This window comes from Nocardioides sp. cx-173, assembly GCF_021117365.1.
Taxonomy (GTDB): Bacteria; Actinomycetota; Actinomycetes; order Propionibacteriales; family Nocardioidaceae; genus Nocardioides.
Window position 1 is genome coordinate 395,803 of the sequence record NZ_CP088262.1, and the last position, 115,343, is coordinate 511,145.

General features: G+C 72.6%; 98 protein-coding genes, 1 pseudogene and 1 riboswitch (2 of these 100 only partly in view). Of the genes and pseudogenes, 73 read left to right on the plus strand and 26 right to left on the minus strand.

The window, feature by feature from the left end; translation table 11 throughout:
* The 5 genes from LQ940_RS01860 to LQ940_RS01885 all read left to right on the plus strand — a co-directional run.
* Positions 1–644 carry the 3' portion of an ABC transporter permease gene (locus tag LQ940_RS01860; protein ID WP_231240871.1) on the plus strand. It extends 538 nt beyond the left edge of the window, so the window shows 644 of its 1,182 coding nt (coding positions 539–1,182); the start codon falls outside the window, past its left edge; its stop codon occupies positions 642–644.
* A 90-nt stretch (positions 645–734) separates the two neighbouring features.
* Complete coding sequence (locus tag LQ940_RS01865; protein WP_231240870.1) at positions 735–1,793, plus strand: substrate-binding domain-containing protein; 1,059 nt, start codon at positions 735–737, stop codon at positions 1,791–1,793.
* Positions 1,794–1,881: 88 nt separating this feature from the next.
* Complete coding sequence (locus LQ940_RS01870; RefSeq protein WP_231240869.1) at positions 1,882–3,102, plus strand: Gfo/Idh/MocA family protein; 1,221 nt, start codon at positions 1,882–1,884, stop codon at positions 3,100–3,102.
* A 211-nt stretch (positions 3,103–3,313) separates the two neighbouring features.
* Positions 3,314–10,693 (plus strand): PKD domain-containing protein, encoded by a 7,380-nt coding sequence (locus tag LQ940_RS01880; RefSeq protein WP_269214183.1) that lies wholly within the window; start codon positions 3,314–3,316, stop codon positions 10,691–10,693.
* An 82-nt stretch (positions 10,694–10,775) separates the two neighbouring features.
* Positions 10,776–16,511: a ThuA domain-containing protein gene (locus LQ940_RS01885; RefSeq protein ID WP_231240868.1), complete on the plus strand. Its 5,736-nt coding sequence runs from the start codon at positions 10,776–10,778 to the stop codon at positions 16,509–16,511.
* 135 nt (positions 16,512–16,646) lie between these two features.
* Here LQ940_RS01885 and LQ940_RS01890 read toward each other — a convergent pair whose 3' ends face one another.
* Complete coding sequence (locus LQ940_RS01890) at positions 16,647–17,888, minus strand: ROK family transcriptional regulator (protein WP_231240867.1); 1,242 nt, start codon at positions 17,886–17,888, stop codon at positions 16,647–16,649.
* A 122-nt stretch (positions 17,889–18,010) separates the two neighbouring features.
* On the opposite strand from LQ940_RS01890, the gene LQ940_RS01895 reads away from it, so the two are divergent.
* From LQ940_RS01895 to LQ940_RS01945, 11 genes are all read left to right on the plus strand, one after another.
* A complete protein-coding gene (locus LQ940_RS01895; protein WP_231365066.1) occupies positions 18,011–20,152 on the plus strand; it encodes an MMPL family transporter in 2,142 nt (713 codons plus the stop codon).
* Between the two features lie 80 nt (positions 20,153–20,232).
* Entirely contained in the window at positions 20,233–24,963 is a 4,731-nt protein-coding gene (locus LQ940_RS01900; RefSeq protein WP_231240865.1) for a family 16 glycoside hydrolase, read from the plus strand.
* A 53-nt stretch (positions 24,964–25,016) separates the two neighbouring features.
* The gene (locus tag LQ940_RS01905; RefSeq protein WP_231240864.1) at positions 25,017–26,024 is read left to right on the plus strand and encodes a sugar phosphate isomerase/epimerase family protein; all 1,008 of its coding nucleotides are present in this window, start codon (positions 25,017–25,019) and stop codon (positions 26,022–26,024) included.
* A 42-nt stretch (positions 26,025–26,066) separates the two neighbouring features.
* Positions 26,067–27,200 (plus strand): inositol-3-phosphate synthase, encoded by a 1,134-nt coding sequence (locus tag LQ940_RS01910; protein ID WP_231240863.1) that lies wholly within the window; start codon positions 26,067–26,069, stop codon positions 27,198–27,200.
* Positions 27,197–28,081: an SCO3242 family prenyltransferase gene (locus LQ940_RS01915; protein ID WP_231240862.1), complete on the plus strand. Its 885-nt coding sequence runs from the start codon at positions 27,197–27,199 to the stop codon at positions 28,079–28,081. Before LQ940_RS01910 ends, LQ940_RS01915 begins: the two co-directional genes overlap by 4 nt.
* The gene (locus LQ940_RS01920; RefSeq protein WP_231240861.1) at positions 28,078–28,947 is read left to right on the plus strand and encodes a sugar phosphate isomerase/epimerase family protein; all 870 of its coding nucleotides are present in this window, start codon (positions 28,078–28,080) and stop codon (positions 28,945–28,947) included. Before LQ940_RS01915 ends, LQ940_RS01920 begins: the two co-directional genes overlap by 4 nt.
* Positions 28,944–29,585 carry an EboA domain-containing protein gene (locus LQ940_RS01925; protein WP_231240860.1) on the plus strand — a complete coding sequence of 214 codons (642 nt, stop codon included), beginning with the start codon at positions 28,944–28,946 and terminating at the stop codon, positions 29,583–29,585. Before LQ940_RS01920 ends, LQ940_RS01925 begins: the two co-directional genes overlap by 4 nt.
* 1 nt (position 29,586) lies before the next feature.
* Complete coding sequence (locus tag LQ940_RS01930; RefSeq protein WP_269214182.1) at positions 29,587–30,456, plus strand: TatD family hydrolase; 870 nt, start codon at positions 29,587–29,589, stop codon at positions 30,454–30,456.
* Positions 30,456–31,664, plus strand: a complete 1,209-nt coding sequence (eboE, locus tag LQ940_RS01935) for a metabolite traffic protein EboE (RefSeq protein ID WP_231240858.1) — start codon at positions 30,456–30,458, stop codon at positions 31,662–31,664. Before LQ940_RS01930 ends, eboE begins: the two co-directional genes overlap by 1 nt.
* A 31-nt stretch (positions 31,665–31,695) precedes the next feature.
* Positions 31,696–33,090: a nucleotide pyrophosphatase/phosphodiesterase family protein gene (locus LQ940_RS01940; RefSeq protein WP_231240857.1), complete on the plus strand. Its 1,395-nt coding sequence runs from the start codon at positions 31,696–31,698 to the stop codon at positions 33,088–33,090.
* A 78-nt stretch (positions 33,091–33,168) separates the two neighbouring features.
* Positions 33,169–33,789: a hypothetical protein gene (locus tag LQ940_RS01945; RefSeq protein ID WP_231240856.1), complete on the plus strand. Its 621-nt coding sequence runs from the start codon at positions 33,169–33,171 to the stop codon at positions 33,787–33,789.
* A gap of 52 nt (positions 33,790–33,841) precedes the next feature.
* Here LQ940_RS01945 and LQ940_RS01950 read toward each other — a convergent pair whose 3' ends face one another.
* The gene (locus LQ940_RS01950) at positions 33,842–35,479 is read right to left on the minus strand and encodes an ABC-F family ATP-binding cassette domain-containing protein (RefSeq protein WP_231240855.1); all 1,638 of its coding nucleotides are present in this window, start codon (positions 35,477–35,479) and stop codon (positions 33,842–33,844) included.
* A gap of 74 nt (positions 35,480–35,553) precedes the next feature.
* On the minus strand, positions 35,554–36,771 hold the full coding sequence (locus LQ940_RS01955) for a serine hydrolase domain-containing protein (protein ID WP_231240854.1): 1,218 nt from the start codon (positions 36,769–36,771) through the stop codon (positions 35,554–35,556).
* Between the two features lie 205 nt (positions 36,772–36,976).
* On the opposite strand from LQ940_RS01955, the gene LQ940_RS01960 reads away from it, so the two are divergent.
* A complete protein-coding gene (locus tag LQ940_RS01960) occupies positions 36,977–37,477 on the plus strand; it encodes a hypothetical protein (protein ID WP_231240853.1) in 501 nt (166 codons plus the stop codon).
* Between the two features lie 22 nt (positions 37,478–37,499).
* Complete coding sequence (locus LQ940_RS01965; RefSeq protein ID WP_231240852.1) at positions 37,500–39,014, plus strand: flotillin family protein; 1,515 nt, start codon at positions 37,500–37,502, stop codon at positions 39,012–39,014.
* On the opposite strand, the gene LQ940_RS01970 is transcribed toward LQ940_RS01965, so the two are convergent.
* Genes LQ940_RS01970 through LQ940_RS01990 form a run of 5 tightly spaced genes read right to left on the minus strand, consistent with a single transcriptional unit; the run spans position 39,011 to position 42,314 of the window.
* A complete protein-coding gene (locus tag LQ940_RS01970) occupies positions 39,011–39,586 on the minus strand; it encodes a hypothetical protein (protein WP_231240851.1) in 576 nt (191 codons plus the stop codon). The genes LQ940_RS01965 and LQ940_RS01970 overlap by 4 nt on opposite strands.
* Complete coding sequence (locus LQ940_RS01975) at positions 39,579–40,847, minus strand: DUF7224 domain-containing protein (RefSeq protein ID WP_231240850.1); 1,269 nt, start codon at positions 40,845–40,847, stop codon at positions 39,579–39,581. Before LQ940_RS01975 ends, LQ940_RS01970 begins: the two co-directional genes overlap by 8 nt.
* The gene (locus LQ940_RS01980; protein ID WP_231240849.1) at positions 40,844–41,590 is read right to left on the minus strand and encodes an ABC transporter ATP-binding protein; all 747 of its coding nucleotides are present in this window, start codon (positions 41,588–41,590) and stop codon (positions 40,844–40,846) included. The genes LQ940_RS01975 and LQ940_RS01980 overlap by 4 nt, the downstream gene beginning before the upstream one ends.
* On the minus strand, positions 41,587–42,075 hold the full coding sequence (locus LQ940_RS01985; protein WP_231240848.1) for a hypothetical protein: 489 nt from the start codon (positions 42,073–42,075) through the stop codon (positions 41,587–41,589). The genes LQ940_RS01980 and LQ940_RS01985 overlap by 4 nt, the downstream gene beginning before the upstream one ends.
* Positions 42,072–42,314, minus strand: coding sequence for a helix-turn-helix domain-containing protein (locus LQ940_RS01990; protein WP_231240847.1), 243 nt, complete (start codon positions 42,312–42,314; stop codon positions 42,072–42,074). The genes LQ940_RS01985 and LQ940_RS01990 overlap by 4 nt, the downstream gene beginning before the upstream one ends.
* Before the next feature lie 209 nt (positions 42,315–42,523).
* Here LQ940_RS01990 and LQ940_RS01995 point away from each other — a divergent pair, with 209 nt between their 5' ends.
* From LQ940_RS01995 to LQ940_RS02015, 5 genes are all read left to right on the plus strand, one after another.
* Complete coding sequence (locus LQ940_RS01995) at positions 42,524–42,907, plus strand: hypothetical protein (protein ID WP_231240846.1); 384 nt, start codon at positions 42,524–42,526, stop codon at positions 42,905–42,907.
* Positions 42,908–42,940: 33 nt separating this feature from the next.
* Positions 42,941–43,396, plus strand: a complete 456-nt coding sequence (locus LQ940_RS02000; protein ID WP_231240845.1) for an ImmA/IrrE family metallo-endopeptidase — start codon at positions 42,941–42,943, stop codon at positions 43,394–43,396.
* A complete protein-coding gene (locus tag LQ940_RS02005; protein WP_231240844.1) occupies positions 43,393–44,643 on the plus strand; it encodes an AGE family epimerase/isomerase in 1,251 nt (416 codons plus the stop codon). Before LQ940_RS02000 ends, LQ940_RS02005 begins: the two co-directional genes overlap by 4 nt.
* Positions 44,640–45,335 (plus strand): acyltransferase, encoded by a 696-nt coding sequence (locus LQ940_RS21700; RefSeq protein ID WP_269217226.1) that lies wholly within the window; start codon positions 44,640–44,642, stop codon positions 45,333–45,335. Before LQ940_RS02005 ends, LQ940_RS21700 begins: the two co-directional genes overlap by 4 nt.
* Positions 45,336–45,446: 111 nt before the next feature.
* A complete protein-coding gene (locus LQ940_RS02015; protein WP_231240843.1) occupies positions 45,447–45,830 on the plus strand; it encodes an STAS domain-containing protein in 384 nt (127 codons plus the stop codon).
* A gap of 10 nt (positions 45,831–45,840) precedes the next feature.
* Here LQ940_RS02015 and LQ940_RS02020 read toward each other — a convergent pair.
* Positions 45,841–46,469: pseudogene (locus tag LQ940_RS02020) on the minus strand (NADPH-dependent F420 reductase).
* A 176-nt stretch (positions 46,470–46,645) separates the two neighbouring features.
* Between LQ940_RS02020 and LQ940_RS02025 the strand changes: the two are divergent.
* Complete coding sequence (locus LQ940_RS02025) at positions 46,646–48,904, plus strand: SpoIIE family protein phosphatase (protein ID WP_231240842.1); 2,259 nt, start codon at positions 46,646–46,648, stop codon at positions 48,902–48,904.
* Here the strand turns inward: LQ940_RS02025 and LQ940_RS02030 are convergent, their stop codons facing one another.
* Positions 48,905–49,675 carry a putative protein N(5)-glutamine methyltransferase gene (locus LQ940_RS02030; protein ID WP_231240841.1) on the minus strand — a complete coding sequence of 257 codons (771 nt, stop codon included), beginning with the start codon at positions 49,673–49,675 and terminating at the stop codon, positions 48,905–48,907.
* 76 nt (positions 49,676–49,751) lie between these two features.
* Between LQ940_RS02030 and LQ940_RS02035 the strand changes: the two genes are divergently transcribed.
* The 4 genes from LQ940_RS02035 to LQ940_RS02050 all read left to right on the plus strand — a co-directional run bounded on the left by LQ940_RS02035 (position 49,752) and on the right by LQ940_RS02050 (position 54,054).
* A complete protein-coding gene (locus LQ940_RS02035; RefSeq protein ID WP_231240840.1) occupies positions 49,752–50,924 on the plus strand; it encodes an NADH:flavin oxidoreductase in 1,173 nt (390 codons plus the stop codon).
* 127 nt (positions 50,925–51,051) lie between these two features.
* Positions 51,052–52,152 carry an NAD(P)H-dependent amine dehydrogenase family protein gene (locus LQ940_RS02040; RefSeq protein WP_231240839.1) on the plus strand — a complete coding sequence of 367 codons (1,101 nt, stop codon included), beginning with the start codon at positions 51,052–51,054 and terminating at the stop codon, positions 52,150–52,152.
* Positions 52,149–52,952, plus strand: a complete 804-nt coding sequence (locus LQ940_RS02045) for an SDR family oxidoreductase (protein WP_231240838.1) — start codon at positions 52,149–52,151, stop codon at positions 52,950–52,952. Before LQ940_RS02040 ends, LQ940_RS02045 begins: the two co-directional genes overlap by 4 nt.
* Before the next feature lie 10 nt (positions 52,953–52,962).
* Positions 52,963–54,054, plus strand: coding sequence for an MBL fold metallo-hydrolase (locus LQ940_RS02050; RefSeq protein WP_231240837.1), 1,092 nt, complete (start codon positions 52,963–52,965; stop codon positions 54,052–54,054).
* Here the strand turns inward: LQ940_RS02050 and LQ940_RS02055 are convergent.
* Both LQ940_RS02055 and LQ940_RS02060 read right to left on the minus strand, forming a co-directional pair.
* Positions 54,042–54,476, minus strand: coding sequence for a GNAT family N-acetyltransferase (locus tag LQ940_RS02055; RefSeq protein ID WP_374229431.1), 435 nt, complete (start codon positions 54,474–54,476; stop codon positions 54,042–54,044). The genes LQ940_RS02050 and LQ940_RS02055 overlap by 13 nt on opposite strands.
* Positions 54,473–55,387 (minus strand): alpha/beta hydrolase, encoded by a 915-nt coding sequence (locus LQ940_RS02060; RefSeq protein ID WP_231240835.1) that lies wholly within the window; start codon positions 55,385–55,387, stop codon positions 54,473–54,475. Before LQ940_RS02060 ends, LQ940_RS02055 begins: the two co-directional genes overlap by 4 nt.
* Before the next feature lie 83 nt (positions 55,388–55,470).
* On the opposite strand from LQ940_RS02060, the gene LQ940_RS02065 reads away from it, so the two are divergent.
* The 8 genes from LQ940_RS02065 (at position 55,471) to LQ940_RS02100 (ending at position 65,498) form a co-directional block, all read left to right on the plus strand.
* Entirely contained in the window at positions 55,471–56,046 is a 576-nt protein-coding gene (locus LQ940_RS02065; protein ID WP_231240834.1) for a carboxymuconolactone decarboxylase family protein, read from the plus strand.
* Entirely contained in the window at positions 56,043–56,915 is an 873-nt protein-coding gene (locus tag LQ940_RS02070) for an RNA polymerase sigma-70 factor (RefSeq protein ID WP_231240833.1), read from the plus strand. Before LQ940_RS02065 ends, LQ940_RS02070 begins: the two co-directional genes overlap by 4 nt.
* Positions 56,916–57,017: 102 nt before the next feature.
* Positions 57,018–57,125, plus strand: a riboswitch (TPP riboswitch).
* Complete coding sequence (locus LQ940_RS02075; RefSeq protein ID WP_231240832.1) at positions 57,116–58,195, plus strand: thiamine ABC transporter substrate-binding protein; 1,080 nt, start codon at positions 57,116–57,118, stop codon at positions 58,193–58,195. Its footprint overlaps the riboswitch before it by 10 nt.
* Positions 58,171–59,859 carry an ABC transporter permease gene (locus LQ940_RS02080; protein WP_231240831.1) on the plus strand — a complete coding sequence of 563 codons (1,689 nt, stop codon included), beginning with the start codon at positions 58,171–58,173 and terminating at the stop codon, positions 59,857–59,859. Before LQ940_RS02075 ends, LQ940_RS02080 begins: the two co-directional genes overlap by 25 nt.
* Positions 59,859–60,857 carry an ABC transporter ATP-binding protein gene (locus LQ940_RS02085; protein WP_231240830.1) on the plus strand — a complete coding sequence of 333 codons (999 nt, stop codon included), beginning with the start codon at positions 59,859–59,861 and terminating at the stop codon, positions 60,855–60,857. Before LQ940_RS02080 ends, LQ940_RS02085 begins: the two co-directional genes overlap by 1 nt.
* Before the next feature lie 33 nt (positions 60,858–60,890).
* Entirely contained in the window at positions 60,891–61,940 is a 1,050-nt protein-coding gene (locus LQ940_RS02090; protein ID WP_231240829.1) for a phosphatase PAP2 family protein, read from the plus strand.
* 220 nt (positions 61,941–62,160) lie between these two features.
* Complete coding sequence (locus LQ940_RS02095) at positions 62,161–63,453, plus strand: C40 family peptidase (protein WP_231240828.1); 1,293 nt, start codon at positions 62,161–62,163, stop codon at positions 63,451–63,453.
* 35 nt (positions 63,454–63,488) lie between these two features.
* Positions 63,489–65,498, plus strand: a complete 2,010-nt coding sequence (locus LQ940_RS02100; protein ID WP_231240827.1) for an acyl-CoA dehydrogenase family protein — start codon at positions 63,489–63,491, stop codon at positions 65,496–65,498.
* A 122-nt stretch (positions 65,499–65,620) separates the two neighbouring features.
* Here the strand turns inward: LQ940_RS02100 and LQ940_RS02105 are convergent, their stop codons facing one another.
* Positions 65,621–66,121: an inorganic diphosphatase gene (locus LQ940_RS02105; protein WP_231240826.1), complete on the minus strand. Its 501-nt coding sequence runs from the start codon at positions 66,119–66,121 to the stop codon at positions 65,621–65,623.
* Positions 66,122–66,231: 110 nt separating this feature from the next.
* Here LQ940_RS02105 and dacB point away from each other — a divergent pair, with 110 nt between their 5' ends.
* The 9 genes from dacB to LQ940_RS02150 all read left to right on the plus strand — a co-directional run bounded on the left by dacB (position 66,232) and on the right by LQ940_RS02150 (position 75,921).
* Positions 66,232–67,626: a D-alanyl-D-alanine carboxypeptidase/D-alanyl-D-alanine endopeptidase gene (gene dacB, locus LQ940_RS02110; protein WP_231240825.1), complete on the plus strand. Its 1,395-nt coding sequence runs from the start codon at positions 66,232–66,234 to the stop codon at positions 67,624–67,626.
* A gap of 52 nt (positions 67,627–67,678) precedes the next feature.
* On the plus strand, positions 67,679–68,719 hold the full coding sequence (locus LQ940_RS02115) for a zinc-dependent metalloprotease (protein ID WP_231240824.1): 1,041 nt from the start codon (positions 67,679–67,681) through the stop codon (positions 68,717–68,719).
* A complete protein-coding gene (gene tilS / locus LQ940_RS02120) occupies positions 68,716–69,705 on the plus strand; it encodes a tRNA lysidine(34) synthetase TilS (protein WP_231240823.1) in 990 nt (329 codons plus the stop codon). Before LQ940_RS02115 ends, tilS begins: the two co-directional genes overlap by 4 nt.
* A gap of 4 nt (positions 69,706–69,709) precedes the next feature.
* Entirely contained in the window at positions 69,710–70,261 is a 552-nt protein-coding gene (gene hpt, locus LQ940_RS02125) for a hypoxanthine phosphoribosyltransferase (protein ID WP_231240822.1), read from the plus strand.
* Between the two features lie 56 nt (positions 70,262–70,317).
* Complete coding sequence (locus LQ940_RS02130) at positions 70,318–71,295, plus strand: ribose-phosphate diphosphokinase (protein ID WP_231240821.1); 978 nt, start codon at positions 70,318–70,320, stop codon at positions 71,293–71,295.
* Positions 71,296–71,456: 161 nt separating this feature from the next.
* Complete coding sequence (gene ftsH / locus LQ940_RS02135; RefSeq protein WP_231240820.1) at positions 71,457–73,532, plus strand: ATP-dependent zinc metalloprotease FtsH; 2,076 nt, start codon at positions 71,457–71,459, stop codon at positions 73,530–73,532.
* On the plus strand, positions 73,525–74,139 hold the full coding sequence (gene folE, locus LQ940_RS02140) for a GTP cyclohydrolase I FolE (RefSeq protein ID WP_231240819.1): 615 nt from the start codon (positions 73,525–73,527) through the stop codon (positions 74,137–74,139). Before ftsH ends, folE begins: the two co-directional genes overlap by 8 nt.
* 149 nt (positions 74,140–74,288) lie before the next feature.
* A complete protein-coding gene (locus LQ940_RS02145; protein ID WP_231240818.1) occupies positions 74,289–75,110 on the plus strand; it encodes a cephalosporin hydroxylase family protein in 822 nt (273 codons plus the stop codon).
* Between the two features lie 61 nt (positions 75,111–75,171).
* Positions 75,172–75,921 (plus strand): class I SAM-dependent methyltransferase, encoded by a 750-nt coding sequence (locus LQ940_RS02150; RefSeq protein ID WP_231240817.1) that lies wholly within the window; start codon positions 75,172–75,174, stop codon positions 75,919–75,921.
* Between the two features lie 10 nt (positions 75,922–75,931).
* Here LQ940_RS02150 and LQ940_RS02155 read toward each other — a convergent pair whose 3' ends face one another.
* Positions 75,932–76,312, minus strand: a complete 381-nt coding sequence (locus tag LQ940_RS02155; protein WP_231240816.1) for a hypothetical protein — start codon at positions 76,310–76,312, stop codon at positions 75,932–75,934.
* 116 nt (positions 76,313–76,428) lie between these two features.
* Between LQ940_RS02155 and folP the strand changes: the two genes are divergently transcribed.
* The 6 genes from folP to LQ940_RS02185 all read left to right on the plus strand — a co-directional run bounded on the left by folP (position 76,429) and on the right by LQ940_RS02185 (position 80,505).
* Entirely contained in the window at positions 76,429–77,253 is an 825-nt protein-coding gene (folP, locus tag LQ940_RS02160; protein ID WP_231241125.1) for a dihydropteroate synthase, read from the plus strand.
* A complete protein-coding gene (gene folB, locus LQ940_RS02165) occupies positions 77,250–77,621 on the plus strand; it encodes a dihydroneopterin aldolase (protein WP_231240815.1) in 372 nt (123 codons plus the stop codon). The genes folP and folB overlap by 4 nt, the downstream gene beginning before the upstream one ends.
* Positions 77,618–78,187: a 2-amino-4-hydroxy-6-hydroxymethyldihydropteridine diphosphokinase gene (folK, locus tag LQ940_RS02170; RefSeq protein WP_231240814.1), complete on the plus strand. Its 570-nt coding sequence runs from the start codon at positions 77,618–77,620 to the stop codon at positions 78,185–78,187. The genes folB and folK overlap by 4 nt, the downstream gene beginning before the upstream one ends.
* Positions 78,184–78,672, plus strand: a complete 489-nt coding sequence (locus LQ940_RS02175; protein WP_231240813.1) for a DUF3180 domain-containing protein — start codon at positions 78,184–78,186, stop codon at positions 78,670–78,672. The genes folK and LQ940_RS02175 overlap by 4 nt, the downstream gene beginning before the upstream one ends.
* Before the next feature lie 114 nt (positions 78,673–78,786).
* Positions 78,787–79,368 carry a hypothetical protein gene (locus tag LQ940_RS02180; protein ID WP_231240812.1) on the plus strand — a complete coding sequence of 194 codons (582 nt, stop codon included), beginning with the start codon at positions 78,787–78,789 and terminating at the stop codon, positions 79,366–79,368.
* A 45-nt stretch (positions 79,369–79,413) separates the two neighbouring features.
* Positions 79,414–80,505 carry a GNAT family N-acetyltransferase gene (locus tag LQ940_RS02185; protein WP_231240811.1) on the plus strand — a complete coding sequence of 364 codons (1,092 nt, stop codon included), beginning with the start codon at positions 79,414–79,416 and terminating at the stop codon, positions 80,503–80,505.
* Between the two features lie 88 nt (positions 80,506–80,593).
* Here the strand turns inward: LQ940_RS02185 and LQ940_RS02190 are convergent, their stop codons facing one another.
* Positions 80,594–81,601: an ABC transporter ATP-binding protein gene (locus LQ940_RS02190; RefSeq protein WP_269214179.1), complete on the minus strand. Its 1,008-nt coding sequence runs from the start codon at positions 81,599–81,601 to the stop codon at positions 80,594–80,596.
* A gap of 3 nt (positions 81,602–81,604) precedes the next feature.
* On the opposite strand from LQ940_RS02190, the gene LQ940_RS02195 reads away from it, so the two are divergent.
* The 3 genes from LQ940_RS02195 to LQ940_RS02205 all read left to right on the plus strand — a co-directional run bounded on the left by LQ940_RS02195 (position 81,605) and on the right by LQ940_RS02205 (position 84,134).
* Positions 81,605–82,336: an ABC transporter permease gene (locus LQ940_RS02195; protein ID WP_231240810.1), complete on the plus strand. Its 732-nt coding sequence runs from the start codon at positions 81,605–81,607 to the stop codon at positions 82,334–82,336.
* Positions 82,333–83,118 carry an ABC transporter permease gene (locus tag LQ940_RS02200; RefSeq protein ID WP_231240809.1) on the plus strand — a complete coding sequence of 262 codons (786 nt, stop codon included), beginning with the start codon at positions 82,333–82,335 and terminating at the stop codon, positions 83,116–83,118. Before LQ940_RS02195 ends, LQ940_RS02200 begins: the two co-directional genes overlap by 4 nt.
* A 65-nt stretch (positions 83,119–83,183) precedes the next feature.
* Positions 83,184–84,134, plus strand: coding sequence for a glycine betaine ABC transporter substrate-binding protein (locus LQ940_RS02205; protein ID WP_231240808.1), 951 nt, complete (start codon positions 83,184–83,186; stop codon positions 84,132–84,134).
* Positions 84,135–84,214: 80 nt separating this feature from the next.
* Here the strand turns inward: LQ940_RS02205 and LQ940_RS02210 are convergent, their stop codons facing one another.
* Positions 84,215–85,324, minus strand: coding sequence for a glycosyltransferase family 2 protein (locus LQ940_RS02210; protein ID WP_231240807.1), 1,110 nt, complete (start codon positions 85,322–85,324; stop codon positions 84,215–84,217).
* A 51-nt stretch (positions 85,325–85,375) separates the two neighbouring features.
* On the opposite strand from LQ940_RS02210, the gene LQ940_RS02215 reads away from it, so the two are divergent.
* The 12 genes from LQ940_RS02215 (at position 85,376) to LQ940_RS02270 (ending at position 98,745) form a co-directional block, all read left to right on the plus strand.
* Positions 85,376–86,464, plus strand: coding sequence for a sulfotransferase family protein (locus LQ940_RS02215; protein ID WP_231240806.1), 1,089 nt, complete (start codon positions 85,376–85,378; stop codon positions 86,462–86,464).
* Positions 86,461–87,402 carry a glycosyltransferase family 2 protein gene (locus LQ940_RS02220; protein ID WP_231240805.1) on the plus strand — a complete coding sequence of 314 codons (942 nt, stop codon included), beginning with the start codon at positions 86,461–86,463 and terminating at the stop codon, positions 87,400–87,402. The genes LQ940_RS02215 and LQ940_RS02220 overlap by 4 nt, the downstream gene beginning before the upstream one ends.
* 285 nt (positions 87,403–87,687) lie before the next feature.
* Positions 87,688–88,602: a Rossmann-like and DUF2520 domain-containing protein gene (locus LQ940_RS02225; protein ID WP_231240804.1), complete on the plus strand. Its 915-nt coding sequence runs from the start codon at positions 87,688–87,690 to the stop codon at positions 88,600–88,602.
* An 8-nt stretch (positions 88,603–88,610) separates the two neighbouring features.
* Positions 88,611–89,522 (plus strand): pantoate--beta-alanine ligase, encoded by a 912-nt coding sequence (gene panC, locus LQ940_RS02230; RefSeq protein ID WP_231240803.1) that lies wholly within the window; start codon positions 88,611–88,613, stop codon positions 89,520–89,522.
* Positions 89,507–89,926 (plus strand): aspartate 1-decarboxylase, encoded by a 420-nt coding sequence (panD, locus tag LQ940_RS02235; RefSeq protein WP_231240802.1) that lies wholly within the window; start codon positions 89,507–89,509, stop codon positions 89,924–89,926. Before panC ends, panD begins: the two co-directional genes overlap by 16 nt.
* 9 nt (positions 89,927–89,935) lie before the next feature.
* Positions 89,936–91,615, plus strand: coding sequence for an L-aspartate oxidase (locus LQ940_RS02240; protein WP_231240801.1), 1,680 nt, complete (start codon positions 89,936–89,938; stop codon positions 91,613–91,615).
* Complete coding sequence (gene nadC, locus LQ940_RS02245; protein ID WP_231240800.1) at positions 91,612–92,508, plus strand: carboxylating nicotinate-nucleotide diphosphorylase; 897 nt, start codon at positions 91,612–91,614, stop codon at positions 92,506–92,508. The genes LQ940_RS02240 and nadC overlap by 4 nt, the downstream gene beginning before the upstream one ends.
* Positions 92,505–93,278 carry a type III pantothenate kinase gene (locus LQ940_RS02250; protein WP_231240799.1) on the plus strand — a complete coding sequence of 258 codons (774 nt, stop codon included), beginning with the start codon at positions 92,505–92,507 and terminating at the stop codon, positions 93,276–93,278. Before nadC ends, LQ940_RS02250 begins: the two co-directional genes overlap by 4 nt.
* A 75-nt stretch (positions 93,279–93,353) precedes the next feature.
* Positions 93,354–93,680 (plus strand): histone-like nucleoid-structuring protein Lsr2, encoded by a 327-nt coding sequence (locus LQ940_RS02255; protein ID WP_231240798.1) that lies wholly within the window; start codon positions 93,354–93,356, stop codon positions 93,678–93,680.
* A gap of 237 nt (positions 93,681–93,917) precedes the next feature.
* On the plus strand, positions 93,918–96,485 hold the full coding sequence (locus LQ940_RS02260; RefSeq protein ID WP_231240797.1) for an ATP-dependent Clp protease ATP-binding subunit: 2,568 nt from the start codon (positions 93,918–93,920) through the stop codon (positions 96,483–96,485).
* A gap of 79 nt (positions 96,486–96,564) precedes the next feature.
* Entirely contained in the window at positions 96,565–97,620 is a 1,056-nt protein-coding gene (locus LQ940_RS02265; RefSeq protein WP_231240796.1) for a glycosyltransferase family 2 protein, read from the plus strand.
* A 69-nt stretch (positions 97,621–97,689) separates the two neighbouring features.
* Positions 97,690–98,745 carry a glycosyltransferase family 2 protein gene (locus LQ940_RS02270; protein WP_231240795.1) on the plus strand — a complete coding sequence of 352 codons (1,056 nt, stop codon included), beginning with the start codon at positions 97,690–97,692 and terminating at the stop codon, positions 98,743–98,745.
* Here LQ940_RS02270 and LQ940_RS02275 read toward each other — a convergent pair.
* Positions 98,730–99,602, minus strand: coding sequence for an A/G-specific adenine glycosylase (locus tag LQ940_RS02275; RefSeq protein ID WP_374229422.1), 873 nt, complete (start codon positions 99,600–99,602; stop codon positions 98,730–98,732). The two genes, LQ940_RS02270 and LQ940_RS02275, sit on opposite strands and share 16 nt — an antisense overlap.
* A 55-nt stretch (positions 99,603–99,657) precedes the next feature.
* Between LQ940_RS02275 and LQ940_RS02280 the strand changes: the two genes are divergently transcribed.
* Positions 99,658–100,521 carry a hypothetical protein gene (locus tag LQ940_RS02280; RefSeq protein ID WP_231240793.1) on the plus strand — a complete coding sequence of 288 codons (864 nt, stop codon included), beginning with the start codon at positions 99,658–99,660 and terminating at the stop codon, positions 100,519–100,521.
* Positions 100,522–100,824: 303 nt separating this feature from the next.
* Here the strand turns inward: LQ940_RS02280 and disA are convergent, their stop codons facing one another.
* Both disA and radA read right to left on the minus strand, forming a co-directional pair.
* Positions 100,825–101,904, minus strand: coding sequence for a DNA integrity scanning diadenylate cyclase DisA (disA, locus tag LQ940_RS02285; RefSeq protein ID WP_231240792.1), 1,080 nt, complete (start codon positions 101,902–101,904; stop codon positions 100,825–100,827).
* Between the two features lie 70 nt (positions 101,905–101,974).
* Positions 101,975–103,399, minus strand: a complete 1,425-nt coding sequence (gene radA / locus LQ940_RS02290) for a DNA repair protein RadA (RefSeq protein ID WP_231240791.1) — start codon at positions 103,397–103,399, stop codon at positions 101,975–101,977.
* Between the two features lie 134 nt (positions 103,400–103,533).
* Between radA and LQ940_RS02295 the strand changes: the two genes are divergently transcribed.
* The gene (locus LQ940_RS02295) at positions 103,534–104,565 is read left to right on the plus strand and encodes a LacI family DNA-binding transcriptional regulator (protein WP_231240790.1); all 1,032 of its coding nucleotides are present in this window, start codon (positions 103,534–103,536) and stop codon (positions 104,563–104,565) included.
* Between the two features lie 12 nt (positions 104,566–104,577).
* Here LQ940_RS02295 and LQ940_RS02300 read toward each other — a convergent pair whose 3' ends face one another.
* From LQ940_RS02300 to LQ940_RS02310, 3 genes are all read right to left on the minus strand, one after another.
* Positions 104,578–105,396 (minus strand): class I SAM-dependent methyltransferase, encoded by an 819-nt coding sequence (locus LQ940_RS02300; protein WP_231240789.1) that lies wholly within the window; start codon positions 105,394–105,396, stop codon positions 104,578–104,580.
* On the minus strand, positions 105,321–105,959 hold the full coding sequence (locus tag LQ940_RS02305; RefSeq protein ID WP_231240788.1) for a VOC family protein: 639 nt from the start codon (positions 105,957–105,959) through the stop codon (positions 105,321–105,323). The genes LQ940_RS02300 and LQ940_RS02305 overlap by 76 nt, the downstream gene beginning before the upstream one ends.
* Positions 105,960–106,046: 87 nt before the next feature.
* Positions 106,047–106,823, minus strand: a complete 777-nt coding sequence (locus LQ940_RS02310) for a hypothetical protein (protein ID WP_231240787.1) — start codon at positions 106,821–106,823, stop codon at positions 106,047–106,049.
* 57 nt (positions 106,824–106,880) lie between these two features.
* On the opposite strand from LQ940_RS02310, the gene LQ940_RS02315 reads away from it, so the two are divergent.
* From LQ940_RS02315 to LQ940_RS02325, 3 genes are read left to right on the plus strand one after another with little or no spacing between them, the layout of a single operon-like run.
* Positions 106,881–107,813: a Ppx/GppA phosphatase family protein gene (locus tag LQ940_RS02315; RefSeq protein ID WP_231240786.1), complete on the plus strand. Its 933-nt coding sequence runs from the start codon at positions 106,881–106,883 to the stop codon at positions 107,811–107,813.
* 4 nt (positions 107,814–107,817) lie between these two features.
* Positions 107,818–108,609, plus strand: coding sequence for a sugar phosphate isomerase/epimerase family protein (locus tag LQ940_RS02320; protein ID WP_231240785.1), 792 nt, complete (start codon positions 107,818–107,820; stop codon positions 108,607–108,609).
* Entirely contained in the window at positions 108,606–109,196 is a 591-nt protein-coding gene (locus LQ940_RS02325; RefSeq protein ID WP_231240784.1) for a TetR/AcrR family transcriptional regulator, read from the plus strand. The genes LQ940_RS02320 and LQ940_RS02325 overlap by 4 nt, the downstream gene beginning before the upstream one ends.
* A gap of 66 nt (positions 109,197–109,262) precedes the next feature.
* On the opposite strand, the gene LQ940_RS02330 is transcribed toward LQ940_RS02325, so the two are convergent.
* The gene (locus LQ940_RS02330) at positions 109,263–109,832 is read right to left on the minus strand and encodes a class I SAM-dependent methyltransferase (RefSeq protein ID WP_331275725.1); all 570 of its coding nucleotides are present in this window, start codon (positions 109,830–109,832) and stop codon (positions 109,263–109,265) included.
* 179 nt (positions 109,833–110,011) lie between these two features.
* On the opposite strand from LQ940_RS02330, the gene LQ940_RS02335 reads away from it, so the two are divergent.
* Complete coding sequence (locus LQ940_RS02335; RefSeq protein WP_231240782.1) at positions 110,012–110,722, plus strand: ABC transporter ATP-binding protein; 711 nt, start codon at positions 110,012–110,014, stop codon at positions 110,720–110,722.
* On the plus strand, positions 110,719–111,453 hold the full coding sequence (locus tag LQ940_RS02340) for an ABC transporter permease (RefSeq protein ID WP_231240781.1): 735 nt from the start codon (positions 110,719–110,721) through the stop codon (positions 111,451–111,453). The genes LQ940_RS02335 and LQ940_RS02340 overlap by 4 nt, the downstream gene beginning before the upstream one ends.
* 3 nt (positions 111,454–111,456) lie before the next feature.
* On the opposite strand, the gene LQ940_RS02345 is transcribed toward LQ940_RS02340, so the two are convergent.
* The 3 genes in view from LQ940_RS02345 to LQ940_RS02355 are tightly spaced (at most 41 nt apart) and all read right to left on the minus strand, a layout consistent with a single transcriptional unit that may run on beyond the window.
* Positions 111,457–112,143 carry a response regulator gene (locus LQ940_RS02345; protein ID WP_231240780.1) on the minus strand — a complete coding sequence of 229 codons (687 nt, stop codon included), beginning with the start codon at positions 112,141–112,143 and terminating at the stop codon, positions 111,457–111,459.
* Positions 112,140–113,285 (minus strand): sensor histidine kinase, encoded by a 1,146-nt coding sequence (locus tag LQ940_RS02350; RefSeq protein ID WP_231240779.1) that lies wholly within the window; start codon positions 113,283–113,285, stop codon positions 112,140–112,142. Before LQ940_RS02350 ends, LQ940_RS02345 begins: the two co-directional genes overlap by 4 nt.
* Before the next feature lie 41 nt (positions 113,286–113,326).
* Positions 113,327–115,343, minus strand: the 3' portion of a protein-coding gene (locus LQ940_RS02355; RefSeq protein ID WP_231240778.1) for an MMPL family transporter. Its footprint extends 74 nt past the window's final position; only the last 2,017 of its 2,091 coding nucleotides appear in the window; its start codon lies beyond the right edge, outside the window; its stop codon occupies positions 113,327–113,329.

The following is a 115,343-nucleotide window of genomic DNA, read 5'->3' on the forward strand; positions in this document are numbered from 1 at the left end:
TGGTCAACGGAGTCCTGATCGCCTACGGCAGGGTCGTCGCGTTCATCACCACCCTCGCGATGCTGGTCGCCGCGCGCGGACTGGCGGAGAAGATCTCCGGCCAGCGCACCCAGATCGTCTCCGACGTGCCCGGCTTCTACGACTTCTTCCGGGCCAAGCCCCTGGGCGTCGACATGTCCATCTGGCTCTTCGTGCTGGTCGCGGTCCTCGGCTGGATCCTGCTCAACCGCACGACGTTCGGCCGGCGGACCTTCGCGGTGGGCGGCAACCCCGAGGCCGCCCGTCTCGCCGGAATCAACGTGCGCCGTCACACGGTCTGGCTCTACGTGCTCGTCGGGGCGTGCTCCGGGATCGCGGCGCTGATGATCGTGGCCCGCACGACCACCGGGTCCTCCACCCACGGCGAGCTCCTGGAGCTCGACGCGATCGCCGCGGTCGTCATCGGCGGCACCCTGCTCGCAGGCGGCCGGGGCACGATCACCGGCACCGTCCTGGGTGTCTTGATCTTCACCATGCTCACCAACGTCTTCACCCTCAACAACCGGGAGCCGTCCGAGCAGGACCTGCTCAAGGGCGCCATCATCGTCGCCGCCGTGCTCCTGCAGCAGTGGTTGGCGGCCCGCAAGAGCACGAGCTCGACCTAGTGCCCGGCCCGCCGGCCGGCGGCTCGATCGGCACGTCGGGCATCACCAATCCACTGCCTCACCTCTCGTTCGACCATCAAGGAGCGCGACATGTCCCTGCATCACCGCACCATCTCGAAGAAGGCCGCGGCCGCTCTCGCCGTGCTCGCCGCGATCGGGCTCAGCGCCTGCACGAGCAACGAGTCCTCCGACGACGACCAGAACGTGTCCGGCGGCACCTCGGAGGCCGAGGAGGGCTCGAACGACGAGGCCGGCGACACGGTCACCATCGGGTTCTCCGCCCCCGCTGCCGACCACGGCTGGATGGGCGCGATCACCGAGGCCACGGAGGCCGTGGCCGAGCAGTACGACGACGTCGAGCTCCTGATGGCCGAGGGGACCAACGACCCGTCGGTGCAGATCCAGCAGATCGAGACGTTCATCAACGACGGGGTGGATGCCATCGTGCTGCTACCCCACGACGGCGACGCCCTGACCCCCATCGCCCTGGAGGCGATGGAGGCCGGGATCCCGGTCGTCAACGTCGACCGGGAGTTCAACGACCCCAACGCCGCGCGCGTGACGGTGCTGGGCGACAACTACGGCATGGGGGTCTCGGCGGGTGAGTACGTCTGCGAGCAGGCCGACGGCAACACCGACGCGGTCGTCGCGGAGATCCAGGGCATCGCCTCCCTCCCGCTGACCCAGGACCGCAGCCAGGGCTTCGAGGACGCGCTGAAGGAGTGCGGTCTGGACGTCGACAACCAGGTCGAGGCCTCGTTCACCGTGGAGAGCGGCTCGGACGCTGCTAACAACCTGCTTCAGGCCGCTCCCCAGATCGACTTCCTGTGGAACCATGACGACGACCAGGGCGTGGGCGTCCTGGCGGCGATCGAGGAGGCTGGTCGTGACGAGTTCACGATGATCGGCGGCGCGGGCTCGCGGCAGGTCATGGAGGCCATCAAGGCCGACAACGGCGTGCTCAAGGCGACGGTCATCTACCCCTCCACCCAGGGCGCCGACGGCCTGAAGCTGGCGCGCCTGCTCGCCCAGGAGAAGTCCGTCGACGACCTGGTCGAGGTCGAGGTCCCGCGCGTGGTCCAGCTCTACGCGCCGGTCGTGACCGCCGAGAACGTCGACAAGTACCTGGACACGGCGTTCCGGTCCTGACCCGCCGTCCCGATGACATTGCCCACCACGGCCCGCGTCACCGCGCGGACCGTGGTGGGCACCTTCCCGTCCCGCCCTGGAGCTCCCCATGACCAGCACCTCGCCCGCCGACGCCGACCCCATGCCCTCCGGCTCGGCGTCCGCCCCGCTCAACGTCGCCATGGTCGGTCACGCGTTCATGGGCGCCGCCCACTCCCAGGCGTGGCGCACGGCCGGCCGGTTCTTCGACCTGCCCCTGCACCCGGTGATGCGGGTGCTCGGGGGGCGCGACGCGGCTCGCGTCCGGGCCGCCGCTGACCGGCTGGGGTGGGAGTCGACTGAGACCGACTGGCGCCGCCTCGTCGAGCGCGACGACGTCGATCTCGTCGACATCTGCACCCCCGGGGACTCCCACGCCGAGATCGCCATCGCCGCCCTGGCGGCGGGCAAGCACGTGCTGTGCGAGAAGCCGCTGGCCAACTCGGTCGCCGAGGCCGAGGAGATGACCCGCGCCGCCGAGGCGGCCGCCGCCCGCGGGGTGCGGGCGATGGTCGGGTTCACCTACCGCCGCGTCCCTGCCGTGGCGTTGGCGCGGCAGCTGGTCGCGGAGGGCCGGCTGGGCGACATCCGGCACGTGCGCGCGCAGTACCTGCAGGACTGGATCGCCGACCCCGAGGCGCCGATGTCGTGGCGCCTGGATCGCGACAAGGCCGGCTCCGGCGCGCTCGGTGACATCGGCGCCCACATCATCGACCTGACCCAGCACATCACCGGCGACACGATCGCCGAGGTCTCCGGACAGCTGGAGACCTTCGTCAAGGAGCGGCCCCAGGCCGACCGGCACGCCGGTCTGTCCGGTTCCGCCTCCGAGGGCGCCGAACGGGTGCGGGTCACGGTGGACGACGCCGCCATGTTCCTGGCCCGATTCCGCGGCGGAGCGGCCGGGGTGTTCGAGGCCACGCGGTTCGCGACCGGCCGCAAGAACGCGATCCGGATCGAGGTCAACGGCTCGAAGGGCAGCCTGTGCTTCGACTTCGAGGACATGAACGTCCTGCAGTTCTTCGACGCCGCCGAGCCCGAGGAGACCGCCGGCTTCCGTCGAATCCTGGTCACCGAGCCCTCCCACCCGTATGTGGGCGCCTGGTGGCCCCCGGGCCACGGCCTCGGCTACGAGCACGCCTTCACCCACCAGGTGGTCGACCTCGTCGGCGCCCTCGCCCGCGGCGCCCAGCCGACCCCGACGTTCGCTGACGGCCTGTGCGTGCAGCGGGTGCTGAGTGCCGTGGAGACCAGCAGCGACACCCGCACCTGGCAGTCGATCACCGCCTGACCCGAGCAGTCCCGCCCCGGTCGGCCCGCACGCGTATGCGCCGACCGGCGTCTCGAGCGACCCCTTCTGACCGCCGCAACGCGTTATTCGCGCTCTCTGCGACGAGAAGATGGGCACTTATGTATTGACGCCGGGCAAATGTGCTCCCTAGTGTGACGGACATCACGGCGATTCGGCCGCTGGCCAACTCGGAAGGGCTAGGCGACGCTCCATGCCCCAGAACTCGGTGATCTCGGGGAGCGCACGCTCCCGCCCCGCCGTACGCAGCGGGCCGCGCCGCGGCCTGGCCGCAGCCCTCGTGGCCGCGCTGGCCGGAGGCCTGATGGGCCTGCTGCCCCCTGTCGCGGCCGTCGCCGCGGCCCCGGCGGCGGCCGCTTCCGACCTCGTCGTGGACACGGCGTCGCCGGCGGCGGCCTCGGCCGGGGCCACCGCGGCATCGCTGGCCGCCGACCCCCCGGACCTCAGCAAGTTCCAGAAGGTCGTGCTGGGTCAGGGCAACACCCTGGGCGAGGCCATGGAGCTCACCGTCGCGCCCGACGGCCGCGTCCTCTTCATCACCCGGGCCGGCGACATCCAGATGTACGACCCCGCGGACGGCTCCATCGAGATCATCATGCTCAACACCGAGCTCGGCGTGTGGAGCGGGCTCGAGGACGGTGGCCTCGGGATCACGCTCGACCCGGACTTCGCCACCAACAACCACCTCTACGTCTACTACGCCCCGCTGCCGGAGTCGCACAACGCCAACCGCCTCTCGCGCCTGACGCTCACCGAGGACGCCGCGACCGGCACGGCCTCGATCGCCAAGTCGTCGGAGAAGGTGATCCTCGAGGTCGGCACCCAGCGCAACATCTGCTGCCACTCCGCCGGCTCCCTGCAGTTCGACGGCGACGTCCTGCACCTCGCGACCGGTGACAACACCTCGTCCTCCGACAACGGAGGCTTCTCGCCGCACGACGAGCGCCCCGGCCGCAACGACTACGACGCCCAGGACTCCGCGGCCAACACCAACGACCTGCGCGGCAAGATCCTGCGCGTCATCCCGCGCGCCGACGACGCCGGTGACGAGAACCCTCCCGAGAGCAGCGCCGGCATGTCCTACGACATCCCCGACGGCAACCTGTTCGGCGAGGGCGGCAAGTACGCCGCGGCGAAGTACCCCGCCGCCGAGGCCGCCAAGACCCGGCCCGAGATCTTCGTGATGGGGCTGCGCAACCCCTACCGCCTCGGCACCGACCCCGGCTCCGACGCGCTCTACTGGGGCGAGGTCGGCCCCGACTCCCGCACCAACGACCCGAACCGTGGCCCGCGCCACCAGGAGGAGTTCAACCGCACCACGGAGGCGATGAACGGCGGCTGGCCGTACTGCGGCGGCGAGGTCGGCGACGACCTCACCGACCAGCGGTTCGGCGGGGCCTACGTCGACTGGGACTTCACGGCCGACCGCTACAAGACCAACGCCGACGGCTCCCCGAAGCGCTTCCCCTGCAACGACCCGACCGGCATGAAGGGCGTCAACGACTCGCCCAACAACACCGGCCTCGCCGACCTGCCGCCGATGACCGACGCCTGGATCCCGTACTCCACCTCCGCCCCGTTCAAGTACCCCCAGGTCGAGGGCTCCACCCCGACCGGCGCGCAGGTCTATCGCCAGTCCCGCAACGCCATGGCCAAGGAGACCGCGTTCCCCACGCACTACGAGGGCTCGGTGTTCATCTCCGAGATGAGCCGCGGCTGGATCAAGGAGGTCCGCCTCAACCAGGACGGTTCGATCGCCTCGATCAACATGTTCATGAGCGGCTTCTCCGCCCCCGGCGACATGGAGTTCGGGCCCGACGGCTCGCTCTACGTCCTCGAGTACGGCTCCGGGTTCTTCTCCGGCTCGCCCGACACCAAGCTGGTCCGCATCGACTACGCCGCCAACGGCCGGGCCCCGGTCGCCAAGGCGACCGCCACGCCGTCGGAGGGTGACACCCCGCTCAGCGTCACCTTCTCCAGCGCCGGGAGCAGCGACCCCGACGGCGGCGCCCTCACCTACGCCTGGGACTTCGACCGCGACGGCTCGGTCGACTCCACGGCCGCCGACCCGGTCCACACCTACAGCGCCGCCGGCGACTACTCCGCGGTCCTCACGGTCACCGACCCCACCGGCAAGACCGCGACCGCCCAGGCGATCGTCAACGTCGGCAACACCCGACCGGTCGTCGACCTCAAGGCGCCGGTCGATGGCGGCTTCTTCGACTCCGGCGACAAGCTCCGCTACGACGTCGACGTCACCGACAAGGAGGCGCCGGTCGACTGCGCCAAGGTCACCGTCTCCGAAGGCCTTGGCCACGACGCGCACGTGCACCCCAACCTCAGCGTCACCGGGTGCGAGGGCGTGATGACCACCGCTGCCTCGACCGACCACGGCCCCGACGCCAACACCTACGGCGTCCTCTCCGCCGCCTACGCCGACACCGGCGGCAACGGCGGTGTCAACGGCCCGCTCGAGGGCCGGGACTTCATCACCCTGCAGCCCAAGCTCCGTCAGGCCGAGCACGCCACCGGGCGCTCCGGCGTCGGCGAGACGGGCTACGACGACAAGTCCGGCACGCGTCCCGGCGCCGGCGGGATCATCACCGGGATGGGCAACGGCAACTCGGTGTCCTACCAGCCGATGAGCCTGGCCAACATGAACTCGATCTCGGTGCGCTACTCCGGCTCCCCGGCCGCCGGCGCGGCGATCGAGGCCCGCGCGGGCTCGGCCATGGGGCCCGTGGCCGCCCGGATCCCCCTCGACGGCGCCACCTCCGGCCTCTACTTCTACAAGACGGTCACCGGTCAGGTCACCAGCCGGGTCGCCGACCAGGGGGGACGCGCGCTGTTCTTCGTTTACACCGGCGGCGGTGAGATCAACTTCGACGAGATCGGCTTCGCCGGCACCGGGGTCGCGGCCGACGTCGCGCCGTTCATCACCAGCGCCACCGCGACCCCCGCCGACGGCGCCGCGCCGCTGAAGGTCGACTTCACGGCCACCGCCACCGACCCCGACGACGACGCCATCACCTACGCCTGGGACTTCGGCGTCCCCGGCACCGAGGACGACACCGCCGCCGGTGCGGCGGTCAGCTACACCTATGCCGCGCCGGGCAGCTACACGGCAAGAGTCACCGCGACCGACGCCACCGGCAAGAGCAGCGCCAAGACCGTCGACGTGGTGGTGCGGCGCGCCTGCGCCACCCCGCCGACACCCGACGCCGGCTACGAGCTGCTGTTCAACGGTCGCGACCTCACCGGCTGGAAGCAGTCCGGCCCCGGCGGGTTCACCGTCGAGGACTGCGCCCTGACCTCGTTCGGTGGGCTGGGACTGCTGTGGAACGACGTCAAGCAGTACGACGACTACTCGCTCAAGCTGCAGTTCAAGCTGTCCGACGACGGTGACAACTCCGGCGTCTTCACCCGGTTCCCCGACCCCGGCGACGACCCGTTCGTCGCGGTCGACCGCGGCCACGAGATCCAGATCAAGGAGGGGGCCGCCAACGACGAGCCGCAGAAGACCGGCTCGGTCTACAACTTCGACCGCGAGGACCGACGCAACGCCAAGCCCCACGGGGAGTGGAACGACTACGAGATCCGGGTCGTCGGCCAGACCTACGTGATGACCCTCAACGGCGTCGAGGTCAACCGCTACACCTCCGACGGCTCCCGCGGCACCACCGGCTTCGTCGGCCTGCAGAACCACGGCACCGCCGACACCGTGTCCTTCCGCAACGTCCAGATCAAGCCCCTGGTCGTCGACGAGCCCTTCGTCAACACCGTCGCCGTCAGCCCGGCCCGGGGCGCCGCCCCGCTCGAGGTCACCTTCACCGCCGACGGTGTCGACCGGCAGGGCGACGCGCTGACCTACGAGTGGGACTTCGGCGACGGCTCGGCTCCGCAGACCGCCGGTGCCGTCGTGGAGCACACCTACACGGGCGAGGGCAGCTTCACTGCCACGGTCACCCCGATCGACGTCGACGGGACCCGCGGCCAGCCCGTGGACGCCACGGCGGTGGTCGTGCTGACCGACCCGGTCGCCCAGGCCTCCGCCGCCCCGAGCTGTGGCATCGCGCCGGTGCGGGTCGACTTCACCGGCTCCGCCACGGACCCGCAGGACCAGAGCGTCACCTACGCCTGGGACTTCGGCGACCAGGGCGACGACGACACCTCGACGCAGGCGAACCCGAGCTACACCTACCAGCGGCCGGGGTCCTACACCGCGACGCTGACCGTGACCGACCCCGACGGCAACGTGGGCACCGCCACCGTGCGGGTGCGCGCTCTCGAGAGCGGCGTGTGCCGCGCCGTGGCCGACCTGACGTCGTACTTCAACAACGACGGCATCTCGACGCCGGACAACCCCGGCGACGGCAACTTCGACGGCGGCGGGTGGACCTACGCCAGCGAGACGCTGCCCGAGCCCGTGCGCGCCAACGGGGGTCCGGTGGTCATCGAGGGGGTCGACTACGAGTTCCCGAGCCCGGCCGACGGCAAGCTCAACAACGTCGAGGCCGACGGCCAGGTGATCGCGCTCCCGGGTGGCCGCTTCACGGGGCTGAGCGTCCTGGGTGCCGCCCACAACGGCGACGTGCAGCAGCCGGCGACCCTCACCTACGCCGACGGCACGACGTCCACGGTGCAGCTGCGCTTCACCGACTGGGCGCAGTCCCCGAAGTTCGGCGAGACGGTCGCGGTCGACATGCCGCACCGCCACGACTCCGGCGGCAACACCGGACCCCGGGTGTTCCTCTGGGCGCAGTCCGTCCCGCTCCAGGACAAGGAGGTCGCCAGCATCACCCTGCCCGTCGACCCGAAGCTGCACATCTTCGCGATCTCCGCGCTGATTCCCGTCGAGGAGCCGCCGTGCGACCAGCGGCGCTCCGACGAGTTCAATGATGACGAGCTGCTCGACAACTGCCGCTGGAGCATCCGCCGCGCGAACCCCGATCTCTACGAGGTCGGCGACGGTGCGCTCCGCCTGCAGGCCGGCCCGGGCGAGTACTCCACCGCTTCCAACGTCATCACCCAGGCGACCGCCGAGGGTGAGTGGCAGGCCACGACCAAGCTGACCTTCGACCCCGACGAGGAGGGCCAGCAGGCCGGGCTCGTGGTCGCGGGCGCCGCCGGCTCCGGCTTCGCCAAGCTGATGTTCGTGCGCAAGAGCACGGGCGGCAACGAGTGGATCGAGTTCCTCAAGAGCAGCGATCCCAACAACAGCTTCGACTTCAGCGGCAACTGGCACACCGGTGGGGGAGACTTCGGCGGGCCGTTCCTCCCGGCCGACTTCCCGACCACGTTCTGGCTGCGGATGGCCTCCGACGGCACCAAGCTGACCGGCTACTACTCGACCGACGGCGAGACCTTCACCAAGGTGGGCGACGAGCGGACCCTGGAGGGCATCAACGCGCCGCGCGTCGGCGTGATGGCGCTGCGGGGCAGCGCCTCGACCGCACCGGTCGCCGAGTACGACTACGTCCGCTTCGCCGGCGACCCGGCGTCCGGAGGCCGGACCTGGGTCGTCGACGCCGTCGACACCGCCACCACCAACCAGTGGGTCTCGGCCGACACCGGCACCTCGGAGGTGACCGTCCAGGTCGGCGACACCGTGGAGTGGCAGTTCGACCGCGCCACCATGGCCCACGACATCACCTCGCTCGACTCCGCGGACGACTGGGACCCGCCGCTGCGGGAGTACCGCGACCCCCAGGGGGCGCCGGTCCGCTACACCTTCACCAAGCCCGGCACCTACGAGTACTGGTGCTCGATCCACGGCGGGACGATGCGCGGCACCGTGGTGGTCGAGGCGGCCGAGCCCAACCGGCCACCGACGGCCACCCCGCTAGTGGACCCGCGCACGGGCGGAGCGCCGCTCTACGTCCACTTCGAGGCCCAGGCCACGGACCCCGACGGCGACCCGCTGACCTACGAGTGGGACTTCGGAACCGCCGACGACAGCTCCGACAAGTCGACGTCGACGCATGCCCACTTCAACTACACGACCCCCGGCCGCTACACCGCGACGCTCAAGGTCTCCGACGGGAAGGGCGGCGTCTACGAGGACGACTTCCTGATCACCGTCACCGGCGGGGTCAAGCCCATCGTCACCGCCAGCGCCAATCCCAGATCTGGAACGGCGCCCCTCAACGTGATCTTCATGGGCGGTGCCCAGGACAAGCAGGGTGGGGACATCACCTATGCCTGGGACTTCGGCGTACCCGGGACCGACACCGACAAGGCGGCCACGGCGCGGGCGCAGTACACCTACACCCAGCCGGGCACCTATACGGCGGTGCTGAGCGCCACCGACCCCGAGGGGAACACGGGCACGGCCAGCGTGCAGGTCGTCGTCGGCGGCGATCCGGTGGAGCCGGTGCTCGGGGTCGAGGCCACGGCCACGCCGACGCGGGGCGCCTCGCCGCTCGACGTCGCCTTCGCGACGACGGTCACCGAGGCGTCGCGGACCGCCGGCGAGATCAAGCCCTTCGCCGACGGGCTGACGACCTACCCGGAGCTGACGGGCGAGGCGGAGCTGACCCGGGGGGCCGGCCACACGATGACCTCCCTCTCGGTCAGCGGGCTCAAGCCCAACGCCGCCCACATGGTCCACGTCCACGAGCAGGCCTGCTCGTCGCCCGCCAACGGCGGCCCGCACTTCCGCTTCGACGAGACGCTGCCCTACGGCGAGGACAACGAGATCTGGCTGCCGTTCACCTCCGACGCCACCGGCGCCAGCCCGGACCTGATGGAGCACAGCGAGCAGCGGGCCGGCCCCAAGGCGGTCTCGATCGTCGTGCACGACCCGGACAACCCGGCGAAGCGGATCGGCTGCGTCGACCTCGAGCCGACCGGGCTGAGCTATGCCTGGGACTTCGGCGACGGCGAGACCGGCGCGGGCGAGGCCCCGGAGCACACCTACACCGAGGCCGGCGCCCACACCGCCACCGTCACCGTGACCGACGAGGCCACCGGCCAGGAGGCCACCGACTCCGTCGAGATCGTCGTCGAGCAGGGTGGAGGGACCGACACCGTCGCGCCGCAGACCCGCGTGCTCTCCGGTCCGCGCGCCGTGACCAGGAGCCGGACCGCGACCCTGCGGTTCTCCTCCAGCGAGACCGGCGGCACCTTCGCCTGCAGCCTCGACGGCTCGGCCTACCGCCCGTGCGCGGCCACGGCGACGTTGCGCAACCTGCGCGACGGCGTCCACCGGATGCGGGTCCGCGCCACCGACGCGGCGGGCAACACCGACGCCACGCCGGCGACGTACACCTGGCGGGTCGACACCCGTGGGCCCGTGGTCCGGGCGACCGGCCCGAAGGGCAGCACGCGCGACCGGACGCCCACGTTCCGCGCCACGGTGAGCGACCCGGGCAGCCAGCTGACCCGCAACCAGCTCACCCTCCGAGTCGACGGCCGCGTGGTCCGTGGGGTGCGCTACGACGCCCGGGCCGACCGGATGACCTGGACCTCAGGCCGCCCGCTCTCCGTGGGTCGCCACACCGTCCGGCTGGTCGCGGTCGACGCGGCCGGCAACCGCACCGTCACGCAATGGCGCTTCACCCTCCGGCGATGACCCGGCCGGGCACCACCCCCTCCCGCACCCTCCACCGCAGCAGTCCGGCAACGACGCCGGAGTCAAGAGAAGGCAGGACAGCATGAGCAGCTTCCGCTCACCCGCCACGCGCATCAAGGCGTCCCTCAAGGCGGGCGTCGCAGGCCTGGCGGCCGTGGCCGTCATCGGCACCATGACCGGCGGCCCGGCCTCGGCCGCCCCGGCCGGTGCGCCCGCCGACCTGCCCCCCGACGTGCCCGCTGTGGCGTCCGGCGACCTGTCCGCCGCGGCGCCCGCCGTGGTGCAGACCGCCCCCGCGCCGCGTGCCGCCGCTCCAGCGCGTGCCGCCGCTGCGGCCCCGGCACTGCCTGCGCCGGCGACGTACGACGTCCTGGTCTTCAGCAAGACCACCGGCTTCCGTCACGGCTCGATCGGCGCGGGGGTCCGCGCCGTCCAGCGTCTCGGAGCGCAGTACGGCTTCAACGTCACCGCGACGGAGGATGCCACCCAGTTCACCGACGCCAACCTGGCGCAGTACGAGGCCGTCGTCTGGCTCTCGACCACCAGCGACGTGCTCGACGACACCCAGCAGTCGGCGTTCGAGAGGTACATCCAGGCCGGCGGCGGCTACGTCGGCGTGCACGCGGCCTCCGACACCGAGTACACCTGGCCCTGGTACGGCGACCTGGTGGGCGCCTACTTCCAGAGCCACCCGGCCGGCACCCCGACCGCGACGGTCAACGTCGAGGACAAGACGACCGCCTCGTCCTGCGCGCTGCCGGACGAGTGGGTCCGCACCGACGAGTGGTACAACTTCCAGTCCAAGGACAACCCGGTCGTCAACGGCGGCGGCGCCGACTACAGCCCGCGCGGCGACGTCAACGTGATCGCCACGCTCGACGAGTCGACCTACGCCGAGAACGACGGCAACGCCACCGACGACGACCACCCGATCGCCTGGTACCAGGAGTTCGACGGCGGCCGCAGCTTCTACACCGGCGGCGGCCACACCGATGCCTCGTTCAGCGAGCCGCTGTTCCGCAACCACCTGCTCGGCGGCATCCAGTACGCCGCCGACCAGGCCCCGGACGCCTGCACCGACCTGCCGCCGAGCGACGTGTCGTTCGACCAGATCACGCTGGCCAAGGGCGACGACAAGATCGGCGAGCCGATGGCGCTGTCGGTGCTGCCCGACGGCCGGGTGCTCCACAACGCCCGCGACGGCCGGATCTTCCTGACCGACCTCGAGGGCAACACCACCGAGCTCCACGACGTGCCGATCTACAGCCACGACGAGGATGGGCTGCAGAGCATCGCGGTCAGCCCGGACTTCGAGCAGGACGGCTGGGTGTACCTCTACTACGCCCCGCCGCTCGACACTCCCGCCGGTGACGCCCCCAACGACGGGACCGCCGCGACCTGGGCGACCTGGAGCGGCTACAACCGTCTCTCGCGCGTGAGGATGGTCGACGACGACCTCGACTTCGGCACCGAGCAGGAGCTCCTGCGCGTCGAGGCGGACCGCGGCATCTGCTGCCACGCCGGCGGCGCCATCGACTTCGACGCCGACGGCAACCTCTACCTCTCCACGGGTGACGACTCCAACCCGTTCGCCTCGGACGGCTACAGCCCGCTCGACGAGCGCGAGACGCGCAACCCGGCCTACGACGCCCAGCGCAGCGCGGCCAACACCAACGACCTGCGCGGCAAGGTCATCCGGATCAAGCCGGACCCGGCCGCGGCGTCGTACACGGTCCCGGCGGGCAACCTCTTCGACGAGGCTGCCGACACGAACCAGAAGACCCGTCCCGAGATCTACGCGATGGGCTTTCGCAACCCGTTCCGCATGACGGTCGACAAGCGCACCGGTTACGTCTACGTCGGCGAGTACGGCCCCGACGCCGGCTCCGCCAACCCCACGCGTGGCCCGGGAGGGCAGGTCGAGTTCAACCAGATCCGCCAGGCCGGCAACTTCGGCTGGCCCTACTGCACCGGCGCCAACACCGCCGCCGAGACCTACAACGACTACGACTTCGCGACCGGCACCTCCGGCCCGAAGTTCAACTGCGCGGCCCCGGTCAACAACAGCCCGCACAACACCGGGCTGACCGACCTGCCGCCGGCCCAGCCGGCGTGGATCTCCTACGACGGTGGCAACGTCACCTACGGCGGCCGCACCACCAACGAGTTCGGTGGCGGCGGCGAGGGCCCCATGGCGGGGCCGGTCTACAACTACGACCCCGACCTCGAGTCGGACGTGAAGTTCCCCGAGTACTTCGACAACCACTTCTTCGCGGGCGAGTGGACCCGAGGCTGGATCCGCGACGTCGCGATGGACGCCGAGGGCGACGTGGCGGGCATCGACCCGTTCTTCGACTCCTCGACGCTCTACGCGGTCATGGACATGGAGTTCGGACCCGACGGCTCGCTCTACGTCCTCGACTACGGCAACGGTGGCTACTTCACCGGCAACGAGAACTCCGCGATCTACAAGATCAACGCGATCAACGAGGGCGCCCGCTCGCCGAGCGCCACCGCCAGCGCGACTCCCACCTCCGGCCAGGCGCCGCTGGTGGTGCAGTTCTCGAGCGAGGGCTCGAGCGACCCCGACGAGGGTGACTCGATCGCCTCCTACGCCTGGGACTTCCAGAACGACGGCACCGTGGACTCCACGCAGGCCAACCCGTCGTTCACCTACACCGCCAACGGCGTCTACGACGCGCGCCTCACGGTCACCGACACCACCGGGCGCACCGGCGTGGCCACCGTGGTGATCACGGTCGGCAACACCGAGCCCACGGTCGAGATCGTGATGCCGCCCGACGGCGCGTTCTTCGAGTTCGGCGACCGGGTCCGCGTCGAGGTCCAGGTCACCGACCCCGAGGACGGCGAGATCGACTGCAGCAGGGTCGAGATCGACTACGTGCTGGGCCACGACTCCCATGGACACCCGCTGAGCGGCGGGACCGGCTGTGTGCTGGATCTCCAGACGATCCGCGACGAGGGCCACGACCCGTCGGCCAACATCTTCGGTGTCATCAACGCCAGCTACACCGACGAGGGTGGCACGGGCGCCCAGGCGCTGACCGGCGAGGACGAGGCGGTCCTGCAGCCCAAGCGCAAGCAGGCCGAGCACTTCACGACCCAGCAGGGAGTGGCCACCGAGGCCACGACCGACCCGCTGGGCGGTGCCCGCAACGTGTCCAACATCGACGCCGGTGACTACGTCTCCTACGAGCCCATCAGCCTGTTCCAGGTGCCCAAGCTGCGCTTCCGCGTCGCCTCGGCCGGAGCCGGCGGCACCATCGAGGCCCGTCTGGACAGCCCGACCGGCCCCCTGGCCGGCACCGTCGACGTGCCGGTCACCGGAGGCTGGCAGAGCTGGCGGTTCGTCGACATGGACATCGCCGCGTCGGCGCAGCAGGGCTCGCACGAGCTCTTCCTGGTGTTCACGAACGCCAACCCCGCTGCCACCGGCCTGTTCAACCTGAACTTCCTCGACGCCGCCGGCAAGGGGGTGTCGCTCAACTCCAGGCCTCAGGTCGGAGCGGAGGCCGCCCCCACCTCGGGCACGGCGCCGCTGACGGTCGACTTCACCGGCTCGGCGTCCGACTACGACGGCGACGCGCTCACCTACGCGTGGGACTTCGGCGTCCCGGGTGACGGGGACACGGCCACCACGCTGAACGCCCAGTACACCTACACCCAGCCGGGCACCTACACCGCGCGTCTCACCGTTACCGACGCGCAGGGGGCCACCGCAACCTCGACGGTCCAGGTCCGGGTCCTCGACAGCTGTGGCGTCCAGCAGTCCGACGAGTTCGACGGCACGTCGCTCGACGGGAAGTGGGAGGTCGTCCGGGAGGCAGGCGGCTACAGCGTCTCCGACGGCAGCCTCAGGATGCCGATCGCGAGCTCGAGCCTCTACGGGCCGGGAGGCAACGTCAACGACCTGATCCTGCAGCAGACCCCCGCGGGTCAGTGGCAGGTGACGGCCAAGGTGAGCGCCGAGGTCACCGAGAACTACCACCAGGCAGGTCTGCGGCTCTACTCCGACGACGACCACTACGCCTCGGTGCACCTGATCTCGGCCGGCGGCAGTCGTGACGTGGAGTTCATCTACGAGGCTGCGGGCCAGCCGCGTAACGAGGCGGAGGACAAGCTCGGCGGCGTCCCGGCAGGGTTCCCCTCGACCTACTACGTGCGGCTGACCTCCGACGGCACCGACCTGAGGGCGTCGTACTCGACCGACGGCGAGACCTTCTCGCCGGTCGGCCGGCCGGCACCGATGTCCAGCTTCGCCGATCCCCGGGTCGGTCCGGCCGCGGTGTCGGGAGCTGCGGCCACGACGCCCGAGGCGTCGTTCGACTGGATCCGCTTCGAGCCGGACGGCAACGGGGAGACGGTCGAGCCGACCGACGAGTTCGACGGCAGCGAGCTGGACTCGTGCCGGTGGAACGCCATCGTGCGGGAGGACCCGAGCCGCTACGAGGTCAGCGAAGGAGGGCTGACGATCACGACCACGGCCGGTGACCTCTACCAGACCTCCGACCCGTCGGCGACGACCAACCTGATCCTGCAGTCGCACAACAACGCCTCCGAGGACTACGTCCTCGAGACGCGACTGTCGGGCACCTACACCGACGGCTACGCGCAGGCCGGGCTGATCGTCTACGGCGACGACGACAACTACGTCAAGCTGGACCCGATCTCCGACACCAACGCGGGTCGCATCAACCGGGTGGAGCTCCGCTCGGAGTCCAACGCGGCGATCCTCAACCCACAGCCCGAGGTCGCCGCCCCGGCCAACGTCTCGTCGTACCGGCTGCGGCTGACCAAGACCGGCGACAGCTACTTCGGGGAGGTGGCCTTCGACGGCGGTGACTGGCAGCCGGTCGGCACCGTCACGAACCCGTCCGCCGACATGGACTTCGGGGTCTTCGCCATCGGCGTCCAGCAACCCGGCCGGACGGCGACGTTCGAGTACTTCCGGGTCACCGGGAGCGGCGCCGAGAACGGGCCCCCCGTCGCCGACGACGACACCGCCACCACGCCGCAGGACACGCGCGTCGACGTGCCCGTCCTGAGCGGGGACACCGACCCGGACGGCGATGACCTGACCGTCACGGGGGCCACCGACCCGGCGCACGGCACCACGGCGGTCAACCCCGACGGCACGGTGGCCTACACGCCGGACGCCGGTTACACCGGCACGGACACCTTCGACTACACCGTCTCCGACGGAGAGGGCTCCGACACCGGCACGGTGACGGTCACGGTGACCGAGGCCGCGGAGCCCGTGGCCGACACCCGGATCACGGCGGCGCCCCGCGGCACCATCCGGGCGCGGACGGCGACCATCCGGTTCGCCGCCACCGGGCCCGGCGCCGGCGCGGCGACGTTCCAGTGCTCTCTCGACGGCTCGGCGTGGACCCCGTGCACGTCCCCGAGGACCCTGCGGGGGCTCAGGGACGGCCGGCACACCGTCCGGGTCCGGGCGGTGACCGCGGGTGGCGTCGACGCCACGCCGGCCACGGCGACCTGGACCGTCGACGGCACGGGACCACGCATCCGCGCGGTGGGCCCGACCGGCAGCGTCCGTGACCGGACGCCCACGGTGCGGGCCGTCGTCACCGACGCCACGTCGAGGGTGCGTGCCGTGGAGCTGTCTGTCGACGGCAGGCGGGTCCGGGGTGTGCGGTTCGACCGCGCGCGTGACCGGATGACCTGGACGCCCGGCAGAGCCATGTCGGTCGGTCGCCACACCGTGCGCCTGGTGGCGATCGACGCCGCCGGCAACCGGACGGTCACCAGGTGGAGCTTCCGCATCCGCCGCTGACGGGACCCGACGGCACCGCTCGGAGGCCGGGCACCTCGGGGGAGACCCCCGGGGCGCCCGGCCTCCGGCACCCGTCGGCGACGCGCGTCGGCCTCGAGCGGCGTCGCGCCGACGAGGCCCCATCGGGCCTGGGGGCTACAGCACGACCGCGTGCGCCGGCGGGTTCGCCAGCATCGCGTCCACCGACTGCGGCGCCAGGTACTGCTGCACGGCCATGGTGGCCGCGCCGATGACGCCGGCGTGCTCGCCGGTCTGCGCGGGGACGACGATGAGCTCTCCGGTGGCGAGCGGCAGCGAGCGGGCGTAGATGGCCTCGCGCACGCCGGCCAGGAGGCTGGGGGCGCCGCCGCCCAGCGCGCCGCCGAGGACGATGACCGAGGGGTTCATCAGGCTGACGCAGGAGGCGAGCACCTCGCCGATGTCGCGGCCGGCGCGTCGGATGGCGGCGACGGCGTCGCGGTCCCCGTGGGAGAGGCGCTCCAGGACGAGCCGGGAGGCGTCGGCGCCGCCGAGGTGGTCGGGGTCGAGCTCCTGGGCGATGGTGCGTGCGCTGGCGATGGCCTCCAGGCAGCCGCGGTTGCCGCAGCTGCACAGGGCGTCGCCACCGCGGGGGCTCTGCACGTGCCCGAGGTCGCCCGCGGAGCCCTGGGCGCCGCGATGCAGGCGCCGGCCACTGATGATGCCCGCGCCGATGCCGGTGGAGATCTTGACGAACACGAGGTGCTCGACCTGCGGGTAGACCACGGAGTGCTCGCCGAGAGCCATCAGGTTGACGTCGTTGTCGACGAGGACCGGGACGCCCATGCGCTCGGTGACCCATGCGGCGACGTCGAAGTCGTCCCAGCCGGGCATGATCGGCGGCTTCACCGGGCGACCGGTCTGGTGCTCGACCGGGCCCGGCAGCCCGATGCCGACGCCGGCGAGGTCGCTACGGCGCCGCCCCACCTGGGCGAGGAGCCGGTCGGCCACGTCGACGAGCCAGCCGAGGGTCGCCTCGGGCCCGGCGGCGATGTCGAGGTCGCTCACCTCCTCGGCGAGCACGGTGGCGGTGAGGTCGGTGAGCGCGGCCCGGCCATGGGTGACCCCGAAGTCGGCGGCCAGCACCAGCTTGGCGCGGGGGTTGAACGCGAAGCGCGTGGGCGGCCGGCCACCGGTGGAACGGCTCTGACCCGAGGGCTGGAGCAGGCCCACCGAGAGCAGGCCCTCGATGCGGCCGGCGACGGTGGACCGCGCCAGGCCGGTGAGCTCGATGAGGTCGGCGCGGGTGCGCGGCTGCCCGTCGAGCATCAGGTTGAGCAGGTCGCCGCCGCCGGGCGGTGCCGCCGTCGGCATCGGGGTCGCGGCCTCCGCGCTCGCGGCGGGGAGGGTCTGCGTCATGCGCTCATTCTGGCACGCGGAAGGCAACCAGGGAGCGATACTGTGCGACGCATGGCCCAGTTCTGCCTGCCGCGCTGGCAAAAGTCCTCGGGCACAGGTGGGGTGTGACGGACGGAGGACGCGTGCTGTCGCGACTGGGTGGCGGGCTCGCCCGGCGGCGCCACTGGGTGCTCGCCGCATGGGTGCTCGCCACGGCGGCCGGAGCGGTCCTGGGTGGATCGGTCTACGACCGGACCGACACCCTGGAGAGCAGTCGCCCGGGACTGGAGTCGACGCAGGTGCACGAGCGCATCGACGAGCTCGATCCCCAGGGGGAGTCTGTCGTGGCCGTCATCGCCGGGAGGGAGTTCTTCGCGACCGATCTGGTCAGCCAGGCCAGCCGCATCATGTTCGAGATCCGGGAGATCGACGGCGTCTCGGAGGTGACCGACGCCTACACCTCGGGCGGCGTCATCGGTGACGACGGCCAGAGCTCGCTCGTGGTCGTCGAGCTGGAGCGCGGGCTGAGCGAGGACGAGGCCCTGTCCGTCGCCGGCGAGGTGGCCGAGGCGTTGCGTGCCATCGACGCACCTCAGGTGCTCGTCGGCGGTGAGCTGCTGGCCGGGCAGGCCTTCGCCGAGCAGGCCATCGCCGACACCGTCCGCGGCGAGCTGATCGCCCTCGGCTTCCTCGCGGTGGCCCTCCTGCTCGTCCTCGGCGGGCTGCGCGCCGCCGCCGTCCCGTTGGCCGCGGCCCTCGCCGTCATCGCGACCACGCTCCTGGCCCTGAGCGCGTTGGCGGGCCTCGTTCCCGTCAGCGAGTACGCCGTCAACGTCGTCACGCTGCTCGGCATCGGGCTCGCCGTCGACTACAGCCTGCTCATGGTCTTCCGGTTCCGCGAGGAGCGGGCTGCCGACCGCAAGGCTCCGCTCGACGTGCTGCTCAGCCGGACGACGGCGGCCGCCGGCCGCGCCGTGCTCGTCTCGGGGCTCGCGGTCGCCACGGCGATGCTCGGCCTCTACGTCTTCGCCGACCCACTGCTGTCGGCCATGGCCCTGGGCGGCGTCCTCGTGGTGGTGCTGGCCACGGTGGCCGGGCTGACGCTGGTGCCCGCCCTGATCGCGGTCGCCCACCGCCAGATCCCCGCTCGCGGCGCGCGCACGTGGGTCTGGCGTCGTCCTGCTCGCCCCCGGGGAGGCGCGGGCGTCCTCGCCGGGCTGGCCGGCTTCGCCCAGCGTCGCCCGGTCCTGGTCGCGCTGGCGGGGGTCGGGACCCTGCTGGTGCTCGCGGCCCCGGTGCTGCAGCTGCAGCTGGCCAACTCCGACGCGTCGGCGCTGCCTCCCGGCAGCGAGGAGCGGCGGACCGCCGAGGTGATCGAGGCGGACTTCGACGAGGCCCGGCAGCCGCTCTCGGTCCTCGTCGAGGGCGACCCCGAGGTGGCGCAGGTGCAGCGACTCCTCGAGGACCTCGAGGACCTGCCCGGCGCCGACGAGGTCTTCGTGCGCGACGACCTCGACGGCGTCACCTGGCTCGAGGTGGTGCCGGAGGGGCGTCAGACCGATCCCGAGGCCCAGGAGCTGGTGCGCGACGTCCGGGCTCTCGGCGGGCTGCCGCTGCTGGTGGGTGGGCCGGCCGCCGAGCTGGTCGACGCCAAGCACGCCACCGTGGACCGGCTGCCGCTCGCGCTGGCCCTCGTGCTGCTCGCGACGTTCGTGCTGCTGCTGGTCCTCACCGGGTCCGTCGTCGTCCCGCTCAAGGCCCTCTTGCTCAACCTGCTGACGCTGGCGGCCACCGGCGGGGTGCTCGTGGCGATCTTCCAGTGGGGATGGGGCTCCGGGCTCCTCGGCTTCGAGCCCTGGGGCGCCATCGACCTGACCACGCCCCTGCTGCTCTCCCTGTTCGTCTTCGGCCTCTCCATGGACTACGAGGTCTTCCTGCTCTCGCGCATCAAGGAGGAGTGGGACCGGCGGCGCGACGACACGCACGCGGCCAACGACCGCGCCGTCCTCGCAGGGATCACCGCCACCGGCCCGGTCGTCTCGGCCGCCGCGGTCTGTATCGGGATCGTCTTCCTCGGCTTCGCGTTCGGCGAGCTGGTGGCGGTCAAGGAGATCGGCGTCGGGATGACGGTCGCCGTCCTGCTCGACGTCACCGTGGTCCGGGGGCTGCTGCTGCCTGCGTCGATGAGCCTGCTGGGCCGTCGCAACTGGTGGCGGCCGTTCGTCCCGCTCGCCGCTCCGGCACCCGCGGCCGGGCGAAGTCGAAAAGTTTCAACTGAGCACTAGACAGAAGTCGTGCCGCTGTCGTCATAATCGACCTAGCCGCTCGTGTGACGGCCGTCATACCTTCTGGAGGGACGACCTCGGTGTCATCTGCTTCCCACCGCTCGCCCGCCACGCGCGGAGCACATCGGGTCCTCGCCGTCGGGCTCGCCGTCGCCACCGGCATGGGCGTCCTGGCCGCGACGGCGGCACCGGGCGCGAGCGCCGGCGCGGTCGCGCAGGCCGTGCCTGCGGGCAACGAGCCGGGCGTCACCATGCGGGTCTTCCACGTGCCCTACAACCTGGAGGAGATCTGCACGCTCAAGTCGGGCCAGACCCCGAACGTCGATCTCCTCAAGCCGACGATCAACTGGACGACGCCTGCCGACTTCGGTGACGCCGGGCGCGAGGACAACTTCATCAGCCACACGCTGGCCGACCTCGACATCGCCACGGCGGGCAGCTACGAGTTCGAGCTGCGCAGCGACGACGGGTCGCGGCTCTCCCTCGACGACGAGGTCGTCATCGACCACGACGGTCTCCACGGCGCGGACCCCAAGACCGGCACCGTCTCGCTGAGCGCCGGCAGCCACCGGCTGTTCATCGAGCACTTCGAGGCCGGCGGTGGCCAGCAGGTCACGTTGAGCTGGAAGAAGCCGGGCGACGCGTCGTTCACCCTCGTCCCGACCTCGGTCCTCTCCACCCCGGAGAAGGTCACCCGCGTGACCGCCCCCGGCAACAAGGAGTGCGAGGGCGCGGCGGACTCTCCCGGCGACGGCCTCCAGCTCGCCGGGCTCAACCCGGCCTACGCCGTCGTCAACCTGCGTCCGCCGGGCTTCGACCCCAAGGTCACCGGCATGGCGTGGGACGGCGACGACCTGCTCGTCCTCACCTGGGGCGGCACGGGCGACCCGGTCGACCAGACCTCCGAGGGCAAGCTCTTCCGGCTCACCGGCGTCAAGACCGCCGACGGCCCCGAGGATGTCACCGCCACCGAGCTCGTCGGCGACCTGCGCGAGCCTCAGGGCGTCGCGGTCGTGGATGTCGACGGCAACGGGGAGCCCGAGTACTACGTCAGCGAGAAGGACCAGCTGAGCAAGTTCGTCGACACCGACGGCAACGGTCTCCTCGACGAGCCGAAGTCGGCGCTGTGGACGGTGCCCACGAGCGGCAACTTCCACGAATTCGCCTTCGGCCTACTGCACAAGGGCGACAAGTTCTACCTCAACCTCTCGGTGTCCATCGACTACGGCGGCGCCACCACCAACCCGCAGCAGGCTCCCACCATCGACGGCAAGACCATCCGCGGCAACAGCATCGTCGTCGACGACACCACCGGCGAGATGACGCTGGTCGCGGGCGGCCTGCGCACCCCCAACGGCATCGGCTGGGGTCCCGAGGGCGACGCCTTCGTGACCGACAACCAGGGCGGCTGGCTGCCGGCCAGCAAGCTGGTCCACATCAAGCAGGACCGCTTCTTCAACCACATGACCACCCCGGCCGGGCCGTTCCAGGACAACCCCGTCGCCAAGCCGGTGCTGTGGCTGCCGCAGAACGAGATCGCCAACTCGCCGAGCACCCCGGTCATGGTGCCCGAGGGCCAGCCCTTCGCCGGTCAGATGATGATCGGCGACGTCACCTACGGCGGCCTCCAGCGCGCCTTCCTCGAGAAGGTCGAGGGCGAGTACCAGGGAGCCGTCTTCCGCGGGACTCAGGGCCTGGAGGCCGGCATCAACGAGGTCCTCCTCGGCGACGGCGGCACCATGATCGTCGGCGGCATCGGCGGCGGCGGCAACTGGCAGCAGCCCGGCAAGCTGACCTACGGCCTGCAGAAGCTCGTCCCGACCGGTGTCGCGCCGTTCGAGATGAAGTCCATGGAGGTCGTCGAGGGAGGCTTCAAGGTCACCTACACCCACCCGATCGGTGCGGAGACCCTGGCGTCGCTGCCCGACAAGTACGTCGTCACGCAGTGGGGCTACCGCCCGACCGCCCAGTACGGCGGCCCGAAGATCAACGAGGAGACGCTCGAGGTCACCTCGGCGACCGCCTCCGAGGACGGCCGCACCGTGACCCTGGCGATCGCGGGCCTGCGTCCCGATCGCGTCGTCCACCTGCGCTCCCCACGGCCCTTCGCCGCCGAGAGCGGCGAGCAGCTCTACAGCACCGAGGGCTGGTACACGCTGAACAGCTACCCCGGCTACGTGGCTCCCGAGCCCCCGGAAGGCGTCTACGAGCAGGAGGACCAGCAGCTCCTCGGCGGCGCCAACGTGCAGAGCGAGCACGCCGGCTACAGCGGCACCGGGTACGTCGGCGGCTTCGACAAGGTCGGTGCGGGCGTACGCTCGGCGGTCACGGTCGACGAGGCCGGCACCTACGACCTGAGCCTGCGCTACAGCAACGGCCCCCACCCGTTCCAGGGCCCCAAGACCGTCACCCTGATGGTCAACGGTGAGAGCCAGGTCGTCACCCTGCCCTCCACGGGCACCTGGCAGACCTACGGCACCTTCCGCCGGGCCGTGGACCTGGCCGCCGGTGCCAACACCGTCGAGATCCGCTACGACGAGGGCAACGACGGCAACGTCAACCTCGACGTGCTCAGCATCGTCCCGCAGGACGGCATCCGCTACGAGGCCGAGGAGGGGATGCTCAACGGCGGCGCCAGCGCACAGACCGAGCACCCGGGCTACTCCGGCTCAGGCTTCGTCGGCGGCTTCCAGAACGCGGGCGCCAGCGTGCGCCTGAACGTCAGCACCACCAGCGCCGGCAACCACCCGGTCACGCTCGGCTACGCGGCTGGACCGAACCCCTACGACGGCCCGAAGAGGCTCACCGTCGAGGTCAACGGGACACCGCGCCAGATCACGCTGCCCAGCACGGGCTCCTGGCAGACCTGGGGCACCTGGACCGGCGAGCTGCCGCTGCGGGTCGGCGAGAACACCGTCATCTTCCGCTACGACACCAACGACGACGGCAACGTCAACCTCGACTACCTCGACGTGAGGCTGCCCGCACCGGTCACGTGTGACCCCGTGGGCGACACCGATGACCCGTTCGAGGGCGACGCGCTCGACCGCTGCCGCTGGACCAACGTCCTCAACGAGGACGCCGACCGCTATCGCGTGGCCGGCGGCAAGCTCGAGATCGACGCCCAGGCCGGTGACCTCAGCGGCGGGCAGACCGACGCCAAGAACGTCATCCTGCAGCCGGTGACCGGCGAGGACCCCAGCACCTGGATGGCGGAGACCACCGTCTCGATCGACGGCACCGACGACTACCTCCAGGCCGGCCTGACCGTGTGGGGCAGCACCAGCGACTACGGCAAGGTCATGGTGATGCGTCACCCGACCAACGGGTGGACGACCGAGCTCGCCCGCGTGACCAATGGCAGCCTGCAGTACGCCAACGCGCCGATCGCCACCGGGCAGCAGACCGACATCCGGCTGCGCATGTGGTCCGACGGAGAGCTGCTCCAGGGCGCGTACTCGGTCGATGACGGGGCCACCTGGGTCACGATCGGCGACGGCTGGCGTGCGGGCGGTCTGGCCAACCCGCTGGTCGGCGTCGCCGCCTACAACGGCACCGGCGCCGAGGTGGCCAGGTTCGACGACTTCACGCTGGGTGAGCCGCCGGTGGTCCCGGACCCGCCGGAGACCTGCCTGCCGGTCCGGCCGGAGATCGGCTACACCTCGCTCTTCGACGGCACCCGCGCCAGCCTCGAGGACTGGGAGATGGCCGACGGCGGCCGGTTCGTCCGACAGGACGACTGCTCGATCAAGTCGGTGGGAGCGTTCGGCCTGCTCTGGCACCCCGAGCCGATCGACTACGCCTACTCGCTCAAGCTCGACTGGATGATGCCGGGCGACGACAACTCCGGTGTCTTCGTCGGGTTCCCTGACCCGGGGACGTCCTCGGGCGGGCCGATCACCCAAGGTCACGAGGTCCAGATCGACCCGAGCGACGACGCCGACAGCACCACGGGGGCGATCTACAACTTCCAGGCCGCCGACGCCCAGGCTCGCGACGCGGCACTCAAGCCCCCCGGCCAGTGGAACGCCTACGAGATCGTGGTCGAGGGAGACCGGATCCGGGTGTACCTCAACGGCACCCTGATCAACGACTTCACCGACACCGATCCCAACCGGATGAACCTGCCCTCCCACATCGGGCTGCAGACCCACGGCGACCAGGACGACGTGTTCTTCCGCAACGTCCGGATCAACAACCTGGAGGAGCCCGACGTCGTCGCCTCCACCGTCACCGCGACGGCGAGGCCCGCCTCGGTGAGGGTGGGTGGTGCCACCGACGTCGCCGTCACCGTGACCGCCGACGGCGCCACGCCGACGGGCCGGGTCACCGTCCGCGACGGCGCCAAGGTGGTCGGCGCCGGGACGCTGGCCGGCGGCCGGGCGAGCGTCAGGGTGGGTCCCCTGACCACGGTCGGGACGCGCTCCCTGAGCGTCGCCTACGCCGGTGGCGGCCAGGTGAGCGGCAGCCAGACGGTCGTCCGGGTGGTCGTCACTCCCGCGCCCAAGCCGGTGCTCACCGTCCGTCCGCCCGTGGTGGACGCGGGCAAGACCCGGCGTACCGGCTCGCTCAAGGTCACCTGCCGCCCCGTCGGCGTCCGGTGCGCCGGCACCCTGACCCTCAGGTCGGGCGGCAAGGTCCTCGGCACCGCCCGGGTCTCGCTCGCCGGCGGCCGGACCGCCACCGTCCGGCTGGCCCTCAACCGGCGGGCCCGCACGCTGCTGGCCGAGCGGGCGCGAGTCCAGGCCAGGCTGACCGTCACGCTCAGGGGCGGCGCCCGCTCGACGGTGACGGTCAGGCTCACCCGCTGATCGAGGCACCTCGTCCGTCGACCAGAGAGATGCACACTCACCCAGGAGCACACATGCCACGACCGATCACCCTCTTCACCGGCCAGTGGGCCGACCTGCCCTTCGAGGAGGTGGCCCGCCTGGCCTCCGAGTGGGGCTACGACGGCCTCGAGATCGCATGTTGGGGCGACCACCTCGACCCCTGGCAGGCCGCCGAGGACGACGCCTACGTGCAGGCCAAGCTCGACCTGCTGGAGAAGTACCACCTCAAGGTCTACGCGATCTCCAACCACCTCAAGGGCCAGGCCGTCTGCGACGACCCGATCGACGGGCGCCACCAGGCGATGCTGTCCAGCCAGGTGTGGGGAGACGGCGACCCCGAGGGCGTGCGGCAGCGCGCCGCGGAGGAGATGAAGCTGACCGCGCGCACCGCCCAGCGCCTGGGCGTCGAGACGGTGGTGGGGTTCACCGGGTCCGCCATCTGGAAGTACGTCGCGATGTTCCCGCCGGCGACCGAGGAGATGGTCGCAGCGGGCTACCGCGACTTCGCCGACCGCTGGAACCCCATCCTCGACGTGTTCGACGAGTGCGGGGTCCGCTTCGCGCACGAGGTGCACCCCTCCGAGATCGCCTACGACTACTGGACGACGGTCGCCGCGATGGAGGCGATCGGTCACCGCGAGGCCTTCGGCCTGAACTGGGACCCCAGCCACTTCGTGTGGCAGGACCTCGACCCGGTGGGGTTCCTGTGGGACTTCCGGGACCGGATTTACCACGTCGACTGCAAGGACGCGAAGCGTCAGGTCGGCAACGGCCGAAACGGCCGGCTCGGCTCCCATCTGCCGTGGGCCGACCCGCGTCGCGGCTGGGACTTCGTCTCGACCGGCCACGGCGACGTGCCGTGGGAGGCGTGCTTCCGGATGCTCAACACCATCGGCTACGCCGGGCCCATCTCCGTCGAGTGGGAGGACGCCGGAATGGACCGTCTCGTGGGTGCGCCCGAGGCGTTGGAGTTCGTACGCCGGTTGGCCTTCGACCCACCGGCGGCGGCGTTCGACGCCGCCTTCTCCAGCTCCTCCTGAGGTCGGCACCGCCACCACGACCCACCGACCCAGGGAGCAGACATGACGAGGGACCCAGCCGGCAGCCGCACCGGCGTCTGGTTCGTCGGGGCCCGCGGCTCCGTCGCGACGACGGCGGTGATCGGCGCGCTCGGGATCCGGCACCGGCTCGTGCCGACGACCGGCCTCGTGACCGAGCTGGCCGAGCTCGATCCGGTCGGCCTTCCCGACGTCGCCGGACTGGTCTTCGGTGGCCACGACGTCAGCTCGCGGTCACTGGCCAAGAAGACCGAGGCGCTGGTGTCCGGCGGGGTCGTGCCTGGGCGGCTCGTCGACGCCGTGAGCAGCGACCTCGGCGAGGTCGAGGCCGCGCTGCGACCCGGCTACGCCGCGGGTGGCGAGGCGGTGCCGGCGGCGATCGCGCGCCTCGCGGCCGACATCCGGTCCTTCCGCGAGCGGCATCGGCTGGCCCGGGTGGTCGTGATCGAGGTGGCCAGCACCCAGGCGCCGGTCGAGGCGCCCGACGACGTACGCAGCGTGGACGACGCCCTGCCCATCGGCGCGGTCTACGCCCTCGCCGCGTTCGCGGCCGGGGCGCCGTTCGTGTCGTTCACCCCCAGCCCGTGCCTGCGGCTGCCCGTGGTCCTCGAGGCGGCCGGGCGCACCGGCCTGCCCTACGCGGGCTCCGACGGCAAGACCGGTGAGACGCTGCTGAAGTCGGCGCTCGCGCCGATGTTCGCCGTCCGGGCCCTCGAGCTGCGCTCGTGGGCCTCGGTCAACCTCCTGGGTGGCGGCGACGGGGCCACGCTGGCCGACCCCGAGGCCGCCCGCAGCAAGACCGAGACCAAGCGCAGCGGACTCGACGCCATGGCCGGGCGGGCGGTCCCCGGGCCGATGCACATCGACCAGGTCGAGGACCTGGGGGAGTGGAAGACCGCGTGGGACCACGTGCGCTTCGACGGCTTCCTCGGCACCCGGATGACCCTGCAGTTCACCTGGCAGGGCTGCGACTCGGCGCTGGCCGCACCGCTGGTGCTCGACCTGGCGCGCCTGACCGCGGCGGCCCATGCGGCCGGCCGGTCCGGTGCGCTCGTGGAGCTGGGCTTCTTCTTCAAGGACCCGGTGGGCAGCACCGAGCACCGGCTGGCCGAGCAGTGGCGCGACCTCGTCGCCTGGCGCCGCGGGCTGGCCTCGTGAACGCCTCGCAGCCCTCGGCGCGCGACCTGGTCCGGCTGGTGCGGCTGCCCGCCTCGCTCACGGTCCCCGGCGACGTCTGGTCCGGCGCGGCCTGGCTCGGGGACGACCCACTGCGCAGAGCCGGTGCGATGCCGCTCGCCTCGGTGCTCCTGTACTGCTCGGGGATGGCGCTCAACGACTGGGCCGACCGCGCCGTCGACGCGGTCGAGCGGCCCGAGCGGGTCATCCCGTCCGGGCGGGTCGCTCCGTCGACGGCTCTCGGCTTCGCGGCGGCCCTCGGCGCCGCCGGCATCGGCGTGACGGGCGCCGTCGGAGGCCGCCGCGCCCTGCGGCTCAGCGTGCCTCTCGCCGCCCTCGTGGCGACCTACGACCTCCTGGCCAAGGACTCGCCGCTCGGCCCGCTGGTCATGGCCTCGACCCGCGGCCTCGACGTCCTGCTCGGCGCGGCGGCGGCTCCGGGCGCGGCAGCCGCCCCGGCCCTCGCGACCACGGTGCACACCGCGGGCGTCACCCTGCTCAGCCGCGGCGAGGTGCACGGCTCGGGTCCGGCGAGCGTAGGGGCGGCGCTCGCGGCCACCGGCGCCGCGGCCGCCCTGCTCGTGACGACGACGCTGAGCGACGCCGACGCCCGACCACGCGACCGGTGGGCGGCCATCGGCCTCGCCGCGGCGTACGTCGCCCGCGTCGGTGGCGCGCAGGCGCGGGCGGTCGCCACGCCGGACGGACCGCGCGTGCGCGCGGCGACGGCCGCGGGCATCGGGGGGCTCACGCTGCTGCAGGCCGGGTGGCTCGCGGCCCGTGGGCAGGTCCCCACGGCGCTCGCCGTGGCCGGCGCCGGCCAGCTGCTGCGCCGGGTGGCGCGGGCGGTGAGCCCCACGTGAGCCTGCGTCTGGGCTACGGCCTCAACGGCTTCGCCGGGCATCGCCTCGCCGACGCCTGTGCCGTCGTGGCCTCCCTCGGCTACCAGGGCGTGGGGCTGACCCTCGACCAGCCACACCTCGATCCGTTCGGCGACCTGCCGCCGCAGGTCGCCCACGCCCGGCGGTGTCTCGAGGCGCACGGACTGGCCTCCGTGGTCGAGACCGGCTCCCGCTACGTGCTCGACCCCTGGCACAAGCACGAGCCGACCCTGGTCAGCGACGACGGCCGCGAACGCCGGGTCGAGCTGCTGCGCCGCGCGGTGCGCATCGCCCACGAGCTGGGCTCCGAGGCGGTCTCGTGCTGGTCGGGCACGGCGCCGCCGGGCGTCGGCGCGTCGGTGCTGTGGCGCCGGGTCGTCGACGGCCTCGGACCGGTGCTCGACGACGCCGCCGCCCTCGGCGTCACGGTCTGCGTCGAGCCGGAGCCTGGCATGTTCCTCGCGACCCTCGACGACGTGCTGGCTCTGCGGTCGCGGTTCGGCGACCCCGAGCACCTGCAGGTCACCCTGGACCTCGGCCACCTGGTCTGCAACGAGCCGCGCACCCCTGCCGAGACCGTGCGTCGCGCGGCGCCCGTGCTCGGCAACGTGCAGGTCGACGACATGGTGCGCGACGTCCACGAGCACCTCGAGCTCGGGACCGGCGAGCTCGACCTCGACGACGTCCTCGGCGCCCTCGTGGCGGTCGGCTACGACGGCCTCGCCTGCGTCGAGCTGCCGCGCCACTCCCACGCCGCACCGACCGTGGCCGCCTCCACCATGGCCGCGCTGAGCTCGTCGCTGGAGCGGATCGGCTCACCGGCATCGGCAGGAGGGAGCGCGCGATGACGTCCGTGCGCCCGCTCCTGCGCGCCGCCGAGCTGCGGGCGGCCCTGCTGCCCGACGCGGTGGAGGCGCTCGACGACATGCTGGTCGACCTGGTCGAGGAGCCGTCGAGGCTGGGCCGGCTCTTCCCCGCGGCGGCCCGGCGCACGGCCCGTGGCCAGATCGCGGGGACCGACCATCGCGTCGAGGACGCCGTTCGGGTCGAGCTGGTCGCCGCTGCCGCGTCGCGGCTCTCGCCACCCGACCTCCTCGCCGAGCTGCAGGCGGTCTACCGCTACGGCGACGCGGACGAGAAGCGCGCCGTGCTGCTCGCGCTGGGAGCCGTCGACGACCGGGAGGTCGACGGCTCCGACGTACTGCTCGACGCGCTGCGCACCAACGACGTCCGGCTCGTCGCCGCCGCCATGGGGCCGCACGCCGACCGCCTCTCCATCCACGACTGGCGCCACGGCGTCCTGAAGTGCCTCTTCGTCGGCGTCCCCCTGGCCGGCGTCGCCGGGCTCGCCACCCGCGCGGACGACGAGCTGGCCGCCATGGTGCGGCGCTACGTCGACGAGCGCCGAGCTGCCGGTCGCCCGGTCCCCGACGACGCCCTCATGCTGCTGGACCTGATCACCTCGACCACCGCCCAGGAGGCCTGAGTTGCGGATCTTCGACCCTCACATCCACATGACCTCGCGGACCACCGACGACTACGAGCGCATGTACGCCGCCGGGGTGCGGGCCGTGGTCGAGCCGGCCTTCTGGCTCGGGCAGCCGCGGACCAGCGTGGGCTCGTTCACCGACTACTTCGACGCCCTGGTCGGCTGGGAGCGGTTCCGGGCCGGACAGTTCGGCATCGCCCACCACTGCACGATCGCGCTCAACCCCAAGGAGGCCAACGACCCCCGCTGCGCCGACGTCCTCGACGTCCTGCCCCGCTACCTGGCCAAGGACGGCGTGGTCGCGGTCGGCGAGATCGGCTTCGACTCGATGACCGACGCCGAGGAGGAGGCCTTCCGCCGCCAGCTCGCGCTGGCCGTGGAGTTCGAGCTCCCGGCGATGGTGCACACCCCCCACCGGGACAAGGAGGGCGGCACCCGTCGCACCCTGGAGCTGGTCGAGGAGTCCTCGCTCGACCCGGGGAGGGTCGTCGTCGACCATCTCAACGAGCTGACCGTCGGCCCGGTCCAGGCCAGTGGCTGCTGGATGGGCTTCTCCATCTACCCCGACACCAAGATGGACCCCGACCGGATGGTGCGCATCCTGCAGGACCACGGCCTGGACCGCGTGCTGGTCAACTCGGCGGCCGACTGGGGGCGCAGCGACCCCCTGCTCACGCGCCGGACCGGGGAGGGGATGCTCGGGGCCGGCTTCACCGAGGACGACGTCGACCGCGTGCTGTGGCGCAACCCGGTCGAGTTCTTCGCGCAGAGCGGCCGGCTGCTCCTGCCGGAGGGCGAGGCCCCGGCCGCCGACCCGACCTCGACCTTCGAGGGCAACTCGGTGCTGCGCGGTCCGCGGGCCAGCTGATGCGACTGCGGCATCCGGACGGCACCGTGGTCCACCTGGGCTACGGCACCAACGTGCTGCGCGCCGAGGACGTCGAGGGCCTGGTCGCCCAGGCGGTCGGCGCCGGCGAGAGGATCCGTCGCGTCCTGGATGCCGTGCCCGCAGGCACCCCGCCCGGCGGCGTCGTGGGCCTCGGCCTCTGGCTGCCCGCGGCCGCGGCGCACCGGCTCGCCGCCGACCCCGGCGGCGTACGTCGCGTGCGGTCGCGGCTGGCCGACCACGGCGTCGAGGTGGTCACCGTCAACGCGTTCCCCTTCGCGGCGTTCCAGGACCCGGTCGTCAAGCACGCGGTCTACCACCCGACGTGGGCGACGCAGGAGCGGCTCGACTTCACCCTGGCCGCCGCGCGCGTGCTGGCCGGGCTGCTCCCCGGCGACGCCGACCACGGGTCGATCTCGACGCTCCCGCTGGCCTGGCACGCGCCGTGGTCGCCCGAGGACCAGCGGGCCGCCGAGGGCCGCCTCGCCGAGCTCGCCACGGGCCTGGCCCGGCTCGCCGACGAGACCGGACGGCGGGTCGTGGTCGGCATCGAGCCCGAGCCCGGGTGCGTCATCGAGACCGTCGAGCAGGCCGCCGAGCGGCTCGCCGCGGTCGACCGTGAGTGGGTCGGCGTCTGCCTGGACCTGTGCCACCTCGCGGTGGGGTTCGACGACGCCGCCCGGGCTCTCGGCGTCCTCGCGGCCGCCGGGCTGCGCGTGGTCAAGGCCCAGCCGGCCTCGGCCCTGGTCGTCGACGACCCCGCCGACCAGGCGTCGCGCCACGCGCTCGCGTCGTACGCCGAGGACCGGTTCCTCCACCAGGTACGGCAGGCCCGCCCCGTGGGCGCCGGCGGGGTGGGCACGGTCGCGGCCCGCGACGACCTGCCCGACGCCCTTCAGGGGCCCGATCCCCTGGCCACGGACGCGCCGTGGCGGGTGCACTTCCACGTGCCGGTGCACGCCGACCCGCAGCCCCCGTTGCGCACCGGGCGGGACGACCTGCGCACCTCCCTCGCGGCGCTCCTCGGCGGCCCCGCCGCACACGTGGACCACCTCGAGGTCGAGACCTACACCTGGTCGGTCCTGCCCGGCGGCGCACCGGTCGACGACGACGCCCTGGCCGCCGGGCTCGCGGCCGAGCTCGCCTGGGTGCACGCCGAGCTCGTCGCCCTCGGCCTCGACCCCATCTGACCGCGCCGAGACACCCCATCCGGAGGACCCCATGGAGAAGCTGCTCGTCGCCGACGTCGTCGGCCTCACCCCGTCCCTGCTCCAGCACATGCCGCGGCTGCGCCGCCTCGCGGAGGGCGGATCGGCGGCGGTCCTCGAGCCGGTCCTGCCCGCCGTCACCTGCAGCGTGCAGTCGACGTTCCTCACCGGGCTCACCCCCGCGGAGCACGGCATCGTCGGCAACGGCTGGTACTTCCGCGACCTCGGGGAGGTCCACCTGTGGCGCCAGCACAACCGGCTCGTGCAGGGCGAGAAGGTGTGGGACACCATTCGCCGCCGCGTCCCCGGCTACACCGTCGCCAACGTCTGCTGGTGGTACGCCATGGGCGCCACGACCGACTGGACCGTGACCCCGCGGCCCATCTACTACGCCGACGGCAAGAAGGCACCCGACTGCTACACGCGCCCGCCCGAGCTGCACGACGAGCTGGTCGGTGAGCTCGGCGCGTTCCCGCTGTTCCAGTACTGGGGTCCGACCGCCTCCATCCGCTCCACCGAGTGGATCGTGGGCGCCGCGCGCCGGCTGATGCCCCGGGCCGACCTCACGCTGGCCTACCTCCCGCACCTCGACTACGACCTGCAGCGCTTTGGGCCCGACGCTCCGCAGGCACGACAGGCGGCCCGCGACGTCGACGCGGCGCTGGCGCCGCTGCTCGACGACGCGGCCGCGCTCGGCGCGCGGGTCGTCGTCTTGTCGGAGTACGGCATCACGAGCGCCGACACCCCCGTCGACGTCAACCGGGCGCTGCGGGCGGCCGGCCTGCTCGAGGTCTATACCCAGGACGGCATGGAGTACCTCGACCCGTGGACCTCGCGGGCCTTCGCCGTCGCCGACCACCAGGTGGCCCACGTCTACGTCGCCGACCCGGCCGACCTCGAGCGGGTCCGGTCGGTGTGCACGGGACTGGACGGCGTGGCCGACGTGCTCGACCGGGCCGGGCAGGCCGAGGTGGGCCTCGACCACGAGCGGGCCGGCGAGCTGGTGCTGGTCGCCGACCCGACGGCCTGGTTCACCTACTACTACTGGGACGACGACGACCGGGCGCCCGACTTCGCCCGGGGCGTCGACATCCACCGCAAGCCGGGCTACGACCCCGCCGAGCTCTTCTTCGACCCCGAGGACCGCATGGTCAAGGCGCGAGCAGCGCTCACGCTGGCCCGCAAGGCGGCCGGCCTGCGCTACGCCATGAAGGTGGTGCCGCTCGACCCCGCCCCGGTGCGGGGCACCCACGGTCGGCTTCCCTCGCGCGACCAGGATGCGCCGATGGTGCTCTGCGACCGGCCTGGCGTCCTTCCCGACCGGCTTGCTGCGACCGCGGTCCGAGACCTGCTCATCGAGCTGGCCGGCCTGGGCACCGAGGCGCCGGTGCGCTCGACGGTGTCGTAGCGCCCGCCCCGCTCCGCGATCGGGCGGCCGTACGTCAGCGGGGCGGCGGCCGGGCAGGTGGTGACCTAGGCTGCGCAGGTGTCGAGCCGCCGCCGTCTGATCCCGGCGGTCACCGCCCTCGTGGCGATCGCGGCGCTGACCGCCGGCTGCGGGGACCCGGACGCGGGTGATGCGGCCGCGGCGGAGTTCCGGGCGTTCATGGACCAGCATCCCGTCGACGGCTATGAGGCGGTCGTGGAGCGCGCCGAGAACTCGTTGCCCTTCGCCGGCTCACTGGGCGTGACGATCGCTGCCCTGGATCCCGACCTGCTCGGGCCGGAGGACTACCTCAGCGCGATGGCCGCCGTCGCCGAGCAGGTGTGCGCCTTCGCGCCGGAGGCCAACGCCGAGGTCAGCTTCGGCTTCGCGCTGGGCGACTACTCGACCCCGCTGGCCTGCCCCGGCGACGACGACAGTCAGGACCGGCTCGTCGACGCGGCCGAGCTGTTGGTGGAGGCCCAGCGGGTGCCCGGCGTCGAGAGTGTCGAGTACCTCTTCGCGGGCACGCTCGAAGCGGTGGCGTCCCCCGGCGTCGACCTGCGCCAGACCCGAGTGCGGGTCGAGCGGCTGGCGCTTCGGCACACGCTGGCCCTCGGGGACGAGGAGCCCTCCGTGTCGGTGATGGGACGCAGCCCGTCGGCGACCGGGTCGCCGGGCTGAGCGCTGCCGAGGAGCAGCTCGCCGCCCCGCCGCCGCGCCGGTCGCCGCGGCGTCAGCGCACGGTCACCGTGCCGGCGTCGACGTGCCAGCGCTGGTCGAGGCTGACGTTGTCGAGCAGGCGCCGGTCGTGGGAGACCAGCAGCAGCGCGCCGTCGTAGGCGGCCAGCGCCTTCTCGAGCTGCTCGATGGCGGGCAGGTCCAGGTGGTTGGTGGGCTCGTCGAGGACGAGCACGTTGACCGCCCGCGCCTGGAGGAGCGCCATGGCGGCGCGGGTGCGCTCGCCGGGGGAGAGGCGGCCCACGAGGCTGGCGACCTGGTCGGCCTTGAGCCCGAACTTCGCCAGCAGGGTCCGTACGTCGGCCGGCGCGAGATCGGGCACCGCGGCCTCGAAGGCCTCGCCGAGCGTGGTGTCCTCGGGAAGCACGGCCCGGGCCTGGTCGATCTGGCCCACGGCGAGGGAGGCCCCGCGGGAGGCCCGCCCGCTGTCGGGTGACACCTCCCCGAGCAGCAGCCCCAGGAGGGTGGTCTTGCCGGCCCCGTTGGGCCCGGTGATGCCGATCCGGTCGCCGGCGCTGACCTGCGCCGAGACCGGCCCGAGCACGAAGTCGCCGCGTCGCACCACGGCCTGGTCCAAGGTGGCGACCACCGTGCTGGAGCGAGGCGCCGCGGCGATCTCGAAGCGCAGCTCCCACTCCTTGCGCGGCTCCTCGACCTCCTCCAGACGGGCGATGCGCGACTCCATCTGCCGGACCTTCTGGCCCTGCTTCTCCGACGACTCGCTCTGCGCGCGACGCCGGATCTTGTCGTTGTCCGGGCTCTTCTTCATGGCGTTGCGCACGCCTTGGGAGCTCCACTCGCGCTGCGTGCGGGCCCGCGCCACGAGGTCGGCCTTGGTGCCGGCGAACTGCTCGTAGGCCTCGCGCGCGTGGCGGCGCACGACGTCGCGCTCCTCGAGGAACGCGTCGTAGCCGCCGTCGTAGACCCGCACCTGCTGCTGGGCGAGGTCGAGCTCGACGACGCGGGTGACGCACCGGGCGAGGAACTCCCGGTCGTGGGAGACCAGGACGATCCCGGCACGCATCCCCGTGACCAGCCGCTCCAGCCGCTCGAGGCCGTCCAGGTCCAGGTCGTTGGTCGGCTCGTCCAGCAGCACGACGTCGAACCGGCTCAGCAGCAGCGCCGCCAGGCCGACCCGGGCCGCCTGACCGCCGGACAGCGAGGTCATGAGCGCCTCGGTCCCGACGTCGAGACGCAGGTCGCCCAGCACGGCCGGGATCCGCTCCTCGAGGTCGGGGGCGCCCGACGCGAGCCAGTGATCCAGCGCCACGGCGTAGGCGTCGTCGGCGCCGGGCTCGCCCGACCCGAGCGCCGCCGCGGTGGCCTCCATCGTCTCGGCGGCCGCGGCGGCTCCGGTACGACGGGCCAGGTACTGGCCGACCGTCTCCCCGGGCACCCGCTCGTGCTCCTGGGGGAGCCAGCCGACGAAGGCGTCCGACGGTGCCGTCGACACGGTGCCGGCCAGTGGCGTGGCCTGGCCGGCCAGGAGTCGCAGCAGGGTGGTCTTGCCCGCTCCGTTGGCCCCCACGACCCCGACCACGTCGCCGGGCGCGACGGTGAGGTCGAGGCCCTCGAACAGGGTCCGGTGCGCGTGCCCTCCGGACAGGGCCTTGGCGACCAGGGTGGCACTCACCTCGTGATCCTAGGGCGGCGGCGCACGCAGACGACCGCGGGCCCGGTGCGGGCCCGCGGTCGCCGGAGGTGGGCTCAGGAGCGGCAGAGCGCCGTGTCGACCATGGCGCTGACGTCGCCCACCATCTCCAGGGTGGTCGCGAGGCCGTTGGCCGCCACGACCGCCCAGCGGCCGTCGTTGGTCACCAGGTTGCGCGTCTGGAAGCCCTGGATGTCGCCTCCATGGCCCCAGCCGAGCCCGCCGCACGTCAGGCGGTGGGAGGCCAGGCCCAGCCCGTAGCGCCAGCCGGGCTTCGCGTCGAACCTCGGTGCCCGGACGGTCTGCCTCATCTCCTTCAGCTGGGCGGGCGGCAGCAGGTCGCCGCTCATGAGCTTCTCCATGAAGCGGCCGATGTCCTGCGGGGTCCCGATGAGCTGGCCGGCCGACCAGCCCATGGACGGGTCGATCCGGGTCGAGTCGCGCCAGGTGCCGCCCGGCCCGTCGGCGAGGTACCCGCGCGGGTGGACGCCGCGGATCCGCTGGACCCCCGGTGTCGGCCAGTAGGTGTCCTTCAGCCCGATCGGCTTGATGATCCGCTGGGTCACGAGCTCGCTGATGGGTCGCCCGGTCACGCGCTGTGCGAGCAGGCCCAGGAGGATGTAGTTGGTGTTGCTGTAGGCCCACCGGGTCCCGGGCTTGAAGACGCGGCGCTCCGCGAGCGCGGCGTCGACGAGCTCATGGGGCTCGTAGTAGGTGCGGGAGAGCTTGCGCAGGGTGCCGGCGGCCTCGAGGAGCTGGTGGTCGTAGTCGGGCAGTCCGCTTCTCTGCTGGAGCAGCTGCCGCACGGTGATCTTGCGTCCGTCGTTGCCATTGCGCCGGACCAGACCCGGCAGGTAGCGCTCGACCCGGGCATCCAGGTCGACCAGTCCCTCGGCGGCGAGCTGCAGCACGACCGTCGCGGTGAACATCTTGGCGTTGCTCCCGATCCGTACGACGGGCCGGCGCGGCATCGGGGCCTCCGTGGTCAGGTCGCCGGCACCGGAGCGGTAGGTGCGTACCTTGCCGTCACGCCCCTTGACCACGACCGTGGCCCCCGGGAAGCCGGTGCGCGAGACGAGGCGGTCCAGATGGCGCTGGATCACGGCATCGGTGGCCCGCTGCTTGGCTTGCGGGGGGTCGGCCTGCCGGGGATCGGCCTGCTGGGTGTCGGGGGCAGCCGCGGGGGCCGCGGAGCCGACTCCCGGCGCGAGGGCGCCGAAGGACAGGCTCGCGGCCAGCACGGCCAGTCCGAGGCGGGGGAGGATCGACTTCATCGACATCACATCCAAAGGTGTGGAAGGGGTGGTGTCTCCCACGTTGCCGCTGCCGCGGCCGCCTTCCCATCCGGCGTGCCCCCCGGTTGGGGGTATAGCTGGCTCCACCCCGCGGAGTCGGCGTCCCTGGTTTGCCAGCGCGCAGGTCTGGGGGGATGCTGTCCTCCCGCGAGCAGCGGGGCAGGGCGTCCACGGGAGCTGACGAGTGACCTTTCTGGTGATCGGGCTGGTCGGGCTCGTCGTGCTCGGGATCTCCTTGGTCGTCGGTGACCTCTTCGACGGCGCCTTCGACGCGCTGGCCGGCGACGTCTTCTCCAGCGCCGTCCTGGGCGCCTTCGTCGCCGCCACCGGCTTCGGCGGCGCCGCCGCCGACGCGGCCGGGGCGCCGACGCTCGTCGCGGTCCCGATCGGGCTGGTGGCCGGCGTGGGCTTCGGCTGGTTCGCCTACTGGCTCACCCGGCTGATCCGCGACGGCGGCAGCGACGCCACGATCACCATCGACGACACGATCGGGCGCGACGGCAAGGTCGTCACCGGCATCCCTGCCGACGGCTTCGGCGTCGTCAACATCCTCGTCGGCGGGCACACCCTGCGGCTCAACGCCCGCTGCGACCAACCGCTCGCCCCCGGCACCGAGGTCCATGTGACCAGCGTGCTCTCGCCCACCGCCGTCACCGTGGCGCCGGTCTGGCAGCCCCTCGGCTGACCTGAGAAAGGTAGAAGTGAACATGGACCTCTGGATCCCCATCGGCGGCCTCGTCCTGCTGGTCGTGCTGCTCGTCCTGCTCGTCACGAGCCGCTACAAGGTCGCCGGGCCCAACCAGGCGTTCATCGTCACCGGCCGCAAGGGCAAGGCGGTCCTCAACCCCGAGACCGGGGCGCTCACGACCGACCTGTCGGGCCAGAAGGTCATCCTCGGCGGCGGCACGTTCGTCATCCCGTTCGTGCAGAAGCTCGCGACCCTCGATCTCTCCTCGCGCCGGATCTCGGTGCAGATCCGGGGCGCCGTGTCCGGTCAGGGCATCAAGCTGAACGTCGAGGGGGTCGCGATCGTCAAGGTCGGCGGCAACGCGGACCAGATCCGGCTGGCCGCGCAGCGCTTCCTCAGCCAGCAGGAGGACGTCGAGGCGTTCACCCAGGAGGTGCTCGCCGGCGCGCTCCGCTCGATCGTCGGTGGCCTCACCGTGGAGCAGATCATCCGCGACCGGGCGGCGTTCGCGCAGCGCGTGGCCGACGAGTCGGAGAACTCCCTGACCGGACAGGGCCTGATCCTCGACACCTTCCAGATCCAGGACGTCACCGACGACGGCAGCTACCTCGCCGACCTCGGCCGGCCGGAGGCGGCTCGGGTGAGCCAGGCCGCCCGCATCGCCGAGGCCAACGCGCGCCAGGCGGCCGAGCAGGCGTCGATCGCCGCCGAGCAGGAGATCGCGATCGCCCAGCGGGCACTGGCGCTCAAGCAGTCCGAGATCAAGGCCGAGACCGACGCGGCCGCGGCGACCGCGTCCGCGGCCGGGCCGCTCGCCCAGGCCGACCGCGACCAGGCGATCCTGCTCGAGCAGGAGAAGGTCGCCGTCCGTCAGGCCGCGCTGACCGAGCGTCAGCTCGAGACCGAGGTGCGCAAGCCGGCCGACGCCGCGCGCTACAAGGTGGAGCAAGAGGCCGAGGCCAACCGGTCCGCCGAGATCGCCCGCGCCGAGGCCGGACGAGCCGCCACGATCGCCGCCGCCGAGGCGACGGCCGAGCAGACGCGCCTCAGCGGCGAGGCCGAGAAGTCGCGTCGCTCCGCACTCGCCGAGGCGGAGGCCATCGAGGGCGCCAAGCGCGGTGAGGCCGAGAAGGCCCGCCGTACGGCGGAGGCCGACGCGACCCGTGCCGAGGGTGAGGCCACCGCGGCCGCGACCCTGGCGGTCGGCCAGGCGGAGGCAGAGGCGATGGACAAGCGGGCCGAGGCGTTCGCCCACTACAACGACGCCGCCGTGCTCCAGATGCTGATCGAGGTGCTGCCTCAGATCGCCCGCGAGGTGGCCGCGCCCATCGCCGCCATCGACCAGCTCACCGTGATCTCCTCCGACGGCGCCGGCGCGCTGCCCCGCCAGGTGAACGACAACGTGGTGCAGACGCTGAACATGCTCAAGACCTCGACCGGGCTCGACCTCGAGGCCCTGATCAAGAAGTCGATCAGCAAGGCCGCCGAGGGCAGCGGCCTGGAGGTCGACGGGGCAGTGGCGGAGTCGCGCTAGCTCTGATGACCAGGCGGACAGCGCACCCGGCGCAGCCGGTAGCCGACCGCTGCGACGTAGACGAGACCTCCGAGCCCGAGTCCGGCCGCTGCGGCCAGCAGCGGTACGTCGGCGTCCGCGAGGTCGCGCAGGTCCTGCACCCGCCACAGCCAGGCGTAGCCCGCGCCCAGCACCGGCACCCAGTACCAGCTGCCGAGGGCGGCGACGGCCACCGCGCTGCCGGCCAGGAACAGCACGACCACACCGGCGCGCTCGAGCGTCCACGCCGTCAGCGCCAAGGAGGTGAGGACGACGGCTCCGGCGCACTGCACCGCGCCGTAGCGCAGCACGAGCAGCAGGGCGAGCGGCCGGGTGGAGCGCAGCGTCAGCTCGCGCGTCTGGTCGACGAGCGGTGCGGCCAGCAGCAGTCCCGCGGCCGGAGGCACCAGGTCGAGCGTCGGGATGGCTGCCTCGAAGGAGGGCAGCCCGACGTACGTGGCCGCCGCGAGCTGGGCCGCAGCCGACAGCAGCGCCGCGAACAGCAGCGTGCGCGAGACGCCCCACGCCCGCAGGACCGCGCGGACCCTAGACACCGGCGGGCAGCCGGAGCGCCTCGAGGTCGCACCGTCGCAGCCGGTCGTAGGTGCTGACCACCCAGGAGCGCTGCTCGTCCAGCCCGGCGCCCAGCCAGGCCCCGTCGACGTCGTCGAGGTCGGGCTCGAGCAGCCCGGCGCGCATCAGCAGCCAGCGCGCGAGCAGCCGTCGTGCGTCGAAGGACGCCTCGGGTGGCGGGATGTCGGCGCTGTAGGCGGCGCAGTCCGCCGGGGTGGCCAGCGACCTGGCGGCACTCTCGTCACTGACGGTGTCCGCGAGCTCCTCGTCGAGCAGGGAGAGCACGCCGTGCGCCGGGTCGGGATCCCGGGCGGCCTCGGGCTGGACGAAGCGAGGTGGCAGGTCGAGTCCCAGGTCGGTGAGCGCGGCCGCCTGCCGCTCCATCCGGGCGGCCAGGTCGTCGAGGGGACGCGTCGTCTCTCGCGCCAGGCACACCCGGACGGTGGTGCCGCGGCACACCAGCTGCGGGTCGGCCACGGGTCGGGTGAACTCGTGCAGGCCCTGCCCCATCGCGACGTAGCAGCCGGCCCCGCCCAGCACGCAGGCGAGCACCACCGCGCGCGGGAGCGGTGCGCCGCCCACGGCGGTGCGGTTGGACAGCAGGAGCAGCCCCGCGGCGGCGCCGAGGGCGGCTCCCGCCTGCAGTGCGTACGTCGAGGCGTCGAACGTCTCGCCGGCGTAGGAGCCGGTGATGGCGCCCACCCGGAAGATGTCCGCGATGACGCCGACGGCGCCGAGCACGCCGAGGCCGAAGGTGGCCACGGCCGCCACGGGTGCCAGCCACCGGCGTCGCCCGGTCGCGCCGAGCAGGACGCCGACGGCCACCTGGGCGGCGAGGACGCACAGTGCCGGCACGACCACCCAGGCGGTCTCGGGGTACGCGACGCTGCCGGCGAGCCAGGACGCCGTCGTGGTGGCGAGGGTGATCGCGAGCAGCGCGGCGGCCGCGAGCGACCAGGTCGCGAGAGCGGGGCGCAGCCACGGCCACCAGGGACGCGGGCCGATCGCCACGAGCCGCTCGGCGCCCGAGCCGGCGAAGCGCGCGTAGACGGCGCAGGCGATCCCGGACGCCGCAGGCCCGATGAGGGTCAAGCCGAACAGGCCGGCGCCGAGCGCCATCTTCCAGGAGCCGAGCCAGTCGGCGCCGCGGCTCAGGGTCGGCACGAGCCCGAGGGCCACGAGGACCGCGACCAGGACCGTCGCGACCCGCGGGCCGCCCAGCCAGGTGAGCCCGCGGCTCACGCCCGCTCCCGGGCGAGGGTGCTGAGGAAGGCGAGCTCGGCCGAGCGGTCGGGGCCACCGCGCTCCTCCACGAACCTCGCGGTGTCGCCGTGGTGCACCACCCGCCCGGCGTCGAGCACGACGATGCGGGTGGACATCCGCTCCACGTCCTCCATCACGTGGCTGCTGAGCACCGTGACGGTCGCACCGGGCAGATCCATGAGCAGCCGGCGAAGCTGGGCGCGCTGCTCGGGGTCCAGGCCCGTGGTCGGCTCGTCCAGGAGCAGCACCTGTGGCGCGGTCACCAGCGCGGTGGCCAGGACCAGACGTCGTCGCATGCCCCCGGAGAGCCGCCCCACCCGCTCCCGCCGGCGCTGCTGGAGCCCCACCAGCGCCAACAGCTCCGGCTCGCGGGAGCCGGCCACGCGTCTCGGGACGCCGCGCAGCCAGCTCACGTAGGACAGGGCGTCGGCCACCCGCAGCTCGCGCGGCAGGTCGAGCTCCTGGGGCATCAGGCCGATCCGGCCCACCAGCTCGCGCCGGTGTCGGCCGTAGACGTCGACCCCGTCGAGGGTGACGGTGCCGCCCTGCGGCCGCCGGGCACCGGCCAGCGCCAGGAGCAGCGTGGTCTTGCCCGCCCCGTTGACGCCCACCAGGCCGGTGACTCCGGAGCCGAGGCTCAGCTCGTCGATGTCGACGACGTCGACGCTCGACGGCGGGTAGCGACAGGCCAGCTGTCGGGCGCGCAGGCCGGGCGCGCTCACAGGGCGAAGGTGAAGTACGGCCTCCGGCTGCACGCATCGGGACTCCACGCCTGGTCCTCGCAGACCTTCGAGTGGACCCGGGCCTGGCTGGCGTCGTTGTGCTCGGAGTAGTCGTCCCGGTCGTACTGGTCGACCCAGTCGCCCGAGCTGTTGCGGGGGCTCTGGTCGCTCGGGCCGTTGCCGCTCCAGGACTCCCCGCCCTGGGAGGGCTCGCGGTAGGTGTAGCCGGTCTCGGTGTAGACCTTGTCGCCGCCGCTGCGCGGGTCGCGGTAGTAGGTGTGGTTCTTGAGGAACCCGTCCTTGGTGTAGGACGTACCGTAGGCCAGCGCCTGGGCGACGTCGTCCTCCCAGGCCTTCAGCGGCTTGGACCGGGAGTGCCAGTCGTACGAGGCGGCGTGCGCGGCCGGTGCGGAGCTCACGACCAGGGCGCTCAGGAGCCCGGCGGCGATGAGGGGTCGGTCCAGCCTCGCGAGGAGGTGCGTCATCGGTGGTACCTGCTTTCCGAGTAGGGGTGTTCGGGCGGTGCGTCGAAGAGGAGCTCGAGGGGGACGTCGAGCGCGCTGGCGATGCGCTCGGCCAGGTCGGGCGTGCAGGTCGTCTTGTGACCGGTCACCAGGTGGCCGACCATCGACTTGCTGCACCCGCACTGGCGAGCCAGGTCGGCAAGCGAGAGACCGCGTCGTCTGATGGTCGCGGCGAGCATCTCCGGCGAGCCGAGCTGCATGTCACTGTCCTCCGCAGTGGGTCCTCTAGGGGCGCTCGAATGGTGACCCGCCGCAGGGACGCTGTCAATCATCTGTAGATCATCGATCTACTCCAGGTAGACGATCATCTTCGGCGACGGGCGAGTTCAGCCGCAACCGGCGGCCTCTCGGGCACAATCGGCGGTAGACGCTTTTCCTCAGCCCGCCACCGGAAGGGGTGCTCGCGACCGTGCCCGCCACGTTCTGGGAGCTGCTGCAGCACTACTGCGACGACACGGGCGCCACCGAGGCCGCGGTGCAGCGCAAGGCGCGACTCAACCACGGGACGTTCACGGCGTGGCGAGCCCGCGGGGTCCCGGCGCTGCCGAGGGTCGACGTCGTCGTCGCCCTGGCCGACACCCTGCGAGTGGACTACGAGGACCTCGTACGGGCGCTGCTGGTGAGCGCCGAGTACCTCCCGGCCGAGGTCGCCCGCGCGCGGGCGAGCGACCCGGCGAGCGACCGGGCGGAGGCGCCGACCGCGGCACGGGCGGGCGCCTCCCGTGGGCGCCGGCTGCGCGAGGAGCAGGACGACGCGGCGACCCGGCCCACCCAGGACCGCGCTGAGGCCTGAGCGTGTCGGTGGGCCTCGCTACGGTCGCGGGGCATGACGGACAGGTGGCATCCGTGGCGGGCGGTGGCCCGGCACCCGGACGTGACGGTGGTCTACGACGACCCGGGCGAGGGCAACGTCGGCCTCGTCGACCTCCGGACCCGGGTGATCACGCTGTGTCCCAGCCTGCTCCAGGACGAGCGGCGCTCCACGCTCACCCACGAGCTCGTGCACCTGGAGCGAGGGACGCCGTGCGGACCGGGGGACCCCGAAGAGCGTGAGGTCGAGCGGCTCGCCGCGCGGCGGATCATCACCCTGCCGGACCTGGTCGAGGCGGTGAGGTGGAGCGACCACCTGGTCGAGCAGGCCGTCGAGCTCTGGGCCGACGAGGACATGGTCCGGATCCGCCTGCACCACCTCACCGCCGCCGAGCGCGAGGAGCTCACCCGGGTCCGGGCCTCGTGCGAGGGGCTGGAGGAGCCGGCCCGGGCCTACCCTCAGGAGCCATGACCGACCACGCCCCCGGCTCCGCGTCGTACCTCGCGGCCCAGCGCGCCGATCTGCTCCGCTTCGCGCGCGGCTCCCGGACCGCCCGTGGCTTCGGCTACCTCGACGCCGACGGGGCGGTGGACCCCGCGCGGCCGGTCGAGCTCTGGATCACCTGCCGCATGACCCACGTGTTCGCGCTGGGTCTGCTGGCCGCGGAGCCCCCCGCGGCCGGCGGACCGAACGTCGAGGACCTCCGGTCCCTGACCGGGCACGGCGTCGGCGCGCTGCGCACCGCCTTCGCCGACGGGGAGCATGGCGGATGGTTCGCCGCCGTCGGGCAGAGCGGGGAGGACGAGGTGGTCGATGCGAGCAAGCAGGCCTACGGCCACGCGTTCGTCGTGCTGGCCGCGAGCTCGGCCGCCGTGGCCGGCATCGCCGGCGCCGACGAGCTCCTGCGCGACGCGCTGGACTGCCTGGACCGGCGGTTCTGGCGCGAGGAGGACGGGCTGGTGGTCGACCGGTGGGACCGCGCCTGGACCGAGCTCGACCCCTACCGCGGTGTCAATGCCAACATGCACACCGTCGAGGCGCTGCTCGCCGCGGGCGACGTCACCGGCGAGGCCCGCTGGCACGAGCGCGCTGGCCGCATCGCCGCCCGCGTCGCCGGCTGGTCCGGTGCCAACCGGTGGCGCATCCCGGAGCACTTCGACACGCGCTGGCGCCCCCTGCTCGAGCACCACCGCGACGTCCCCGCGCACCCGTTCCAGCCCTACGGCGCCACCGTCGGGCATGGCCTGGAGTGGGCCCGGCTGATGGTGGCGGCGCGGGAGTCGCTGGGCGAGGCGGCTCCGGCGGGGCTGCTCGAGGCCGCGACGGCGCTCGCCGACCGCGCGGTGACCGACGGCTGGGCCGCCGACGGGGCGGAGGGGTTCGTCTACACCACCGACTGGGAGGGGGTGCCCGTCGTGCACGCCCGCATGCACTGGGTGGCCGCCGAGGCCGTCAACACCGCGGAGGTGCTGCACCGGGTCACCGGCGAGCAGCGCTGGACCGACCGGTCGCACAGCTGGTGGGCGCACATCGACCGGTGCCTGGTCGACCACCGAAGAGGGTCCTGGATCCACGAGCTGGACGGGCACAACCGCCCCTCCGGCGAGACCTGGCCGGGCAAGCCGGACGTCTACCACGCCTACCAGGCGGCGCTCCTGCCGACGCTGCCGGTCACGCCGTCGTTCGCGGCGGCGCTCGCCGCTAGCCTCGGCGCGTGAAACGACGCCAGCGGTGGGCCAACTCCTGCGTGCACGCCATGTGGCAGCGGGTGCAGCGGGCCGGAGAGATCGTCCCCGGCACCCGTGCCGCCGAGGAGTTCGGCCGCCTGGGTGAGGGCAGCAGCATCGGCTTTCCGGCGGCCACCCTGATGGGCGTGCGCTCGATCCATGTCGGCGAGCGCACGTTGATCGGGCGCCACGTGACGCTGTCGGTGGGCTACGGACCCGGCGACAGCGCCCTGCCCGAGCGCGGCCTGGTCATCGGCGACCGCTGCGTGGTCGGCGCCCGGACGAGCCTCACCGCGCACAGCTCGATCCTCGTCGAGGACGACGTGTGGTTCGGGCAGGACGTCTTCGTCTCCGACGCCAGCCACGGCTACCAGGAGCTGGGCGTGCCGATCGGGAGGCAGCTGGGTGCGCACCAGCCGGTGGTCGTCGGGGCCGGGTCCTGGATCGGCCACGGCGCGATCATCCTGCCGGGCTCGGTCATCGGCCGCAACGTCGTCGTCGCGGCCGGCTCCGTCGTCCGCGGCACGGTGGAGGACCACGCCGTGGTCGGCGGTTCGCCGGTGCGCGTGCTGCGCCGCTACGAGGCCGGCCTGGGCTGGCTGACGCCCGGCGGCGACCTCCGCCCGGTCCGGCACCCGCCCGGCTCGTCGGCGCCCATCGCGCAGGCTCACCCGGCCGGGTGAGATGGCGTCAAAACGGCAAAATTCGGCGCGCGGCGTGACAGGCTGGCTCTCTACAGGAGGTCGGTCCACCCCGTACGCGTCGGGGAGCGCCGGCCTCGAGACGAGGTACAGATGGGCGAGCAGCCCCACGGGTCCCAGGCGCCGCCACCCCTGGACGTCGGCGTCGAGGAGCACGGCGCGCACCGGGTCGTCGCGCTGCGCGGCGAGGTGGACATGGCCTCGGTCGGCGCGGTCCGCACCTGCCTGCGCGAGCTGATGCTGGCGGGGCACACCGACGTGCTGGTGGACCTGCGCGACGTCACCTTCATGGACTCCACCGGCCTCGGGGTCCTGGTGGCCGCCCGCAAGCAGGCGCGGGTCTTCCGCGGCTCGCTGGGCCTGGTCGCACCGAGCCCGCCGGTGGCCCGCGTGCTGTCGCTCACCTCGCTCGACCGGGTGTTCCCCTGCTTCGGGTCGCTCGACGAGGCGCTGGCCCCCGAGCCGTCCGCGTCCTAGCGCCGCCCTGTCAGCCGGCCGCGACGGCCACGCGCATCGCCTCGGCGTCGAGCTCCGCGCCGTACGCCGGCTTGTCGCGGTCGAAGCGGCGGCCCTCGGACAGCGGCCCGGCGTCGACGACATCGAAGCCCAGGTCGTCGGCCAGCGAGGCCACGACCCGCTTGGCCTCGGCGTCGTCGCCCGCGATCGGGACCGCCCGACGTCCCGGATCGCCGGCGGGCCTGGCCGCCGAGACGATGTGCGCGGCCTGGATGGCGTTGAACGCCTTGACGACGCGAGAGTGCGGAAGGTGCGCGGCGAGGAGCTCGGTGGGGCTGGTGCGGCCCTCGTCGATCTCGGGGAACCGGCCGTCCCGCTCGAAGTAGTAGTTGTTGGTGTCGATGACCACCTTGCCGGCTAGAGGTGCGACCGGCACCTGCCGGTAGCTCTTGAAGGGGATCGTGACCACGACCAGGTCGCCCTCCCTCGCCGCCTCCTCCGCGGTGCCGGCCCGTGCCCGCTCCCGAGCTCTGCCACGAGGTCGGTGAGCGTCTCCGGGCCGCGAGAGTTGGAGAGCACGACGTCGTAGCCGTGGGCCACGGCCTGACGCGCGAGGGCCGTGCCGATTTGTCCGCTGCCGATGAGTCCGATGGTGGTCATGCCGGTCCTAACCGCGCGGGCCGCGAGGACCTTCCCCTGGCATCCGGACCGCTCCGGCGGTCTCGGACCCGGCACCTCATCCGTGCGGGGGTGTCGTGCCGGGCGAGGATCGAGGAGACTGAGGCCGCCACCGACCGACGTGGCCGGAACCGGACGGGAAGGGTGGCTCTACGCAGGTGACGACGCCGCTGACGCCCCCCGGCGACCACACCCCGGCGTACGCCGCCACCGACCTCACGACCTGCGACACCGAGCCGATCCACGTGCCCGGCGCGATCCAGCCGCACGGCGTGCTGCTGGCGCTCACCGAGGACGCCGCCGAGGTCGTCATGGCGTCGGTGAACGCCGCTGCCATGCTCGGGATCGCCGCCGACGACGTCGTGGGTCGGCCGCTGGCCGACGTGCTGGGGCCGGAGGCTGCTGCGCAGGTCGAGCTTCGCGTCGTGGAGGGCTTTCCGGTCGAGCCGCTGCTCGTCCGGCTCGACGAGGTGGCGGCGGGCGAGCTCGCGGGCCGGGAGTGCGACCTGCGGGTGCACCGCTCCGGCTCCCGTGTGGTCGTCGAGATCGAGGCGGTGGAGCACGCCCGTGCGACGCCGATGACCTACCAGTCCGCGCGCAGCGCCATGTCCCGGCTCGGTGCGTCGACGACGGTCACCGATCTCACCGAACAGATCGCCCGCGAGGTCCGGTCCCTGACCGGGTTCGACCGGGTGATGGTCTACCGCTTCGACGACGAGTGGAACGGCGAGGTGGTCGCCGAGGAGAGGCGCCCCGACCTGAACCCGTTCCTCGGGCTGCACTACCCGGCCAGCGACATCCCGGCCCAGGCTCGCCGTCTCTACACGGTCAACTGGCTGCGGCTGATCGCTGACATCTCCTACGTGCCGGTGCCGCTGACCCCGATCCTCGACCCCGGCACCGGCACGCCGCTGGACCTGTCGCACTCGTCGCTGCGCAGCGTCTCGCCGATGCACGTCGAGTACCTCTCGCACATGGGGGTCACCGCCTCGATGTCGGTGTCGTTGGTGGTCGACGGCGAGCTCTGGGGGCTCGTGGCGTGCCATCACTACTCGGGGCCGCATCGCCCGCCGCTGGACGCCAGGTCGGCCGCGGAGTTCCTGGCGCACGTCGCGTCGCCCATGATCGCCGACCGTGAGCGCGCCGACGACCGCGAGGCCGCGCTGGCGACCCAGTCCCTGCTCGCCGAGATCACCGCACGCGTCTCGGCGAGCCCGGAGGCGCCCCTCGACGCGATGCTCGCCGACCCGGCGCTGCTCGCGCTGATGAACGCCACGGGGCTGGCCATGAACTTCGACGGCGTCGTGCGGACGCGGGGGCAGGTCCCCGACCTGGCATCCCTGCAGCGCATGGCGGCCGTCACCGACCACCCCGACCGCTACGCGATCCAGACCAGCCACCTGGCGGCCCTCGACCCGGGTTTCGCCGAGCTCGCCCCGGTCGCGTCCGGCGTACTGCGCATCGGCGCGTCGCCCGAGCGCTGGCTGATGTGGCTGCGTCCCGAGCTGGAGCGGGTCGTCGACTGGGGCGGGGACCCGACCAACAAGCAGCTCGCCGCGGCCGAGGGTCCGCACGTGCGCCTGAGCCCCCGCCGCTCCTTCGAGCAGTGGCGACAGATCGTGCGCGGCCACAGCCAGGTCTGGGCGCCCTGGGAGGTCGAGGCCGCCGACGTCCTCGGGCGGCACATCAACGGGCTGCTCCTGCTGCGCTCGCGCGAGCAGATCGCGCTCGCGGAGTCGCTGCAGCGCCAGGTCGTGCTCGACCGCGCGCCGGACTTCGACGGGGTGGAGCTGGTGGCGAGCTACGAGCCGGCCTCCAGCAACCAGCTGGGCGGCGACTGGTGGGACGCCTTCGAGCTGGCGCCCGGACGGCTGGCCCTGGTGATCGGCGACGTCGCCGGCCACGGTGTCTCCGCCGCGTCCGCGATGACCCAGCTCCGTACTGCCCTGCGCGCCTACCTGTTCGAGGGCCATTCGCCCGGCGACTGCCTCGACCACCTCGACCGGCTGATGGACGGGCTGCTCGACGTGCGCGTCGCCACGGCCGTCGTGGTGGTGCTCGACGTGGTCACCGGCGAGGCGGAGATCGCCAACGCCGGTCATCCGCCGCCGCTGCTCGCCGCACCGGGCAGCGTGGTCGAGGTCGAGGGCGAGGTCCGTCCGCTGCTGGGGGTCGGCGAGGGGCGGGCCGAGCCGGTCCACCTGGAGCTGCCGAGGGGCTCGACGCTGCTGCTCTACACCGACGGGCTCATCGAGCGCCGAGGCTCGGACATGGCCGAGCGCACCGGTCGGCTGCACGCGATCACCTCGGCCACGACAGCCGACGAGCCGCTCGAGGCGCTGCTCGCCCGGGTCCTGGCCATGCAGGGCGACACCGAGGCCGACGACACCACCGTCCTGGCCGTACGCCGCACCTGATCAGCCCCGCCGGCCGACCACCGCGCAGGCGCCGAGCTCGTCGTCGACGTGGAGGCGGGGCTCGAGCCCGGCGGCCGCCACCAACGCGACCGTGGCGGGCGCCTGGTCGCGACCGGTCTCGACCAGGATCATGCCCCCGGGTGCGAGCCAGCCCGGGGCCGCGGCGAGCAGGCGGCGCTGGACGTCGAGGCCGTCGGCGCCGCCGTCGAGGGCGAGCCGGTGCTCGTGGTCGCGGGCCTCGGGCGGCATCGAGGCGATCGCCCCGGTCGGGACGTAGGGCGCATTGGCGACGATGATCTCGGCGCGGCCCCGGATCCGGGCGGGCAGTGCCTCGAACAGGTCTCCGGCGTGGACCCGCTCGGGTGGGAGGTTGCGGCGCGCGCACGCCACCGCCGCGGGGTCGAGGTCGGCGGCGTGCAGGTCCAGGCCGGGCTCGCGGGCCAGCAGTGCGGCACCCAGGGCGCCGGTGCCGCAGCAGAGGTCCACCGTCACCGCACCGTGGCGCAGCCGGGCCGCGGCCAGCCGCACCAGCAGCATGCTGCGCTGACGGGGCACGAAGACCCCCGGCGCCACGGCGTACCGCCGTCCGTCGAGCTCGGCCCAGCCCAGCACCTGCTCGAGCGGCCGTCCCGACTCCCGAGCCCTCAGCATCCGCTCGAGGTCGTCGTGGTCCGCGGCCTGCGCGACCAGCAGCGCCGCCTCGTCCTCCGCGAAGACGCATCCGGCGGCCCGCAGCCGGGCCGTGATGGCGTCGAGCGCGTCGTCCTGCACGCGGGCATCGTGTCACCACCGCCGCCCGAGCCGCCGGGCCGATGCGGCGAAAACTAGAACGCGTTACGGTTTCCACGTGACCCCGGACGTGTTCGGCCCCGCGCAGCTCGGGCCGGTGCGCCTGCGCAACCGCACGGTCAAGGCCGCGACGTTCGAGGGACGATCGCCGCAGGGGCAGGTGAGCGACGGGCTGGTCGACTACCACCTCGCCGTCGCGGAGGGCGGGGTCGGGCTCACGACCGTCGCGTATCTCGCGGTCGCGCCCGAGGGCCGCACCCACGCCGAGCAGATCGTCGTGGGCCCCGACACGGCCGCCGGCCTGGCGCGGCTCGCGGACGCGATCCACAGTGCGGGGGCGGCGATCGCCGGGCAGGTCGGGCATGCCGGGCCTGTGGCCAACGGTCGGTCCAACGGGGTCAAGGCGATCAGCGCGAGCCGGATGCCGAGCCCGCTGTCGATGCAGATGGTGCGGGCCGCGACCGAGGCCGACCTGACCCGCGTCACCCGCGCGTACGTCGCCACCGCGCGGAGCCTGGTCTCGGCCGGGTTCGACGTGCTCGAGCTGCACATGGCGCACAGCTACCTGATCTCCTCCTTCCTCGCTCCTGGGCTCAACCGCCGCAAGGACCGCTGGGGCGGCTCGCTGGAGAACCGGGCCCGTCTCGCGCGGCAGGTGGCGCGCGCCGTACGCGAGGAGGTCGGCGACGAGGTCGCGGTCACCGCGAAGGTGTCGCTGAGTGACGGCTTCAAGGGCGGCGTCACGACGGACGCCGGTCTCGAGCTGGCGCGGATGCTGGAGGCCGACGGCCACCTGGACGCGCTCCAGCTCAGTGGCGGCAGCTCCCTGATGAACCCGATGTACCTCTTCCGCGGGGACGTACCGCTCCGGGAGTTCGCGGCGTCGATGCCGCTGCCGGTCCGGCTGGGGATGCGCACCCCCGTCGGGCGCGGGTTCCTGAAGCACTACGACTTCCACGAGGCCTACTTCTGGGACAAGGCGCTGCGGTTGCGCTCCGAGCTGTCGATGCCGTTGATGCTCCTCGGCGGGATCAACCGCCTGGACACGATGGAGCGCGCGATGGAGCACGGCTTCGACTTCGTCGCCATGGGCCGCGCCCTCCTGCGCGAGCCCGACCTCGTCCACCGGCTCCAAGCCGGCCGGCAGCGCGCCGGGGTGTGCATCCACTGCAACCGCTGCATGCCCACCATCTACTCCGGCACCCGCTGCCCGGTTGTTGCGGGCGGCTGATCGGCAGCAGCTTGTAACTCACTGTGACGACCTCTCTCATGCCCTTACCAGGGTGTGGAACAAGAAGTAACGGTGAGTTAGAAGCCGAGGCCTTCCGCCGACCTAGAACCTGTTCTAGGTTGACGCCATGCCCCAAGCGATCCCCGAGCGCCGGCTGCGCGTCGTCGTCTGGTCCACCGGCACCCTCGGGCGGCATGCGATCGCCGGGATCGACGCGCACCCCGACCTCGAGCTGGTCGGGGTGTGGGTGTCCAACCCCGACAAGGACGGCAAGGACGCCGGGGTGCTCGCGGAGCTGGGCCGCGAGCTCGGGGTGGCGGCGACCAGGGACCGAGACGCCCTGCTGGCGCTCAGGCCGGACGCCATCGTGCACACCGCGATGGCCGACGACCGGGTGCTCGAGTGCATCGAGGACCTGATCTCGTTCGTCGAGGCCGGGATCGACGTGGTCAGCAGCGGCCCGGTGCTCCTGCAGTGGCCGGAGGGGATCCTGCCGCCCGAGATGCTGACGCGCATCGAGGACGCCTGTCGCGCCGGGGGCGCGAGCCTCCACGTCAACGGCATCGACCCCGGCTTCGCCAACGACGTGCTGCCGCTGGTGATGACCAGCCTGAGCCGGCGCATCGACGAGATCCGGGTCATGGAGGTCTGCGACTACTCGACCTACTACCAGCCCGTCGTCATGCGCGACATGTTCGGCTTCGGACAGGCGATGGAGTCGCGGCCGCTGCTGTGGGAGCCGGGCATCCTCGCCATGGCCTGGGGCAGCGTCGTACGCCAGATTGCGGCCGGGCTCGGCGTCGTGCTCGACGAGCCGCTCACCGAGGAGGTCGACCGGCGGGCGGCCGAGGTCTTCACCCCCTCGGTCTCCGGCGACATCGAGGCCGGCACCATGGGCGCGGTCCGCTTCCAGGTCGTCGGCAAGGTGCACGGGACCCCCCGTGTCGTGCTCGAGCACGTCACCCGGACCGCGCCGGACCAGGTGCCGGAGTGGGAGACGCCGCCGGCGGGCAGCGACGCCTGCTACCGGATCCGGATCACCGGCGAGCCGATGATGCAGGTCGACTTCACCCACCACGGCGAGCACGGCGACCACAACGTCTCCGGGATGGTCACCACCGCCCAGCGGCTCCTCAACGCCCTGCCGGCGGTCGTGGCGGCCGAGCCCGGCCTGGTCACCGCGCTCGACCTGCCGCTGGTCACCGGCCGCGGGCTCGTCGCCCGATGAGCATCCTGGACCGCTTCGCCGTCACCGGCCAGGTCGCCATCGTCACCGGTGCCGGCCGCGGCCTCGGGGCGAGTACGGCGGTCGCGCTCGCGGAGGCCGGCGCCGACGTGCTGATCTCCGCTCGCACCGGGAGGCAGCTCGACCGCGTGGCCGAGCGGATCCGCGCGACCGGGCGCCGCGCGATCGTGGTCCCGGCCGACCTCAGCGACCTGGACGCGGTCGCCGGCCTCGCGCAGACGGCCTACGACGAGCTCGGGCGCCTCGACACGGTGGTCAACAACGTCGGTGGCACCTTCCCGACCGAGTTCCTCCAGACCAGCAACGAGCTCCTCAACGAGGCGTTCAGCTTCAACGTCACCACGGCGCACGCGCTGACCCGCGCGGCGGTGCCGCTGATGCTGCGCGACGACGAGCTGCCGAAGAGCGTCGTCACGATCAGCTCGATGATGGGCCGCACCGCCGACCGCGGCTTCCTGGCCTACGGCACCGCCAAGGCGGCGCTCGCCCACTGGACCAAGCTGGCGGCCCAGGACCTCGCGCCGCGGATCCGGGTCAACGGCGTCTATGTCGGCTCGATCATGACCAGCGCGCTCGAGTACGTCGCCGGGCAGCCCGAGCTGATGGAGCAGCTGGAGACCAGGACGCCGCTGCGCCGGGTCGGCGAGCCGGAGGACATCGCGGCCGCGGTGCTCTACCTCAGCTCGCGGGCCGGCCAGTACGTCACGGGCAAGCTGCTCGAGGTCGACGGCGGCATCCAGCAGCCCACCCTCGACCTCGGGTTCCCCGACGTCGGGCAGTAGCGTCCGACCCGTGACCACGGATTCCGCACCCCGCCGCGACCCCGGCGTCAGCACGGCGTACGCCGTCTCCCCGGACTCCGGCGAGCACTGGACCGCGGAGGGTGCCTGGCGCGTGGCCGACGGCATCTTCCGGATCCCGCTGCCGCTGCCGATGGACGGCCTGCGCGCCATCAACGTCTACGTCATCGAGACCGACGACGGCCTGACCCTGGTCGACGGGGGCTGGGCCATCCCGGTCGCCCGGGAGCTGCTCGAGCGCTGCCTGAAGGACGTCGGCTACGGCTTCGGGGACCTGCGCCGCTTCCTGGTCACCCACGTGCACCGCGACCACTTCACGATGGCCACCGTGCTCGGCCACGAGCTCGGCATCGACGTCGCCCTCGGCGCGGACGAGAAGCCGGCGCTGGACCTGCTCAACAACATCGAGGACCTGACCCGCAACCCGTTCGTCGACGTGCTGGTCTCGGCCGGGGCCCGCGAGGTCGCCGCGCAGTGGGTGCGGATGGACGAGCACCGCGAGGCGCCGGACATGTCGGTCTGGGCCTACCCCGACACCTGGCTCGAGGGCGACCACGAGATCCCGGTCGGGCGGCGCACCCTCGACGCGGTGCACACGCCCGGGCACACCCCGGGGCACTTCGTCTTCGCCGAGCGCGAGGCCGGCCTGCTGTTCGCGGGCGACCACGTGCTGCCGACGATCACGCCGTCGATCGGGTTCACGATGCCCGCCGCCGAGCAGCCGCTGGGCGACTTCATGGCCTCGCTGACCAAGGTGCGGGGGCTGCCCGACCTCACCATCCTGCCGGCCCACGGCCCCGTCGCACCGTCCTCCCATGCCCGTGTCGACGAGCTGCTCGAGCACCACGAGCGCCGGCTGGCCGACAGCCTGGCGCTCATGGGGGCCGCGACCGTCACCGCCCACGACGTCGCGCAGGGCCTGGGCTGGACCCGCCACGAGACGCCGTTCGGCGAGCTCGACGTGTTCAGCCAGGGCATGGCCGCGATGGAGACCAAGGCCCACCTCGAGCTGCTGGTCGCACGGGGTCAGGCCGCGCGCGAGGAGACCCCCGAGGGCGTGCTGTTCCGCGCTCAGGAGGCGTGAGGGCGCCGCATCGGCACGTGCGGGATGCCGTCCTCGATGAACTCCTCGCCGTCGACGACGAAGCCGTGCGAGGCGTACCAGCCCGCCAGCGGAGCCTGGGCGTCAAGCACCAGGTCGCGGCCCGGGCAGACCGCCATCGTCGCCCGCATCAGCTCGTCGGCCAGGCCGCGGCCACGCGCGGCGCGGGCCAGGACCACCCGCCCGATCCGCCACTCGTGGGCGTCGTCGACCGCCCGCGCGTAGCCGATCAGCGCGCCGTCCTCGCGCAGGAGCACGTGGCGGGTGCCCGGCTCCAGGTCGCGCCCGTCGAGGTCGGGGAAGGGGCAGTCCTGCTCGACGACGAAGACATCCTGGCGCAGCCGCCAGACGGCGTACGCCGTGCGGGTGTCGAGGTCGTCGAAGCCGACGACCTCGATGCTCACCCCAGCCATGCCAGCAGCTGTCGCCAGGCCCGCTTCGCCTCGGGGATGAGTGGCAGCAGCGGGTAGACGTGGAGGAGCCCCGGCTCCTCGATGTAGGTGAGGTCCCAGTCGGACTCCTGCGCGCGCCGGGCCAGCAGGCGGCACCCCGGCACGAGCAGGTCGCGGGTCCCGCAGAACATCAGCGTCGGCGGCAGTCCGTCCAGCGGCGCGAGGGCGGGGGAGGCCTCGTGGCGGGTCAGCCGCTCCGGGCCGCCGGCCCACCACTCGGCGTACGTGCGGAGCTTGCCGATGAACAGCCAGGGGTCGACGGCGTCCAAGGCCTCGGTCTCCTCGGCCGTGCTGGTCGACAGGTCGACCCACGGCGAGAAGAGCGCCATCCGGGCGGGCTGCGGGCCGCCGCGGTCGCGCAGCGTCTCGGCCACGGCCAGTGCGAAGCCGCCGCCGGCGGAGTCGCCCAGCAGCACCAGCGGCCCCTCCTGGGCCCAGTCCGACACGTGGTCGGCGACCGCGAGGTGGGAGGCGTCCACCGTGTGCTCGGGCGTCAGCGGGTAGTCCGGGATGACGACCCGCGCCCGGAGCTCGGTCGCCAGCCGCACGACGTAGCGCACCTGGAAGGGGTCGGCGGGGGCCATGAACCCGCCGCCGTGCAGGTAGTAGAGCGTGAAGTCGGGGTCCAGGCCTCGCGGCGTCACCGTGTACGACGTGAAGTCGCCGTCGGGCCCCTGGAGGGTCTCGGTGGTGAGTGTGTAGCGCCGGTCGAAGCGCGGCACGGCGCGAGTGGGCAGCGACGACGGCAGCGTGGCGTGCCACTGCTCGACCCGCGCCCGCTCGGAGGCGACGTCGTCCAGCTCCTGCGACCCCCGCAGACGCGGCAGTGCCCAGACCAGGAGCTGGTGGCGGCGGCTCGGCATGCGACGAGCGTCGCACACGAGGTGTCACAGACGAAGGGGCGCCGGTGTCTCGTGGCCAGACACCCACTCGAGAAGGAGCAGCCATGCCCAGCACGTTCCGCATCCCCCAGGCCACGATCTCCGGCCCCTACGGCAAGGCCCTGACCACCTACGCGCGCCGCACCTGGGGCAAGGTGCCCGACAACGCCTACGTCCTGTGGCACCACCGCAAGGTGGCCAAGGCGGTGTTCTCCTTCGAGAGCAAGGTGAGCAGGTGGGACCGGCTCGACGCGCACCTGAAGTCCTACGCCGAGCTTGCGAGCGCGGCGGTCATCGGCTGCTCGTGGTGCGTCGACTTCGGCTACTTCCTGGCCCACCACGAGGGCCTGGACCTCGCCAAGCTCCGCGAGGTGCCCCGCTGGCGCCAGTCGACGGTCTTCACCGACGTGGAGCGCGACGTGCTCGAGTACGCCGAGGCGATGAGCGTCACCCCGCCCACCGTCACCGACGAGCTGACGCAGCGGCTGCTCGGCGCGCTCGGGGTCCCGGCGGTCGTGGAGCTGACCCAGATCGTCGCGCTGGAGAACATGCGCTCGCGCTTCAACGCCGCCGCCGGCCTCCAGAGCCAGGGCTACTCCGACGTCTGCGAGGTGCCGATCGTCCTACCCTCGACCTCATGACCGGTACGACGGAGGAGTTCGTCGCCCACCGCAACCTGCTCTTCACCGTCGCCTACGAGATGCTGGGCTCGGCCGCCGACGCCGAGGACGTCCTGCAGGAGACGTGGCTGCGGTGGGCCGAGGTGGACCGGGACTCGGTGCGCGAGCCGCGTGCCTACCTCGTCCGGATCACCACCCGGCTCGCGCTCAACCGGCTGCGCACCGCGGCCCGGCGCCGGGAGACCTACGTCGGCCCGTGGCTCCCCGAGCCGCTGCTGACGGTGCCCGACGTCGCCGAGGACGTCGAGCTGGCCGACAGCGTGTCCACCGCGATGCTGCTGGTGCTCGAGACGCTCACGCCGACCGAGCGCGCGGTGTTCGTGCTCCGCGAGGTCTTCGCGGTGGGCTATGACGAGATCGCGGCCGCCGTCGACCGGACCCCGGACGCCGTACGGCAGATCGCGCACCGCGCCCGGGGCCACGTCGAGGCGCGGCGGCCGCGGACCCGGGTGACGGCCGCCGAGCGGGACGCGGTGTTCGCGCGGTTCATCCAGGCCGCATCGACCGGTGACCTGCAGTCGCTCATGGACGTCCTGGCGCCCGACGTCGTGCTCCTCACCGATGGTGGCGGGGTCACGAAGGCCGCCCTGAGGCCGATCCACGGCTCGGAGAAGGTGCTGCGGTTCCTGGCCGCCGTCGGCGCCGGTGGCGCGGCGGCCGTCGACGTGGTGCAGGTCAACGGCGGGCCGGCGCTGCGCATGTTCAACGAGACCGGCCTGGACACCCTCGGCACCTTCCTGATCGAGGACGGCCTGGTCACCGCGATCTACTTCGTCCGCAACCCGCACAAGCTCGCGTGGCTCGAGGAGGAGACCGCCCTCGAGCGGTGACCGGGCTGCACGCCGGGAGGGGGGCGCTCGGACATCTGCCGGCCGTCGGTCCGCCGGCCACCGGGCCTCGCGGCGGCCGGCCACCGGTCGCGCTAGGGTGGCGGCACACGACAGGGGAGCAAGCGCGAGCTTGCTGAGAGTGCGGACCAGCCGCAGACCCTTGAACCTGCTCCGGCTAGTACCGGCGAAGGGAGTCATCCATGAGGTCCATTTCCGCTGCCCATGCGCCCACCCGCCTGGCCGCGGTCGCGCTGACGGTCTCACTGGCCGCCACGGGCTGCTCGCTGATCGGCTCGGGCGACGACGACGCGCGCGCCGAGGAGGCGGGCGGCGAGGTCGTCCTCGTCACCCACGAGTCCTTCTCGCTGCCCGACGAGGTGGTCGCGGCGTTCGAGGAGGAGTCCGGCTACGAGCTCGTCGTGCGGGCCGCCGGTGACGCCGGCGCGCTGACCAACAAGCTCGTCCTCACCCAGGGCAACCCCACCGGCGACGTGGCCTTCGGCGTCGACAACACCTTCGCGTCCCGGGCGCTCGAGGCCGATGTCTTCGAAGCGTCCGACGTCGACCTGCCCGCGGGTGCCGAGACCTACCTGCTCGAGGGCGACGCGGACCGCGCGCTCACGCCGGTCGACAACGCCAGCGTCTGCGTCAACGTCGACGACACCTGGTTCGCCCGCAAGGGGATCGCGCCGCCGCAGACGCTCGACGATCTCACCGACCCCCGGTACCAGGATCTGTTCGTCCTGCCCTCGGCGGCGACGAGCTCGGTCGGCCTGGCCTTCCTGCTCACCACGATCGACAAGTACGGCGAGGACTGGCCGGGCTACTGGGCCGACCTCATGGCCAACGGCGCCCGGCTCACCAGCGGCTGGTCGGACGCCTACCAGACCGACTTCACCCAAGGCGGCGGCAAGGGGGACCGGCCGATCGTCCTGTCCTACGACTCCTCGCCGGCGTTCACCGTCGACGGCAAGGGCGGCACGACCACCAGCGCGCTGCTGGACACCTGCTTCCGCCAGGTCGAGTACGCCGGCGTGCTGGCCGGAGCCGCCAACCCCGAGGGTGCGCAGGCGCTGGTGCAGTTCCTGGTCGGCCCCGAGGTGCAGGCCGCGCTGCCCGACAGCATGTACGTCTTCCCGGTCGTCGCCGGCACCGAGCTGCCGGCCGACTGGGCGAAGTTCGCCGAGCAGCCGGCCGAGCCGCACGAGGTCGACCCCGCCGAGGTGGCCGAGCAGCGCGACGACTGGCTCACCGAGTGGCGCGACGTCACGAGCGGGTGAGCGCGTCGATCAGGCCGCCGGTCCGGTCGTGGGGGCGTCCCGCGTCGCTGGTCGCCCTCGCCCTGCTGCCGGTCGTGGTGCTCGGCTGCTTCTTCGTGCTGCCGGTCAGCGGCATGGTCGCCCGGGGCTTCTGGCCCGACGGCGAGCTCGACGCGGGAGCGGTCCTGGACGTGCTCACCCGGGCCCGGACCGGCCAGGTCGTGTGGTTCACCGTCTGGACCGCCGCGGTGGCGACCCTGGTGGCGGTGCTGCTCGGGCTGCCGGCGGCGTACGCCCTGCACCGCCTGGACTTCCCGCTGCGGCGTGCCGTCCGCGCGGCCCTGCTGGTGCCGTTCGTGCTGCCGACCGTGGTGGTCGGCGTGGCGTTCCGCCAGCTGCTCGGAGAGGCCGGACCGCTGGGCTTCCTCGGGCTCGACGGGACGCCGGTCGCGATCGTCGCCGGGCTGGTCTTCTTCAACGCGGCGGTGGTGATCCGCGCGGTCGGCGCCTCGTGGGAGTCGCTGGACGCCCGGCCCGCCGAGGCCGCGGCCGCGCTCGGCGCCACCCCGCTCCAGGTCCTCCGCACGGTCACCCTCCCGGCGCTGCGCCCGGCCATCGTGTCCGCGGCGAGCGTGGTCTTCCTCTTCTGCGCCACCTCGTTCGGGGTGGTGCTGACGCTGGGCGGCACCGAGTACAGCTCGGTCGAGACCGAGATCTACCTGCTCACCACCAACTTCCTGGACCTGCCCGGCGCCGCCGCCCTCTCGATCGTCCAGCTGGTCGCCGTGGTGTCACTGCTCGCGGTCGCGGCCCGGCTGCGCGCCACGCCGGACCCGACCGTCGTACGCGTGCCGCCCCGGCCGCGGCGGCCCGGCCGCGGCGACCTCCCGGCGGCCGCGATGACGGGCCTCCTGCTCGTGCTCGTCGCCGCTCCTGTCGTCACGCTGGTGCTGGGCTCGCTGCGGGTGGACGACGCGTGGAGCCTGGCCAACTACCGGGCCCTCGACAGCGTCGGTGAGCAGCAGGCGCTGGTGGTCCCCGTCACCGAGGCCCTGGTCACCTCGCTGCGTACGGCGGTCGACGCGACCTGGATCTCGCTGCTGCTGGGGCTGCTCGTCGCGCTGGCGGTGACCCGGCGCTCCCGCTCGCGCTCCGAGCGCCGGATCCGCGGCGTCCTCGACGGCTTCTTCATGCTGCCGCTGGGGGTGTCCGCGGCGACGCTGGGCTTCGGCTTCCTGATCACGCTGGACCGCCCGCCCCTCGACCTGCGCGACTCGGCGCTGCTGGTGCCGGTGGCGCAGGCGCTCGTGGCGCTGCCCCTGGTGGTGCGCACGCTGGTGCCGGTGCTCGACGGCATCGACGACCGGCAGCGCCAGGCCGCGGCCTCCCTGGGAGCGGGTCCACTGCGCACCCTGCTCACCGTCGACGCCCCGGTGCTGTGGCGTCCGCTGCTGGCGGCGGCGGGCTTCGCGTTCGCCGCCTCGCTGGGGGAGTTCGGGGCCACGGCCTTCCTCGCCCGCGACGAGTCCGCGACGCTGCCGGTGGTGATCTTCCGGCTCATCGGCCGCCCGGGCGAGATGAACTTCGGCATGGCCCTGGCCGCCTCCGTCGTCCTCGCCGCCACGACCGCGCTGGTGATGCTCGTCGTCGAGCGCCTGCGGGTCCCGTCCCTGGGAGCCCTCTGATGAGCCTGTCCCTGTCCGGGGTCTCGGTCGACTACGACGGGGTGCCCGCCGTCGTCGACGTCGACCTCGAGCTGCCCACCGGTCAGGTGCTGGCCGTGCTGGGGCCCTCCGGCTCCGGCAAGTCGACGCTGCTGCGCGCGGTCGCCGGGCTGGAGCCGGCGCGCGGCACGATCGCCTGGGCCGGCCGCGACCTGAGCGCCGTACCGACCCATCGGCGGGGCTTCGCGCTGATGTTCCAGGACGGGCAGCTCTTCTCCCACCTGAGCGTCGGGCGCAACGTCGGCTACGCGCTGCGCCTGCGCAAGGTGCGCGACGCCGGCGAGCGGGTGGAGCGGCTGCTCGAGCTGGTCGGCCTGGCCGGGTACGCCGACCGGCTGCCCGCGACCCTCTCGGGCGGGGAGCGGCAGCGGGTGGCGCTCGCCCGCGCGCTGGCGGTCGAGCCACGGCTGCTGCTGCTCGACGAGCCGCTGTCCGCCCTCGACGCCGGACTGCGCGAGCGCCTGGCCGGAGAGCTGCGCGACATCCTGGTCGCCGCCGGCACCACCGCCCTGATGGTCACCCATGACCACGACGAGGCCTACGCCGTCGCCGACCGGATCGCGGTCATGCGCGAGGGCCGCGTGGTGCAGAGCGGGCCGATCGGCGAGGTGTGGGCGGCGCCGGCCGACCCCGAGACCGCGCTCTTCCTCGGCTACGCCCGGGTCCTGGTGGACGACGCGGCCGCGTGCCTGCTCGCCGCGGCCGGCCTGCCGGCGGGTCCGGCGGTCGCCGTACGACGCTCGGCCCTGACGGTGGACGAGGCCGCGCGCCCGGACCGTCCCGAGGACCTCAGGGGCGTCGTGCTGTCCGCGCGGGTCACGCCGGACCAGGTCCGCCTGGTGGTCCAGGTCGCCGGGCTGGGTGAGCTGGACGCGGTCGCGGCGGTCGGCACGCACCCCGCTCCGGGGGAGTCGGTGCGGCTGGGTGTCGATCGGGCCCGACTCGCGGTCATGCGTTGAGGCGATCCCCTGCGTGGTCCCTACACTGACCCGGTGTATCGCCGCGCCTACGTGACCTGTATCGGCACGGCCGCCGTCATGGGCATCCTGGCGCTCATCGTCTCGAACCACTACGACCGCCCGCTGCTCGACCCCGAGGGCAAGTTCCTCGGACCGTCCTGGGCGAGGCTCCCGCTGCTGCTGGTCGGTGCTGTGGTGCTGGACCTGCTGCCCCGGACGCTGTGGCTCTCGCGGCTGCGGCCCTCGGCGATGGCCGGCATCGTGCGCGAGCGCATCCGCACCCACTGGAACCGCGAGCGGGTCACCCTGGTGGTGGTCGGCGTCGTCTCCTTCTATGTCACCTACGTCAGCTACCGCAACCTCAAGTCGTGCCTGCCGATCGCGCGGGGGGACGTCGAGTACGACCGCGAGCTGATGTACCTGGACCGGGTGCTGTTCTTCGGTCAGGATCCGCCGGTCGTCCTGCACGCGCTCCTCGGCGAGACCTTCTCGGCGCACATCCTGTCCTACATCTACGTGCTCTTCCTGCCGATGGTGCCGCTGATGCTGACGGCCTGGCTGGTGTGGTCGCGCAACATCTCCTTCGGCTACTGGTTCGCCACGTCGCAGTGCCTGGCCTGGTCGCTCGGCACGCTGTCGTACTACGCGCTGCCCACCAAGGGCCCCGGCTTCGAGTACTTCTCGCGCTACAACGACCTGACCCACACCCCGACCACCGACCTGATGAACAGCCTGGCCTCGGCGCGGATCGACGTCATCCACGGCGGTGTCACCGGCATCGTGCAGTCGGTCGCGGGGTTCGCGAGCCTGCACTGCGCAATCACGCTGCTGTTCGCGCTCATGGTCCAGTTCACCCTGCGCAGCCGCCTGCTCAAGGCCGTCTTTTGGGCCAACTTCGCGATCACGGTCGTCGCGACGCTCTACTTCGGCTGGCACTACCTCGCCGACGACGTCGCCGGGATCATGATCGCCTTCGTCTCCTTCTACCTCGGCGGCCTCGCGACCGGCCAGAGGTTCGACAAGCGGAGCCTGCGCTCCCACCCCACCACCGCCACCTCGGCGATCCCCGTCCACCCTGCCTGAGTCGCGGCCGGCGGATAGTCCCGGACGTTCGCGTCGTATTGGATCGATCCAACGCGACCTGAATGTCCGGGACTATCCGAGCCCACGAATTACAAGGATGTAGTTCGTCAAGCCGACACGCCGAGTGATCGAGAAAAAGTTGGGGAGAATGGTGCTTTTGTGACAATTGAGCACTAGCGTGCCGGGAGTTGCTCCTGTTCCCGACCGTCTGGAGACCGCCGTGCGCTCCCGCGCGACCGCCGCCGCCACCCTGTGCCTCGCCCTCGCCGCCGCCGGCGCGAGCGCCCCGGCGGCGTACGCCGACGACGACACCGTGCCGACCCGTGCCGAGGTCCACGCGGCGCGGGCCGCGGTCACGGGGAAGGGCGACCAGGTCGCCTCGGTCCAAGCCGCGATCGACGCGGCCAACGAGCGGCTCCGCTCCTCCTCGATCGCGGCCGCCCAGGCGGCGGAGGCCTTCAACGGCGCCCGCTACGAGGCCGGCCTGGCCCGCGCCGCGGCGCGCGCGGCCGCGCAGCGGGAGACCGAGGCGCTGGCCGACGTCGAGCGGCTCCGGGAGGTCTACGCCAGCTCCGTGGTGACGTCCGTACAGTCGATGCCGACCCTCAACGCCATGACCGGCGTCATGGAGTCCGACGGCATCCTGGACGTGCTCGAGCGCATGGACACGATGCGAGACACCGAGACCGCCCTGGACTCCAACTACGACGAGTTCCGCGCGGCCTCCGCGGCAGCCGCGGAGGCGAGCGACGCGGCGACAGCAGCCCGCGCCGACGCCGAGCGCACCGAGACCGCCGCCCGCGCCGCCCGTGACCTGGCTCAGAACGCGGCGGACTCTGCGGCGGCGCAGGCGCAGGCGGTAGCCGAGGAGAAGACGCGCCTCCTGGCCGAGATCGCGCGCCTGCAGGACATCAGTGTCGGGCTGGCCGAGCGCCGCCAGGCCGGCCTGGAGGCGACCGCGGCCGAGGCGGCCGCCGCGGATCAGGTCGCCGCCCCGGCGGCGACCGACGAGGCGGCTGAGGAAGCGGCGCAGGCGGCCGCGCCCGAGCAGGACTCGCAGCAGGCGGCCGAGCCGCCCGCCACCGAGCCGCCCGCCCCGGAGCCGGCGCCCCAGCCCGCTCCCGCCCCGACCCCGGCCGCGGACTCCTCGGGCGGGGCCCGTGCCGCGATCGCCTTCGCCCGTGCCCAGATCGGCGAGCCCTACGTCTGGGGCGCGGCCGGACCCGGCTCCTGGGACTGCTCGGGGCTCACGATGGCGGCCTGGCAGCGCGGCGGCGTCGCCCTGCCCCACTACTCGGTGGCCCAGTACGAGGCGTCCACGCCGGTCTCCGCCGGCGACCTGCAGCCCGGCGACCTCGCCTTCTGGGGCTCCTCGAGCAGCCCGTCGTCGATCTACCACGTCGCCCTCTACCTCGGCGACGGCCGGATGATCCACGCGCCCCGCACCGGCCGGCCCGTCGTCGAGGAGTCCCTCTACTACTGGACGGCGCCGAACTTCTTCGCCCGGCCCTAGGCCTGTGGTCGCGCGGGCGCCGGTAGCCTGCCGCCATGTCGACCGACACCGCGCCGCCGTCCGCCGCCACGCCCGAGCCCCTGCCGGAGCCCGCCGCCGGCGTCTACGTCGAGCCCACGGTCGACGTACCCGCCCTGCAGGCCGTGCTCGACGGCAAGTACGCCGAGATCCGCAACCTGGTCCGGCGCAACCTCGCCGACTACGCCTCGGTGCTCGAGGAGGCCGAGACGCTGTCGACCGACGACTATCGCGAGCGGGTCAAGGAGATCGTCGTCGAGATGGCCGCGACCGGACAGACCGGCATGGGCTTCCCGCAGGAGTACGGCGGTGGCGGTGACATCGGCGCCTCCATCGCGGCGTTCGAGACGCTGGCGTTCGGCGACCTGTCGGTCCTGGTGAAGGTCGGCGTGCAGTTCGGGCTCTTCGGCGGTGCGATCCTGCAGCTCGGCACCCAGGAGCACCACGACGCCTACCTCCCCGGCCTGATCACCGGCAAGACCATGGGCTGCTTCGCGATGACCGAGACCGGTCACGGGTCCAACGTGCAGGCGCTCGGCACCGTCGCGACGTACGACGTGGCGACCCAGGAGTTCGTCATCACGACGACCCGCGAGGACGCGCGCAAGGACTACCTCGGCAACGCCGCGAAGCATGCCGAGCTGGCCGTCGTCTTCGCCCAGCTCCACGTCGCCGGCGGCTCGGAGGGGGTGCACGCGTTCGTCGTACCGATCCGGGAGGGGGGCAAGCCCTGCCCCGGCGTCCGGATCGAGGACGACGGGCTCAAGATGGGCCTGAACGGCGTCGACAACGGGCGGCTGTGGTTCGACGAGGTGCGGGTGCCACGCACCGCGATGCTCAACCGGTTCGCCGACGTCACCCCGGCCGGGGTCTACGAGAGCGCGATCGAGAACCCCAACAAGCGGTTCTTCACCATGCTCGGCACCCTGATCCAGGGGCGCGTGTGCGTGGGCGGCGCGGGCATCAACGCCGCCAAGGTGGCGATGACGATCGCGACCAAGTACGCGCTGCGGCGCCGTCAGTTCGAGGCCACGAGCGACGACACCGAGGAGCTGCTCCTCGACTACGGGCTGCACCAGCGCCGGCTGCTGCCGCTGCTCGCCCGCACCTACGCGCTGCACTTCACCCAGGAGCGGGTCTCGGGCGAGCTGCACGACATCCTGTCCGGCGTCGTCGAGGGTGAGCAGCGCCAGCGCGAGCTGGAGTCGCTGGCGGCCGGAGTCAAGGCGCTCGGCACCTGGCACGCGACCCGGACGATCCAGGAGTGCCGCGAGGCGTGCGGCGGGGCCGGCTACCTGGCGGTCAACCGGTTCGCGGCCCTCAAGGCCGACACCGACGTCTTCACGACGTTCGAGGGCGACAACCACGTCCTGCTCCAGCTGGTCGCCAAGGGGCTGCTGACCGACTACTCCAGCGAGTTCGCCGACCTCGACCAGTTCGGGATGGTCCGGTTCGTGGCCGGGCTCGCGGTCGAGACCGTGCTCGAGCGCACCAGCGTGCACAAGCTGCTCGAGCGCATCAAGGACGTCCTGCCCGGCGGCGACGACGGCTGGGACCAGGAGGCCGGGCTGCTCGACCCCGACTACCAGCTCGCCATGCTGCGTTTCCGCGAGGAGCACATGCTCGGCGGGGTGGCCCGCCGGCTCAAGCGCGGGATCGACAACAAGATGAACCCCGGCGCGGTGTTCTCCCAGGTGCAGGACCACGTGATCGGCGCCGCGCGCGCCCACGTCGAGCGGCTGGTCCTCGAGGCGTTCGTCGAGAAGACCCGGGCCCTGCCCGACGGTGACCTCAAGGTCGCCCTCAACCTGCTGTGCGACCTGCACGCATTGTCAACCATCGAGGCTGACCGGGCGTGGTTCATGGAGCACGGCCGCCTCACCAGCGCGCGGTCGAAGGCCATCAGCCGCGAGGTGTCGTCACTGTGCCGCAAGGTCCGCCCGCTCGCGGCCGACCTGGTCGACGCGTTCGGCGTACCGCCTGAGATGCTTCGCGCGCCCGACCTCGTAGGGCCGACCGGGGTGTGAGGTTCGGCCGCGGGAGTTTCACCGGGGATCCGGTGAAACTGGCGCCTCCCCCACAAAGCTTCGTAAGGGAGGCGTGAGTTTCACCGGGCACCCGGTGAAACTCCTCGCGCCGACAGCGCGGCTCAGTGCGCGACGCCGCCGATGTCGCGGAACCGCTTGAACGAGGCGTGGACCTCGAGCTCGGCCTCGCTGCGGCCGACCCAGTCGGCGCCCTCGACGGACTTGCCGGGCTCGAGGTCCTTGTAGACCTCGAAGAAGTGCTGGATCTCGAGCCGGTCGAACTTCGGCACGTGGTTGATGTCGCGCAGGTGCTCCTGGCGCGGGTCGGCGGCGGGCACGCACAGGACCTTGTCGTCGCCGCCGGCCTCGTCGGTCATGCGGAACATGCCGATCGCGCGGCACTTGATCAGGCAGCCGGGGAACGTCGGCGCCTGGAGCAGCACGAGCGCGTCGAGCGGGTCGCCGTCCTGGCCGAGGGTGTTCTCGATGTAGCCGTAGTCGGCCGGGTACTGCGTCGAGGTGAACAGCATCCGGTCGAGGCGCATGCGCCCACTCTCGTGGTCCACCTCGTACTTGTTGCGCTCCCCCTTCGGGATCTCCACCAGTACGTCGAACTCGAGCACGTCATCCTCCGGAATGTCTGTCGCCTGCGGGTGGCCCCGGCGAGGCCGGCGACCATTGTCCCGCACAATGGCTTCGCACATGCAGTCGGGAGGCAGCCGGGAGGTGAGAGATGCGACGCGCGATCAGCACGCTGCTGGTGCTCGCGCTCGTGCTCGCCGGTGCCGCCGTGTGGCGATACGACCTCGTCGAGCGCTGGCTCGGCCCGGATGCGGCGGGTGACGACCCTGCCGCGATCGCCCCGCCGCCCGGCCTGGACCTGCCCGCCGTACTCGCCCCCGGGCAGGTGGCAGCGCCCGCACGGGCCGGCGCGCTGAGGCCGCCCGCAGTGCGCCAGGCGCTCACGCCGTACCTGGGCGACCCCGACCTGGGCCGGCACGTCCTGGCCGCCGTCGCACCGCTCGGATCCGGGCGGACCGTCACGATCGGCGAGGGCGCCGCGGTGCCGGCCTCGACGACCAAGGTCGTCACCAGCGCCGCCGCGCTACTGGCCCTCGGTCCCGACCGCACCTTCGACACGACGGTGGTGCGGGCCGGGCCGCGTCGCGTGGTGCTGGTCGGCGGCGGCGACCCGCTGCTCGCCCGCGGCCCGGCCGGCCCCGGTGAGGCCGCGCCGTACCCGCCCCGCGCGGACGTCGAGGACCTCGCCTCCCGCACCGCCGCGTCGCTACGGCGGCAGGGAGTCCGCAAGGTCGCGCTCGAGTACGACGCCGGGCTGTTCACGGGCCCCTCCGCAAGCCCGCACTGGGAGCCGGACTACGTGCCGGACGGGGTGGTCTCCCCGATCACCTCGCTGTGGGTCGACGAGGGTCGCCCCGCGGACGGCCCCGGGCGGGTCGCCGACCCGGCCCTGGCCGCCGCTCAGGCGTTCGCCGCCGCCCTGGCCCGGGCGGGCGTCCAGGTCACCGGCGCGCCCGCGCCGGGCACGGCTCCCCGGTCGGCCACGCCGATCGCGCGGGTCGCGAGCGCGCCGCTGTGGCAGCTCGTGGAGCGGGTCCTCCTGGTCAGCGACAACGAGGCCGCGGAGGTGCTGCTGCGCCACGTCGGGCTCGCGGTGCAGGGCGAGGGCTCGTTCGAGGCCGGCCGCCGCGGCGTGGTGCGGGTCCTCGAGGAGGCGGGCGTGGCGCTGCCCGGCACCACCCTGTACGACGGCAGTGGACTGTCGCGGCGCAGCAGGATGACGCCGGCGGCGCTCATCGACGTACTGCGGCTGTCGACCCGGCGGCCGGAGCTGGAGGCGGTCCTCGGCGGGCTGCCGGTCGCCGGGTTCACGGGCTCGCTGGCCGACCGGTTCGGGCAGGGGCCGGTCGAGGGCCGGGGACGGGTGCGGGCCAAGACCGGCACCCTGACGGGCGTGGCCTCGTTGGCCGGCGTCGCGACCGACGTCACCGGGCGGCCGATGCTCTTCGTGCTCATGGCCGACCGGGTCAAGCGCCTCGACGCCACCGACGCGGAGGTCGCGCTCGACGCGGCCGCGGCCGCGCTCGGGGCCTGTCGATGCGGCTGACGGCGCTCCGAGCCGGCGGTGGTCCAGCCAGGCAGCCGATAGATTCGTGGGCATGACCTCTCCGCAGGACTCGATGGTCGACTGGGATCTCGCCGTCTCGCTCGGCTCCAGGATCGCCGGCGACGGGCCCGAGACCAGCCCCGAGGAAGCCGCCGCGGCCGTGGCCGAGCTGCGCGCCGGCGCCGAGCGCTCCACCGCGCTGGTCCGCGAGTTCACGGGCCTGGTGGCCGAGGACCACACCGCGCCGGTGCTCGTCGTCGACCGTGCGGGCTGGGTGCGCGCCAACGCCGACGGCTTCCGGGTCGTCATCGCCCCGCTCATCGACAAGGTGGCCTCGAAGAAGCCTCCGACCGGGCTGGCCCTCAAGGTCGGCTCCCGCATCACCGGTGCCGAGGTGGGCGGGCTGCTCGGGTTCATGGGCAGCAAGGTGCTCGGCCAGTTCGACCCGTTCTACGCACCCGACGGCCGGCTCCTGCTGGTCGCCCCCAACATCGTCCACGTGGAGCGCGAGATCGGCGCCGATCCCACGGACTTCCGGCTCTGGGTCTGCCTGCACGAGGAGACCCACCGGGTGCAGTTCACCGCAGTGCCGTGGTTGCGCGGCCACCTCTTCTCCGAGATCGAGGCGATCGCCGACACCGTCGAGCCCTCCGGCCTGCTCGACGACGGGCTGCAGCGGCTGGTCGAGGGCGTCCGGGGCGGCGCCCGGGGCGGCTCGCTCGTCGACATCATGAGCTCGCCGGAGCAGCGCGAGATCATGGACCGCGTCACCGCGGTGATGTCGCTGCTGGAGGGCCACGCCGACGTCGTGATGGACGGCGTCGGGCCTTCGGTCATCCCGAGCGTCGACCGGATCCGCCGGGCCTTCAACGAGCGCCGCAAGGGCGTCGGGACCCTCGACCGGGTCCTGCGCAGGCTGCTCGGCGTCGACGCCAAGATGGCGCAGTACCGCGACGGCGCCGCGTTCGTGCGCTCCGTCGTCGACAAGGTCGGCATGACCGAGTTCAACGCGGTGTGGGCCGGCCCGGAGAACCTTCCGTCCAAGGCCGAGGTCGCCGACCCCCAGGCCTGGGTCGCCCGCGTCCTCGGATGAGCCTGGACGCCGACGTCGCGGCGGTCCGGCTCGCCGTACGCCGGCACGGGGTCGTCGCCCTCGGTGACGGTGCCGTCCTGGTCGCCTGCTCCGGCGGCGCCGACAGCCTGGCGCTGCTGGCCGCCACGGTGTTCGAGACCCGGGCCTCGGGTGGGCGGGTCGTCGGCGTCACCGTCGACCACGGGCTGCAGGACGGGTCCGCGGAGCACGCCGCGCGGGTGGTCGCCCAGATGGCGCGCGTCGGGGCCGACGAGACCTGCTCCGCGCGGGTCCAGGTCGAGTCGGCCGGCCGGGGTCCGGAGGCGGCCGCGCGCGAGGCGCGCTACGCCGTGCTGGAGCAGATGGCCGAGCACTTCGGCTCCACGACGGTGCTCCTGGGCCACACCCTGGACGACCAGGCCGAGACGGTGCTCCTGGGGCTGACCCGCGGCTCCGGCGGACGGTCCATCGCCGGCATGCGCCTGGCGTTCGACGTCTTCCGGCGGCCCCTGCTCGCGCTCCGCCGGTCCCAGACCGTCGCCGCCTGCCGCGCCGAGGGCCTGGAGTTCTGGACCGACCCGCACAACGCCGACCCGCGCTTCACTCGCTCGCGGGTGCGCCACACCGTGCTCCCGACCCTCGAGCGCGAGCTCGGGCCCGGGGTCGCCGAGACCCTCGCTCGCACCGCCGAGCAGCTGCGGCCCGACATGGAGGCGCTCGACCGCTTCGCCGAGACGGCGTACGCCCGCTACCACGACGACGTGGCCGGGTTCGACGTCGCGGAGATCGCCACCCTGGAGCCGGCGGTCCGCACCCGGATGCTGCGCCTGGCGGCGCTGAGGGCGGGCTGTCCGTCCGGCGAGCTGTTCGCCGTCCACGTCGACGCGCTCGAGCGCCAGGTCGCCAACCGCGACCGGCTGCCCAAGGCCATCCAGCTGCCCGGCCACGTCACGGCGTATCGGCAGGGAGACCACCTGCGGTTCGCGGCGCCCTCTGTGGAATCCTGACCGCATGGACTCAGCCCATGTGGAGAACGACCTCGTCAACGTGCTCTTCACCGAGGCGCAGATCCTGGAGCGGGTCGGCGAGCTGGCCGAGGAGATCGAGCAGGACTACGCCGGCAAGGAGCTGCTGATCGTCGGCATCCTGCGCGGGGCGGTCATGGTCATGGCCGACATGGCTCGCGCGTTCACCCGGCACGTCGAGATGGACTGGATGGCGGTGTCGTCCTACGGCTCCGGCACCAAGTCGTCGGGCGTCGTGCGGATCCTCAAGGACCTCGACACCGACATCTCCGGGCGGCACGTCGTCATCGTCGACGAGATCATCGACACCGGCCTCACGCTGTCGTGGCTCACCTCCAACCTCACCAGCCGCAGCCCGGCCAGCGTGGAGATCTGCACGCTGCTGCGCAAGCCCGAGGCGCTCCAGATGCCGGTCGACGTCAAGTACGTCGGCTGGGACATCCCCAACGAGTTCGTCGTGGGCTACGGCCTCGACTACCGCGAGCGCTACCGCAACCTGCGCGACATCGCGACGCTCGCACCTCACGTCTACTCCTGATGGGGTGTGACGGCTACCCTCTGGATCACCGAGCGCCTGGAGGAGGCCGCACACCCATGCGCGAGATCGTCGTCTTCAGCGGAAGCGCCCACCGCGCCCTGGCCGCGGGCATCTGCGAGCACCTCGGCGTCGAGCTCTCGGCCGTCGAGATGACCCGGTTCTCCAACGACTGCCTCCAGGCCCAGCTCCAGGCCAACTGCCGGCTGCGCGACGTCTTCCTCGTGCAGCCGCTCTCGCCGCCGACGCAGGAGCATCTGATGGAGCTGCTTTTGATGATCGACGCGGCGCGGGGCGCCTCGGCCGCGTCGATCACCGCCGTGGTGCCGTACTACTCCTATGCACGCTCGGACAAGAAGGACGCCTCCCGGATCTCCATCGGCGGCCGGCTGGTCGCCGACCTGCTCGTGGCCGCGGGCGTCGACCGGGTCATCACGATGACCCTCCACGCCCCGCAGGTGCACGGCTTCTTCTCGGTGCCGGTCGACCACCTCACCGCCCTCGGCGAGCTGGCCGACCACTTCCAGGGCCAGGACCTCACCGACGCGGTGGTCGTGTCCCCGGACTTCGGCAACGCCAAGACCGCCACCCAGTTCTCCCGGCTGCTCGGCCTGCCGGTGGCCGCCGGCAGCAAGAAGCGCCTGGCCGACGACCGCGTCGTCATCGACGCGATCGTCGGCGACGTCGTCGGCAAGCGGGCGATCGTGCTCGACGACGAGATCTCGACCGGCGGCTCGATCCTCGAGCTGCTGGACCGCCTGGCCGACCAGGGCTGCACCACCGCCTCGATCGCCTGCACCCACGGGCTCTTCGTCGGCAAGGCCCTCGAGCGCCTGCAGGGGCACCCGATGATCGCCGAGGTCGTCACCACCGACACCGTGCCCAGCCCGACGGGCTGGCCCGAGCTCCGGGTCCGCTCGGTGGCCGGCCTCTTCGCCGCCGCCATCCAGCGCATCCACGACGGCGAGTCGGTCAGCAGCCTCTTCGACGGCGTCGACCCGGCCCACGCCTCCCCCCAGCCGCGCCTCTTCGACTGACGAGTCGGTGGGATGAGTCGGTGGGAGATCGCGGAACCTCGCTGCCCGGCGGGTCGTTTCACCCATGTGCCTGAGAAGATGTGCTGTGTGATCGGCGTGTACCGTCGAGTGTTCAGTCCTGGGCTCACCTCGACAGGCCCAGTACAAGCGAAGAGAAGTCTGTGAAGCGCATTTTCAAGGGTCCCTGGGTGTGGATCGCGGTCGCCGTCGTCGGTGTGCTCCTCGCCCTCCAGTTCCTCGCGCCCGGAGGCGGGTACGACGAGGTGCCGACGTCGCGGATGGAGTCCTACATCGCCAAGGGCGAGGTGAAGGACATCACCTTCATCGACGGGGACCAGGCGATCCAGGCCACCCTCGACTCCGGGGTGCGCGACAGCGGCGACAAGGTCGTCGCCTACTACATCAAGGGCCAGCAGCAGGGCATCTTGAAGGCGGTCGACGAGCAGGTCGCGAAGGGGACGATCAAGGAGGCCAACTCCGAGAACCCCCAGCCGAGCCTGCTCGGCTCGATCCTGGCGACGCTGCTGCCGTTCGCGCTGATCATCCTGCTGTTCCTGTTCCTGATGAACCAGGTCCAAGGTGGCGGTGGCCGCGGCGTGATGCAGTTCGGCAAGTCCAAGGCCAAGCTGATCACCAAGGACATGCCCAAGACGACGTTCGCCGACGTCGCCGGCGCCAACGAGGCGATCCAGGAGCTCGGCGAGATCAAGGAGTTCCTCCAGGAGCCGGCGAAGTTCCAGGCGGTCGGCGCCAAGATCCCCAAGGGCGTGCTGCTCTACGGGCCTCCGGGCACCGGCAAGACCCTGCTGGCGCGCGCCGTGGCGGGCGAGGCGGGCGTCCCCTTCTACTCCATCTCCGGCTCCGACTTCGTCGAGATGTTCGTCGGCGTCGGCGCCAGCCGGGTGCGCGACCTGTTCGAGCAGGCCAAGGAGAACGCCCCCGCGATCGTCTTCATCGACGAGATCGACGCCGTGGGTCGTCACCGCGGCGCCGGCATGGGCGGCGGCCACGACGAGCGCGAGCAGACCCTCAACCAGCTCCTCGTCGAGATGGACGGCTTCGACGTGCGCGGCGGGGTCATCCTGATCGCGGCCACCAACCGGCCCGACGTCCTCGACCCCGCGCTGCTGCGTCCGGGCCGCTTCGACCGCCAGATCGGCGTCGACGCCCCCGACCTCGCCGGCCGCAAGAAGATCCTCGAGGTGCACTCGCGCGGCAAGCCCATGGCGCCCGACATCGACCTGATGTCCTACGCCCGTCGTACGCCGGGCTTCACCGGCGCCGACCTCGCCAACGTCCTCAACGAGGCCGCGCTCCTCACCGCGCGCAACAACGAGAAGGTCATCACCGACGAGGCGCTCGACGAGGCCATCGACCGGGTGATCGCCGGCCCACAGCGCAGCTCGCGCCTGATGAGCGAGAAGGAGAAGCTCATCACCGCCTACCACGAGGGCGGGCACGCCCTGGTGGCCGCGGCGCTGCCCGGCACCGACCCGGTGCACAAGATCACGATCCTTCCGCGCGGCCGCGCCCTCGGCTACACGATGGTGCTCCCGGACGAGGACAAGTACTCCCAGACCCGCTCGGAGATGCTCGACCAGCTGGCCTACATGCTCGGTGGCCGGGCCGCGGAGGAGATGGTCTTCCACGACCCCACCACCGGCGCCGGCAACGACATCGAGAAGGCCACGAGCCTGGCCCGCGCGATGGTCACGCAGTACGGCATGACCGAGCGGCTGGGCGCGATCAAGCTCGGCGACTCCAACTCCGAGCCGTTCCTCGGCCGCGACATGGGTCACCAGCGCAACTACTCCGAGGACGTCGCCGCGATGATCGACGACGAGACCAAGAAGTTCCTCGCCGCCGCCCACCAGGAGGCGTTCGACATCCTCGAGGAGAACCGCGACGTCCTCGACTCCCTGGTCCTCGCGCTGCTCGACAAGGAGACGCTGGACAAGCAAGAGGTGGCCGAGATCTTCACGCCGCTGCGTCGGCGCCCCGAGCGGCCGGCGTGGACCGGGTCGCCCAACCGCAACCCCTCCGACATCCCGCCGATCGAGATCCCGCAGGAGATCCGCGACCGCGTGGCCGCCAACGGCCAGGGCATCGACGAGGAGAGCGCGGGCGCCATCATCACCCCGCCCGGCAGCGGTGGCGACGTGCACGGGGGACCGCCCCCAGCTGGCGGCGCGCCCACTCCGGGCCCGGGACTGTCGAGCGAGTCGCTCGATGGCTGACCCGATCAGCACGCCGACGCGCACCCCCGACGAGATCCCCGCGTTCGACCACGACCGAGCGGCGGCGGCCGTGCGGGAGCTGCTCTTCGCGATCGGCGAGGACCCCGACCGTGAGGGTCTCCGCGAGACGCCGAAGCGGGTGGCGCGCGCCTACGAGGAGCTGACCCACGGCCTGCGCCAGAGCCCTCAGGACGTGCTCACCACGACGTTCGACCTGGGCCACGACGAGATGGTCCTGGTCCGCGACATCGAGCTCTGGTCGATGTGCGAGCACCACCTGGTGCCGTTCACCGGGGTCGCGCACGTCGGCTACATCCCGGCCGAGACCGGCAAGATCACCGGGCTCTCCAAGCTGGCCCGGCTGGTCGACGTCTATGCCAAGCGCCCGCAGGTGCAGGAGCGCCTCACCACCCAGGTCGCCGACGCTCTCATGAAGATCCTCGAGGCGCGTGGGGTGATCGTGGTGATCGAGGCCGAGCACCTCTGCATGACCATGCGGGGGGTCCGCAAGGCGGGCGCCCGCACGATCACCTCCGCCGTGCGCGGCATCATGCACAACGCCGCCACGCGGTCCGAGGCCATGGCGCTGATCCACCGCAGCCACTGAGGTCTCCGCCAGCCACTTTCGGCCGCCCGGCGGAGGATGCGTTGGTACGGTGTCGCGACCCCGAACCAGAGGCCGGAGCCAGAGGAGCAGCGCCTGTGTTCAACCCCGGCCCGGCCAAGAGGGCCGCAGTCCGTACCGTGAAGCCGCTCGTGAGCCCCCGGGTGTGGGACCGCCTCAAGGCGGTCGGGTCCCCGCCGCCCCCGGCGCGGAAGAGGCCCGCCCGCCCCCCGACCCCGGCCCCCACCGCCGCCCAGCGGCGCCGCCGGGCGCTCAAGGCGATGTCGCTCACCCAGCTGGCCGAGCACTTCGGCACCGACAAGAGCGGGATGCACTTCTACACGCCGCACTACGAGCGTCACTTCGGCCACCTGCGCAAGGAGCGGTTCACGCTGCTCGAGATCGGCATCGGCGGCTACGTCCGTGACCAGCAGGGCGGTGCCTCCCTGCAGATGTGGAAGTTCTTCTTCCCCAACGCGCGGATCGTCGGCCTGGACATCGAGGACAAGTCCTTCGTCCGGGCCCATCGCATCGACACCTACCAGGGCAGCCAGGACGACGAGTCGCTGCTGCGCCGCATCGCCGCGGAGGCGGGTCCGCTCACGGTGGTCGTCGACGACGGCAGCCACCGCCCCGAGCACATCCGCAAGACCTTCCAGGTGCTCTTCCCGCTCCTGGAGGAGGGCGGGATCTACGCCATCGAGGACACCCAGACGTCCTACTGGCCCGAGTGGGGCGGCAGCGAGGACCGGCACGACCCGACGACCACGATGGCGCTGGTCAAGGACCTGGTCGACGGCCTCAACTACGAGGAGTACGTCGACGAGTCCTACGAGCCGACCTACACCGATCTCCACGTCGTGGCCGTGCACTGCTACCACAACCTCGTGTTCATCGAGAAGGGCCGCAACGCCGAGGGCACCAACCGGCGCTCGGTCCTGCGCGAGCGCTACGCCGACACCGACGCGCCGTAGGGCCAGGCCCGACGGGGTCGGCGAACGCCGTCGACGTCGGCCGTCGTCTACGGTGTGCCTCATGCGACGCCACGACCTGCTCCGCGCGCTGCACGAGGTGCTCCAGCCGCGGACCTACCTCGAGATCGGCGTCAACAACGGCCGCAGCCTGACCCTGTCCCGGACCCGGTCCATCGGCATCGACCCCTTCTTCACGGTCGTGTCCGAGCTGCTCTGCGACCTCCACCTGGTCCGCACGACCAGCGACGAGTTCTTCGCCCGCGAGCACCCGTTGGCCCACTTCGAGGAGCCGCTCATCGACCTGGCGTTCATCGACGGCATGCACCTGTCGGAGTACGCGCTGCGCGACCTCATCAACGTCGAGCGCTTCTGTCACCCGGGGTCCGTGGTGGTCCTCGACGACATGCTGCCGCGCAACGTGGGGCAGGCGCGACGAGTCCGCGAGAGCCAGAGCGGGGGCGGGTGGACGGGGGACGTCTACAAGGTGGCCGAGGTGCTGCGCACGCACCGGCCGGACCTGGTGTGCCTCGAGGTGGACACCCAGCCGACCGGCACGGCCGTGGTCCTCGGGCTCGACGCGGGGTCGCGGGTGCTGCTGGAGGCCTACGACGACCTGCTGGAGGTTTTCGTCGTGCCCGACCCGCAGCCGGTGCCCGACGAGGTGCTGGGGCGCACCCGCGCGCACGATGCCGCCGACCTGCTCGCCCGACCCCTCTGGGCGGACCTGGTGGCCGCACGCGCCGACGACGCGGCCGGGGCGCGGGAGCGGGTGACGGCGGCGCTCGCCGACCTGCGCCCGGTGGGGGCCTGACGGTCTCGCGTCAGCGAGGATCCGGCTCCGCCATCAGGGTGCGGGTCCGCGGGCCCGGCAGCAGGGCGATGGGCTGGATGTCGCTCATCAGCAGGAGGGCCTGCAGCCGCGGCAGCGGCCCGCCCTTGCCGACGCGCAGCCAGAGCCTCCACAGGCCGGGCGTCAGCGAGACGGCGTCGGCGTACGCCTCGAGACGCCACCCGCTCTCGTCGCGGGTGAGGTCGGTCGGCACCCGGAACGGCTCGGCGTCGTGCTTGGGGACCAGCCGCAGCCACGCCCGCCGACCCTCGAGCGGCGTGTCGGCGGGCAGCGTCAGCACCAGCTGCACCCGGTCGCCGACGCGCCTGGCATAGCTGTGCACGACGTCGACCTCGATCAACTCCGGGGGCATGGGCCCATTAGACCAGCCGGGGCAGCGCGCCCCCGTGGCACGCGCGCGCGGCGCCGGCGCCGTCGCGATAACGTCGGCGCGTGAGCGAGACGCTGCCGACGGGACGCACCGTCCTCATGGGCGTCGTGAACGTCACGCCCGACTCGTTCTCCGACGGCGGACGGTACGCCGACACCCCCCGCGCGGTCGCGCACGGCCGCGGGCTCCTGGCCGACGGCGCGGACCTGCTCGACATCGGGGGAGAGTCGACGCGGCCCGGGGCGACGCGGCCGCTCGTGAGCGAGGAGCTGGACCGGGTCGTGCCGGTGATCGAGGCCCTCGCCGGTGACGGCGCCACGGTGTCGGTCGACACGATGCGCGCCGAGGTGGCGCGGGCGGCGATCGCGGCCGGCGCCACGGTCGTCAACGACGTGTCGGGTGGTCTGGCCGACCCGGAGATCCTCGAGGTGGTCGCCGAGACCGGTGCGACGTACGTCGCCATGCACTGGCGGGGTCACGCCGACCGCATGCAGCGCCTGGCGTCGTACGACGGTCCGGGCGGGGTGGTCGCGGCGGTGCGCGAGGAGCTCGCCGAGCGCGTGCGCGCGATCCGCTCCGCCGGGGTCTCCGACGCGCAGGTCGTGCTCGACCCGGGCCTCGGCTTCGCCAAGGGGGCGACGCACAACTGGGAGCTGCTGGCGGGCCTCGACCAGATCGCAGCCCTCGGCTTCCCCCTCCTCGTGGGCGCCAGTCGCAAGTCGTTCCTCGGCCGGCTGCTCGCCGACGAGGCCGGCGAGCCGCGGCCGGTGGACCAGCGCGAGGCGGCCAACGTGGCCCTGACCGTGCTGCTCGCGCAGCGCGGGATCTGGGGGGTGCGCGTGCATGATGTGCGGTCCAGCCGCGACGCGCTCAAGGTGCTCGAGCGCCTGGCACACCCGACCTCTCCGAAGGAGTCCGCATGACCGACGAGCTCGCCGTCCTCGGCATCGAGTGCTACGGCCACCACGGGGTGTTCGACTTCGAGAGGCGCGAGGGCCAGACCTTCGTGATCGATCTCTCACTGGGCCTCGACACGGCTGCTGCAGCAGCCTCCGACGACTTGCAAGACACCGTGGACTACGGGAGTCTCGTCGCCTCGGTGAAAGCCGCCGTGGAGAAAGATCCGGTCGACCTGATCGAGACGCTCGCCCAGCGGATAGCGGGCATCTGCCTCTTGGATGCTCGTGTTGAATGGGCTCGGGTGACCGTTCACAAGCCGGATGCCCCCATCGACGCGACGTTCCAGGACGTGGCGCTCACGATCACCCGGAAACGCGAGGGCCGCCCGTGACTGAGACCCCCAACCCGCACATCATCGACGCGGACACACTGACCGGTGAGATGCGACCGATCCGGCGTGCGGTGCTGGCTCTGGGCTCCAACCTCGGCGACAAGCTGGCCAGCCTGCAGGGTGCTGTCGAGGCGATCGCGGACACCCCCGACGTGTGGGTCACCGCCGTCTCGCCGGTCTACGAGACCGCGCCCGTCGACTCGCCCGAAGGTGCCGACACCTACCTCAACGCGGTCCTCCTGGTCGACACGACGCTGGCCGCGCACCGGCTCATGGACCGCGCGCTCGCGATCGAGGACGCCTTCGACCGCGAGCGGACCGACGTCCCCAACGCGCCGCGCACGCTCGACGTCGACCTGATCGTCGTCGGCGATCGTCGCAGCGACGACGAGCACCTGCGCCTGCCGCACCCGCGCGCGGCCGAGCGCCCGTTCGTGCTCCGGCCGTGGCTCGACGTCGAGCCCGACGCCGTGTTCCCCGACCGCGGCCCGGTCGCCGACCTGCTCGACGGCCTCGGGACCGACGGGCTCACCCGGCGCGAGGACCTCGCGCTCGACCTGGGGTGACCCAGCACCCCGGCGGCGACGCGCCGCAGGGCTCGTTGCGGCCGACGCCACCCGCGGCCGTGGCCGCCTGGGCCGTCGTCGGCCTCGCGCTCGGCTGGCTGCTGCACCCCCTCTCGGAGCGCCTGTCCGGGACCGCGCCCGTGGTCTCCTGGCCGCAGCCCCTCGCGCTGGTCCTCGTCGCGGCCATCCTCGGCGGCACGGCTCACGCCACCTGGCGCTCGGTGCACGTGCGCCGCGAGCGGCTCGAGGCGCACCAGGCCGTCAACCGGCTGGTGCTCGCGCGCGCGTGCGCGTACGTCGGAGCGCTGGCCGGAGGCGGCTACCTCGGCTACGCGCTGAGCTGGATCGGCTCGGAGTCCGAGCTGGCCGACCAGCGGCTCGTGCGCTCGGCCGTCGCCGCCGTCGGCGGGCTCGCGATGGTCGTCACCGCCCTGTTGCTCGAGCGCGCCTGCCGCGTGCGCGTGGACGACGACGACCCCACCTGAGCCGCCGGCACGGGGGCGCCGACCCGCGGGCGAGGGGGTCCCACCTGTCACAACCGTCCCATGGTGGCGGCGCGTCGCCGCTGTGGGGCGCCGGGGGAGACCTACGCTCAACACATGCCTTCCCCGTCCAGCACGCCCGTGCGCCGACGCCAGCGCTCCACCCGCCTGGTCGTCGCCTGCACGCTGATCGCCGTCGCCGCCCTGGCCGTCGCCGGGGCCGCACTCAGTGGCTCGTGGCCCGCGCTCACGGTCGCCGGCGTCCTCGCCGTGGCGCTGGGTGCCGCGGCCGCCCGCATCACCCATGCCGAGCTGGCCGACTCCCGCCGGGAGGCGGCGCGCGACCGCGCCGCCCAGGCCCAGGGCTACCGCGACATCACCGTCGCCCGTACCGCCGAGAACGCGGCGTACGTCGCGGCCACCTCGGCGCGCCTCTCCGCCCACGAGCGGACCATCCAGACGCTGGAGCGCGACCTGGAGGACGCCCAGGGCTGCCTCGTGGAGGCGCACCAGAAGCTGGCCGCCGAGCAGCGGCGTGCCGACGACGCCGCGCGCGACATGTCCGCCCTGCGCCTGCGCCTCGACGACGCCGAGGAGCGCGCCGCCCAGGCGATCGTCCGCGTGGCCGAGCTGGAGCAGGAGCTCGACGTCGTCACCGCCGAGTGGCGGGCCGCGCAGCTCACCCGCAAGCACGCCTGAGCCCCACGCGGCGGCGCCGGAGGCGTCCTGCGAGAATTGTCGGTCGTGAGCACCGACGAGTCCCGATTCCTGAGTGACCCCGACGAGCTCCTGCCGCAGCGGCCCGGGCTGCCCGTGGGCTGGCGCGTCGAGACCCCCGACCCGGGCGACCGGTTCACCCTGGCCCGGCTGACCCACCTGCTGCGTGCCCACGAGCGCCACGGGCGGGGCTGGGCCGCGTCCGGCCTGGACGACGTGCTGGTCGAGGTCTCCGAGTCCGGCCTGCGCACCCGCGAGAACGTCGTGGTCCGCGACGCCTCCGGCGAGGTCCAGGCGTGGGGCAGCGTCCACGACCGCGCCGGCGGCCGGATGCTCTTCCTCCACATCGTCTCCCGGGACCTGCCCGAGGGCCTGGGCCGCTCCTGCTCCGACGTCCTCGTCGAGTGGGCGGTGGGGCAGGCCCGCGCCGTGGGCCGTGCCCGGGGGCTGGAGGTCCAGCAGATCGACACGGGCGCGTTCGCCGACGACGACCGCCAGCACCGCTGGCTCGCCGCGGCCGGATTCCGGTGCGTGCGCACCTGGTGGCAGATGAGCCGCCCGGTGACTCCGGACGAGGCCACGCTGGTGCCCTCGCCCGAACGCTGGGCGACCGACCGGGCCAGCTTCCGCCTGGTCCGCCGGGGCCGCGACGGCATGCCCGACGAGGACGACCTGCGCGAGGTGCACGACGTCCTCGAGGGCGCGTTCGTCGACCACTTCAACTCGTGGGCGGAGACCTTCGACGAGTTCGTGCACCGGCTCCGCGAGGACCCCGGCCATCGCTGGGACCACTGGTGGGTGGCCGAGGTCGACGACGGGGACGGCGTGACGCCGGTGGGTGCGCTGATCGGCACCCACTCGGAGTCGGCGAACGGTCCCGACGGGTCGTACGTGTCCTACATCGGCGTCCTGGAGGAGGCTCGCGGCCGCGGGGTCGCCAAGGGCCTGCTGCACACGGTCATCGCCGACGCCGCCGCCCGCGGCCGCGACCGCGTCACCCTCGAGGTCGACGCCGACTCCTCGACGGGCGCCGACGGCCTCTACGTCTCCATGGGCTGGCAGACCAAGTACGTCACCGAGTCCTGGCACCGCGACGTGCCGGTCACCGACGAGGGATGACGTGGGGATAGTCCCTCACAAAATTGCGAATGAGAGACCTCTTAGTCGCACATTTCGTGAGGGACTACCCCACCGGCCGGCTGCCCGGCTACTGCGCGAGCGACGCGCGGAGGGCGCGGTGGACGCCGTTGGGGGTGAGGACGCCGACGAACTGCGCGCCGTCGCGCACCCCGACCATGAGCCGGTCGTCTCGCAGCATGAGCGCGAGGGCCTCCTCCAGGGTGCTGTCCAGGTCGATGGCCGCGCCGAGCTCGCCGGCGTTGACGCCGTCGAGGGGCTCCAGGTGCGCGCGGTCGATCGGGGTGACCGAGAGCCGGCGCAGCCCCCGCTCGGCGCCCACGAAGTCGGCCACGAAGTCGTCTGCGGGGTGCCCGAGCAGCTCGACGGGGGTCGCGTACTGCGCCAGGCGTCCGCCGGCCGCGAAGATCGCGACCCGGTCGCCCATCCGCACGGCCTCGTCGATGTCGTGGGTGACGAGGACCACGGTCTTGCCCAGCTCGCGCTGCAGCCGCAGGAACTCGTCCTGCAGCCGCACCCGCACGACCGGGTCGACGGCGCCGAACGGCTCGTCCATCAGCAGCACCGGCGGGTCCGCCGCCAGCGCACGTGCCACCCCGACCCGCTGACGCTGCCCGCCCGAGAGCTGGTGGGGGTAGCGCTCGCCGTACGTCGCCGGGTCCAGCCCGACCAGCTCCAGCAGGTGGTTCGCCCGCTCGCGGGCGGTCGCCTTCGACTCCCCGCACAGCAGCGGCACGGTCATGACGTTGGCGGTGATCCGCTGGTGCGGGAACAGCCCGACCTGCTGGATGACGTAGCCGATGCCGCGGCGCAGCTCGACGGGGTCCTGGCGGGTGACGTCGCGTCCGTCGATCTCGATCGTCCCGGTCGAGGGCTCGATCAGCCGGTTGATCATCTTCAGGGTCGTGGACTTGCCGCACCCCGACGGGCCCACCAGGCAGACCAGCTCGCCACGGGCGACCTCGAGATCGAGCTCGTGCACGGCCACCGTGCCGTCCGCGTAGGTCTTGCCCACGCCGCTCAGGCGGATCATCGGTGAGGAGTCGTCGCCCGGGGCCGCCGAGCGGGTAGCGTCCATGCGGTGACCCTACCCGCGGCGCTCGTCACCGCAGCGGTGTCCGGGCGCGAGCCGCCGTGCTACGCCAACACCCAGGAAGCCAACGAGTGGCTGTGCTGGCAGTACGTCGAGGACCGCCGCTCGGAGATCCTCGACGCCCTGGTCTGGCACGTGCAGATCACCCTCGCCGCGCTGGTGCTCGCCACCCTGCTCGCCTTCCCCCTCGCCCTGCTGGCCCGCCGGCTGCCGCGAGCGGAGTCCTGGGTGCTCGGCAGCGCGACCGCGATCTACACGATCCCGTCCCTGGCGCTCTTCCCGCTCTTCCTGCCGTTCACCGGGATCTCGGCCACCACCGTCGTCCTCGGGCTCGCGCTCTACGCGCTCACCGTGCTGGTCCGCGCCATCCTCGACGGCCTGCGCTCGGTCCCCGACGAGGTCCGGGAGTCGGCGGTGGGCCTCGGCTACGGCCCCGGCAGGCTGCTGCTCAAGGTCGAGCTCCCCCTGGCCCTGCCCGTGATCGTGGCCGGACTGCGGGTCGCCACGGTCTCGACGGTGGCGCTCACCACCGTCGGCAGCCTGGTCGAGCGCACCTACGGCGGTCTGGGCCGGCTCATCGCACACGGCGTGGACGCGGACTTCCGCGCCGAGCTGGTGACCGCATCGGTGCTGTGCGTGCTCCTTGCGCTGGTCCTCGACGCGGTGCTCGTGCTCGTCCAGCGCCTGCTCACCCCGTGGACGAGAGGGACGCGGACGTGAACGTCTTCGCCGACGCCATGGCCTACCTGTTCGACCCCGCCAGCTGGCGGGGGTACGACGGAATGCTGGCGCTCCTGGTCGAGCAGCTGCTCCTGACCCTGACCGCGATGCTGGTGGCGACCGCCGTCGCCCTGCCGATCGCGCTCACGTTGGGCCACCTGGGTCGCGGCGGCTTCCTCGCCATCAACGTGACCAACTTCGGTCGGGCCATCCCGACCTTCGCGCTGCTCGCGCTCTTCGTCGTCGCCGACCCGTGGGGCTGGACGGACGGTAGGTTCCCGGGCGCCGGCGAGCTGGGTCCGTATGGCCGCGCCGGCGCCTCGACCCTGGTGGCGCTCGCGCTGTTCGCGCTGCCCCCGATCGTCACGAACGCCTATGTCGCGATGCGAGAGGTGCCGAAGGAGATCGTCGAGGCCGCGCGCGGCATGGGCATGACCGGCCGGCAGCTGTTCCTGCGCGTCGAGCTGCCGCTGGCGCTGCCCCTGGTGGTGTCGGGGCTGCGCCTGGCCCTCGTCCAGGTCTGGGCGACCGCCACGATCGCGGCGCTCGTGGTCGGGCCGGGGCTCGGCCGGGTCATCGTGGACGGCTTCGACTCGGAGGACTACGGCAAGGGCATCGCGGGCGCCGTGGTCGTGGCCGTCATGGCGCTCCTCCTCGAGCTCACGGCGGCGCTCGTCGAGCGCTGGGTGCGGCCCGGCGACGGCCGTCGCGCACGCGAAGTCGATGGTGAGCTGTCGGGGGCAGCGCCTACTGTGGTCCCGTCGGCCAGCCAGGGCCACTGACGAGGGCGAGCCCCGTCACCGGACACGCGCAGGGACTGCCTGCGGGACACAGAAGGTGCACCATCATGACCCGACGACTCACCTCCTCCCGTCTGCTGGCCGCGGCGGCCGTCGCCGCGTCCCTCGTCCTGGCCGGCTGTGCCGGCGACGACCTCGACTCCGACGACGGCGGCGGTGGCGGCGGCGGTGGGGAGAAGGTCACGATCGCCAGCCAGGACTTCGACGAGGCCGCGCTCGTGACCGAGATGTACGCCCAGGTGCTCGACGACGCCGGCTACGACGTCGAGACCCAGCTGGTCGGTCAGCGCGACATCTACCTCAACCAGATGCCCGACGACGTCGACGTCGCCTCCGACTACCTGAGCGGCATCGCCGACCTGGTCAACACCCAGGCCAACGGTGCCGACGCGGAGCCCATCTCGAGCAACGACACCGAGGCCACCGTCGAAGCCGTGACCCCGCTGCTCGCCGACCGGGGGCTCGAGCTGCTCGACCCCTCCCCGGCCAACTCGCAGAACGCCTACTTCATCACCCAGGACTACGCCGAGCAGCTCGGCGGCGCGACCGCCCTCTCCGACCTCGAGGGCGAGTCGGTCACTCTGGCGGCCAACAAGGACTGCCCCGAGCGCGCCGACTGCCAGGCCGGTCTCGAGGACGTCTACGGCATCGACGTCTCGAAGTTCCTCGGCACCGGATTCGCCTCTCAGCAGACCTACGACTCGGTGATCGACGGCGAGTCGGACCTGGGGCAGACGGGCACGCTCGACGTGACGCTGGGGGACCGCGGGCTGCTGCTGCTCGAGGACGACTTGGGCATCCAGCCGGCCCAGAACTTCATCCCCCTGGTCAGCAGCGAGTTCATCGCCGACCACGAGGATGCGGCCGACCGCCTCAACGAGCTCATGGCCGCCCTCGACAACGAGACCCTCGGCGAGCTCCTGGTCCGGGTCACCGTGGACCGCGAGCAGATCCCGGACGTCGCCGAGTCGTTCCTGAAGGAGGCCGGGCTGGTCTGACCCGGCGGCGGGGTCCGGGCACGACCAGGCACCAGATCACCCGAGGGCCGGCTGCTGATCCGGGGCCGGCCCGGTCGCGCTCACAGCTCGGTGTCGCGGACGTCCAGGGCGGCGCGGTCGACGGTGCGGGGGTCGATGACCGGCAGGTCGATCCGCGTCCCGCGGTCGTCGGTGATCCGCGGGATGCGCTCGCCGGCCAGCCCGGCGGCGTACTCCATCACGGCGGTGGCGTCCTCGCGGCGGCCCTGCTCGACCAGCCAGCCGGTCAGCCGGTGCACCGGCGGCAGCCCGGAGTGGGTGAGTGAGCGCCCCGCCCACAGCTCGCGCACGCCGCTGACCAGGAGCTCCCACCACGCGTCGTCGCAGCCCGGGATCTCGACGAAGTAGCGGTGCAGGTCGCCGGGGAGCACCCGGTCCCGGAAGACCTTCGTGACCTTCGTCGAGCCGTACGCCTCCACGCTGGCCAGGGCCATCCGCTTGGTGGTCCAGCGGTCCTGGAGGTCCTGCAGCGAGGAGCGCTGTTGGGTGATCGAGGTGCCCTCGGTCCGGACCCGCCAGTGGTAGACGACGTCCGGGATGATCGCGAAGCGCCGCGCACGGAGGTAGGCGTCGGTCGTGGTGGGCTGGTCCTCGTAGCGGACGCCTTCCGGCCAGCGCAGGCCGCTGCCCTCCCAGAAGGACCGCCGGAACAGCTTGTTCCACGCGAAGACGTCGCCCAGGATCTCGGGCTCACTGTCGATGGCGATCGCCATCCGCTGGCGGTGCATGCGCCGCATCCACGGCGGCTCCCACCGCTGCTCGCCCTCCCACCGCTCGACCGAGCCGGTGACGAAGTCCGACCCGCTGCGCCGCAGCTCGCGCGCCATCGTCGCGTACGCCGCCGGCGGCACCACGTCGTCGGAGTCGGCGAACGCCAGCAGGTCGGCCGTGACGTGCCGGGCACCCTCGTTGCGGGCGGCGCCCAGGCCGTGGTTGGCGGTGCGCACCAGCCGCACCGGGTGCTCGGCGTCGACGAAGCGCTGCACCCGGGCGGCCGAGCCGTCGGTGGAGCCGTCGTCGACCACGACGACCTCGACGTCGACCCCCTCCTGCGCAAGCAGGCTCTCCAGGCACGCGTCGACGTACTCCTCGACGTCGTAGACCGGGACGACGACGCCCACGCGCGGCCGTGGCCGGCGCCCGAACCTCATGGCCGCCCGTACTTCATGCCCGCACGGTATCGACAGCTAGGCTCGTCGCTCGTGAGCGACCCCATTGACGTGACCCCCGAGGACTACCCCCGCAAGGTCCTCTTCGTGGCCGGCGCCGGCCGCAGCGGCACCAGCACGATGGCCGGGCTGATGTCGATCCTCGGTCTGCACGTGCCGCAGCCCGAGGTGGACGCCGACGAGACCAACCCCAAGGGCTTCGGCGAGCCGCGGTGGGTCGTCGACCACCACGACCGGCTGCTGAAGGCGGCGCTGGTGCAGGTGAGTGACGCCCGCCCGGAGGCCTGGTTCGAGACGGGGCGGATCTCGACCCGCGAGCCGGAGCGGATCAAGACCGCCCAATGGCTGGGCGAGCAGTTCGAGGTGAGCCGTGAGCTGGTCGTCAAGGACCCGCGGCTGAGCTGGTTCCTCTCGCTGTGGCGCGTCGCGGCCATCCGCAACGACGCGACGCCGGTCTTCGCGACCATGCTGCGCCCGCCGGCGGAGGTGGTCGGGAGCAAGCAGAAGTACTACGCCAACCGGCTGGGCTCCGCTCACCTCGCGGCGTCCTGGCTCAACATGCTGCTGCACACCGAGCGCGCCACCCGGGAGTCCGTGGCCGACGGCGGGCGGGTCTTCGTGCGCTACGCCGATCTGCTCGACGACTGGACGAAGACGACGATGTGGGTGGGGGAGCGGCTGCAGCTGCAGGGCGTCCTGCACGCCAACAGCGAGCAGATCCGCGACGGCCACCGCTTCGTCGACCCCTCGCTGCGTCGGATGGGCCAGAGCCTGGCCGACCTCAACCTGCCGCCCAAGCTGCACGAGCTGACCGAGGAGACCTGGACCGAGCTCAACAAGCTGGCCGAGCCCGACGGCGACACCGCCGACGTGCACGCCACGCTCGACCAGCTGCGCGAGGCCTACGTCGACCTGTACGCCGAGGCGGAGGCAATCTCGCGCTCCTCGGTGGTCGCCGCCGAGCAGGCGACCCGCGCCCAGCTCAAGCGGCCCCAGGTTCCGGGGCCGGAGGCCGCGGGCGAGCCGACCCGCGTCGCCGACCGGATCCCGCACGGCCTGCGCGCCGCCATCCCGCCGTCGGTGCGCCGCGGGCTGCGCAAGGCCGCCGGCCGCGCCCGATGAAGGCGACCGGCACCGGCCTGCAGAACCTCGAGGGCCACACGGAGTTCGACATCACCTGGCCCTGGACCCGCCCCGGTGGCCTGCGCGCCGGGAGCACCGCGGTGCTGCGCGTGAAGGACGAGGCGCCGTCGCTGCCGTTCGTGCTGCCGCCGCTGCTGCGCGCCATGGACCACGTGCTGGTGGTCGACAACGGCTCGACGGACGGCACGCCCGACGTCGTGCGCGAGACCGCGGACCGGTCCGGGCGCGCCGACAGGCTCACCTTGACGTCGTACCCCTTCACGGTCGCGCGCGCCGGCGCGGAGCACCTCGCGCAGCACGAGCGGTCGGTGCACTCCCTGGCCTACTTCTACAACTGGTGCTTCGCGCAGGTGCAGACCCGCTACTCGTGGAAGTGGGACGGCGACATGGTCCTCACCACCGAGGGCGAGACCTCCATCGCCGACCTGGCGTGGCAGGTCGGCGACGTGCAGTCGATCATCCGGGTGCCGCGCCACGGCCTCTACCTCGACGGCGACCGGCGCGGCTACCTCGACCTGGGGCTGCGCAACGCCGAGGAGTGGGGCTACCCGATGGGGCCCGACTTCGTGTTCACCAAGGCCTTCGAGTGGGAGGTCCGGACGACGCCCGAGCGGGTGCGCTCGATCGGCCTGCCGCACGGCCTGTGCGTGGAGCTGAAGTACCTCGACGGAGACGAGTTCGCCCACTGGACCGACCCGGCGTCGTTCGCCACCAGCTTCCGCAACAAGCGCAAGCGCCGCGAGTGGGCGGTCTTCAACGCCCTCCGCGAGGGCACCGTCCTGCCTGGCGTGCACGAGATCCACGCCCCCGACGGCGTCCACATCGTCGACCACGTCACCCGCGACTGGCTCCCCCGAGCCCCCCGCCCCCTCGACGTCGGCTCGGTCGTCACCTCCGACGACGCCGCCCGGCGCTGACCTCATCGGCCCCAAGATTCACCGGGCACCCGGTGAATCTCGCGCCTCCTGTACGAAACTTCGTCGGGGAGGCATGAGTTTCACCGGGCACCCGGTGAATCTCCCGCGGGCGCCCAACGCCACGCACCGTGTCGGCTAGGTCACGTCACTCCCCGTTCACAGACGGGAAACAACCGCGTACCTTCGGTGTTGCCTAGGTAGCAGACACCAGACGAGCACACGTCCGGTACCCACACCGGCCCGCGCGAGCGGGTGGTCGGAGGGACTGGAACGAAAGGTTCGAACATGACGCAGCACCTTCGGGTGGGTGTCGTCGGCGCGGGTCGCGTCGGCGCCGTACTCGCCTCCCGGCTCCGCTCCGCGGGTCACGAGATCGTGGCCGCCGCCGGCGAGTCCGACGCCTCGCACCAGCGCATCGCCGCACTCCTCCCGGGCGTGCCGACCGAGAAGCCCAGCAGCGTCGCCCGCGTGAGCGACCTGCTGCTGCTCACGGTCCCCGACGACATGCTGCCCAACGTCGTGTCCATGCTGAGCGCGAGCGGGGCCCTCCGCGAGGGTCAGTACGTCGTGCACACGTCGGGCCGCCACGGCCTCGAGGTGCTGGCGCCGGCCGCCGCCGTGGGCGCCCGCGTGGTCGCGATGCACCCGGCCATGACCTTCACCGGCACCGAGCTCGACCTCGACCGCCTGGACGGCTGCGTGTTCGGCCTGACCGCCGGGGCGGACGAGCGGGCCTTCGCGGAGTCGCTGGTCGCCGACCTCGGTGGACGCCCCATGTGGGTGCCCGAGGAGAGCCGCACGCTCTACCACGCCGCGCTGGCCCACGGCGCCAACCACCTGGTCACCCTCGTGACCGAGGCGATGGAGCTGCTCACCGCGGCCGGCGCCGACGACCCGGCCGCGACCCTGCGTCCGCTGCTCTCGGCCGCGCTCGACAACGCGCTCGCCCAGGGTGACGCTGCGTTGACCGGGCCGATCGTGCGCGGCGACGCCAACACCGTGGCAGCCCACCTCCAGGAGATCGCGCTCAAGGCGCCGCAGACGATGGCGTCGTACGTCGCCCTGGGCCGCGCCACGCTCGGCCGCGCCGTCACGGACGGGCGGCTGGTGCCGATCCGGGCGCTCAAGATCAACCAGCTCCTCGACGAGGCGCTGGCCGAGAGCGCAGCGCAGCCGGTCTACGTGCGCGACGCCCGCTGAGCGGCACGATGACCAGGCCCGTTCTCGCCTCCACGCGCCAGGAGCTCGCCGAGCTCCTGGCGCCGGCCCGCGCCCGCGGGGCCCGGGTCGGCTTCGTGCCCACGATGGGCGCGCTGCACGCCGGCCACGCCAGCCTCATGCGGGTCGCCCGCGACGCCGCGGACGGACCGGTGGTCGTCTCGATCTTCGTCAACCCGATGCAGTTCGGGGCCGACGAGGACCTCGACCGCTACCCCCGCACCCTGGACCAGGACCTCGAGGTCTGCGGCCGCGAGGGGGTCGACGTGGTGTTCGCGCCGTCGGTCGAGGAGGTCTACCCGGGCGGCGAGCCGACGGTCACCATCGACCCCGGTCCGCTCGCCGGCATCCTGGAGGGCCGCATCCGCCCGACCCACTTCCGCGGCGTGCTGATCGTGGTCGCCAAGCTGCTCGGCCTGGTGCGGCCCGACGTCGCGGTCTTCGGCCAGAAGGACTACCAGCAGCTCGCCCTCGTACGGCGCATGGTCGCCGACCTGTGCCTCGGCGTCGACGTGATCGGCGCCGAGACCGAGCGGGAGCCCGACGGGCTCGCGCTCTCCAGCCGCAACCGCTACCTCGACCCCGAGCAGCGCCAGGAGGCGGTCGTGCTGAGCCGGGCGCTGCTGGCCGCTCGTGCGGAGGCGCAGTACGGCGTCAAGGCCGCGCTGGACGCGGCCCGCGCCGAGCTGCGCACCGCCAAGGCGGTGGATCTCGACTACCTCGCGCTCACGACACCGGAGCTCGGCGACCTGCCCGACGAGGTGCCACCCGGCACCGAGGCCCGGATCCTGGTCGCCGCCCGACTGGGCGCCACCCGCCTCATCGACAACATGCCCCTGGTCATCGGGACCGTCGGCAGCCCCGCTACGCCTGAAGGGAGCAGCCGATGCTGCGCACCATGATGAAGAGCAAGATCCACCGCGCCACGGTGACCCAGGCCGACCTGCACTACGTCGGCTCGGTCACGGTCGACGAGGACCTGCTCGACGCCGCCGATCTGCTGTCCGGCGAGCTCGTCCACATCGTCGACATCACCAACGGCGCCCGCCTCGAGACCTACACGATCGCCGGCGAGCGGGGCAGCGGCGTCATCGGCATCAACGGCGCAGCGGCCCGGCTCGTGCACCCGGGCGACCTGGTGATCCTGATCGGCTACGGCCAGATGGACACCGCCGAGGCCAAGGAGCTCAAGCCGCACGTGGTCTTCGTCGACGCCGACAACCAGATCCTGGCCACGGGCTTCGACCCGGCCGAGACCTTCCAGGGTGCCGGGCTGGTCCGCGGGGACACCACGGTGACCGGCTAGATTCTGCGGATGCCTTCGGAGCGCTCGTTCGACCCGACCGTGAGCCGGGTCCCCGCGCGCCTGCGCGCGCCCGAGCCGGGCTGGACCACGCGGTCCGACGTCGTCGTGATCGGGTCCGGCATCGCTGGGCTCACCGCCGCGCTGCGGCTCAAGGACCACGTGGACAAGGTCCTGGTCGTCACCAAGGACGTGCTGGCCGCCGGCTCGACGCAGTGGGCGCAGGGCGGCATCGCCGCCGCGCTCGGGGAGGGCGACACCCCCGAGGAGCACGAGGTCGACACCCTCGTCGCGGGCGCCGGAGCCTGCGACGCGGACGCCGTACGGATCCTGGTCAACGAGGGCCCCGAGGCGGTCCGCGAGCTGATCGCGCTCGGCACGAACTTCGACCACGACGCCGACGGCCTGATCTCCCTCACCCGCGAGGGCGGCCACCACCGCGACCGGATCGCCCACGCCGGCGGGGACGCGACCGGCGCCGAGATCCAGCGGGCGCTGATCCAGGCCATCGCTGCCGCCCCCGAGATCGAGGTCGTCCAGCACGCGCTGGCCGTCGACCTGCTGCTCGCCGAGGACGGCGGAGTGGCCGGCGTGACGCTGCACGTGATGGGGGAGGGCCAGCGCGACGGCGTCGGCGCCGTGCACTGCCGGGCGGTCGTGCTCGCCAGCGGCGGGCTCGGCCAGGTCTTCAGCCAGACCACGAACCCCTCGGTCGCCACCGGCGACGGCATGGCGCTCGCGCTGCGGGCGGGTGCGGCGCTGCGGGACCTGGAGTTCGTGCAGTTCCACCCGACGGTGATGTATCTCGGCGCCGACTCCCACGGCCAGCAGCCCCTCATCTCCGAGGCGGTGCGGGGCGAGGGCGCGTTCCTCGTCGACTTCGAGGGCAACCGCCTGATGGAGGGCGTCCACCCGCTCGGGGACCTGGCGCCACGCGACGTCGTCGCCAAGGCGATCATGAAGCGGATGCTGGAGTCCGGCCGGCCGCACATGTGGCTCGACGCCACCCGGCTGGGCGAGGCATTCTGGGAGCGCCGCTTCCCCACCATCCTCGCCACCGCGCGCGCCCACGGCGTCGACCCGGTCACCGAGCTGATCCCCGTGGCCCCCGCCTGCCACTACGCCTCGGGCGGCGTGCGCACCGACCTGCACGGCCGCTCCGGCGTGCCCGGCCTCTACGCGACCGGCGAGGTCGCCTGCTCGGGCGTCCACGGCGCCAACCGGCTGGCCTCCAACTCGCTGCTCGAGGGGCTGGTGTTCTCGCGCCGGATCGCCACCGTGCTGCCCGGCGAGCTGCGCCCGTGGGCCGACCCCGTCGCCGACCAGCGGCCCGAGGGACTGGTGCCCGGCGGCGTACGCGCGGAGCTGCAGGAGGTCATGACCTCCAAGGTCGGCGTGCTCAGGACCGTCTCGGGGCTCTCCGACGCCACGGCGCTGCTGGACAAGCTCGCCGGGACCCCGGCCGAGGCCGTGGATCTGGAGTCGTGGGAGACCACCAACCTGCTCACCGTCAGCGCCGCCATGGCCGCGGCCGCGATGCTGCGCGAGGAGACCCGCGGGTCGCACTGGCGCGAGGACTTCCCCGAGCGCGACGACGCCCGGTGGGCGGGGCACTTCGACACGGTCTTCGTGGCGGGCTCCTCGGTCCCGACGTTCCGCTCCGCCCCACCCAGCGACGGAGGTCTCGCATGAGGTTCCACCGCCCGCCCCACGAGCTCGTGGAGGAGCTGATGGCGGCCGATCTCGGCCACCAGGAGCTGCTCGACCTCGTGCACCTAGGACTGCAGGAGGACCTCCCGGGGGACGCGGTCGACGTCACCTCGGAGTCCACCATCGGCCCCGACGCGCGTGCCGAGGCGGTCTTCGCCGCCCGCGAGGACGGCGTCGTGGCGGGGCTCGGGGTCGCGGCCCTGGTGTTCGCGGTCGTGATGGGCGACGACGTGGAGGTCACCGACCGGCTCCCCGACGGGACCCGGGTGAGTGCGGGCGACGTCGTGATGCGCGTGGCCGGCCCCACCCGGGGGCTGCTCACCGCCGAGCGCACGGCCCTCAACTTCGCCAGCCACCTCTCCGGCGTCGCGACCGCGACCGCGCACTGGGTGTCGGCGCTGGCGGGCACCCGGGCGCGGGTGCTCGACACCCGCAAGACGCTGCCGGGCTACCGGGCGCTGCAGAAGTACGCCGTGCGGTGCGGCGGCGGCGTCAACCACCGCTTCAGCCTGACCGACCGGGCGATGGTCAAGGACAACCACGTCATCGCCGCGGGCGGGGTCGTGCCGGCCTACCGGGCCGTGCAGGCGGCGTACCCGGGCCTGCGGGTGGAGGTGGAGGTGACCGACCTCGACCAGCTCCGCGAGCTGCTGGAGGTCGGCTGCACCGAGATCCTGCTCGACAACATGTCCACCGAGACGATGGCCGAGGCGGTCCGGATCACCGACGGCCGGGCCACGCTGGAGGCCTCGGGCGGCCTCACGCTGGAGCGGGCCCGCGAGGTGGCCGAGACCGGCGTCGACTTCATCTCGGTCGGCGCCTTGACCCACTCGGTGAAGGTCTTCGACCTGGGCATGGACCTCCAGGACCGATGAGCCTGCTCGCCGCCGACATCGGCAACGCCCACACCGTCCTCGGGCTCATCGCCGACGGCCGGGTGAGCGCCGACTGGCGGGTCTCCACCGACGAGCACCGCACCTCCGACGAGTGGGCGGTCATGCTGCGCGGGCTGCTCGGCGATGCAGTGGCCCGGGTCGACGGCATCGTGGTCTGCTCGACGGTGCCGGCCGTCCTGCACGAATGGCGCGACATGCTGCCGCGCCACTTCGGGGGCGTGCCGCATGTGGTGGTGGAGCCGGGGGTGCGCACCGGAGTCCCGGTGCTGATGGACAATCCGCGCGAAGTCGGGTCCGATCGGATAATCAATGCGCTGGCCGCGGCGACGGTTTATGGCGGACCGGCCATCGTGGTCGACTTCGGCGGGACCGCGACCACATTCGACGTGGTCAGCGCGCACGGGCAGTACGTCGGCGGCGCCATCGCGCCCGGCATCGAGATCTCGCTCGAGGCGCTCGGCCGCCGTGGCGCTCAGCTGCGCAAGGTGGAGTTGCAGCGCCCGCGCTCGGTCATCGCCAAGAACACGGTCGAGGCGCTGCAGTCGGGCATGGTCTTCGGCGTGGCCAGCCAGGTCGAGGGGATCGTCGAGCGCATGCGCGCCGAGCTCGGGGCCGACGCCGAGCGATTGCGCGTCGTGGCCACGGGATATCTCGCCCCGCTCGTGATTGAGGAATGTCGCTGCTTTACCGATCATTCGCCCTGGCTCACGCTGATGGGTCTCGAATTAGTGTTCCACAGGAATACCTGAGCGAGAAATTCCTATTTCCCGCTAGGTAATGTCAAGATGGAACGCCCGTATATCCCCCCACTGAAGAGGTCTGCAATGGCGCAGAAGGTCAACATCGTGCTCGTCGACGACATCGACGGCTCCGAGGCCACCGAGACCGTGGTGTTCGGACTCGACGGCACGTCGTACGAGATCGACCTGAACGACAAGAACGCCGCCGCTCTGCGTGATGCGCTGAGCCCCTACGTCGGCCACGCCCGCAAGTCGGGGAGTGCCGGCGCCCGCCGTGCCGCCAAGAAGTCCAGCGCCACCGGCCCCAGCGCCCGCGAGGTCCGCGACTGGGCCCGCTCCAACGGCTACACCGTCCCCGACCGCGGGCGCATCCCCGCCGACGTCCGCTCCGCCTTCGACGCCGCCAACTGAGGCCACCCCCGCGCCGGCGTACCGCGCCTGCACGGTGACCCGTCACAAACTTTGTGACGGGTCAGCGTCATTTGCGTGCAGTTGGTGACGGGTCGGCGGCCGCGCCTGTTCGCTGTGGGCGGACGCGGTTGGGCGCTCACCGGGAACGCGTAGGCTGTCCGCGGGGTTAGTTCTCTATGTTCCGCCTTCGTCCGACCCAGGACGAGGCGGCCCCGTTGATCTTCAGGAGCGATGCGCATGTTCGAGCGGTTTACTGACCGAGCCCGACGGGTGGTCGTGCTGGCCCAAGAAGAGGCCCGCATGCTCTCCCACAACTACATCGGGACCGAGCACATCCTGCTCGGCCTCATCCACGAGGGCGAAGGCGTCGCCGCGAAGGCGCTCGAGAGCCTCGACATCTCACTGGAGGCGGTGCGCGCCCAGGTCGAGGAGATCATCGGCCAGGGCCAGCAGGCGCCCAGTGGCCACATCCCCTTCACCCCGCGGGCCAAGAAGGTCCTCGAGCTGTCCCTGCGCGAGGCGCTGCAGCTCGGCCACTCCTACATCGGCACCGAGCACATCCTGCTCGGCCTGATCCGCGAGGGCGAGGGCGTCGCCGCCCAGGTGCTGCAGAAGCTGGGCGCCGACCTCAACCGGGTCCGCCAGCAGGTCATCCAGCTGCTCTCGGGCTTCCAGGGCAAGGAGTCGACCGCCTCGGCGGCCGCCCAGGGCAGCGGCGCGGACGCGCCCTCCTCGTCGCTGGTGCTCGACCAGTTCGGCCGCAACCTGACCCAGGACGCCCGCGAGGGCAAGCTGGACCCGGTCATCGGCCGCGAGCAGGAGATCGAGCGGGTCATGCAGATCCTCTCGCGCCGCACGAAGAACAACCCGGTCCTCATCGGCGAGCCCGGCGTCGGCAAGACCACGATCGTGGCCGGCCTGGCGCAGGACATCGTGCGCGGCAGCGTCCCCGAGACGCTCAAGGACAAGCAGATCTACACGCTGGACCTCGGCGCGCTCGTCGCCGGCTCCCGCTACCGCGGTGACTTCGAGGAGCGCCTGAAGAAGGTCCTCAAGGAGATCCGCACCCGCGGCGACATCGTGCTGTTCATCGACGAGATCCACACCCTCGTCGGCGCCGGTGCGGCCGAGGGCGCGATCGACGCGGCCAGCATCCTCAAGCCGATGCTGGCCCGCGGCGAGCTGCAGACCATCGGCGCGACCACGCTCGACGAGTACCGCAAGTACCTCGAGAAGGACGCCGCGCTCGAGCGCCGCTTCCAGCCGATCCAGGTCTCCGAGCCCTCCATCGCCCACACGATCGAGATGCTCAAGGGCCTGCGCGACCGCTACGAGGCGCACCACCGCGTGACGATCACCGACGAGGCGCTGGTCTCGGCGGCGACGCTGGCCGACCGCTACATCTCCGACCGCTTCCTTCCGGACAAGGCGATCGACCTCATCGACGAGGCCGGCTCCCGGCTGCGGATCCGTCGCATGACGGCCCCCGCCGACCTGCGCGAGTACGACGACAAGATCGCCGAGGTGCGCCAGCGCAAGGAGGGCGCCATCGACGGTCAGGACTTCGAGGCGGCCGCGCGGCTGCGCGACGAGGAGAAGCAGCTCATCCAGAAGAAGGCCGAGCGCGAGAAGCAGTGGCGCGCCGGCGACATGGACGAGGTCGCCGAGGTCGACGAGGAGCTGATCGCCGAGGTGCTGGCCGTCGCGACCGGGATCCCGATCGTCAAGCTCTCCGAGGAGGAGTCCACGCGCCTGCTCAAGATGGAGGACGAGCTCCACAAGCGGGTCATCGGCCAGGAGGAGGCCGTCCGGGCGCTGTCGCGGGCCATCCGCCGTACCCGCGCCGGACTGAAGGACCCCAAGCGCCCCGGTGGGTCGTTCATCTTCGCCGGTCCGTCCGGTGTCGGTAAGACGTGGCTGTCCAAGACGCTCGCGGAGTTCCTCTTCGGCGACGAGGACGCGCTGATCCAGCTCGACATGAGCGAGTTCAGCGAGAAGCACACCGTCTCGCGGCTGTTCGGCTCGCCTCCGGGCTATGTCGGCTACGAGGAGGGCGGGCAGCTCACCGAGAAGGTGCGCCGCAAGCCGTTCTCCGTCGTCCTCTTCGACGAGGTCGAGAAGGCGCACCCGGACATCTTCAACAGCCTGCTGCAGATCCTCGAGGAAGGTCGCCTGACCGACTCGCAGGGCCGGGTCGTCGACTTCAAGAACACCGTCATCATCATGACGACCAACCTCGGCACCCGCGACATCAACAAGTCCGTCAACCTGGGCTTCCAGCAGTCGGGTGACGCGGCGGGCTCCTACGAGCGGATGAAGGCCAAGGTCGCCGACGAGCTCAAGCAGCACTTCCGGCCCGAGTTCCTCAACCGTGTCGACGAGATCGTCGTCTTCCCGCCGCTGTCGCGTCCGCAGATCGTCTCCATGGTCGACAACATGGTCGCCGCCGTCGAGCTGCGGCTGCGCGACCGCGACATGAGCCTGGAGCTCACGCAGGCCGCCAAGGACCTGCTGGCCGAGCGGGGCTTCGACCCGGTGCTGGGCGCGCGTCCGCTGCGGCGCACGATCCAGCGCGAGATCGAGGACACCCTGGCCGAGAAGATGCTCTTCGGCGAGGTCGGCCCGGGCCAGATCGTCCTGGTCGACGTGGAGGGCGAGGGGGCGAGCGCGACCTTCACCTTCGAGGGTCAGAAGGTCGGGGCGCTGCCCGACCTGCCGCCGTTCGAGACCGCCGAGGTCGGCCTGGCCGAGGGGCCCGACGACTCCGAGGGCCCGATCGACGTGCCGCGCGAGAACGAGGCGTAGCCAGCAGCACGAACGGGAGCCCCACCGGTCCGCCGGTGGGGCTCCTGTTGCGTCCGGGCCCAGTGGCTAGGCTCCCGGCATGATCTTCACCGTCACCACGGTCAAGGACACCTTGGCCAACGTGCAGCGGTTCGTGGCGGGCAACCTCGCGGGCGGCGCCGACCACCTGTTCGTGTTCCTCGACGGCCCCGCCCCGGAGGTGCGGGCGTTCCTGGACTCGCACCAGCACGTCACCTGCGTCCGCACCGACAAGAGCTGGTGGCTGGGCGAGCGCCCGGCCGAGCTCAACGTCCGGCAGCGGATCAACGCCAACCTGGTGAAGGCGCTGCTCAGCACGCTCCCTGAGGCCGAGTGGCTCTTCCACGTCGACGGCGACGAGATCGTGCAGATCGACCGCGACGTCCTGGCCGCCGTGCCGGCCGACACGGAGGTGGTCAAGCTCGCTCCGCTGGAGGCGGTGAGCCGCAAGCACTGGGACCAGGACCCGACCTGGTTCAAGAAGATGCTGGGCAAGGACGACCTGACCCTCCTGCACGTGCTGGGGGCGATCAAGCGCCCGCACAACGGCGCGCTGTTCCACGGCCACCTCGAGGGCAAGAGCGGCCTGCGTCCCCGGCTGGACCGGTGGCTGACGCTGCACCACGTCGTCCTGGCCGACAAGAGCCGGGTCGAGCCGTACACCCACGACGCGCTGACGGTGCTGCACTACGAGTCGTTCAGCGGTGAGGACTTCGTGCGCAAGTGGACCTCGATGCTCGACGCCGGTCCCACGTTCGGCCTGCGGTCCGGGCGCGAGCCCACAGCGGTGGCGCTGCGCACGCTGGTGTCGCTGGGCCTCAGCGAGGAGCAGGCGGCGCCGTACCTGATGCGGATCTTCGAGCGCACCACCGAGGACGACTTCGACACCCTGCGCGACCTCGGACTGCTGGTGGAGGTCGACCCCCGCCAGGGCACCCACCGGCCGCAGGCGCTGGGCGACGACGCGCGCGAGCATCTCGACGGGCTGCTGGACCGGCTGCGGGAGGAGCCCAAGGGGATCTTCCACCCCTACCGCTCGCCCGGCGCCGACCGTGAGGCGCTCAAGCGCGCCCAGGGTGCGCCGAAGGGCGTGCGCGGCTTCCTGCGCCGGTCCTGACGCCGCCCGATCTCGAGGAGGCCGGTCAACGAGGCGGCCTGGGGACCGGGAGCGGGGTTAGGCTCGTTCATGATCTTCACGGTCAGCACGGTGAGGGACACCCTGGCCAACGTGCAGCGCTTCGTGGCCGGCAACCTCGCCGGTGGGGCGGACCACCTGGTCGTGTTCCTCGACGCGGCCGACCCTCCGGTGCGCGCCTTCCTGGAGGCCCACCCGCACGTCACCTGCGTCCGCACCGACAGGAGCTGGTGGCTCGGGGGACGCCCCGCCAAGCTCAACGGCCGGCAGCGGATCAACGCCAACGTGGTGCGGCTGGTGCTGAGCACCCTCCCGGAGGCCGAGTGGCTCTTCCACATCGACGGCGACGAGATCGTCCAGCTCGACCGCGAGGTCCTCGCGGCCGTGCCAGCCGACGTCGAGGCGGTCCGGCTCAGCCCGCTCGAGGCCGTCAGCCGCCAGCACTGGGAGGGCGAGCCGACCTGGTTCAAGCGCAAGCTCGGCAAGAACGAGCTCCTGATGCTGTGCACGCTGGGGGTCATCGCCCGCCCGCACAACCGCGCGTACTTCCACGGGCACATCAACGGCAAGTCCGGGATGCGCCCCCGCCTCGACCGGTGGCTCGCGCTGCACGACATCGTCGACGCCCACCAGAACCTGCTCGACTCCTATCGCCATGACGCGCTCAGGCTGCTGCACTACGAGTCGTTCAGCGGCGAGGAGTTCGTCCGCAAGTGGACCGCGATGCTCCAGGCCGGTCCCGACGCCGGTCTGCGCGCCGCGCGCCAGCCCACGGCACGAGCCCTGCGCGCCCTCGTGTCCAAGGGGCTCGCCGAGGAGCAGGCCGCGCCGTACCTGATGCGGATCTTCGAGCGCACCACCGAGGACGACTTCGAGACCCTGCGCGGGCTCGGGCTGCTGGTGCACCTCGACCCCCGCCTCGGCACGCACCGTCCCGCCCCGCTCCCCGACGGAGGGCGGGAGCACATCGATGCGCTGTTGGCCCGTCTGAGCCAGGAGCCCAAGGTGCTCTTCCACCCCTCCGACAAGGGCGAGGACCGCCGCGCGCTGGAGCGGGCCACCCAAGGGCTGCCCGTCCGGCGTGACGGCGGTCAGGGCAGCGCGTAGCCGTCGGCTCCGGCCCGGACCGCCAGTCGGTCCTCGACCAGGCCGGCCAGACAGCGTGCGCGCTGCGCCTCGTCGGCCCAGACGGCGTCCAGGCGGCTCTGGTGCACGGGGCCGTCGCTGTCGCGAAGCACCGCCAGCAGCCGGCCGCGGCACTGGCGGTCGGTCCCGGCCCAGGTCTGCGCCCGGCGCACCGGACCGTCGTACGCCGGCCGGCCGGCCGCGCGCCAGGCGCAGTGGTCGGCGACCGGGCAGGCGTCGCAACGCGGAGCGGCGGCCGTGCAGACCAGGGCGCCCAGCTCCATCAGCGCGATCGACCAGGTGGCGGCGGTCGGCTCGTCCTCGGGCAGGATCTCGGCGGCCGTCGCGCGCTCGGCGCGCGTGACCGACGGCCCCGGGAGCTCGACCCCGCCGACCGCGCGCGCGAGCACCCGGCGGACGTTCGTGTCGAGCACGACGTGGCGGCGTCCGTAGGCGAAGGTGGCGATCGCGGCGGCCGTGTAGTCCCCGATCCCCGGCAGGGCGATCAGGTCGTCGTAGGAGTCGGGTACGACACCGCCGTGCCGCTCCACGATCATGACCGCCGCGGCGTGCAGCCGCAGCGCCCGGCGCGGGTAGCCCAGCCGGCCCCAGGCCCGCACCGCCTCGCCCGTCGGCTCGGCGGCGAGCGCGGCCGGCGTCGGCCATCGCTCCAGCCACTGCTCGTGGACGGGGAGCACCCGGGCGACCGGGGTCTGCTGGAGCATGAGCTCGGAGACCATCACCGACCACGGCGTCGCCGCCGCGCCGCGCCACGGCAGGTCGCGGGCGTGCTCGTCGTACCACTGCAGGAGTGGGGCGTGGAGGTCCATCGCATCCATTGTCCCCACGGTGTGGCACCACGTCCGAAGGCGGTCTGGTGACTAGCGTTCAGTCATGCCCCCGCCCTTGACTCGTGGTCCGCTCCCGGCCTCGGTCTACTGGCGCCGCCGTCTCGTCCTGCTCGGCCTCGTGACCGTGCTCGTCGTCTCGCTGGCCCGCCTTCTCGGCGGATCGAGCGACGGCTCGTCGCACGACGGGGGAGCCGCCGAGCAGGCCGCGGCCGCGCCGACCTCGTCCGACGCCAGCCTGAGCCCGTCGTCCAGTCCGTCGTCGACGGCGACGCGCAAGCCGCGCCGTACCCCCACCCAGCCGACCACCAGCGCTGCCCCGACGCTCGCGGAGCCCGACGGCCCGTGTGCCGCCGACGACCTCGAGGTCACGCCGAGCGTGGTCGACGCCGTGGTCGGGCGCGACGTGGTCGTGCTGCTCGACCTCCGCACCCTGGTCGACGAGGCGTGCACCTGGCGGGTCTCCTCCAGCAGCCTGACCCTGCGCATCCGCTCCGGCTCCGACAAGATCTGGTCCTCCGCGCAGTGCCCGCGGGTGCTGCCCGTCACGGACCTGGTCGTGCGTCGCGACGTCGGCACCACCGTCCCCGTGATCTGGGACGACGCCCGCCGCTCCGACAAGGAGTGCTCGCGCCAGGCCGACTGGGCGATGCCGGGCTTCTACCAGGTGGCGGCGGCTGCGCTCGGCGGTGAGCCGACCGAGGTGCAGTTCGAGCTGACCCGACCCGTGCCCGAGGTCATCACCCCGTCCGCCGCCCCCAGCGGCCGGCCCGGCGGTGGTGGCCAGGGTGGTGGTGGCGAGGGCAGTGGTGGCCAGGGCGGCGGCAAGCCGAACCAGCCGGACGACGACGCGAAGCCCTCGGGAAAGCCGTCCGGGGCGGTCGAGCCGAACGGGTCCGGGATCAGCTGAGCGCCCGACGCGGTCGGTCCGGGATCGCGGTCGCCTCGATCTCGTCCCCGTCCCACGGGGTGGGCGAAACTCGCGCTTTCCGCATGAAGCTTCGTCGGGGAGGCGTGAGTTTCACCGGGTGCCCGGTGAAACTCATCCGCTAGACGTAGCACTTGAGGATCGTCGACTCGACGAGAGTGACGATGCGCGCTGATGCCCGAGACCAGCTCCCCCGTCACACGGGGCGGGCGAAACTCGCGCATCCCGCATGAAGCTTCGTCGGGGAGGCGTGAGTTTCACCGGGTGCCCGGTGAAACTCATCCGCTAGACGTAGCGCTCGAGGATCGTCGACTCGGCGAGGCGGGAGAGGCCCTCGCGGACGCTGCGGGCGCGCAGCTCGCCCACGCCCTCGACGGCCTGGAGATCGTCGATGCCGGCCGAGAGGAGCTTCTGCAGGGTGCCGAAGTGCTCGACGAGGCGGTCGACGACCGACGGGGGCAGCCGGGGCACCTTGGCGAGGAGCCGGTAGCCGCGGGGGGCGACCGCGCCGTCGAGGTGCTCGCTGTTGCCCAGGCCGAGGACCTTCGCCGCGGCGGCCGGGTCGACCAGGTCGGTGGCCGAGAGCGCCTCGAGCCGGTTGAGCAGCTCCTCGGGGGTCTTGCTGCGTCGGCCGGTCGAGACGTAGTCGCGGATCACCAGCTCTCGCTCGGTGTCGACGCCGGTGACGAGCTCCTCGAGCTGCAGCGACAGCAGCCGGCCGTCGGTGCCCAGCTCGAGCACGTAGTCCTCGATCTCGCGCGCGATGCGCGTGACCATCTCCAGACGCTGGGCGACCACCGCGACGTCGCGGACGGTGACCAGGTCCTCGATCTCGAGCGCCGAGAGGGTGCTGGAGACCTCGTCCAGTCGGAGCTTGTAGCGCTCGAGGGTGGCCAGCGCCTGGTTGGCGCGCGACAGGATCTGTCCGGACCCCTCCAGGACGTGGCGGGTCTCGCCGACGTATGCCGCGATGATCTGCATCGACTGTGACACCGAGATCACCGGGAAGCCGGTCTGGCGCGCCACCCGGTCGGCGGTGCGGTGGCGGGTGCCGGTCTCCTCCGAGGGGATCGAGTGGTCGGGCATGAGGTGCACGGCGGCACGCACGATGCGGCTGACCTCGCCGTCGACGATGATCGCGCCGTCCATCTTGGCCAGCTCGCGCAGGCCCGTGGCGGTGAACGGGACGTCGAGGGTGAACCCGCCCGTGGCAATCGACTCCACCGTGCGGTCGTGGCCCATGACGATCAGCGCACCGGTGCGTCCGCGCAGGATCCGCTCGAGGCCGTCGCGCATGGCGGTGCCGGGGGCGATGGAGGCCAGGGTCTCGCGCAGACGCAGGACCTCGTCGCTTCGGTCGGGCACAGCTCTCCTTGGTGGTCGAGCCTCGTCGAGACCCGGTCGTACGGTCCTGCAGCCGGCCCGCGCAGGGAGTTTAACCGTCGTCGGCGCTGCGCAGCCTCCGGTTTGACGGACGGGAGAGCCCGAGCAGCCGTAGGGCAGAGCCTACGTCGGGCGCGTCGACCACCCGCATCCCGTCGACCATGCGGTCCTGCGAGACCGGCCGCACCCCGCCGGGGCTCTCCGGGCCGGTGGGGACCACCGCCATCCGGAAGCCCAGCCGGGCCGCCTCGGCGATGCGCTGCGGCAGGTCGCGCACCCGGCGCAGCTCGCCGGCCAGGCCGATCTCGCCCATGGCGACGACCCCCGCGGGCGGGGCCGTGCCGAACGTCGCTGAGGCCAGTGCCAGCGCGACCGCCAGGTCGCTGGCCGGCTCGCTCAGCCGGGCGCCGCCGACGGTCGAGGCGAACACGTCGTGGGCGTGCAGGCGGATCCCGCAGTGCTGCTGGAGGACCGCCAGCACCATCGCGATGCGCGAGCCGTCGAGTCCGGAGGTCGTGCGGCGGGGGCGCTCGAGCGCCGAGGGGGTGACCAGCGCCTGGACCTCGGCGAGCATGGGGCGCCGACCCTCCATCGTGACGGCGACGCAGGTGCCGGCGACCCGGCCGTGGTGGTTCTCGATGAAGAGCCCGGTGGGGTCCGTGACGGCGGTGATGCCGTCGGCGCCGAGGTCGAAGCAGCCCACCTCGTCGACGGGGCCGAAGCGGTTCTTCACGGCGCGCAGCATCCGGAAGCGGGAGTTGCGGTCGCCCTCGAACTGCAGGACGACGTCGACGAGGTGCTCCAGGACGCGGGGGCCCGCGATCGAGCCGTCCTTGGTCACGTGACCGACCAGGACGACGGTCACGTTGCGGGTCTTGGCGACCCGGATCAGCGCGGCGGCGACCTCGCGGACCTGCGTGACCCCGCCGGGGACCCCCTCGATGCCCGGCGCCCCGATGGTCTGCACCGAGTCGACCACGAGCAGCGCCGGGCGAACCTGCTCGATGTGGGTGAGGATCGCGCCCAGGTCGGTCTCGGCGGCGAGGTAGAGCTCGTCGTGGACGCCGCCGGTGCGGTCGGCGCGCATGCGCACCTGGGAGGCGGACTCCTCGCCGGTGACGTAGAGCGTGCGGCGACGGTGGCGCGCGGTCTGGGCCGCGACCTCCAGCAGCAGCGTGCTCTTGCCGACGCCGGGCTCTCCGGCGAGCAGGATCGCGGCGCCGGGGACCAGCCCGCCGCCCAGGACCCGGTCGAGCTCGGGGACCCCACTGCCGCGAAAGGAGGACTCCTCGACCGACACGTCGCCGATGGGGACCGCGGCCTGGGTGACCGCCGTCGCCGTCGTCCGGCCCTGGGGCACCGCGGCCGTCTCGGCGACCGAGCCCCAGGCCTGGCACTCCCCGCACCGGCCGACCCACTTGGTGGTCTCCCAGCCGCACTCGGTGCAGCGGAACGCGGGGCGAGGGGACTTGGCCATGGACCGAACGCTAGGCCCTGGCGCCGACACCGGTCACGGGGCCGCCCACGACCGCCCCAAGGAATGAGGTGCTGGGGCGCCGTACGCCGATATGCTCGTCGTTGGAACGATCAAGACCAGAGGTCGGAGGCGAGATGGGCCGGATCCCCGGGCGGGTGCCCGCGGCGCCGCCGACCCTCGCCGACGTCGCCGAGCTGGCGGGCGTCTCGCGTCAGACGGTCTCCAACGCGGTCAACAACCCCGACCTGCTGCGCGCCGACACCCTGGTGCGGGTGCAGGACGCGATCGAGGAGCTCGGCTACTCACCCAACCGGGCCGCCCGCAACCTGCGCACCCGCGCCTCGCACCTGGTGGGGCTGCGGATGACGCCGGGCCAGGAGTTCACGGCCAACGCCGCCATCGACCGGTTCGTCCACTCGCTGGTCGAGACGGCGGGCGAGGCCGGCTACCACGTGCTGCTGTTCGCGGGCGACGGCAACGACCCGCTGCGCGGCTACGACGACCTGCTGCGCTCGACCGCGGTCGACGCGTTCGTGGTGACCGACACCTACCTCGGCAACCCCCAGGCGGCGTGGCTGCGCGAGCGCCGGGCGCCGTTCGTCGCCTTCGGGCGGCCCTGGGACGACCCCGACGCCACGCACCCGTGGGTGGACGTCGACGGCGCCGCGGGCGCCGAGCTGGCGACGCGGCACCTGCTGGACCGGGGACACACCAAGATCGCGTGGATCGGCTGGCGCAAGGACTCCTTCATCGGCGAGGACCGCCGGGCCGGCTGGAGCCGGGCGCTCAAGGACCGCGGCCTCTCCACCACCGCGATGGCCTCCCGGGTCGAGGACACCGTCAACAGCGGGCGCGAGGCCAGCGCGGTGCTCCTCGACGAGGCGCACCCCTCGGCGTTCGTCTGCGCCTCCGACACCCTGGCGATGGGGGTCCTGCACACCCTGGCCGACCGCGGCCTGCGCGCGGGCGAGGACGTCGCCGTCGTCGGCTTCGACGACTCCCAGGTGGCCCAGGTCGTGCGCCCGGGCCTGACCTCGGTCCGCCAGCCCCTCGAGGACGTGGCGATCCGCGTCGTCGCCGCGTTGGAGGGCCTGCTCGCCCACCCGCCCCGCGTCGGGCCCGGCATCCTGCTCACGCCGACGCTCGCCGTACGCGGGTCCAGCTAGCCGCGGGCGGACTCAGAAGCGCTTGGACCAGACGTTGACGGCGTAGTCGACCTCGGTGCCCTCGTGGTGGCGCAGGATGTCGGCGGCCACGTCGGGCGGGAACTCGATGCGCACGACCGCCTCCAGGTCGGCGCGGGAGCCGAACGACCAGCCCATGTCGACCGGCGTGCGGGTCCAGCCGCGGGTCGCCCAGAAGCGCTCGATCTCGTGGGGCGGCGGGAGGTGCGGGTAGCCGCGGCGGAACCACGCCCCGAACGTGGAGCGGGACCCGTCGTTGTCGATGACCAGCGCGATGCCGCCGCGACGTACGACGCGGACCAGCTCGGCGAGGCCGGGCTCGCAGCCTGGGCCGAAGAAGTAGGCCCACCGCGCGTGGACGATGTCGACCGACGCATCCGGCAGCGGTACCGCCTGTGCCGTGCCCTGGATGACGGTGACGTTGTCCAGGGAGCGGGTACGCCGGCGGGCCAGGGCCAGCAGGTCGGGGTGCGGCTCGACGCCGATCACGCGTCCCACCGGCCCGACGTCAGCGGCGAAGCCGGGAAGGTGGAAGCCGGTGCCGCAGCCGAGGTCCAGGACGGTGGCGCCCTCGAAGGTCGCCAGCGCGTGCAGGGTGGCGGCCAGGCGGCCGTGCGGGTCGACGCCGCGGTTCTCGACCTCGTAGGTCGCGGGGCTCTCCCAGATGTTGGGACTCGCGACCGTGCCCCGAGGAGTGCCCCGAGGAGTGCCCCGAGGAGTGCCCCCAGGAGCGCCGGTCAGAGACGGACCAGCCCGCGGGGGGTCTGCAGCTGGACGGCGAGGATGCCGGGCGTGCCGTGCGGCGCCACCCACTCGACCTTGATGTCCTCGAGCGGCGCCTCGACCGTCTGGCCGAGCCACTCGCTGACGCGCTGCGGGTCCCCGGCGATCTCCAGGCAGGCAAGGGAGAAGCTGCCGTCGGCGCCCGTTGACGGGTGCAGCTCGGCGGGCGACTCCCACTGCACGAAGAACGGCAGCTGCGGGTCAGAGATCAGGCCGTTGACGCCGATCTGGCGCCACCGAAGCTCGGTGCCGTCGGGGCGGTGCCGGTTGCCGACGACGGCCGAGCGGCCGAGACGCTTCTCGACCGGCGCGATGTCGTCGACGGCCACGACCCAGCCGAGCCAGCCGCCGCCGAGGGCGGAGCGGGCCCGAACGGCCTGGCCGAACGGAGCCTTGTCGGAGGCCGGGTGGTCCAGGGCCTCGACGATCTCGAGGTAGGTGTGGTCCGCGAGGGCGAGCGTCATGTTGCGGGTGCCGAAGCGGGGGTGGATGCCGCCGTCGACGAAGTCATGACCCAGCAGCCCGCCGAGGCGCTGGGCGGTGCCGACGAGTCCGTCCGGTCCTGCGGCGAAGGAGAGGTGGTCCAGGCGCATGCAGGCATTCTGCGTTACCAGATCCAGCGGCTCGTTGAGGGGGTCGAGGTGTCTTGATGTCAAGACTTCATCCCACCCGGCGGGCGATCAGTGCGGGTCGGCCGGATGCAGCGCCAGGGCGGAGCGCGAGCGCACGTGGGCGTCGCAGTGCCGCACCAGCTCGTCGTACGCCGCCTTGCCCATGAGCTCGGTCAGCTCGGGCTCGTGCGTGAGGTAGACCGGCTCGACGGCGACGTGCGCCTCGGTGTTGCCCGAGCAGTACCAGTCCAGGTCGTGTCCGCCCGGCCCCCAGCCGACGCGGTCGTACTCGGTGATCGTGACCTCGGTGTAGGTGCTGCCGTCCTGGCGCTCGACGTTGCGGAACCGGCGACGGATCGGCAGCTGCCAGCAGACGTCCGGCTTGGTCTCCAGCGGGTTGCGGCCCTGCTGCAGCGCCAGGCCGTGCAGGGCGCACCCGGCGCCACCCTGGCCGGTGGGCGGAGCGAAGTCGGTGCGGTTGTGGAACACGCAGGCCTGCTGGCCGTCCACCTCGATCGTGCGGGTCTTGCGCTCGCCGTCGTCGTCGGTCTCGACCCAGTCCTTGGTGCGGACCGGCCGGCCGGGGTGGAACTGCCACTGGGTCTCGTCGAGCTGCTCGACGAACGCCTTGACCCGCACCTCGTCGTCGGTGTCGGCGAAGTGGGCGCCGAGCGTGCAGCAGCCGGTGTCGGGAGCGTCGGCGTAGATGCCCTGGCAGCCCTGTCCGAAGATGCAGGTGTAGGCCGACGTCAGCCAGGTGAGGTCGCAGCGCATCACCTCGGTCTCGTCCGCGGGGTTGACGAACTCCACGAAGGCGCGGGGGAAGACCAGGTCCACTTCGGGCATGACGCCAGCCTACGGGCGTGCGGGGCGCGCTCATCGCGGCGGCGGTACGTTGAGGGCATGCGCCTGGGCGTCCTGGACATCGGCTCCAACACCGGCCACCTGCTGGTGGTCGACGCACACGGCGGCGCCGCGCCGCTGCCGGCGTACTCCCACAAGCAGCCGCTGCGCCTGGCCGAGCACCTCGACGACTCCGGTGCCGTGACGCAGGCGGGGATCGACGCGCTGGCGGCCTTCACCGCGGAGGCGCTCGTCGTCGCGGAGGACAAGGGCTGTCAGGACATGCTGGCGTTCGCGACGTCCGCGGTGCGCGACGCGGTCAACTCCGACGACGTGCTGGCCTACGTGCGCGAGCTCACCGGCGTGGACATCGCGGTGCTCTCGGGCGAGGACGAGGCCCGCCTGACCTTCCTCGCCGTACGCCGGTGGTTCGGCTGGTCGGCCGGACGGCTCGCGGTCTTCGACATCGGCGGCGGCTCCCTGGAGATCGCGGGCGGGACCGACGAGCTGCCCGACGTGGCGTGGTCGCTGCCGCTGGGAGCGGCTCGGCTCGCGCGGCAGTTCTTCGAGGAGAAGCCCGACGAGGCGATGCTGCGCGCCATCCGCAAGGAGATCCGCGCCGAGATCGCGCGCGACGCCGGGCACCTGCTGCGCGGCGGCGCCCCGCACCGCGCCGCGGCGACGTCGAAGACCTTCCGCTCGCTCGGGCGGATCTGCGGTGCCGCCCCGTCCAGCGACGGCCCGCTCGTGCCGCGCACGCTGCCGTTGTCGTCCCTGCAGTCGTGGATCCCCAAGCTCGTGGCGATGCCGCACGCCGAGCTCGCCGTCCTTCCCGGAGTGTCCCCGAGCCGGACGCACCAGATCGTGCCGGGGGCGCTCGTGGCCGAGGCCTGCATGGACATCTTCGACCTCGCCGAGCTCGAGATCTGTCCCTGGGCGCTGCGTGAGGGCGTCATCCTGGAGCGCCTCGACGCGATGAGCGTGTTGGACTGACCGGGTGGCACCTCGCATCGGACTCTCGACGGCCTCGGTCTACCCCGAGTCGTCGGCGCACGCCTTCGCCTACGCGGCCGAGCTGGGCTACGACGCCGTCGAGGTGATGGTCGGCATCGACGCGCTCAGCCAGCAGACCTCCGCGGTCACCCAGCTCGCCGAGCATCACGGGCTCCCCGTGAGCGCGGTCCACGCGCCCTGCCTGCTCTTCACGCAGCGGGTCTGGGGGACCGAGCCGTGGGGCAAGCTGCAGCGCTCGGCGGACATGGCGCGCGAGGTCGGGGCCGAGGTGGTCGTCGTCCACCCACCGTTTCGCTGGCAGCGCGAGTACGCCCGCGACTTCGTCAACGGCATCGCCGCGCTGGAGAACTCCACCGGCGTGGCCTTCGCGGTCGAGAACATGTACCCCTGGCGGGCCTCGTCGCGCCGGGGCATGGAGATGTACGCGCCAGGCTGGGACCCCTCCGAGGAGCCGTACGCGAACACCACGATCGACCTCTCACACGCGGCCATCGCCGCCTCCGACCCGATTGAGATGGCGCGCCGGCTGGGCGAGCGCCTGCGCCACATCCACCTGACCGACGGCAGCGGCTCGGCCAAGGACGAGCACCTGGTGCCCGGGCGCGGCGCCATGGGCGCCCGTACGTTCCTGCACCATCTGGTCGAGGTCGGCTTCGACGGCGAGGTGGTCGTGGAGATCAACACGCGGCGCTGCTCGTCGCGCGCGGAGCGGGAGGCCGACCTGCGCGAGTCCCTGGAGTTCGCGCGCGAGCACCTCGGGGTGCCCGCGTCGTGAGCTCACCCCGCCGCGGGCGCCGTCCCGGCGCCCCCGACACGCGCGCGACCATCCTCGAGGCCGCCCGTGAGGCCTTCGCCGCCGCCGGCTTCGCCCGTACGTCGGTCCGGTCCATCGCCGCGGCGGCCGGGGTCGACGCGGCGCTGGTGCACCACTACTTCGGCTCCAAGGACGATCTCTTCGTCGCCGCGCTCGACCTGCGGGTCGACCCGCGCGAGGCGGTGCTGCCGGTGACGGCGGGCGGCCCCGACGGAGTGGGGGAGCGGCTCATGCGGCTCTTCATCACGGTCTGGGACGATCCGGAGGCCCGGCTGCCGCTGCTGGCGCTGCTGCGCGGCATCAGCGAGCCGCAGGCCCAGCAGCTGATCCGCGACGGCTTCCTGCGCCTGGTGCTCGAGCCGGTCGGTGACGCACTCGGCGTGGACCAGCCGGAGCGCCGCCTGTCACACGTGGCCTCACAGCTGCTCGGCCTGCTCCTGATCCGCTACCTCCTGGAGGTCGAGCCGCTCGCGTCCATGCCCGCCGACCAGGTCGTCGCGACGTACGCGCCGGTGCTGCAGGGGTTCCTCACCGACCCGCTGCCGTAGCGGGCGGGCCGGGGATGGATACCCGGTCGGCCGGGTCGTGGATGTGGCTGCCCTCGTGGCGTCAGGTCATCCTGGGACGGCGACACCCAGCGTGGATGCGCCCAGCGGCTTGGGCGCTCCCTCTTCGTAGAAGACGTCCACGGTTGAGATGGTGAACCCAGCGCTCTCGAGGAGCTCGGAGATCGGTCGGGTGAGGTGACACCCGCCGGCGATGCGCTTGTTGAGCGGCTCGAGGCGGCGCTGCCAGGCCTGGACCTGGTGGTCTGGAGCCAGTCCGTGCTCGACGAAGTGCAGGCTGCCGCCGGGGCGGAGCACCCGCCGGATCTCGGTCAGCGCGAGGACCGGGTCGGGGATCGTGCACAGCGTCCAGGTCGACAGGGCGGTGTTGAAGGTGTCGTCGGCGAAGGGGAGCGCCTGTGCGTCGATCCCGGCATGCTCGACCTCGATGGCTGATCGCGCCACGCGGTCGTGGGCCAGCTCCCAGCTCCGTGGGCTCGGCTCGACGGCGGCAACGCGATCGACCGCGTCGGGTAGAACCCGACGTTGTGGCCGGTCCCGAACCCGATCTCGACGACCTGTCCGCGCAGACCCCCGCACACGCGCTCGCGCAGCGGGCGTACCCCCTTGGCGCCGCACGCCCAGTCGGTCAGCCTCGGCAGGACACGATCTGCGTAGAAGCCCATCGGTGACCGTTCTCCTGCCTTATCGGGGGCGTCGATCCATCCTCGGGTAGGCCCGCCCCGGCCGCAACGAGGTCGTCGGGGGCGGCACGCCAGACCCTTGCCACTGCGCCCGCGGGGTGCATAATTCATCATATGGTGAAATCAACGGTCGAGGTACGCGACCTCGAGGTGGTACGCGGCGGGCGGCCGGTGCTGAGCGGCCTGGACCTCGAGGTCGGGCCGGGGGTGACCGGGCTGCTCGGCCCGTCCGGCTGCGGCAAGTCGACGCTGATGCGCACCCTGGTGGGCGTCCAGCGGGTGCAGGGCGGCGAGGTCTCCGTCCTGGGCGAGCCCGCCGGCAGCGCGCCGCTGCGCCGCCGCGTCGGCTACGTGACCCAGGCGGCCAGCGTCTACGACGACCTGAGCGTCGCGGAGAACCTCCGCTTCTTCGCCCGGGTGCTCGGCGTCGGCAACGAGGAGGTGGACCGCGCGGTCGCCGCGGTGGACCTCGTCAGCCACCGCGACGCCATCGTCGGGCGGCTCAGCGGCGGGCAGCGCAGCCGGGTCAGCCTGGCGGTCGCCCTGCTGGGGCGGCCCGACCTGCTCGTGCTGGACGAGCCCACGGTCGGGCTCGACCCGGTGCTGCGCCGCGACCTGTGGGCGCTCTTCCACGAGCTCGCCGACGCCGGCGCGACGGTGCTGGTCTCCAGCCACGTCATGGACGAGGCGGAGCGCTGCGACCGGCTGCTGCTCATGCGGGAGGGCCGCATCCTGGCCGACGACACGCCGGAGGCCATCAAGCGGCGCGCCGGCAGCGACGACGTCGAGACCGCGTTCCTCGCCCTCGTCGAGGCGGCGGCATGAGCCCCCGGGTCACGCTCGCGGTGACCAGCCGGGTGCTCACCCAGATCCGCCGCGACCGCCGCACCCTCGCGATGCTGCTGGTGCTCCCGACCCTGCTCATGGCCCTGCTGTGGTGGATGTACGAGGACGCCGGGCCGGTCTTCGACCGTCTCGGCCCGGCGCTCCTGGCGATCTTCCCCTTCATCGTGATGTTCCTCGTGACCAGCGTGACCACGCTGCGCGAGCGCTCCAGCGGCACGCTGGAGCGGCTGCTGGCGATGCCGATGGGCAAGCTCGACTTCCTGCTCGGGTACGCCGCCGCGTTCGGCGTCGTCGCAGCCGCGCAGTCCGCCGTCGCGGTCGGCGTGAGCGTCGGGCTGCTCGACCTGGAGGTGGCGGGGCCGGTGTGGCTGCTGACCGCCGTGGCGGTGACCGATGCGGTGCTGGGGACCGCGCTGGGGCTCTTCGTGTCGGCCTTCGCGCAGACCGAGTTCCAGGCCGTGCAGTTCATGCCGGCGGTCGTGGTCCCGCAGATCCTGCTCTGCGGGCTGCTGGTCCCACGCGAGTCCATGCCCGAGGTCCTGGGCGCCGTCTCCGACGTCCTGCCGCTGTCCTATGCGGTCGACGCGATGACCCACCTCACCGCCTCGTCGAGCACCGGTGAGGTCTGGGGCGATCTCGGCGTCGTGGCCGGGTTCGCGCTCGCCGGGCTGGCCCTCGGCGCCGCGACGCTGCGGCGGCGTACGCCGTAGGCCTCAGCCGGCCAGACCGGTCTCGTAGGCCGCGACGACGAGCTGGGCGCGGTCCCGGGCGCCGAGCTTGAGGAACAGCCGCGACACGTGGGTCTTCGCCGTCAACGGCGAGAGCACCAGGTGCTCGGCGATCTCCTGGTTGGACATGCCGCGGCCCACGAGCGCGAGGATCTGGCGCTCGCGCGGCGTCAGCGCCGTCAGCCGGCGGTCGGGCACGGGAGCCGCGACGGGGGCGGGGATGCCGTCGGTCGGGCTCGCCGACACGAACGCCTCGATCAGGGCCCGGGTGACCCGAGGCGCGAGCAGCGCCTGGCCCGCGTGCACCACACGCACCGCCTCGATCAGCGCCTGCGGCTCGATGTCCTTGAGCAGGAACCCCGAGGCGCCGGCGCGCAGGGCGCCGAAGACGTACTCGTCGAGCTCGAACGTCGTGAGGACGATGATGCGGGTGTCGGCCAGCCGCGGGTTGGTGGTGATCCTCCGGGTCGCCTCCAGGCCGTCGACGTGCGGCATCCGGATGTCCATCAGCACGACGTCGGGCCGCGTGGCCTCGGCCAGGGCGACCGCCTCGGCCCCGTCCACGGCCTCCCCGACGATCTGGAGGTCCTCCTCGGAGTCCAGCAGCGCGCGGAAGCCCGCGCGTACCAGCGTCTGGTCGTCGACGAGCAGGACCCGGATCGGGGCGCTCACGCCGTCGCCCCCGCGGGCAGCGAGGCAGCGACCCGCCAGCCGCCTTCGGGACGCGGCCCTGCCTCGAGGGTGCCGCCGGCCGCGACCGCGCGCTCGCGCATCCCGCGTACGCCGTTGCCGGAGCCCGTCTGGTCGGGAGCGGTCGTGCCGGAGCCGTCGTCCTCCACCTCGATCAGCACCCGGTCGCCGCTGCGGCCGACCCGCACCCGGGCGGACGTCGTACCCGCGTGGCGCAGCACGTTGGTCAGCGCCTCCTGGACGATGCGGTAGCCGGTCGCGCCGATCGGGGCGGGCAGCGGGAAGGTGCCCGGGTCGATGGTGAGGTCGACCTCGACGCCGGCGGCGGCGAGGCCGTCTCGCAGGTCGTCGAGGGCCGAGAGGTCCGCGGCCGGACGGATCGGGGCGTCCTCGTCGTCGGGGCCGCGCAGCACGCCCAGCATCGACCGCAGGTCCCCCAGAGCCTCGCCGCTGACCCGCTTGATGTCGCGCAGGGTCGCCCGCGCCTGGGCGGGGTCGCGCTCGAGCAGGTGGGCCCCCACGCCGGCCTGCACGTTGATCGCGACCATGGCGTGGGCGACGACGTCGTGTACGTCGCGGGCGATCCGCAGCCGCTCCTCGCCGACCCGCCTGCGGGTCTCCTCCTCGCGGGTGCGCTCCGCGGTCTCGGCGCGCTCGACGAGGCCCGACAGCAGCTCGCGGCGGTCGTGGGCGATGACCCCGAGCGCCGTCGGCAGCAGCACGAGCGCCAGGTTGCGCACCGTGTCGAAGCTCAGGAGCGGGTAGGTGCTGTAGATCGCCAAGACGAGCAGCACCGTGGCCATCACGGGCGGCACGGACCAGATGGCCTTGCGCCCCCGGGCGCTGGCGAGGGCGAAGCCGCAGACGACCGCGGAGATCGCGATCGTGTTGGCGATCTTCGAGGTCTCCGTGATCGCGAAGATCAGCGCCATCGCGGCCACCAGCGCCAGCTCCGGGTGCTGTCGCCGGATGAGCACCGGCAGGCACGCGAGGGCGATGGCCGCGACGGCCGTGACGCTCGGGCCGCCCTCGTCGAGCCGGAACAGCTCGACGAGCATCGCGGCGGCACACAGCCCGGCCGCCACCACGTCGAGGACGCGCGGCGAGACGAGGGACCGGGTCACCCTCCGACCGTAGCGGTGGGCGACCCGGTCCGACGTCGTCCTCAGGGAGTATCCGCAAGTACGCGTGCGGGCTCGTCGATGCGGGCGACGGGTCCCTCGGAGAGCCCGACCCGGTCGTGGAGGCGGCGCAGCCACATGGGGGCCCACCAGTTCCACTTGCCGAGCAGACCCATCAGCGAGGGCACGAGCAGGGAGCGGACCACGAACGCGTCGACGAGGACGCCCACCGCGGTCGCCACGCCGATCTGCTGGATGAAGGAGATCGAACTGGTGCTGAAGGCGCCGATCGCCACGGCAAGGAGCAGCGCCGCGGCGGTCACCACGGCACCGGTGTGCCCGAGCCCGGTCGCGACCGCCTCGCGCTCGGTCAGCCCGGCGTCCCGCTCCTCCTTGATCCGACCGAGCAGGAACACCCCGTAGTCGGTCGAGAGCGCGAAGACCAGCGCGGCGGTCACCAGGAAGTCGGTCGGTTCCACCCCGCCGTTGGGCGTGTAGCCGAGCAGCCCGGTCAGGCGACCGCCCTGGTAGACGAAGGTGAGCACGCCGAGGGCGACCCCCACCGTGAGGGTGTTCATCACCACCGCCTTGAGCGGCAGCACGACCGAGCCGGTCATGAGCCACAGCACGATCAGCGTGAGCAGCACCAGGAGCGACACCGCCAGCGGGAGGCTGGCGCCGATCGCCGCCTGCTGGTCGATGAAGGAGGCGGCCGGGCCGCCGACCAGCGCGTCCACCCCGTCCACCCGCAGGTCACGGAGTCCGGCGACCACGTCCTGCGCGGTCGAGCCGGCCGCGGTGCCGTCGACCGGGAGCGCGAGCTGCCAGGTGCCGTCCGCGAGCTCGAGCGGCTCGGCGGGGGCTCGTACGCCGGTCACGGCGCCGGCCTGCGCGGCGTACTCCGCCACCTGGGCCGGGTCGTCGGCCTCCACCGCGACCGTGACCGGGGTGGTGCCGGTGCCGCCGTACTCCTCCGAGAGCCGGTCCGACACGATCCGAGCGCTCTGGTCGGTCGGCACGACGGTGGCGTCGATCGGCGTCCACTCGGTGCGGAGCGCGGGCGCCGACAGGGCCACCATCACGACCGCGGTGGCGGCGGCCACGCGGCCGGGACGGCGCATGACGGCGTGGGAGAAGCGGTACCAACGGCTCGCTGCCCCGGACCTGGCCGCCGAGCGGCGGGCCAGGCGGGCGCCCAGGAGTGCGAAGAAGACCGGGGCGACGACCAGGGACGCGGTGGCGGCGACGACGGCGACGACCGCGCCCGCGATGCCCATCGACTTCGTGAAGCCCATCGGGAAGACGGTCAGGGTCGCGAGCGCCACGGCGACGGTGGCCGCCGAGAAGACGACCGTGCGTCCGGCGGTCTGCATGGTCGTGCGGATCGCGCCGTGCGTCGCGCCCTGTCGCTGGAGCTCCTCGCGGTAGCGGGTGAGCAGGAAGAGCGTGTAGTCGATCGCGAGGCCCAGCCCGAGCCCGATGACCAGGTTGAGTGCGAAGACGCTGAGGCCGTAGACCTGGTTGACCCCGGCGAGGACCAGGAACGTCCCCAGCACCGTGGTGAGCCCGACGACCAGCGGCAGCAGCGCGGCCCGCCCGCCGAAGAAGATCAGGGACAGCAGCAGGAGCAGCGGCATGGCCAGCAGCTCGGCCCGTCCGAGGTCCTTGCCCACGGTCTCGCCGATCTGGAGGCCGGCCACGGCCTCGCCGCCCACGGTGACGTCGCCGTCGTCCGCGAACTCCTCGATCGCCTCCGCAGCGACGTCCTCATCGACCGCCTCCGCCTCGAGGGTCCCGAGGACCAGCGTGTTGGTGCCGTCCTCGGAGGCGCCGCCCGGCGTGACCCGCGCGACGCCGTCGACACCGGAGAGGCGCGCGGTGACGTCGCCGACCCGCGCGGGGTCGGCGTCGTCGACCAGGACCGCGAGTCCCGGAGTGGCTCCCACCGCGGTGGCTGCCTCCACGCGCTCCACGGCGCGGACGGAGTCGGAGTCGTCGGGGACGAAGCCGCCGGAGGAGTACAGGGCCCCCGCCACCGGACCACCGAAGGCGCCGGCGACG

Bases quoted from the DNA above. Each gene is read 5' to 3' on its own strand.
- LQ940_RS01865 (WP_231240870.1), top strand. From the start codon at position 735: ATGTCCCTGCATCACCGCACCATCTCGAAGAAGGCCGCGGCCGCTCTC.
- LQ940_RS01870 (WP_231240869.1), top strand. From the start codon at position 1,882: ATGACCAGCACCTCGCCCGCCGACGCCGACCCCATGCCCTCCGGCTCG.
- LQ940_RS01880 (WP_269214183.1), top strand. From the start codon at position 3,314: ATGCCCCAGAACTCGGTGATCTCGGGGAGCGCACGCTCCCGCCCCGCC.
- LQ940_RS01885 (WP_231240868.1), top strand. From the start codon at position 10,776: ATGAGCAGCTTCCGCTCACCCGCCACGCGCATCAAGGCGTCCCTCAAG.
- LQ940_RS01890 (WP_231240867.1), bottom strand. From the start codon at position 17,888: ATGACGCAGACCCTCCCCGCCGCGAGCGCGGAGGCCGCGACCCCGATG.
- LQ940_RS01905 (WP_231240864.1), top strand. From the start codon at position 25,017: ATGCCACGACCGATCACCCTCTTCACCGGCCAGTGGGCCGACCTGCCC.
- LQ940_RS01910 (WP_231240863.1), top strand. From the start codon at position 26,067: ATGACGAGGGACCCAGCCGGCAGCCGCACCGGCGTCTGGTTCGTCGGG.
- LQ940_RS01925 (WP_231240860.1), top strand. From the start codon at position 28,944: ATGACGTCCGTGCGCCCGCTCCTGCGCGCCGCCGAGCTGCGGGCGGCC.
- eboE (WP_231240858.1), top strand. From the start codon at position 30,456: ATGCGACTGCGGCATCCGGACGGCACCGTGGTCCACCTGGGCTACGGC.
- LQ940_RS01940 (WP_231240857.1), top strand. From the start codon at position 31,696: ATGGAGAAGCTGCTCGTCGCCGACGTCGTCGGCCTCACCCCGTCCCTG.
- LQ940_RS01955 (WP_231240854.1), bottom strand. From the start codon at position 36,771: ATGAAGTCGATCCTCCCCCGCCTCGGACTGGCCGTGCTGGCCGCGAGC.
- LQ940_RS01965 (WP_231240852.1), top strand. From the start codon at position 37,500: ATGGACCTCTGGATCCCCATCGGCGGCCTCGTCCTGCTGGTCGTGCTG.
- LQ940_RS01985 (WP_231240848.1), bottom strand. From the start codon at position 42,075: ATGACGCACCTCCTCGCGAGGCTGGACCGACCCCTCATCGCCGCCGGG.
- LQ940_RS01990 (WP_231240847.1), bottom strand. From the start codon at position 42,314: ATGCAGCTCGGCTCGCCGGAGATGCTCGCCGCGACCATCAGACGACGC.
- LQ940_RS02000 (WP_231240845.1), top strand. From the start codon at position 42,941: ATGACGGACAGGTGGCATCCGTGGCGGGCGGTGGCCCGGCACCCGGAC.
- LQ940_RS02005 (WP_231240844.1), top strand. From the start codon at position 43,393: ATGACCGACCACGCCCCCGGCTCCGCGTCGTACCTCGCGGCCCAGCGC.
- LQ940_RS02015 (WP_231240843.1), top strand. From the start codon at position 45,447: ATGGGCGAGCAGCCCCACGGGTCCCAGGCGCCGCCACCCCTGGACGTC.
- LQ940_RS02040 (WP_231240839.1), top strand. From the start codon at position 51,052: ATGCCCCAAGCGATCCCCGAGCGCCGGCTGCGCGTCGTCGTCTGGTCC.
- LQ940_RS02045 (WP_231240838.1), top strand. From the start codon at position 52,149: ATGAGCATCCTGGACCGCTTCGCCGTCACCGGCCAGGTCGCCATCGTC.
- LQ940_RS02060 (WP_231240835.1), bottom strand. From the start codon at position 55,387: ATGCCGAGCCGCCGCCACCAGCTCCTGGTCTGGGCACTGCCGCGTCTG.
- LQ940_RS02065 (WP_231240834.1), top strand. From the start codon at position 55,471: ATGCCCAGCACGTTCCGCATCCCCCAGGCCACGATCTCCGGCCCCTAC.
- LQ940_RS02070 (WP_231240833.1), top strand. From the start codon at position 56,043: ATGACCGGTACGACGGAGGAGTTCGTCGCCCACCGCAACCTGCTCTTC.
- LQ940_RS02075 (WP_231240832.1), top strand. From the start codon at position 57,116: ATGAGGTCCATTTCCGCTGCCCATGCGCCCACCCGCCTGGCCGCGGTC.
- LQ940_RS02085 (WP_231240830.1), top strand. From the start codon at position 59,859: ATGAGCCTGTCCCTGTCCGGGGTCTCGGTCGACTACGACGGGGTGCCC.
- LQ940_RS02100 (WP_231240827.1), top strand. From the start codon at position 63,489: ATGTCGACCGACACCGCGCCGCCGTCCGCCGCCACGCCCGAGCCCCTG.
- dacB (WP_231240825.1), top strand. From the start codon at position 66,232: ATGCGACGCGCGATCAGCACGCTGCTGGTGCTCGCGCTCGTGCTCGCC.
- LQ940_RS02115 (WP_231240824.1), top strand. From the start codon at position 67,679: ATGACCTCTCCGCAGGACTCGATGGTCGACTGGGATCTCGCCGTCTCG.
- tilS (WP_231240823.1), top strand. From the start codon at position 68,716: ATGAGCCTGGACGCCGACGTCGCGGCGGTCCGGCTCGCCGTACGCCGG.
- hpt (WP_231240822.1), top strand. From the start codon at position 69,710: ATGGACTCAGCCCATGTGGAGAACGACCTCGTCAACGTGCTCTTCACC.
- LQ940_RS02130 (WP_231240821.1), top strand. From the start codon at position 70,318: ATGCGCGAGATCGTCGTCTTCAGCGGAAGCGCCCACCGCGCCCTGGCC.
- folE (WP_231240819.1), top strand. From the start codon at position 73,525: ATGGCTGACCCGATCAGCACGCCGACGCGCACCCCCGACGAGATCCCC.
- LQ940_RS02150 (WP_231240817.1), top strand. From the start codon at position 75,172: ATGCGACGCCACGACCTGCTCCGCGCGCTGCACGAGGTGCTCCAGCCG.
- LQ940_RS02155 (WP_231240816.1), bottom strand. From the start codon at position 76,312: ATGCCCCCGGAGTTGATCGAGGTCGACGTCGTGCACAGCTATGCCAGG.
- folP (WP_231241125.1), top strand. From the start codon at position 76,429: ATGGGCGTCGTGAACGTCACGCCCGACTCGTTCTCCGACGGCGGACGG.
- folB (WP_231240815.1), top strand. From the start codon at position 77,250: ATGACCGACGAGCTCGCCGTCCTCGGCATCGAGTGCTACGGCCACCAC.
- LQ940_RS02180 (WP_231240812.1), top strand. From the start codon at position 78,787: ATGCCTTCCCCGTCCAGCACGCCCGTGCGCCGACGCCAGCGCTCCACC.
- LQ940_RS02190 (WP_269214179.1), bottom strand. From the start codon at position 81,601: ATGGACGCTACCCGCTCGGCGGCCCCGGGCGACGACTCCTCACCGATG.
- LQ940_RS02205 (WP_231240808.1), top strand. From the start codon at position 83,184: ATGACCCGACGACTCACCTCCTCCCGTCTGCTGGCCGCGGCGGCCGTC.
- LQ940_RS02210 (WP_231240807.1), bottom strand. From the start codon at position 85,324: ATGAGGTTCGGGCGCCGGCCACGGCCGCGCGTGGGCGTCGTCGTCCCG.
- LQ940_RS02220 (WP_231240805.1), top strand. From the start codon at position 86,461: ATGAAGGCGACCGGCACCGGCCTGCAGAACCTCGAGGGCCACACGGAG.
- LQ940_RS02225 (WP_231240804.1), top strand. From the start codon at position 87,688: ATGACGCAGCACCTTCGGGTGGGTGTCGTCGGCGCGGGTCGCGTCGGC.
- panC (WP_231240803.1), top strand. From the start codon at position 88,611: ATGACCAGGCCCGTTCTCGCCTCCACGCGCCAGGAGCTCGCCGAGCTC.
- panD (WP_231240802.1), top strand. From the start codon at position 89,507: ATGCTGCGCACCATGATGAAGAGCAAGATCCACCGCGCCACGGTGACC.
- LQ940_RS02240 (WP_231240801.1), top strand. From the start codon at position 89,936: ATGCCTTCGGAGCGCTCGTTCGACCCGACCGTGAGCCGGGTCCCCGCG.
- nadC (WP_231240800.1), top strand. From the start codon at position 91,612: ATGAGGTTCCACCGCCCGCCCCACGAGCTCGTGGAGGAGCTGATGGCG.
- LQ940_RS02250 (WP_231240799.1), top strand. From the start codon at position 92,505: ATGAGCCTGCTCGCCGCCGACATCGGCAACGCCCACACCGTCCTCGGG.
- LQ940_RS02255 (WP_231240798.1), top strand. From the start codon at position 93,354: ATGGCGCAGAAGGTCAACATCGTGCTCGTCGACGACATCGACGGCTCC.
- LQ940_RS02260 (WP_231240797.1), top strand. From the start codon at position 93,918: ATGTTCGAGCGGTTTACTGACCGAGCCCGACGGGTGGTCGTGCTGGCC.
- LQ940_RS02265 (WP_231240796.1), top strand. From the start codon at position 96,565: ATGATCTTCACCGTCACCACGGTCAAGGACACCTTGGCCAACGTGCAG.
- LQ940_RS02270 (WP_231240795.1), top strand. From the start codon at position 97,690: ATGATCTTCACGGTCAGCACGGTGAGGGACACCCTGGCCAACGTGCAG.
- LQ940_RS02275 (WP_374229422.1), bottom strand. From the start codon at position 99,602: ATGGATGCGATGGACCTCCACGCCCCACTCCTGCAGTGGTACGACGAG.
- LQ940_RS02280 (WP_231240793.1), top strand. From the start codon at position 99,658: ATGCCCCCGCCCTTGACTCGTGGTCCGCTCCCGGCCTCGGTCTACTGG.
- radA (WP_231240791.1), bottom strand. From the start codon at position 103,399: ATGGCCAAGTCCCCTCGCCCCGCGTTCCGCTGCACCGAGTGCGGCTGG.
- LQ940_RS02295 (WP_231240790.1), top strand. From the start codon at position 103,534: ATGGGCCGGATCCCCGGGCGGGTGCCCGCGGCGCCGCCGACCCTCGCC.
- LQ940_RS02305 (WP_231240788.1), bottom strand. From the start codon at position 105,959: ATGCGCCTGGACCACCTCTCCTTCGCCGCAGGACCGGACGGACTCGTC.
- LQ940_RS02310 (WP_231240787.1), bottom strand. From the start codon at position 106,823: ATGCCCGAAGTGGACCTGGTCTTCCCCCGCGCCTTCGTGGAGTTCGTC.
- LQ940_RS02315 (WP_231240786.1), top strand. From the start codon at position 106,881: ATGCGCCTGGGCGTCCTGGACATCGGCTCCAACACCGGCCACCTGCTG.
- LQ940_RS02335 (WP_231240782.1), top strand. From the start codon at position 110,012: ATGGTGAAATCAACGGTCGAGGTACGCGACCTCGAGGTGGTACGCGGC.
- LQ940_RS02340 (WP_231240781.1), top strand. From the start codon at position 110,719: ATGAGCCCCCGGGTCACGCTCGCGGTGACCAGCCGGGTGCTCACCCAG.